Source organism: Pseudoalteromonas sp. Z9A4, from assembly GCF_011378845.1.
GTDB lineage: Bacteria > Pseudomonadota > Gammaproteobacteria > Enterobacterales > Alteromonadaceae > Pseudoalteromonas > Pseudoalteromonas arctica.
The window spans coordinates 173015-260664 of the sequence record NZ_WTLA01000003.1 but is presented as its reverse complement, the minus strand read 5'-3'; the positions used below and the strand labels follow the sequence as shown (position 1 = coordinate 260664).

The window sequence follows — 87650 nt, the reverse complement described above, 5'->3', positions numbered from 1 at the left end:
ATCGATTGAACCAAAATAGGAACTCAGCTATGGTTTGTTTATCAATAAAAACAAATAAAAAACGAGTTAATCTACAGGCTCGTTAGGCACTGGAGAAGGTTTAATAGATGGAACCAAATTATTCAGAATATTCTATTACTGAATTGCAAGAAGCTATCACGTCTATTGATAGGGCTTTGTACCCTGAACGCTTTGAGCTATTAAAAGCCGAACTATTAAATAGAGACGAGGAAGAGCATAATGCTTCTCAATTAGTAAGTCTTTCATCAAAGGACTTACTTATTAAGCTCAGCAATGCATTTTTTGTAATTCCGTTGATGATCTATGTAGGAGTAGATGCACTTAATAGCGGTGAAATACTCCTTAAAGGAGCAGCTATATCAAAAAATGAAAACTTTATATTATTTACATTAAGTGTAATGTTTTGTTTTTTAATCTCAGCGGTACTGACATGTAGCCTGTTTGTGGATAAGAGCAAAAGTTCCTGACAAATACATTATGTCGTTCATAAATTCACTAGGACACAGTTCGATTGGTAGTGCTTTTCTGGAAGTTGATAATATTTTCAACTCAGGGCAAAACATGCAGCACAAGCTAAGCAAAAACAAGTTATAGAGAATAAGAAGACGGTGAAGTGTATTTAAAACTCTATAACTGAAACAAAAAGGCCGCAGTAATAAATACTGCGGTCTTTGTTTTTAGCTAAGTGCTATTTAGTAAGCGCCTGCGCTGTAAATAAGCTCGTAGCTGTGGCTGTAAATTTCAAGGATATTACCAAACGGGTCTTCCATGTAGATCATGCGGTACGGCTTTTCATCCGGGTAGTAATAACGAGGGGCTTGCATACGTTTTTTACCGCCAGCTTCTACAATACGTTCAGCTAAACCTTCTACATCAGGGTCTTGAACACAAAAATGAAAGATGCCTGTTTTCCAGTATTCAAAATTGTCTTTTGGGTTTTCTTGGTTTTTAAATTCGAAAATTTCGACACCAATACGATCCCCTGTAGATAGGTGCGCTATTTTGAATTTTTCCCACTTTTCGCCAAATACTTCTGTGCACATTTCGCCAATGGGACTTTTGTCTTCGGTAATTAAAGTGGGTTCCATTATGGTGTACCAACCCATAACCTTAGTGTAAAACTCGACTGCTTTTTCAACGTCGGGAACCGAAATACCAATGTGCGAAAAACTACGTGGATATGTATGACTCATAATGCTTCCTCTTTAACTTGTGACTTATCTTGTGACTAGTTGATGGAGTTAGTTTACGAATCGACCACCATTAAGTAAAATTATCATTAATCATCATTTTGAGTACGTTTTGTAATGATAAATCCAACATGGTTAAATACGTTTTGCACTTTGGTTGAGGTAAATCATTTTACCCAAACAGCTGAGCGCCTTTATATGACCCAATCTGGTGTAAGCCAGCACATTAAAAAGCTAGAGCAACAAGTTAACTGCGCTTTACTTGAGCGCCATGGTAAGCAGTTTTCGCTTACCCCTCAGGGCCAAAACTTATATCAGCAGGGCAGCCTACTTCTTAAAGATTGGCAATTTTTAGAACAACAATTAAAAGATGATTCGCCGTACAGCGGAGCGGTAAAGATTCAATCTCCGGGCAGTTGTGGTTTAAAGTTTTATAATCAATTATTAGCACTGCAATCTGAGTATAAAGAACTAATTATTGATTACCGCTTTGCGCCCAATGTAAGTGTTGAACAAGCTGTAGCAAACCACAGTGCCGACATTGGGTTTTTAACTCAAGCTCCAACATTTAGCGAACTAACCAGCCATAAAATAAGCCAAGAGCCACTACTACTTGTAACGCCTGCAGGTATAAACATGCCTAATTGGCAAACCCTGTGTGAGCTAGGGTTTATTGCTCACCCCGATGCAAGCCATCATGCGCAGCTACTACTAAGCGAAAACTACAGTGAGTTTGAGCATATTGACCAAATAAGACGTACGGGATTTTCTAACCAAATTAGTTTGATACTAGAACCTGTAAGCTTAGGGCTGGGTTTTACGGTATTACCTGCTCATGCTGTTGGCGCATTCAATAAACCACTACTTATAAAAACACATCATTTAAAATGTCCGGTTAGTGAATCTATTTATGTGTGCCATCACCGAAATAGGCCGTTGGCAAAACGTATGAATACAGTGATTGAGCTAATAAAGGCGGGAGTAAATAGTTAAAACGTAAACCCCCTTTACACCCACGGCACTTAATACCATAAGCAAAAGGGGGAATAGAAAATTAGTTAACGCTTTCTAATTTTGCTTTTAAATCGAGTAAATCGGTTGCAATAGTATTTGGCTGTATTTCCCACGGATCAAAAATTGAATCTTTAGATCGTTGAATCCACGCCGCTCGCATACCGTGCGATATGGCACCGGTTACATCAAACGGGTTACTTGATACAAGCCACGTGTTTGCGCCTGTTGAATTGGTTTCGCGTAAAAAGTGGCTATAAACCCCTGGGTTTGGTTTAAAGGTTTTAACGTCGTCGGCACTTACTACCCCTTCAAAAAGCTCACTAATGCCAGCGGTTTCTAATAAGGTATGAACTGCGTCGGCAGCGCCGTTTGAAAATGCAAACAAACGGTAATCTTTCGCTTTTAATTGCTCAAGGCCTGCTTTTACATCATCGAACGCAGGAAGCGTTTTATAAAGCTCTAGCAGTTGCCCCTTTTGATCTTCACTTAGCTCGGTTTTGTGCGCTAAGCAGGCGTAATCGAGTGCGTGTTTTGTACATAGCGAGAAAGGAATATAATTTTGCATTAATCCACGTCTAAATGAATACTCTAATTGCTTTTCGCGCCATGTATTTGAAAATGCTTGGGCGTTATCGCCAATCATGTCGTCGAGTAAGGACAGTACGCCGTGAGTGTTTATTAGCGTACCGTATACGTCAAATGCAAGTGTAGTTGCCATGTTTGCTCCGCAATAAAATAAATGAAGTTGGTTTTAGAGTACTTGCTTACAGCTTAACTTAATTTGAACGAACGCTCAAATTAATAAAACTTATAAGCATCGAGTGCTAAAATATCCATTTCTATATCTTCATGTATTTTTTTGGCTTTACCGTCACTACTTCCAAGCGCTGCAAAAAGAGGTAAAAAGTGCTCCTGGGTAGGGTGATTAAATAAAGCATGGGGTGCTTCATTTAAATAGCTAAGTAACGCCTGGGTGTTTTGCGCTATTAATTTTTGCTCAACCCAATAAGTAAACTCATTAACCATTTGAACACGATTAGGTGTAGCAGGGCTTTTAAATATTTCACGTAGATTGTGACTAATACCGCCTGAGCCAATAATTAATACGTTATCGCTGCGCAGTGGTGCAAGTAACTGTCCGTATTTATACATCGCCTGAGCGCCTAAACGCGTGTTAATAGACACCTGAACAATGGGAATATTAGCTGCTGGGTACATTAAGCGCAGCGGGATCCACACACCATGATCCCACCCTTGATCTGCACTTTGCACCGTTTTAATACCCGCTTTGTAAAAGTGCTCACTAATAGTATTAGCAAGCTTAGGGTCTCCTGGTGCTGGGTATTGAATTTCATATAGGGGCTTGGGGAAGTTATAAAAGTCGTGAATAGTATGCGGCGTATCTCCTGATGTAATAACTATATCGTGCGCTTCATCAAAGTGGGCAGAAAAAACCACAATAGCACGTGGTTTACTAAGCGTTTGACCTAATGATGCAAGAAAATCTGACGTAGCCGATTGCTGAACAGCCATCATTGGCGAGCCGTGAGATATAAATAAAGCTGGCTGAGTCATACTAAAACCTTAAACAAATAAACGTGTTATAAACACTATATAAGTTTCTAATTTGACGATAAATATGATACTTATTTATACATTATCAACAAAGCATTGTTAAAAAATGGATAAGCTCACCACCATGAAGACCTTTTTAGCCGTTGTGCAAGAAGGATCATTTTCAAAAGCGGCCGATAAACTCGATATTTCGCCGCAGTTAGTCAGCAAATATATTTCTGCGCTGGAAGATAATCTACGCACACGTTTATTACACCGTACAACGCGAAAAGTAAGTGTTACAGAGGCTGGAAATCAGTATTATCAGCGTTGTCAGCAGGTGGTTATTGATATTGAAGACATGGAAAACTCCCTCAATAACTTAAGCGAAAATGTATCGGGTGTGCTTAGTATTAGTGCGCCTATGTCGTTTGGTACAAAGCATTTAGCAGGCTTGCTAGTTGATTTTCAAAAGCAGTATCCAAATTTAAAGTTAGATTTACGGCTCACCGACCAATATGTAGACATAGTAGAGCAGGGTATTGATATTGCTCTGCGCATTGGCGTATTAAAAAACTCAACGTTGATAGCTAAAAAAATTGCACCTATACACCTAGCGGTGTTTGCGTCACCCGACTATTTAAAACGCCATGGCACGCCACAAACGCTTTTAGATTTACAGTCACATAATTATTTACGCTATTCCCACAGCGAGCCCACAAAGCGATTATTTGGGGTTAATGAGCTAAAAAGCGAGCTAAAGCTTGAAAGTAACTTTGTGGCTAACAATGGTGATTTGCTACTAAATACAGCCATTGCGGGTGGTGGTATTGCTATGCAGCCAACATTTATAGCAGGGGAAGCACTGGCTCAAGGTAAAGTAGTGCGCATTTTAAAAGACTACGAACCCGACCCAATGGGGCTTTACATGGTGTATGCAAACAGACAGTTTTTACCCAGTAAAGTACGTGCGTTTGTTGATTTTGCAAGTGGCTATTATGGCGATACACCTTACTGGGATTTAGGAGAGTGATATGTCGATAACTAATCAATTAACGTTATTTGTAGATGTAGTCCAAAAAGGCTCATTTGCCAAAGCCGCAGCACTGCATGATATGGATAATTCGTCGCTGTCTAAACAAATTAAAAAACTCGAAACCAGTTTAGGTGTGCAATTGTTAAATCGTTCTACGCGCTCGTTTTCGCTCACCTCAGCAGGAGAGGAAATTTTAACGCAAGCGCATATTCTTATCGATACACTTTCTGATATCCATAGCATAGCCGACTCGTATCAGGCAAAGCCAAAAGGTATTTTGCGCATTACCTCCGGTATGTTTTTTGGTCAGCAGTATATTCAGCCCGCTATTAATATATTTATGCAAAAGTATCCTGAGGTAAAAATAACCTTGATGCTTGACGATAAGCGTAACGATATTATTGCCGATCATTACGATTTAGCCTTTAGAATAGGCAAACTAAACGACTCTAATTTAATGGCTAGAAAAATTGCTAATATGCACTTTGCGCTTGTTGCATCACATGATTTTATAAAAAAGCACGGAATGCCAAGCACGCCAGAAGATTTATTAGCTTTACCCGCTATTATTTATGGCAATGGCGATGTAAGTCTCGACCAAGTTAAGTTAAGCACTGAGCCTCATGGTGATGAGCAAAAAATACATAAAATGAAAGGCAATTACAAAGTGAGTGATGTACGCGCTATGGTCGATGCAGTAAAAGCAGGGCTTGGGTATGTAATGCTCGATTTATTTAATCTAGAAGAACCTATTGATAAAATGGGCCTTGTGCCGCTTTTAACTAATTATAAACTATCAACTATGGGCACAGGTATTTACGCGCTTTACCCTCATCGTAAACAAACCCCATTGGTAAGTGAGTTTATTAAAACCGTGCAAGAGTATATTGGTACACCGCCATTTTGGGTTGAACATATGCCTAATTACAAACAGTTATACAAATAGCAGATATAAAAAAGCCCCGTTAGGGGCTTTTTTGTGTACTCAAAATATACTTATAAAGTGGTTATTTAAAAGCCCTCTAAAACAACTTTACCTTTAGCCGTTTGCGTTTCAAGATGCTGATGCGCTTTACGTAAATTAACGGCGTTAATAGTGCCTAAATGCTCACCAAATGTTGTTTTAATCAGGCCTTCGTCAATCATCGTCGCTACGTTATTTAAAATAACGTGTTGCTCTTGCATATCGTCTGTTTTAAATAATGAACGAGTAAACATAAGCTCCCAATGTACCGACACACATTTGGTTTTGAATGGCACAATATCAAGTGTTTCAGGGTCGTCAATCAGTGCAAACTTACCTTGTGGCTTAATCACTTTAACTATTTCAGGCAAGTGTTGAGCAGTGTTATTTAAACTAACGACATAATCTACTTCACCTAAATTTTTAGCTGCAAACTCTTCACTTAATAAATTACGGTGATTAATAATAGTATCGGCACCTAAATCCTCTAACCACGACGTGGTTTCGGCGCGAGACGCTGTAGCAATAATTTTAAGCTTAGTGCGCTGCTTTAACAATTGCACCATAATTGAGCCTACACCGCCGGCAGCACCAATCACTAAAATACTTTTAGAATCATCATTTTCAGCTACGTTTAATCTATCAAACAACAACTCCCATGCGGTAAGGCTAGTAAGAGGAAGCGCTGCGGCTTCAAAGTTAGATAACGTCGTTGGCATTTTACCTACAATACGCTCATCAACTAATTGAAACTGTGCATTACTACCTGAACGCGTTACATCGCCGGCATACCAAACTTTGTCGCCAGGTTTAAATAAAGACACATTTTCGCCAACAGATTTAACAACGCCTGTAGCATCAAAGCCAAGTACTTTGTATTCGCCTTCTGGCGCTGGCATTGATTCACGAATTTTAAAATCAGCCGGATTAACAGATACTGCTTTTACTTCCACTAAAATATCGTGGCCGTGTGCTGTTGGCATTTCAAGTTCGATGTCTTGAAGTGATAGCTCGTTTGAAACAGGTAAGTTTTGTTGATATCCAATTGCTTTCATGTGTTTTGCCTCTCGTCGTTTAATACGCTGTGTTAATGACGCTATTTTGGCTTTATTGACACAGTTAAAAAAGAGGTAAAAAACCCAATAATTATGGAAATAATATTCCACAATAGAAATTTTATAACAGCCCTCGTAATACACTTCGAAGCGCTTTAAACGCTTTTTGATTACTATGCCGCTGATGCTGTAATACATCAACATTAGCCAACCAACCCATTTCTTCAAACTCAAGAGGAAGTTTAACCAGCTCACCACTTTGTACTGCATCTAGAGCTACATGGTTTGGTAATAAGCACCACCCGTTACCTTGTATTGCTAGCTCGAGTAATACAAAGTAATTATCGGCATACCAAATCTCTGGGCTAATTTTTAGCTGAAAGCTACTTGTTTGCGTATTGCGAGAACGAAGAAGAAGTTGTCGATGTAGCCGAAGGCCATCCATATTTTCACATCTGATCCCCGCTAAAGGGTGCGATTTAGCAACATATAAATCAAATTTTACTGATCCAATACATTCATAGTCTAAGTAACTCGGTATATTTAATTCACTAAAAATAATACCCGTTATAGGCTTTTCGCTGTTTAGCATGTCAATTATGTCATGGCTGGATGCACTTAAAAACTCAAGCGATACGTAAGGATACTTACTTTGCAGCTTGCTAATAATACTCGCGATAGTTTTAAACGGGATCCCTTCGTCAAGTGCGATAGTGATTTCGGTTGGTGTTTTTTCGTTTAGTGCTAATGCAGAGTTTGTTAATCGCTGGTGTTGATTAAGCACGGCTTTAGCCTGGGGTAGTAACTGTTTACCGGCTTCGGTTAATTGTGGGTAGCGCCCTGTGCGCTCAAATAATGTCGCATTACAGTCTATTTCTAAATTAATAATATGCTGGCTTATTACCGACTGCGCTTTACTTAAACCGCGTGCAGCAGCTGAAAACGATCCAGCTTCAACGGTAGCCACAAATGCTTGAAGCTGTTCAATACTAAACATATCGCTTTTCCCGATACTAAGTAACTAACACATATCTTTATAATGAATGAAAATACAGCCATCGTCATCAACTTAAGAAGTTATTTATATATGAACACAGCAGAACGTATTTTTCAGGCACTAATATTTGAGATGATAGCATTATCTTTTGTTGTACCTGCATCAGTTTATTTTGGTGGGTTTGCAACAGGAAAAATGGCAATAGTAGGTGTTGGTTTATCAATCTTCGCCATGCTTTGGAATTACATTTACAACATAGTGTTTGATGAAATAGTTGGGCATAACCGAATCGAGCGAGGTTTAGTAACCCGCATTGCGCATGCATGTGGCTTTGAGCTGGGTATGTTAGTAATAACGCTGCCAATACTTGCTTGGTATTTAAATATTACATGGCTAGCCGCTACAGCATTAGAAGCTGGCTTTTTAGTTTTTATACTCATATACACGTATATTTTTAATGTGTTGTACGATAAGTACCAACCTTACAAAAGATGGGTTAATAAATCGCAATGTGCTTGATATTTTTAAGTTTATAAAAGCAAAGTTGTGGGGTATTGAGATCGTTTTGGCAAAAGCGCAATGGCAATAAATAACGGTAAATGTGGCTTTTAATTAAACCAATTAGCACTGCTCAATTGACTAAGTAGTGCTAATTTACTATTTGTACTATTTACCGGCTAACTGTAATGGGGGTTTACAGTAACTTTTTGCTTTATATATTTAGCCCTTTCAATATGTTCCACACGCTCTCACCACTAGGATGAAGCGCAGCATGATACCGATACGCGTAATATGTAATAGGCACGTAATAATGCTTTTGACTACCTAATAACTAAGTTTAAAAACTTCGTTTTTAAACGCCAGCAAGCTGCGCTTATACAAATGCCCAACAATCAATGTACTTACTACTAAGCGTTGCTTAAAAATAAACCACACTGACTATAACTAGGTGTGCCAAGCAAATGGCACACCTATTTTGTTATGTGGGTATGGGGGCGTTTTCTGCAATAAGCTGTTTAGATTTCAATTCACTCCAAAATTCGCTTGGTATGGTAACTTTCATTGAGGCTACATTAGCTTTAATTTGCTCTGCCGTGCGTGCGCCAGGAATAATTGAGGATACCGTTGAAGGTGCCTCTGCGAATTGCAGTGCAGCTGTTTTAATATCAATCCCATGTTTAGATGCAATGTCGCTTATTGCATTAAACTTTTGCTGCATAGGCCCAGGAATTTTAGGTGAATAATTAAAGCGGTTACGACCGGCTAAAAAACCACCATTAAGCGGAGCACCAATGACTGCTGAAACACCTCGTTTATCAAGCATAGGAAAGGTTTTATCAAGTGCCTGCTTATGATCTAAAATTGAATATTGCAGCGCTAGTAAGCAAATATCAGGGTCTGACATATCAAGCGCTTTATAAATAGCATGAGGTGTATTTACTCCAAAACCCCAGCCTTTAATTATTCCTTCATCACGCATTTTAGTTAACTCAGGAATAGCCCCTTTTGCAGCCTGATCAAAATACTTAAGCCAATCATCTCCCATATCACTATTTTGCGGTGATAAATCGTGAATATAAACAATATCAAGTGAGGCGACACCAATACGATGTAACGTGTCTTCTATTGAACGACGCGTACCTGATGCAGAGTAATCATATTTATAATGAAAAGGTGAGTGATCAGCCCAATGCCAACTATTTTCTAGAGGCTCTGCTGAAGGGGTAAGAAGGCGACCTACTTTTGAGGATAAAACATAATCTTCATGCTTTTTGTTTCGAAGTAAATCACCGAAGCGCCTTTCACTTAAACTCAAGCCGTAAAAAGGTGACGTATCAAAATGACGAATACCAGAATCCCATGCTGCATTTAGCATTGTTAAAATTTCTGCATCGCTTGATATAGTATTAAAGCCATTCCCAGCGGCAAGACCGCCTAAGCCCATTCTGGATTCAGGCCGGTAATGCTTAGCGTTAGTAACATCGTTTGTGGGCAGAGCAGCGCTTTTATCTATTGATCCTTTAGTTTGCATAACACTGCCGTTAGACATTTTTACTTTTAATTGTTCAGCCAAAGCTGAAGCACTAAAAATAGAGCCTAAACTTAAAGCAGCGCCTGCTTTAATAAAATTTCTGCGAGATACCATGTAACTATTCTCCTTGAGTAAGGTTAAATATCTACGCTATAAACTAGTATAAATACCAACCAAACTCAAGCGAGAGGAAAGCAATAAATGCCAATACTTTCAATAAGATAGCTAAATTAACAAACGCTGAACGCGCACTTTAATTAACATTTTAGAATGATTATTTTCTTTACTCGTACAGTACTTTAATATGCACAAAATAGTGCACTTTAATAGCTTGATAAAAAAGCAAACTTCCAAATTGGTGCACGCCTTAATACTCATTTACACAACATAAAAATGGTTACATTTATTCAAGTGTAAAAATTAGTAAACAAAACCGGAATACATAAAAAGAGTGAATACCAAAGCTTAGTTAATCTCACTAGCAAAGCGATTGCGGTAACGCTTAGTTAATTTAACCGAGCGTAGCTGGTCGCTAATTAAAGTAAATATTGGTGAAGCGTTTGTTTTTACAGATTTGCCTTGGCCTATACGTCGTATTTGCCTTTTTACCAGTGCCATAGTGGCAAGCCCTGCGAGGGTTTTATCTTGCCAAGTAACACTGGGTAATACGGCTAGTTGCAGTGGCTCATTTTGCCATTTGTTTGGTAAATTTGGTTGGTATGCAAGCGCAGTGGCAATACCCACGAGGGCCACTCCACTTTCAATCACGTTGTTGGCAATAGATAAGCGACTAATGCCGCCGGTGGTCATTATTGGGATTGATGAGCGGTGGCTAATCGCTTTTGCAAACTCTAAAAAGTATGCTTCGCGGGCAAGTGTGCGTTCGTCACCTGTTTTACCTTGCATGGCAGGGGCTTCGTAGCTACCACCCGAAAGCTCTACAAAATCAACATTGAGTTCATTCAATAAATCCACTACAACTTGCGCGTCACTGGATTCGAACCCACCACGTTGAAAATCTGCAGAGTTTAACTTTACTGAAACCGAAAAGGTCGGGGAACAAACCGCTTTAATACTGCGGGTTATTTCGAGAAGTAAACGGGCTCTATTTTGTAAACTTCCCCCCCATTTATCGTCGCGCTTATTGGTAAGTGGCGATAAAAACTGGGCAAGTAAATAGCCATGCGCTGCATGTATTTGTACGCCATTAAAACCGGCTTTTTCGGCTTGTAGTGCAGTTTGTGTAAAGCGGGTAATAACATCGTCAATGTCGGTTTGCGTCATTGCCTTTGGTACGCCAAATAAGTGCGAGTGCTTACCCATATTAAGTGCAATACTTGACGCTGATAGAGCCTTTCCACCCATTTTTTTAAATACTTGCCTACCAGGGTGATTAATTTGCATCACCACTTTGCAATTATTTTGCTTTGATAAACGAGCAAGCTCGGCAAAGGCAGTAATATCGGTACTTTGCTCAAGCACAAGGCCACCAGGGCCTGTCATCGCTAAATGATCAACCATTACATTGCCAGTAATAATTAGCCCTGTACCGCCTTTAGCCCATGCGCTATAAACGTTTTTAAGTGCTTGGGAGGGTGTTTGGTCCTCTTGTGCTAGGTTTTCTTCCATAGCGGCTTTGGCAATACGATTTTTTAATACTAAACCACTTGGCAAGGTAAAGGAGGTAAACACAGGGTTGCGCATAATTATTGGCTAATTAAATTGACATTAAAACAACTATAACCTTAAAGTTAGCTTGAAGGTCAACCTACTAAGTTTATGTAAAGTGGAGTTATTATTAGTTATGAAAATAGGCGAACTTGCAAAACTTACCAACATACCTGCCAGCACTATTCGTTTTTACGAAAGCAAAGGGTTATTAACACCAACCACTCGCAGTGCTAATGGTTATAGGCTGTACACCCAACAAAACTTAGAAAAACTGCAATTAATTAAATTTTCACAAAGCTTGGGTTTTTCACTCAACGAAATACCTTTATTACGTAACGAAAACGGCGAGCTAAACCACACAGTAATAATCGAACGTTTAGAAAAAAAACAAAAAGAAGCTGACATTTTGATTGAGAAAATGCAGAAAAAGTCACAGCGTATTGGCAGTTTAACTGCGTTACTAAACTCTTATTGGGATAAAGGCGAATGCCTGCCAGAAAGTAAATTAAATGAATTACTAGAAGTGATGGATTACAAATAAACTAATACAGCTTATTCAGGGCCTGTTTATCTTTTGAGGTTAAATTTGCAGCAGACTGTTTGGTATTTAGGCAAGGCAGAGTCTATGTAGTGTGGTTATTCCCCATAAACAGACGATAACGTAGTATAAATGCCAAACATGCGCTGCCCTAAGGGTTCTGCCTAGGGGTAATTTACTCTTTGTAGCTCGGTTTTTACTTATTATTACATGGATGTAAGCCATTAGAATAACGCAGGAGCAGTTATCGAGCCCACTAAATTACAAACCTCGCGCCGCGATTAAATAGCCCCTAGATTGAACACATTTTATCCTGAAAGGTCAACAAGCCCCAGTAAGCTGTATTTTATTTATGTTACTTAAGCTTTTTAATGCCAATTAACACACAGATGGCACCGCCAATAATACCCGCCCATGCTTCTATTGGTGTATCACCACTAAATGCGCGGCTTAACTGCGAAGCCGCCGCATCATAAACGTCATATCCCCACATAATTAAAGCGATACCTATAACTATTAAAACAATACCTATAATCTTATTATTCATAAACACCTCTGGTTTCTAACGTACATTATTTAACATACTTAATTGAAAACACTTAATAAATCTAATCAAGCTCTAGCTGCGCACGTTCAACGCTCTCACTAGGTAACTCTTTTTGTACCGATACACCAAGCTCTTTAAACTCTGATGCTTGTTTAATTAAATTACCTTTACCGCGGTATAATTGCGAGAACGCTTTGTCGTAACTTTCTTTCGCTTTATCAAGCTGCTTACCAACGCCTTCCATACTTAATAAAAAACCATTGAGCTTGTTATAAAAACGCTCAGCCCGATTTGCCAGCTCTTTTGAGTATTTGGTTTGCTCTTCAAAACGCCAAAGCTGTTTAACAATATTTAAACTAGTAAGCAGGGTAGTAGGTGTAGCTACCAGTATATTTTTTTCGATTGCTTGTTGGTAAATATCACTTTGATATTTAAGTGCTTCTACAAAAGCTGATTCTATTGGTACAAACATAACCACAACTTCAGGCGAATTAAGCCCTGGTAAACGGTCGTACGATTTACTCGCAAGCTCATTAATACGTGCTGTAACGGCGTTTACATGCTCTTTAATTGCTTGATTAGCATCTAGCTCATTTTCAGCGTTCACATAGCGTGTATAAGCATTTAATGATGTTTTAGCATCAATGACTAAGTGGCGGCCTTGTGGTAAGTAAACAACTACATCAGGGCGTAAGCGGCCATCTTCAGTGTTAAACGACACTTCGCGCTTATAATCAACGCCAGCACGTAAGCCAGCGCTATCTAAGACGTTTTCGAGCATGAGTTCGCCCCAATTACCTTGGGTTTTCTTTTGCCCTTGTAACGCGTTGCTGAGCTTGTCGGCTTGATCTGTTATAGCTTGGCTTTTAGCTTGCAAATGCAATAGCTCGGTTTTAAGCGCGGTTCGTTGTTTTATGTCTTCAACATGTATTGATTCCATTTTTTCTCTAAAGCCTTTTAACTCGCCTTGAACCGGTTTTAATAATTGTTCAATGCTTTCTTGATTTAAGGTTTTAAAGCTTTGTGATTTTTCTTCTAGAATCTTATTGGCTAGGTTTTCAAATTCTTTTTTGAGCATATTTTTACTTTGCTCAATTTGCGCGAGTTGCTCGGTAAAGCTTTGTTGTTTTTGCTCGAGGGTAGTGCGCATATTATTATATTCAACATCGCGTTGATTATATTGCTCACGAAGCGCTGCAAGCTCGCCTTCGGCTTTACGCCAAAAGTGATTGTATTGAATGCTTTGTTTTTCTTGTTCGCTAAAACGCGTTTTAAAATGCTGGGCTTCATCGCGCTGTTCTTGGTGAGTATGTTCTAGCAGTTCGTGATCTTCTTGCAAGGCACTATATTGCAGCTCTTTATTATCAAATTGATTTTGTAATAGGGAAAGCTGTTGCTGCTGTTCGCTTATTTGTAGATGTAGCTTTTTGCGAAGCTGTGTTGATACAACGCCGTAAAATACAACGCCTAACGCAACACCAGCACCGGCGCTTAGCCAATCAATATTAGTGAGTACTTGAGTGAGCATAAAATAAACTTATAAAATTTAGAGACATGCCATCATAACCAATAACACGCAATAGAAGTAGGGGAGCAAAGAAATTACAGACATAAAAAAACCAGCTCAAAATAAGCTGGTCAAATATTACTAAATTAAGTAATCAAAGGGAAAATCAACATGTGCCCGAGTAAGCTGCAACTTAAATACATAATCACCAAAATAACTAATATTACTGGGTGAGGCTATATAACAACAGGCATTAGAGTAGACCGGAAAACAAAATAATTAATTCAAATTAATTTACGAAAGATCATTTATTTTTATTCGGGTTGATTTAAACAAATCAAATTATGCGCATAAAAAAAGCCAGTTCAAAATGAACTGGCTTAATCATTACTAAAATTAGTAATCAAATAGGGGGAAATCAACATAAAACCTGTATTAACTGCAATTAATCAACAAGCATAATAGTAGACGCCGCTCTTTGAATTAAGTTCATAAAAAGATCAAAACTTTTAAAATAAAATTGAATGCTAAATTTAGGCATAAAAAAAGCCAACTCAAAATGGGCTGGCTCAATCATTACTAAAATTAGTAACTAAATGGGGGGAATCAACATGAAAACTTGTATTAACTGCAATTAATCAACAAGCATAATAGTAGACGTCCGTTTTTTAATTAAGTTCATAAAAAAGTAAAAACTTTTAAAATAAGTGCCGAACGCTAAATTTTAGGCATAAAAAAAGCCAACTCAAAATGGGCTGGCTTAATCATTACTAAAATTAGTAACTAAATGGGGAATCAACATGATGCTTGTGCTAACTGCAATTAACCAACAAGCATAATAGTAGACGTCCGCTTTTTAATTAAGTTCATAAAAAGATCAAAACTTTTTAAATCAATTTAGTTTTTAATTAGCGATAACATTTGTTGTTCATCAAACTTTGTAAAGCTCATTGATTTATCAGTAAATAACGCATCTACAAGGGCCTGTTTGTCTTGTTGCATTTTAAATACTTTTTGCTCTATTGAATTACTCATTATGAGCTTATACACAAATACAGGGTTAGTTTGGCCAATACGGTAAGCTCTATCAGTCGCTTGTTTTTCTACAGCAGGGTTCCACCATGGATCAAAGTGAATAACTGTATCGGCTTGTGTAAGGTTAAGGCCTGTACCGCCAGCTTTTAAGCTAATTAAAAACACTGATGTTTTACCACTGGTAAACTCGTCGATTACTTTATCGCGGTGGCGCGTTTGGCCTGTAAGCATACTAAAGTTAATGTTTATTTCTTCGAGGCGTTGGGCTATTAAATCAAGTGCCGATGTGAACTGACTAAATATAATAATTTTACGACCGAGACTTAACATAAGCGGTAAGTGTGTTGTTAACCATTCAAGCTTAGCAGAGCCTGCTTGAGTGTCTGGATCTATTAATTTAGGGTGGCAACAAATTTGCCTTAACTTTAAAAGTGCCTCTAAAAATGCAAGTTTACTTTTTTGTGCGCCTTGTTCGGCAAATAAGTCTATTAGCTTCTCTTCTAATGAACGTGTAATACCTTGATACATTTCTTTTTGCTTAGGCTCAAACTCAAACTCTTTAGTTAGCTCTGTTTTTTCAGGCAGCTCTTGCGCTACTTGTGCTTTAGTGCGGCGCATTATAAAAGGCATAATTAACGCTTTTAACTGCTCAGCTCTCTCCATATCAGCTTCACGCTCAATAGGCGTTTGAAAGTGCTGCTTAAAGTGGGCTTGAGACCCAAGTAACGATGGCATAGCAAAATCGAGTAACGATTTAAGCTCAAGTAAATTATTCTCGATTGGAGTACCACTTAAACAAAGTTTAAAGTCGGCATTTAAGCGTTTAACTAATCGCGAAACCTGTGCGGTATCGTTTTTAATGTATTGTGCTTCGTCGAGGATTATATTTTCAAAATATAATGGCGAATAATATGCAATATCACGCTTTAAAAGTGGATATGTAGTAAGTATACACTGCGCTTGCGCTAAGTGCTGTAAAGGATCGTTACGATTTGAACCAAAAATAGTGGTGACTTTTAAGCTTTTAGCAAACTTAATAATTTCGTTTTTCCAGTTACTCACCAAACTAGTTGGACACACTATAAGTGTAGGGCCTGCTTGCGGGCGGTTAAATGTACTGGCTAAAAATGCAATAACTTGCAAGGTTTTACCCAGGCCCATGTCATCAGCTAAAATACCACCTAATTGGTGACGTTTTAAAAAGCTAAGCCAGTCAACACCTTGCTGTTGGTACTCACGAAGTGTTACTGAGTCATTTAAGCCATGTAATGAAACCTTAGTAATTGCTTTATCGGGACTATTTAGCTCTTGTAAGTATAGCTCTAATGAGTCGTCGTGAAGCTCTACGTTTATAGCAGTGTGCTTTACTAATTCAGGTAAATACGAAAGCGGAATATTAAATTCGTCTCGTGTTTTTACAAATTCAAAACGCTCTTTAAATTCATTTAATAAGTTAATTGCTGACTTATTGATAACCCCAAATTCACGACCAAGCGGATAGTAGTAAAATAGTTCACTTTGGCGATTTAATGACTGATATAGCGGGTCAGTATTAGTAAACAACAGCGATGCTTTAGCATCACATAGCAATACTTTGCAGTGCATTTGATGCCCTGCTGCGCGGTGTACATGTAAACTAACTTCACACTGCGGATTAGGACTCGTTACTTTACTTACACTTACTTGCCAACCACGTTGCTTAAAGCCAGGGAATACTTCGTATATTAGCCAATGCAAATGGATTGAAGACTGCTTTGTAAATACCAGTTCACTTTGTAAACCCCCTTTACAAAATTCAAATCCTAAGTTAATTAGTTCGTTAGTTACAGTATTTTCAAATGCACTATTAATCGTACTTGCAGGTGCTGCACCTGCTAAATAGTTTTTATTTTTATACTTAAATAACAACGAAAGAGATAAACCTTGATCGCCCATAGTTACTTTTAAAACAGCATTACTAGAGATTTTAGGCAATGTTGGCTGTAAATTAGTAGGGTGGGGTATTACACCTGCACCAAAGTTATCGGCAAGCTGCTTGTATATTCTATCAAAATTAGCGTCATGCAAAGCAGGCATAGTTTGTAAATGTGCTATTTCGTCTGCACTCAATGGGGTGCGAAGACGGCCCGCTTTTAAATGATCTAAATCGAGGTAAGTAGGTGGTGTTGTTTTTAATAAAGCCCAGTTTTGTGTTTGCTCAAGCTTAATAACTAATTGTGAGAGATCTTTATCTTGCTCCCAACTAAAACTTAATGCTTGGCCAGATTGCGCTTTAATTGGTACTCGAGAACGCTGGAAAAACAGGCGTTCTGTAGCTATCAACTGTTGTAAGGCACTAAAACCCCACTGGCCTTTTAGCTCAATACTTCCCACTGCATTTTGTGAGCGTATCCAACTAAATAATCTAAAATCACTTTCGAGTAAGTCACTCGGCGTTACAAAACTATTTAACTGCTGCTCAGTCAGGTTTCGACCTAGCGTGTAATTCTTTTTAGTCTCAACATTCGCTATTTTAGGTGTTAAGAATACTTTGTTATTTTCAATATCTAATACAAATAATAATACTTGCGATGGCGTGTTTTGATCACCACTTTTAAGTGCGCTTAATTCGCTAAACCAGTCATTAATAAAATAATCTTCGCCATATTCACCAGAGTGCTCTATTTTGAGCTTAAATAAAATAGCAGCTAAGTGTCGGCATTTAGTTTTTGCATTACACGTACAATGCGTATCAACAGAATAGCCAGTTGGTACTTTACTGATCTCAATACGTTGGTTAAACGATGATCCATTATCCACTTGTACAGTAGAGTCGACTACAGAAAAATTAGGGGTGTGTTCTAGCCAAGTGATTTGACCTTTCTTGTAATATTCTTTGCCTTTATCTAAAACATTTTCACGGAAAAGTTTTTTGATAAAGCGTTCAGACAGAGGAAACTGGGTAGCCTGCTCATTTTTAATTTCTTCAAAAATAGCCATTAAATCATTTTTTGATAAGTTAGCAGACATGTCACTCTAAGCATTAAATTTTAAAAATAATCCTGCCAGTATATGCCTTATATGCTCTGAGCTAAAGCACTATTAACAAGATATAAACTGGTTGGAGCTGATAACTTAGTAAAAAATCGGTTTGTAAGTAAAAATAAGCATCCAATTTTACAAAATAATATTTAAAACAACTGCAATGGTAGAAGTTACATATAGTTAGAAACATAAAAGTAGGCATTACAGATCACGATTTTACTAACAATAATAATAAATGAAGGAATGTAGCTAAAAAGAGGAGATTAGTTAGTAAAAAAGTGATCTTGAAGAAGGAATATGATTATTTAAAGAGGAAATAGGCTAGTAAAGATCAGATTTTTACTAACAAAACAATCTGCCAGATCACTATTTAACTAAGTAAATATGCCTGACAGATCATTATTTAACTAACTAATTAAAGGCACTTAATAACTTAGTTAATTGCTCTAAGCGCTTGTCTGTCATTACTTTATTATCAATTTTGATAGAGACATCACCGCTTTTTAAATTGCGTTGTACCGATATGAAGTTATTTTCTAGTACAGCTTCGCGCTTAACAGCTACTTGTGGCTCTGAAGTTAGGCATCTAGTGATCGCCATTGCACGCTTGTCGTCGCTTGTAATCGCATTTAACTCTTCATCACTAGCAAGGGCACTAACAAGTTGATTAAACGCCTCTTCGTCTCGCTCCTTTGCGCTAACAAGCTTTTTAGCGACTTCGCGACCTACGTGATTAGCAGTAGGGTAAAGCGCAATGACATCAGCAGGAATTTGCTCATAAGCTTTAATTGCATCTGCAATTGCAGTATGCGATACACCTTCTACCGCGGCAATCTCTCTGTAAGATCCTTTTTTACCTTGCTCAATAAGCTCATTTTTAGTTTGTTGGTATGCTTGGCCAAGCTCCCATAAACTAGGAGCAATGTATTGATCTGAAGATACCGCTAAAATTTTTGCATCTTGATCAGTAAAATCGCTTGAACTAAGTACTAAATAATCTGCGTTACCTAAAATACAGGCCATACGACGACGTGAACCTGCCAGAACTAAACTTTTGTCACCTTGATCCCAAAGTAGGGCAGGATGTTGATTTCGGCCATCTTCACGAATTGCAGGAAGAATGTCTGATACTGACTTTTCGTTTAGAAGTGCCTGTACACGACGATTTTTGCCATATACACCAGTGGTAGATTCAATATCAGCATGTGCGATCACTTTACAAACAAGCGTAATTTGACGAGCAGGGTCGCTCGGTGCAGGCATTCTAATTACATCGCCAGCATTCGCTTGTTCTAGTAATGCATCAAGGCTACTACTGCCTACAGCAGTTGCGAATGGATCTAAGCGGGTGTCATTTTTACGTTTTTTAGCCATTTTTATTTAACATCCTTACTTAGGGGTATTGAGTGTTGATTGAGTTGACTGCCAATTTGAACGAATAAGCATTTCTAGCTCATCGACCACATCTTTAATATTTTCTTGAGCGCGCATTAATGACTCACGACTTGCTAAGCTGTCTGACGCTTTTTGATCAAAAATAGTGTTGAAAGACGATGAACTAGCGGTAATCGCGGAGCTGTGATTGATTGGGTAGCTCATTACTTGGCGACCAAATGCACTACGAACATCTTTAACGATATCGCGCTGTGAGTGATTACCTTTCACATAGTTGGTCACTAAAAATTGCATAAAATCCCAGCCCTCATGGCCAAGTGCTGCAACTGTATGGTAAATCTCACCTAGTCGTTTTAAATATTTGTTATTAGCATCAAAATCTACAGCTTCCGGATGAACAGGAATAAGCATCGCTGTAGAGGCCATTAATGCATTATAAAACATAAAGTTAAGGGTAGGTGCTGTGTCAATTAAGATAATATCAAACTCGTCTTTAACGGGATCAATTACTTTCTCAAGTAACTTATGGTAGTGGCGAGTTTGTTCATAATTAGAGGTATCTTTGAGCAATGTTGCTGTTTCGTGCTCAAAGTAAAAGTCATCCATACCCGATGGTAGTACACGAATATTTGGTATATGCGTTGGTAAAAATGAGTTAGACACAAATTCAGGCCATGTTTCACCCTCGTCTAAATCTATACAATCGCGCATTAAATCACCGACAGTAATCGGCTCGTGCTCACTTGAAGGAAAAAAGCTTGAGGATGAACCTTGTGGATCTAAATCAATAATACCAATGCGATAACGTTTTATATTTGTAGTTGCTAAGGCTGCTGCAATATTAACCATGCTAGTTGTTTTACCACAACCGCCTTTGAGGGAGTTAATAACAATAACTTGCAGTTTGTCATCACCAGTACGGTGATCTGGTTTAATGTCCATAATATCGGCCATAGCAAAAATATTTACTAATGTGTAAGCATAGTGACCGTTAGCACCGCGTTTTATGTTTAAATCATCGAAGTCGCCATTATCATGACGTCTTTTTAAAGTACGATTATTACAACCTAATAAATCAGCAGCTGCTTTTTGCGTATACGTTCTTAATTCTTTTTCTTCTGATTTAAGATGGGCACGGTAGTGCTGAATACGTCCTTCTAATGATTTTTCAGCAACTTCAGCTGTGGCTTTCAAAAGCCGATAGGTACTTAATGCGTTATTGTTGATAGACATACTTTCTTCCTCAAAGTTAGGCAGTTAGTATAATGTCCATTCAAATAGCTGTAAACAACTATTTAAGACGACATGCATTTTAAGAACAAGACATCTAAAAATATTTTTACACCTTTAATATTGCTTAGTATAAATAAAGAAGTATAAAGGTGGTTAAATATATAAGGTAATAAAGGTTAAGGGTGTAAAAATAACACATAACATTATGATTTATATGAATAATGTTTAAAAAAACAGATCAGGTTTATACTTGGTTAAGATCAGATCTTTATCTACCTGCGGATCAGCTTTTTACTAAGGTCTATTTTAAATATAGAGTTATGCACAGGTTACGCATGAAGTTATGAACAAAAAGAGCCCTGCAGATCAGTTTTTTACTAAGTAAATTATAAAGTTATGCACTAGTCGCAACATAAAAATACGCTTTTAATTAGTATAGATCTGATCTGTACTTGGTACAGATCAGATCTATTCTAACTCGGTAAGGCTTTATCCACAGGGGAATATATTTTTTGGTGTATTTGTCGTGCTTAATTTTAAAATTAAGCCATTGTAATGGACAAAATAACAGCTGAGTTAGTAAAAATTAGATTTGTGATAGTCCAGTTAGTATAAATATGATCTGAAATCGTAAGTAATGTACATCACTTAGTATAATAGTGATCCAAACGTTTTATTTAAAGTCAGATCACTTTTATACTAACTTAAACATTTAACTTTTGTTGCTTAATGTGTTGTTATTAGCTGTCGCAATAAAAATGGAAATAAGAACAATGAGCCGAAAGGTCAACATCTCGGTAGATAACTTGCCCGATACACTTAGGGGCCAAATCCACGGGGTGGAAAGTGCAATAGATAACGAAAGTTTAGCACTATTTACAGACAACAAAGACGTGCGAATTTCTATTGAAAATGCAGCACATGGATTACGTGCATATTCAAACACGTTTAATCACTATGATTTGTGGGGACGCTTTGTTCGCTCGGGCTATAAAAAATTGCCACTTGAAGAAGCGCCTAAAAAAACAATTATTACGCGTAAAATATCTGAAAAAGTAGATGGTATTTTGTACGATGGCGAAATAAAAATAACGCCAGCTGTTGTAAGTACACGCAAAGATGGCGAAGATGTTGAATACCTTGTTTGGCCATCAGATAGAGAAGAAAAAGTAGAGCGAGCACTTATTCGTTTAGCTTCTAAAGGCAAAATAGTTAAAATTAATTTTAAATCCGGTATTCAATATGCGGTTGTTTTTTCTATGAACGAATTAGCACAAGAACTCAAAGCGGTAGGGCAGTCAATGCCATATCCTGCAATAAAAGAGTCACTTGAAGCATTGCAAGGTTCTAAACTTTCATTTAAATATTCGGCAACAGATACTAAAAATTCTGATATAGATGATTCGTTTTACGAGTCAAACATGAACTTTTTATCGTCACTCCATTTTAGTGGCAAAAAAGGTCAGGGTGGCAATGTAAAATGTGTCGCCTGTTTAAATGCATTTGTTCATAACATGATTGATAACCTTGAATACAAAGGGTATTACTTTAATAGCGCTCAAGAATTAAAACGTGGATTATCGCGTTGGATGATGCTTCGTTTGTATCACCTTTGGCGTTATGCAGCACCAGGTAAAACGTACCATTTTAGATTACTCTCTATTATGGAAAAATACGGATCTATTTATTCAACTGATGATATTACCGAAAATAAATTAAAAGCACTTCGTCGTGATATGACCACCACAATGAAAGATTTGATTGAAAAAGGTGCAATATCAGAATACAGCATTACAAACGTTAAAGATGAAAAAACCGGTAACATTATCGATTACACATACGAAATGCACCCGTCTGATCAGTTTTGCGATGAAATTCTTACATTGAACAAACACAATAAACGCATTGAAATCCAAGGCGGTAAACGCATTGTTGAAAATGCCGTGCTGATTGATGAAGATAAAATTGAAGAAATAGTAGAAAAATAATAACCGTTATTTTAAATACTGTACGCATAACTAAAAAGGCCACATAGTGTGGCCTTTTTAACATAATGACTAACGCTCAACCTGTTCTAAATATAACCTATCAACCAAAAAATCATACTCGCGCTTACGAGGGTGAGTTTCAGGTTTTTGATAATCAGGTAATATACCTAATTTTACGTCTGGTTCTGGATTAATCAGAATAAAGGGTAATGCAGCACTCACATGATAGCGATTTTGCGCCGTATATCTCACATTTACCTGTGGACTCACACGAGTAGGGCGGCGAATTCTAAGTTTTTCCTTTTCGCCTAAACTAGCAACCCTTAATTGTTCTTGAGCTACAAGTGATTGCCATTTTTGTTGATCTATCATTCTTGGATTTCGATAACTGGCCGATTTGTCGAGCATTTCGAGAGCCATTTTTTTAGTCAGCGTTTTAGTTGCGTGTTTGTGCATCCAAGTAAACCTAACCGAAAATGGCGATTCGCTTTCACTATGAATTTTACGATATGCGGCAAGCGTTATTAAATTTGGTATAGCATTGTGAACTGCTTCAAATCGAGCATCGTTGCTATCAATAGCTAAAATACATTCTTTAAACGTAGCTTTAGCTTTATTTACTTGAGCTATACGATTATTTAAAGCTTGTTTATCTGCATTTTTAATAACGAGCAAACCAGGGTGCCTTTTTAAAACACGACTGCTTAATCCTGATTTTTTATACATGTCTGAAAAAGAGTTTAGGATTGCTTTTTGAGCAGGTACTCCAGTGATTTTAGAAACAAGTATAGATTCTGGAACTTTACTCTCATCGAAACTCCTTACATCTGGTAATTGATAATATTCCGCTTTGGAGAATTCACACTCTTTTAGTTCTTCAATCAATCTCAAAGTTAATTCGTTCATTAAATCAAACTGACTTCTAATTTGTACCTTCGTTACCATTACACACCTCAAAGAACACATCTTACTAGCCTTATATTATTACATGCACTTTGCTTTGTCTAAATTAATAATTAACAGTACTCGGTGCTCACTCTTACATTATAATTAAATTAAGTATGATGTGTTCTTTATGGTGAGAATATATATACTAAGAAAGATTGAAACTCCTTACTAATTCATATGACATTGGAGTATTTACTTTGTCGTATATAAAAAGGCTAATACGCCAAGTACTAGATAATCTACGTAGTAGGTGATAAAACTAAGTTTAGAAAAATGAGTTAAGCGGAGTTATATAATTTTCATATATTTATCTAACAGTCTTAGTATTTATAATTATTGACTCATATTACACCGTGTTGGCAGTACGGTGATCAGGCTAAAGGTTACAATGACTACAAATGCTTTTTGATATCAGTTTCTCTTTAAGGATACTTCAAGCAGTAGGGGCTTTAATCATGATGAATTGTAAATTAGCACTATCACTTTGAAGAGAAAACTTAATGGCCTACCACACCTTTAAGTTGTGGCACTTGTGAATATAGTCCTGCATACGAGTGCTATACAAGACTATGCGTCTAGGATTTAAAGCGCAGATAAATGATCACCACAAACGGTCATATCATACATTAAGCTCTGCACATAGCACTTGATAGCTTTTAATTAATTGCCCGCGTAAAGTTAAGATTACAGAAGCAGCTATTTAAGTATGATGTGTTCCTATCTAAATTACGTATAACATACCCTTATGTACTATTTATTCTCAATGCGTTAAAATTGTAAATAGTTAGCTCTAAACTCATGTATTTAAACACTTTAGTTTCTTCGAAATAAAACTAAAGTGTATGTTATATAACCACCTAGGTTAAGTAAGATTACTATTATACTTAACTCATAACTAAATAATTGGAAAATAGTGAATTTAGTCCTTGAACATAGGGGCCTGCATACGTTAATTTCTTCTTATCAGGTAATGTAGGAATGAGGAAAAATTATGCAATCGTGGAACCCAAATAGCTGGAGAGAGCTGCCAATACTGCAGCAGCCACAGTACCCGGATCAAGAAATACTTAAATCAGTAGAAAGCCAATTAAAAACGGCACCACCTTTAGTTTTTGCTGAAGAAACAAGAAGCCTATTCAAACAACTTGAAGATGTGTGCGAAGGGCGTGCTTTTTTACTTCAAGGTGGTGACTGTGCAGAATCATTTAGCGATTTTAATGCCGCTAACATTCGCGATACATTCAAAACAATCTTACAGATGGCTGTTGTATTAACTTACGGCGGTAAATGCCCTGTAGTTAAAATAGCGCGCATGGCTGGTCAATACGCTAAACCTCGTTCAGCAGACTTAGAAACAATTAATGGCGTGTCTTTACCATCTTACCGTGGCGACATTATTAATAATATCGAGTTTACAGAAGAAGCACGTATACCCGATCCACAACGCTTAATGACTGCATACCATCATAGTGCCGCTACGTTAAACTTATTACGTGCTTTTGCACAAGGTGGTCTTGCCGATCTTCACCAGGTAAACCGTTGGAACATGGGCTTTGTTGCTGCAAATCCACTTAAAGAAAAATACCAACAGCTTGCTGATAAAATTCAAGACGCACTAGAGTTTATGGAAGTGTGCGGAATTAACTCTACAATTGCGCCAAGCTTAAAAGAAACCGATTTATACACTTCTCACGAAGCGTTACTACTTGGTTACGAAGAGGCGCTTACTCGTCGCGACCACTTATCTGGTGATTGGTACGATTGTTCTGCTCACTTTGTTTGGATTGGTGAACGTACTCGTCAACTAGATCATGCACATATTGAGTTTTTCAAAGGCATTAAAAACCCAATTGGTGTTAAAGTTGGCCCAGGTATGGACCCAGATGACCTAATTCGTTTAATTGATGCATTAAACCCAGATAACATTCCTGGTCGTTTAACGCTAATTACGCGTATGGGTGCAGATATACTTCCTGAAAAACTTCCAGCACTAGTAAGAAGAGTTCAACAAGAAGGCCGTAAAGTAATTTGGAGCTCAGATCCAATGCACGGTAACACTGAAAAAGCGACATCAGGTTACAAAACACGTAACTTCGACAATATTATGCGCGAGATCAGTCAGTTCTTCGCTGTACACAAAGCTGAAGGTTCATACGCAGGTGGTGTTCACCTAGAAATGACAGGCCAGCACGTTACAGAGTGTACTGGCGGTGCTTACGGTTTATCTGACGATGACCTAGCACAGCGTTACAAAACGCAGTGTGATCCACGCCTTAATGCCGACCAAGTATTAGAGTTAGGCTTTTTAGTAGCTGATTTACTAAAAGACGCACGTAAATAATATTTATTGATACAAAAAAACCGCTTAGTTGCGGTTTTTTTATTTCTTTGATGAGTAAGTTAGTACTTACGTCGCTCCAAGTCTGTTTCTATCAATATTTTTGCAGATATTTCTTCAACAGAATGATGCGTAGAATTAAAGTAAGCAATTTTATGACGCTTATACAACATTTCCACTTCGCGAACCTCAATACGACACTGTTTAATTGAAGCATACTTAGAGTTCGCCATACGTCGATGCCTAATAGCCGCAAGTCTCTCAGGGTCAATCGTAAGTCCAAATAACTTATGTTTATAAGGGACTAAACACTTAGGCAAACCTTCATTGTCTAAATCTTCTTCTGTAATAGGGTAGTTAGCCGCTTTAATGCCGTACTGCAGTGCTAAGTATAAGCTTGTGGGTGTTTTACCACTTCTACTAACACCAATTAAAATGATGTCTGCTTCAGAAAAGTTTTTAATATTTCCGCCATCATCATTCATAAGAGCATAATTAACGGCATCAATTCTAAAATCATAACTTTTTTCGTGGATGGAATGCGTACGATGCATTTTAGGAACTGGGGCTACATTGAGTTCTTTTTCTATTTTTTCGCTATATGTAGTTAAAAAGTCATACGTGACTGCATCAGCCGATTTTATAATTTCACTTAAATTGTGGTTAACAAAAGTAAAAAAAACAAATGGCTTTTCGCCTGTTTTTGCAGCGGTTGCATTAATTAATGCTTTAATTTCGTGCGCTTTTTCTTCAGTTTCTACAAATGGAATTGTTTTATGATTAAAATCGATAGGAAACAACGACAAAGTCGCATGCCCAAACACCTCTGAAGTAATAGCGGTTCCATCTGATATATAAAAAGCAGTTCTCATAATTAACCTTTTTATTGCGTTTAAATCCCTAAAATGGGTTTCTCACGGTTTACGTGAGGACTATTGCCAGTGTAGAATGATGATGACCTTTATAAAAGGTTTTCTTTCTTAACTCTCACAGTTAGACCTACAATTTGTTTTTTTTGGAGAAAGATCCGTGCAAGAATACGTTCTCTGGTATCAAGAGCTTGGTATGCAAGATGTTCCTCGAGTTGGCGGTAAAAACGCTTCACTTGGCGAAATGATTTCAAACCTAGCAAACGCTGGTGTACAAGTACCGGGTGGTTTCGCAACTACCGCAGATGCTTTTAATGAGTTTTTAGATCAATCAGGACTCACAGCAAAAATTCACAACATCCTAGATACACTTGATGTTGATGATGTAAATACACTCGCTAAAGTCGGTGCCGACATCCGCCAATGGATAATCGACACACCATTCCAACCAAACCTAGATCAAGCCATTCGCGACGCATATAGCCAACTCCATGGCGATACTGAAGCAGATGTATCATTCGCAGTACGTTCATCAGCTACCGCTGAAGATATGCCAGATGCATCATTCGCAGGCCAGCAAGAAACTTTCCTTAACGTTGTTGGTATCGATTCAGTCATGGTCGCTATTAAACACGTATTTGCTTCATTATTTAACGACCGTGCAATCTCATATCGAGTTCACCAAGGTTACGATCACCGTGGTGTGGCCCTATCAGCGGGTATTCAGCGCATGGTACGTTCAGATAAATCAGCATCTGGCGTAATGTTTAGCATTGATACAGAGTCTGGTTTTGAAGACGTTGTATTTATTACATCAAGCTACGGCTTAGGTGAAATGGTTGTACAGGGCGCAGTTAACCCTGATGAGTTTTATGTTCATAAACCAACACTCCTTAAAAATAAACCTTCAGTAGTACGTCGTAACATTGGTTCTAAAGCCATTCAAATGATTTACTCAGAAGATAAAGCGCACGGTAAGCAAGTTGACATCGTTGATGTTGCCCCTGAGCTTTCAAATAAGTTTTCGATTACAGATGAAGAAGTGCAAGAACTTGCCAAGCAAGCTGTAATCATCGAAAAACATTACGGTCGTCCTATGGACATCGAATGGGCAAAAGACGGTAACGACGGCAAACTATATATAGTTCAAGCACGTCCAGAAACTGTTCGCTCAAACGAAGACTCTAACGTAATGGAACGCTTTCAATTAAACGGCACAAGCAACGTTGTTGTTGAAGGCCGTGCAATTGGTCATAAAATTGGTAGCGGTGTTGTTCGTGTTCTTGATTCAATCAAAGAAATGGATCAGGTACAAGTAGGCGACATTTTAGTAACCGATATGACCGACCCTGATTGGGAACCAATCATGAAACGTGCTGCAGCGATTGTTACAAATCGTGGTGGACGTACGTGTCACGCGGCAATCATTGCACGCGAACTTGGTATACCGGCTGTTGTAGGGTGTGGTAACGCAACTGATTTAATTAAAGCGGGACAAGAAGTCACTGTATCGTGCGCCGAAGGCGATACTGGCTTTATTTACGAAGGTATTTTAGACTTTGAAATACTAACGTCACGCGTTGATAAAATGCCTGAACTACCAATGAAAGTTATGATGAACGTGGGTAACCCCGATCGTGCATTTGACTTTGCACGCTTACCGCATGCAGGTGTTGGCCTTGCGCGAGTTGAATTTATTATCAACCGTATGATTGGCGTTCATCCTAAAGCATTATTAAATTTTGATGCTCAAACAGATGCATTAAAAGCAGAAATTACTGACATGATTGCCGGTTACGAATCACCAGTAGAATTTTACATAACAAAACTGGTTGAAGGTATTTCTACTCTAGGGTGTGCATTTGCACCAGAGCGTGTAATTGTTCGTATGTCTGATTTTAAATCAAACGAATACGCAAACCTAGTTGGTGGCCAGCAATACGAGCCAGAAGAAGAAAACCCAATGATTGGTTTTCGTGGTGCCGCACGTTATATCTCTGAAGATTTCCGCGATTGTTTTGCACTAGAATGTGAAGCTATAAAACGCGTAAGAAACGACATGGATATGGCTAATATCGAAATCATGATCCCATTCGTACGTACCCTTGAAGAAGGTAAACGCGTAATTGAATTACTAGAAGAGCATGGCCTTAAACGCGGCGATAATGGTCTTAAAGTAATCATGATGTGTGAGCTACCTTCAAATGCATTACTTGCAGATGAATTTTTAGAAATGTTTGATGGTTTTTCTATCGGCTCTAACGATTTAACACAGTTAACGCTTGGTCTTGACCGTGATTCTGGTTTAATCGCACATTTATTTGATGAGCGTGACCCTGCAATTAAAAAGCTACTTTCTATGGCAATTAAAACAGCTAAAGCAAAAGGAAAGTACGTAGGTATTTGTGGCCAAGGTCCTTCAGATCACGAAGACTTTGCAGCATGGTTAGTAGAGCAGGGTATTGACTCTGTTTCACTAAATCCAGATACAGTAATAGAAACATGGTTATACCTAGCTAAAAAATTAGCAAAGTGATAAATATGTAGGCTATAAAAATGCCAGCAATGTATTGCTGGCATTTTTTTATGCTCAATTAAAAGTAAATTAACGGGCTAATTTTTTATCTAAATAAACACATGATTTAGTTAACGTCTTTTGACAAAGTGATAAATAATGTCGCGCTTTAGGGTAGTAAAACGAAAAGCATAATAAACCCGCCATAAAAAATATAAGTGAAGGCTAAGGGCGTGTTGATCTTTGTGGATTGAAATTTGTTCAATCTAGGGGCTATTAAATCGCGGCGCGAGGTTTGTAACCTAGTGGGCTAAGTAAAAATAGAGCAACAAAGAGTTAATCGTCCCTAGAAAGAACCCATTGGGCAGCGCATGTTTGGTATTTATGCTGCGTTATCACCTATTTATGGGGAGTAACCACACTACATAGGCTCTGCCTTGCCTAAAAACCAAACATACTGCTGCAAATTCAACAACCAAAGGTCAACAACCAAAGGTCAACACGCCCTAGCTACAACCGCAAAAAATAATCCTAGCAAAATAAATAACACGCCACTGATCTGTAATAGCAATTTTTTCATATAATACGCCTCGCAAATGGTTAACTTGAGTATAATTTAAGCTGGATTAAAATCGATTAAAAGAGTGTTACAAACTGTAAAATCTTCAATTTCTATTCGCCATCACCATGATATAATTAGTCAAATGCCCTAAAATATCGCCGTCATGATAGCAACAATTACACAGCAAGATGCCGCGACAGAACTTGTCGCAAACTACCTAAATACCATTGCAAACCAAGGCTTTACCGGAGATACCGACGCAAGTTATGCAACGCGTATTACCGCTTCAACCGATAACAGTGTGTATCAGCAAATACCGCAAGGTGTTATTTTTCCAAAAAGTGAAAAAGATATTCAGCTCGCATTGCAAACAGCATCTCGCGACCCGTTTTTATCATTAACTTTTGGTCCTCGTGGCGGTGGAACAGGCACTAACGGACAATCGTTAACACCTGGTATTGTTGTAGATTTGTCTCGCTATATGCGCGAAATCCTCGAAATAAATGTAGAAGAAGGCTGGGTACGCGTTCAAACCGGCGTAATAAAAGATCAACTTAATGACTTTTTAAAACCTTATGGCTTTTTCTTCTCACCCGATTTATCTACCAGTAACAGGGCAACTATTGGTGGCATGATAAGTACTGACGCATCGGGGCAAGGCTCGTTAGTTTACGGTAAAACGAGCGATCATGTTTTAGGGCTAACAACTTATTTAGTTGATGGCACACCTATGTGCACCTCCCCAATAGACATCGACAAAGCACAAATTATAGCGAATCAAGACTCACTAATTGGTAGTTTATATAAAACAGTTTTAGATATATCAGTTAATGAACGCGCTGCTATTTTAGCTAAGTTTCCACGGTTAAATCGTTTTTTAACCGGCTACGACCTAGAGCATGTACTAAGTGATGACTTACTTACCTTTGACATGAGCCGACTAATAACGGGTTCAGAAGGCTCATTAGGTATAGTAACTGAAGCAAAATTAAACCTAACGCCTATTGCCGAATTCAAAACGCTTATTAATATTAAGTATGATAGTTTTGACTCAGCACTTCGTCATTCACCATTTTTAGTCGATGCACGTGCAACATCGGTAGAAACCGTTGATAGCAAAGTTTTAAACTTAGCGCGTGAAGATATCATTTGGAATTTAGTATCGGACTTAATAACCGATGTACCAAATAAAGATATGCAAGGCCTTAACATGGTCGAGTTTAATGCAGTATCAAACGATGATATAAAAGACAAAGTAGACACGCTTTGTAAGCTTCTAGATGAATGCGTAAAAAATCAAACTAATGGCGTTATTGGTTATCAGTTAACCAGTGATAAAAGCGATATACTAAAAATTTACGCAATGCGTAAAAAGTCAGTGGGTTTATTAGGTAATGTAAAAGGCAGCCAAAAACCTCTCGCCTTTGCAGAAGACACCGCTGTACCGCCTGAAAATTTAGCAGATTATATTGTCGAATTTAGAGCATTACTCGACAGTCATAATTTACAGTATGGTATGTTTGGCCATGTTGATGCGGGCGTTTTACACGTACGCCCAGCACTTGATATGTGTGACCCAGAACAAGAAAAACTACTTAGAACTATTTCAGATCAGGTCGTAAAACTAACCGCTAAGTACGGCGGTTTAATGTGGGGCGAGCACGGTAAAGGTTACCGTAGTGAATATAGCCCTGAGTTTTTTGGTGAGCATTTATATACGCAACTTCGAAAAATAAAAACAGCTTTCGATCCTAACAATCGCATTAACCCCGGTAAAATATGTACTCCTATCGATAGTGAAGACTCACTAGTTAGTGTAGATGGACAAAAGAGATCGCACTTCGATAAGCAAATATCAATAGACGTTAAAACTAGTTTTAACAACGCAATGACCTGTAATGGTAATGGTATATGTTTTAATTACGATGAAAATTCACCCATGTGCCCATCGTATAAAGTGACCGGCGATCGCCGTAATTCACCAAAAGGGCGTGCAAGTTTAATGCGCGAATGGCTGCGCCTTCAAGAGTCAAAAGATGTTGATTTACTCGAAGTAGAAAAGCAACTTAACAAAGGTGAAGTCATTACCTGGTGGGAACGTTTTGTTCATAGCCGCGAAAAACGAAAAGGTATTTACGACTTTTCTCACGAAGTAAAAGCGTCAATGGATGAATGTTTAGCATGTAAGGCATGTACAACAGCATGTCCAATTAAAGTAGATGTACCCACTTTTCGTTCGCGCTTTTTAAATTATTATCATAGTTATTATGCACGCCCGCTAAAAGATTACCTTGTTGGTAACATAGAAAACAGCGCGCCATTAATGGCAAAGTTCGCTAAAGTCATAAATCCAATTGTTAAAACATCATTAGTCAGTAATGTTATTAAAAAAACGGTTGGCTATGTTGATACACCACAGTTAAGTATTCCTGCACTTTCAAAGCGTGTTACTAAAACACAAAAATTCGATTTTGATTTACTAAATAAATTAAATGCAGAGCAACAAAGTGAATATGTATTAATAGTACAAGACCCATTTACGAGCTTTTACGAAGCGGAATTAGTAGAAAGTTTTATTACTTTAATAACCCAACTTGGCAAAAAACCAATGCTATTACCTTTTAAACCAAATGGTAAACCGCAACACGTAAAAGGTTTTTTACATGAATTTAAAGTTACAGCTAAAAATGCAGCCGAGTTTTTAAATAAATTAAATGATATTAATGCACCGTTAGTCGGTTTAGACGCGTCACTCGTTATGTGTTACCGCGATGAATATAATACAATTTTAGAAAATAACCGTGGTGAATTTAATGTGCAACTTGCCCATGAATGGCTCGAAACACAATCGTTTAAATCACTAAGCGCAAAACAAAATACAGATACCGAATTTACATTACTGAGTCATTGTACTGAAACAACTGCGCTGCCAAAAGCAGCAAATGTATGGCAAACAATTTTCAATGATATTGGTTTAACATTAAAAACAACAAATACAGGTTGTTGTGGAATGGCGGGAACTTATGGCCACGAAGCACAAAATCAAGATAACTCACGTGCGCTTTACGAAATGAGCTGGAAACCAATTGTAGATAAAAATAAACCTGAGCAACTTTTATCTACGGGATTTTCTTGTCGTAGCCAAGTTAAACGTTTTGAACAATTTAAACCAAAACACCCAATTGAATTACTAGCACAGGTTCTTAAATAACTTTATAAAATAAGAGTGCTTAAATAAGAACACTTATATAAGAGTACTTAAATAGTTTTATCTAAATAACTATTTAGTAAATTATTTATAAAATACAAAAAGGCGCAACGATTAACTTCATCAGTGATGAAAATAACCGTTACGCCTTTTTTAATACGTATTCTTAATTTATCTAGTTTAAATAATTATTTTTTAACAAAACTATCGGCAATAGGTCTAGTGCTAATACCATGTATAAATACACTAAACAAAATAGTCGTCATTGCTATTGTCGCTATTTGATATTTGTTTTCTATTTGCGTATCTATCACCATCAATGTAAAAACAATTGATGCTAACCCTCTTGGTCCAAACCACGCAAATGTAAAACGCTCTTTGATACTCAGTGCCGTAAACTGCAGAGACAGCATAACTGGAATTATTCTAATCAATGTTGTACTTAACAAAGCGTAAATTATAATTTCAGTATTTAATTTAGGAATAACTAAGTAAGCACAAACAAACCCGAACAAGCACCAAATCATTAACGATGTGAAATCTGCGATATGCTCTGAGTCTTCAATTAATTCTGTTCTAACTTCTTCGGTCGAAAATTTATCAAATAATAAGCCTGCAATAAACACCGCAATAAATCCACTGCCATGAAAATACTGAGTGACAGAAAACACAGCCATAGCAAAACCGAGTAATAAAAACGGACTGGTATTTTGTGCAAAGTAATGACGTTTCATTGCAAAGTTTAAACTCGGTATAAAAACAGCAATACTTGTAATAGCTATTAATAAAGCCAAGCCAAGCTCTCGTCCAAACACACTTAATGTTTGTGTTGCGGTAATAGCTGAATCAGGATTTTTAGCGAGTAATATAAATATTAAAAATATGGGTACGCATAATCCATCGTTCAAACCACTTTCAGTATTTATTCCTTCGCGTATTTTTTCAGGCACTTGTGTACTTGCTAGTAACCCTTTACTTAATGCCGCATCGGTAGGTGTTAAAATAATAGCGAGCAACGCTGCTTGAATAAGTGAAAGCTCAGCAAAGAAAAATAAAGAAACAGCAATACCAAGTAACAAAGTTAAGGGTAGGGCAACAAACAACAGTAAACTAGGATACTGAAAACTATGCCTTAATACACTCAACTTTGATTTAGCTGCATCAGAAAATAAAAAAATACTTAGCGTAAGCTCTATAAATGGTAATAAAAGATCAACGCCTTCTTTTATTTTATGCCCTTCGTTGGGTAGCACTAAAGCTAAACATATTCCGCCAACAACAAAAAACATTGGGCCTGTTACTTCTGTTTTTTCTAACTGGCGAAGTGTTAAAGAATAAATTAAAAATAATCCGCCTATAAATGCTATTACTAAATACTCCATTAAATTTTCCTTTTAAGTCCTGACTTTGCTCGCTCTTTAATATTTGTTTGAATATAAATTTGATCGGTAGTCGCAATTTTAGAATGACCTAAATCTTCTGATAAATGTTTAAGCGGTCTGGTTTGCGCATCATGTGTGGCACCAGTATGACGAAGCCAATGTGCAGTTGCAGCGCCAAGTTGTTCAGCATCATCTTTAAAACCATCATCAAGTAATGATTGCTGTGCATAATCAAAACTTTGTTGAACTAAACGCCTAATTTGCCTTACGGTCATACCACCTTGCCCGCGAATTTTATGAACCAAGGGATCTGATTCATCAACACGGGGAAGGGCAGGTAAACCTCTGTATAGTCTATAACGTTTTAAATATTCAACAAAATCATCGCTTAAGGTTACATCTCGTAATTTATTACCTTTGCCCATTATACGTAAAAACCAAAAGCCATCATTATCTTGCCAAAAATGGGACATCACCGGCGACCATTGTGGGCGCTCAGATAATTCTGAGATTCGTAGATAAAGACCTTTTAAACATGCAAGCGTAAATAAGTTTCGCTCTAAATCAGGGTTATGTTCGCATAAATCACGCGTTACACCAAAAACGTATTCCCATTGAATATCGCTTAATGTGTCTGGAATTTGAATTTGTGATTGAACAACTAAGTACGGACTATTTTTTTTAACAACAGGGACAAAGTTAGCAAATGTTTTTTCTTCTAGTAAGGCAAACTTATAAAACACATTTAATGCTGTAAACATAGACGATAAAGTTTGCTGACTAGCAATGGATTCTTTAAGCATAAAAGGGCGCCAGTTTTGGTTTAATCGACGAATTCCTTGTTCATCTTTATAACGCCATTGCACTGAAGTTGCAGCCCATGCTTTATCGGGTTCGACCATAAAATCAACGTAAGCTTCAATATCTTCACGTTTTAAATCGAATACTGATTTTTCTGCTATTAACCATGACCATAAATAAAAGCGTTCAAGCTCATTTCGAAAACGACTATAAGTCGCTTCTGACTTTCGGCCATAAACATATAAAAACTGATACAAGAATGTCAGATCGGCTTTTGATTCAGTTACAGTCAAGCCAATTTCCTGTATAAAGGATGCAAGTTCTGGGTATTCTGAATTGAGAGTACCGTCATCTAGATGGGCAATTTGATATCTTAATTGTTTTAACGTATCAACCAAAGCAACAAGCATAATGTATAAATATTCAATTAAATAATAGACTTACAGAATAACGTTAAAGTCCGATACTGTCTAGTATTGGACATAGCAAAGTTCTAATTATTTTAATATCGTGATTATTCTATGGTTGTTGGTTGCTATATCTTATTAAGGAAAACATTATGAAAAAACTAATTATACTAAGTGTACTTGCTTTCACTGTTGCGTTAACTGGGTGTGCTACTACAGGTAGTGCATCGCCAAGCGAAAAACGTTCACTTGTACAAAGTATGAAAGCAAACACATTAGATAAATTATACGCTGAAAAACCTGATGTTAAAAAACAAATTGCTAACTCTGCTGGTTATGCTGTATTCGATAACGCAAATGTAAATGTAGTGCTTGCTAGCTTTGGCGGTGGTTACGGTGTTGTTAGAAATAATCTCACAGGTAAATCGACTTACATGAATATGGGCGAAGCCGGTTTAGGACTTGGTTTAGGCGTTAAAGATTTTAACGTTGTAATGGTTTTTCATAACCAAGCTGCACTAAATAGATTTATTGAACATGGTTGGGCATTTGGCGGAAACGCTGATGCAGCAGCAAAATATGAAGATAAAGGCGGTGCACTAGTTGCCGAAGCGATTGCAGATCAAGTTACTGTATATTCTGTAACCGAAAATGGCCTTGCACTACAAGCTGTATTAAAGGGAACTAAGTTTTGGGTTGATTCAGAGCTTAATTAACCACCAAATTACTCTCCTAAAAGCGAGCTGGTTTGTATAATCACGCTCGCTTTATTAAAACCCAACCAATTTAACATAACGTAATTTATGGGCTATCTCTTATACCGCAAATGCGGGGTCACTACTGGACCAGTTAGACACGCAGCTGCAACAATGCCCGCAATACATGCAGCGCTAATCTTTTTTACAATATCCGACCATATTTTACTTTCTTCTTTAGTTTTTGATTTCTCAATTGCTAAGTTTAATAAAGCTTCTTTTTGGTCAGTTCCAACAATATTAGCCAAAAAAATACACTGATTAGCAGTTAAATGTCTCTCGCCTCGCTTAATTTGTGACAATGAACCCGACGTAACTCCATCCAAATCAGAAACAACTTGTTTGTCCTGTGAATAACCTTTGAATTCTTTGTATTTTTCAATGAGTTGGTAACTAAATGACATATATATCTCCTCTCTAAATCAATTATAGCGCACAAAAATGTAAAATATATTCTTGACGTTGCACAATATTGTGCGCTACATTCTGAGCCATTGCACAAACTTGTGCACTATCTTTCTAAAGGACTCAGGAATTGAAATTCTACCTTCAATACATTTCAGGCATAGAAGAATACGCATTAGGTTTCAATAAAATTGAACACCCGCTTATGTATTCTTCACGTTCAGAAGCAATGGCATTTTGCATTGATTACTGTAACGGTGAAACCTTCGAAATAATTGATGTAGACGACAATAATTGGCAAGAACTTTTCGATTCTGGGGTGTTTGATTATGACCCAGAACGCTAAAAACCCAACTCAACAACTTACTAAAATCGATTATTTAACGGTTGTTTTCTCTCCAAATGAAGTTGCCCGTTGTCGTTTTGATGCTAAATTAGCATTCGGAAATGGTGATTTTTCATCCTATAAAGAAGCATATAACGCCATGTTATGTGCTGAAATGTTCGCCAATAATCCAACAGATGACTTCACAAATGATACTAAAACATCACTTGTTGCAACTGATGATCTAGATGTTGATGTAAGCGAAACAGTCCTTTTCAACTCTGATTATTACTACAACGAACTGTTTGATAATAACCTTTCAGGCTCTTCTAAGTACCGTCAATACAACTCTATTCAAGAAATACCAGAAGAAGATAGAAAGCACTTTCTTAAAAGTGTTGTAAGAAAAACAAAGCGTTACAAAGCACTCACATCATTAATTGAAGGTGATATTTCTAAATTTATGCACCTATTAAATACAGAAGTTGCTACTGCTGCTGACCGTTTAACCAGTGACACACTTAGTTGGTCATACCGTGACAATTCCGGTGGCATGTTCACTTACGAGAAGTCAGCAACACTTTATCGTCACGATATTAACTCAGGTGTAATTGCTTGGGGCGCTAATAATGGTGGCGTTATGATTTCATTTTCTGGTACTGGATGTGCTGGTTTAGATATTCCTAAATTGCATACTATGTTGCAAAAAATGCCTAATGTAAAAATTACTCGTTTAGATATTGCTTACGATGATTACGAAGGTAATAGAACCGTTCTTGATTACTTCCAAAATTTAGAAGAAGGCGGTTTTTGTAAAACCAATCAAGCGCCCTCTTTCTCGTTTATTCAAACGGGTGAACTCAAAAAGCTAACAGATTTACAACAAGCTGAGTTTAAGAAAAAGCACGGCTGGCAAAAACGATATGACTGTGTGGCCAATGGCGGCAACACCCTTTACGTAGGAAGTCGTAAAAATGGAAAAATGGCACGTATGTATGAAAAAGGAAAGCAAATGGAAAGTGAATTTCAGCCTAACTGGGTTCGTGCTGAGCTTGAGCTTCGCAGTATTGATCGTGTTATCCCCTTGGATGCACTTCTCAATACCGATGCTGTATTTGCTGCTGCCTATCCCGCTTTTGCTTTTATTACTGCTGAACGTCTTGAAATTAGAACCACAAGCAGAAAAAGACAAAATAACGGCGCTTTAATTGCCGAACGTTTAGAACGTTACTGCGTTCAGTCTTACGGTAAATACTTAAATTTTTTACGTCATGTAAAAGAATTAACAGATATAGAAATAATTAATCGACTAACTAAAGGCCTAAATCCTTGGGATATACCCGACTCTATTAACAAGGCCTGTATTACCCCACCCAACCAAATGGAGTTAACAACATGAAAGTAATTTTATTATCTGCGGCTATGGGTCGTGGTGTTTCTAGTAAATCAGGCGCTGCTAAACCTTATTCGTTTTCTTCTATCTCGTACTTAGTACCAGAGCAAGACTACATTCAAGGCGATCACAATATACAAAAATGTGGCTTTGAACCTAAAAGTGTAGAAATGACTGAAGACCAAACCCTTTACAACAAGTTTAAACAAATTACAGATGCTAATGGTATTTGTGAAGTTGATTTGGTTTTACAACCAGACCCTAGAAATATGTCACGCAATATTGTTGCTGACGTTTCGTTGGTCAAACAGTAAATGTCTCAATGCGTAGCTATCCAACCCGACCAAACTTTAAAAGCCGTTACTGGTGTTTGTGATTTTGTGATGGTTACACAAGCTGAGTTCTTAGAACTACAGCAACACGGATTAGTAAATGTTCTTAATGAGCTATTTGCTTTTGACTTGGCCACTTTCGGCCTAATTAATTCGGCGGCATTAGTCGCCTTTATAACAGCTCATTGTATCGGTCGTGTCGTCCGAGTAATGGGTAAAACATAACTACAGGGAATACTAAAATGAAAAAATTTCAAAATATCTTAGCTTCAAAACGCGCAAAAGCTGGTCTTTTACTTACTTCAGTTGTTGCTTCTGGCTCATCATTCGCAGCTGATTATTCTGCTGAAATTGGTGCTGCTGTAGGCGATGGTACAACAAACTATACAGCAGTTGTTGCTGGTGTAATTACTGTTGCTGCAATCGGTTTTGCTATTGGCATGATTGTATCAAAGCTTAATAAGTAAAATGGTTACCTCAATTGGCCTTGCCTCATTTCTTGTTTGGTGCTTTGTCGAAGGCTTTTCAAGTGGAGTAAGAACCAGTTAACAAAGGCGGGTAAAACCGCCAACACATAAAAGGCGCTTACATGCGATTACTAATATTTTTATTGGTGCTATTAAGCGCTTTTTTTGTTTCTGCTGATTCAGGCTTGTTTGACTTGGATGATTTAAAATCTCCATATTCTGATGGCTTAGAGACTTGTGTTTCTGCATTTGGTTTTGAGGCTTGTGGTCGAAATCCTGTTGAGGCAAAAATGAACTCTTGTGAATTATATAGAGCTTCCGCTGGTCTTCCTGAACATCCTGAAAGAAGATATGCTTACTCAGAATGTGAAAATTTAACTAATTCCTCATCAAGTGGCCCTACAGTTAATGTATATGGACAAGTTAAAAACCCTTATGCTTCTGGTGGTTGGGACCCTGAAACTCGCTTACATATTTGGGTTGTTAATTATTCAAATCAATATGAACGTAAATCTTGGTATTGTCCCCCGTATGGTTTTCCTGAACATGATAACCCTGTTCCTGTCGATATAATGCCTACTGACCCATTAGCTCCGACTTTTATGTGTGCAAAATTACTCGATAATTTATCTCCAGAGAAAGATCCAGATTGCCCTGAACCGACTGATAATGACCCTTTTTCTTTCGCTGTTGGCGGCTCTGGTAGCGTTTGCTTTCCTGCTGCTGATGGTCGTCAATGTGAAATACAAACTGATAGCAATGGCGGTTACAACATACCAGTTTCTTACGGTTCAACTGAACCTGTATCTTGTGTTCCTGACCCAGAGCCTGAACCAGACCCAGAACCTGAAGACCCTGATGAACCTGATGAACCTGAAAATCCAGATGACCCAGAGCCAACACCAGACCCAGACGCACCTAAAACACCTGATGATGCCGATGATACTGATAAAGATAATTCTTTAGATGGAATAAATCAGATAAACGATAACTTAAAAGTTATTAACGACAATATGAATTCTGGTATTGAATCGCATGCAGAACGTTTAGATAGAATGGCTAAGGAAACCCAAAATTCAAATGAATTATTAGCTACCATAAAATCTAATACTTTAAATACTTACAAAGGTACTAAAGAAACAACCGATGTAATACGAGACCAAATAAAGGAAACGACAAAAGTTGTTACTGCTGTTGGTACTGCTACAACTGAGATAAAAAAAGGTAATACCGAATCAACCAAGCAAACAACACTTTTGGAAGGTATTAAAGAAAACACAAAAAAAGAATCTATATCTATTACTTCAAGTCGTAAAAAAGGCGGTCTTAATGATATTTTTTCTGCTGATGAACTTGCTCAAGTAACTGCTGAAATAGAAACCAAGAAAACTGAGTTAACAGAATATATAGAAACAATAAAATCAGAATCCGAGTCAATTTTAGATTTAGATCCGAATATCTCAGGTTCTTATACTGACCATAAGGAAATAATTAAAGGTGTTGAGGTTGATTTGGGTATTGGTAAATTTTCTAATTTCTATCAGATGATAGCTCCAGCCATTATTTTAATAGCTTCAATTTCGGCTCTTTTTATAATATTAGGTGGTAACAAAGAATGATAAAAAAAACTATATTCTTAATTTTGATTTTTTCACCGTTTTTCCTTATGGCCACTGCAACAGCTTCGACACTTACAGGTGCTCAAGGTGCTGCAACAACTGCGGGAAATTTTATATCTGACTTTTGGGATTTCTTTGATAATGACGTCCCTAATTTTTTTGAAAGAGCTTTATCTTACGTATTTGAGAAAATTGTTTTGTTTAAAATCACAGCACAAATTGAATCAATGAAATTAGCTTGGTCTATATCAAAAAATATTATTGAAAGTTTTCAAGTAGGTTCAAAAATCGCAAGTGCTGCAAGTGGTTTACCACAAGACGTAAAAGCTGCCTTAGTAGATTTACGTTTATTTGATGGTTTAAATATTATCGTTCAAGCATTTATAGCTCGTTATGTAATGAGGTTCTTTTAATGTCTAGTTCAATTTTTCATGGCGCTCCAGGTTCTTTTAAATCAGCTAGTGCAACTTGGTTTGAGGTTTTACCTGCTTTAAGAAAAGGCCGTTTAGTTGTAACTAATATTGAGGGTATTTTACCTTTAGATGAAATCGAAACAGAGCTACAAGAAACTTTCCCTGAAAGTGCTCAGCTTTGGCGTTTATCTTCCCAGAACGAGGAAGGCCAATCACTTTGGCGTAATTGGTATCACTGGATGCCAACAGGCGCTTTAGTTTTAATTGATGAGGTTCAAGACGTTTACCCTACTGAATCCACTTTTAAACCTGAATCTTGTAATTATAAACATGTTGATAATTACAAAGATTTGATACCCGAGCATTGGTATAAATATCATTATGAACAATTAGAAAAGTTTAAACCTGAAAATTTAACTAGTGGCGATACTGACGATTTAGGAAGGGAGTTATTCAACGAACATGGCTACATTATATACCCCAAAACACTCAAAGAGTGTTACATGCGACACAGAAAATACAACTGGGATATCATCGTCTGTACGCCCGATATTACCAGTGTTCACAAATACATTAGAAACGTCAGCCAATACGCATATTCACACAAATATTTCGATGGCCTCGCGGGAATCCCTTATTACTACAGAAGGCCGCGAATCTTCGACCACAACCCAAAGCTTGACGGAAAAACCCCAACCAAAGCAAATACGATCACTTGGAAAAAAATCCCAGTCGAAGTACACAAGTGTTACAAATCAACAGCGACCGGAGGTATTACAAAAGGACAAGGTAAGAATTTCATTTACACTCCTATTTTTGCCTTTCCGCTTCTTGCTATCATTTTGTGCATATCTTATTGGTTATGGTATTTTACCGATAGTGAAACCGTTACTAAGAATGATGAAAAGCCCAATGCAGAAATTGTGGAAGGTGTTAAAAAGGGTTCTAGTGTTACTGGCCCTAATGCTTCTATTCAGATTTCTAATGTTAACCCTGATTTTGTAGAATTACCTTATGGTGCAACTGATATTTTCGTCACTGGTATACAGATAGTAAAACGAACTGATAGAACTCATAGGGAGTATATTTTTGAGTTTATTACTGAAAAGTTTGGGGTTTTTAGTATTGATTCTTATGAACTTGCAAGCATGGGTTTTACTATTCAATATTTTAGTTCTTGTAATGTTCTTATAAAAAATAAAGAAATATCTTATAGGGCACTATGTAGCCCTAATCCTTACGACCAACCAAAACCTGAATCTAATCAAAACTCTTTAGAGGTTGATACATTATTCACATCGTTATAATAAAAATAAGCCGCCAAGCGAAGCCTGAGCGTAGCGGCTTAGTTTATTAATAGCCTTATAATATTTGTGGTTACGTAATAATTTAGTGCAATTATTACGTACCACTGGATAGCTTACCTTAGGAACTTATGAAACTTGTTTCATGAAAGGCCACAAACTAATGCTATTATTCCCAAAATGCTCGCTGGCCGAATCCAAGCGAAGCGCAAACCAGCTATTTAGTCTCTCAAAACCCGCGCTTGCGCCATTGATAAACCAATACGGAATTTCGAGTAATGATAATGCCAAGAAAAACACCCCTCCCCCCATATACTAATAGGGGGGGAGCGAAAATTAACACCTATGCCGATTTTGCATTGAGATTTTTTTAAAAGGAGTAAAAATCACAATGTTTAAATCAGAATTTCATAAACAGTTTCTTTCTCTATTTGGCTATGATTATGCAAAAGGTGCTAAAGAACTCGGTGTAAGTGAAAGACAAGTAAGGCGCTATTTAAAAGCGGGTAAAGCTAGTAAACCTGTAGAAATGTTGACTGCAATTATTTATCGGGGTTATTTACCAGCTACTGGAGCATGGGCAGACTGTAAAATTTCCGTATATGATCATACAATGAGTACACCTTGGGGTAAGGTCAACCCTTCTGATGTTCAGTTAGTTCAACGATACAAATGGTCTGCTAGAAAATCAGAATCTATGTACAAAGCTCTTAAGCAAAACCATAAAACTCAAGATTTATACTTATCCGACTTACAAGACCAATTACTTAATATAATTGGTGAAATTTCTCAAAGGACAGGAAGCTAAATATGGAAATTAATTATATAAAACTTTATTTATCACTAACTTTTGCTGGTTTAACAATCCTTGGTGCTGATGAGGCAATTGGCTTATATAAATTAAAAGTTGCCTCTGATGCTATGGCTGAATCAATGAAACAGGTGAAATTTGAAAGGAAAAGAGCGGAAATTAAACTACAAACAGAAGCTCTTAAAATAAAAAATGAAGCTCATCATATGATGAAAATTAACAATCAAAAGCGAAATTCTATTAATAATGCAAGAAAAACTAATGACGAAGTTTGCCGTTTTTGGTCTAAAGAATATAGCGAAGTTCAATCTGATAGGAATAAAATGATGATGGATAATGCTTGTGAACGTGCAAGAAAAGACTGACTATCTGTCAAAGCTGACAACCAACTTAAACTATTAATATAAAAGGGCTTTTCGCCCTTTTTTTATTAACTACATACCGTAATTTATGGACTTTCAAATATCTTAAATATAAGAATCATACCGACAGGCATTTATGCTTTATCACAAATTGAACATATATCAGGTTCTTTATCTATTTCAGCTTAAGTTCCATTTTCTAAGTTTATTCTTAAACTCATTTTACATGCCTTTTATAAAGTTATATTTAACTTCAATTTAGTATCAAACGCTTCAGCCAATTTTTCGGTTTCACTAAAAACGGTATTCCAATATTTAATGCGTGTATCGGCATCGAGATCGGTAAAGTCATTCCTGTCTGGAATTTTTCCGTAAGGTAAGCTTGCTATAAATTCTTTTGATGGGGTGATCATCACTACATTATCGTAATTAAGAGGTGACACTTTGCGTTTTAAGTTTTTATCGAACCACCCTGCTTTTGGCTCGCTATTAAAATGCGGATATAAAATAAGTCCTGGATTATTAATTTTTAAATCAAAGTGGTAATCAATTATTCCGCCATCGCGATATATTCCTTGCGGCGAGCCTGCAATATTTTTTATGCCTTGCATAACAAGTGGTATAGAGCCCGATGCAAGTAATGCGTCTTTTAAATTATTTTGAGTAAGCGCTATGTTTTGCGTTTTAAAATTGTAGCTGTCGGTAATTGATAAGTCACTTGTTGCTGGGCCAAATATAAAACGCTCATACTGCGAGCCTAATAATTTTCGGTTAACGCGGTTTAACATATAACTTTTTGATAAACCCATTAACTGTATTAGTTTATTTTCGCTGGCAATAAAGCCATTTGATTTTGCTACTATAAAGTGCGCTTTAAATATTGGGTTATTTATAATTTCGGTGACGCCGTTATCGCCAAAAACATCTTCAAGTAATGCGCGCGCTTTTATTGTGATTTCACTTGGTGTTGGTTTATTACTTGAGTATCGGGTTTGCGAATACGATTTTGCTAAGCGCTCAATCGCAGCAACAGGATCGTTTTGTGCAAAACACGCAGAGCGAAAAGCGCCAGCAGATGAGCCAATTAAATTAAGTGGTTGGGTACGATTTTTAAAAAATTCACCAAAAATATATTTATCTAAGCCAAATAAAGTAAACCATTTAGGGCCGCCACTTGCACCTAAAAAAGAGGTGAAAAGTTCAGGTTTAAAGCCCTGTTCGTTAATAATTTTAGCCGCTGTTTTCCCTGCGTGAATCTCGATCATCTAAAAAATTGTGCCTTTTATTTTGGTTGCTTTAGTTATTTTCATAACACTGAAAATGAATATTTATGCAAAATAAAAAGCGGCTTTATGTTGCCATAAAACCGCTTTTTATAGTTAAGTATGCTGAGTTAGTCCCAAATGCCGTCTTCGCATTTACCCTGTACTTTTACATCTTTTACTTTAAATTCGGGCTCTAAACCTTTGTCTCTTTGTGCGTGGTAATCGCTCGTGACAGACAAAATAGTCGGCGTTAACAGTATAATAGCGATAACGTTAACCACTGTCATTAACCCTAAGGCAATATCGGCTAAATCCCAGACTTCTTTTAAGGTCGCCGATGCGCCCCACAACATCATTGATAAATAAAGCAAAGTGTAAATGCCGCGCCCTACTTTGTTGTCGAGCTTAAATAAGTGCAAGTTGCTCTCTGCATAGGCGTAGTTTGCCACCACCGATGTAAAAGCAAATAAGGTAATAGCGGCTGCTACAAAATAAACACCACCTTGTGCTAAATGAGCGGTCATCGCGCTTTGTGTTAAACGAATGCCTTCCATTTCGCCGCTTATGTCTATATCAGCCAATAAAATGATCACAGCGGTACAGCTACACAGTACTATTGTATCAAAAAATACGCCTAGCATTTGTATGTAACCTTGCGTTACTGGGTGATTAGGAATTGGGCTGGCACTTGCTGATGCATGCGGAACACTACCTGCACCGGCCTCATTAGAATATAAACCACGTTGAATACCGTTTTTAATGGCAGCGCCCATTGCACCCGCTCCGGCTTCTTGTAAACCAAACGCCGATAAAAATATATCTTTAAGCATGGCGGGTACTTGCGTGAAATTTATAATCGTAATAATAACGGCGGCAAGTACAAACACAATGCCCATTATTGGCACAACACGTTCTGCAAATCTGGCAATTGCCTTAAAGCCACCGAGTATAATTGAGCCGGCTAGTACGGTAATAACCAGGCCTGAATAAAATGTAGGAACTTCAAACGCGTAATTAAGTGCGTCGGTAATTGTGTTAGTTTGCATTGCGCTAAACGTAAAGCCGTAACCTAAAAATAAACATGCGGCAAACACAATTGCGAATGCTCGGCTACCCAAACCTTGCTGAATATAATACGCAGGACCCCCTCTAAACTCGCCGCTACTATCGCGCACTTTATATACTTGCCCAAGTACGCTTTCAGCAAAGCCTGTAGCCATACCCAATATGGCTATTACCCACATCCAAAATATAGCGCCGCTGCCGCCAAGTGAAATTGCCACTGCCACACCGGCTAAATTTCCGGTACCTACTCGTGCACAAAGTCCTGTACACAATGCTTGGAATGATGAAATGTCGTCTTTTTTACATTTGCTGCTGCCTTTTAAAAGGCTAAACATATGTTTAAATTTAAGTATTTGAATTGCTTTTAGTCGTACCGAAAACCATATACCTGTAAACAAAAGTATATAAATAAGTACCTGACCTTCTCCCCATAAAAGGTTGTTTACACTTTTGACGACGGTATCGAACATTACTAATCCCTTTTTATTTTATACTTTTACTTTATGTTAGCACCGACTTTAAACTCTGCATGTAGCGCTACTCAACTTTAAAACTCCGGCAGCTCATTATGCGTTAAACATAATAGTGTTTAAGTTTGGCTTTACCCGATAGTGAAGTGTGTATTGGTGTTTAATAATCTGTAAGTAAGCACATTCAACATTGAATTTTATTTCTATAAATATGAATAATAAATCACAATTACACTTTATATTGATTAGTTAAAAAATCAATAATATCTTTTTAAGATTCAGTATTTTATTTTGCGCATAGGTGCGGGATGCAATAGTTTTTATTTTGATGCAGTAAGGTTTATATGAGGCGTAATGAGGATTAAGAATGGCAAAAAAATAGCGCATAAAGTTATGCGCTTTTTTGTAATTATATTTAATTAGTTATAGCTGTATTGTGTAGCTGCACTGTAATGGTTGTTGCTGTTAATCTGTAAATTTTGCATTGCTAAGTATGAGCGACCGGCATCTAAGCCTAATTTATGATCAAAACGTAAATCATTATTCGAACTACCTAATAATTTGCTATGCAGTTTTTCGTCTGCAAAAATTTGTATTATTTCTACATCACTTGGTGGGTTTGCAATAAACTCAAGCTCGTCTAAATACGCTTTCTCGTGCTGTATTAAGTAGTCCAATGTTTTTGGACAATAGCCTGATGCTATAGCAAATGATCTTAGCTTTTGTACCCATGCAGATTGCGCTTGAAAATTAGCGTCAACCGTTCTTATTACAACAATTTTACGAGCCCCTCGGTTGTAAGCTTCACGCACTGGTAATGGAGCGGCTAAACCGCCGTCTAGGTAAAAATCGCTCTGTACTTGCTCTTCAGCAAGGTGTATTTCGTTAGCTGCTTTTGCGTTTAACCAAGGGGTTAACTTTACACCCTGTTTGTATAAAAACGGGAGTGCGCTAGAAGCCTTTAACAAATCACGCCATTGGCCACTCTCACCTGTTGGCGATAAGTAATATGCTTTTCTGTCTCGTGCGTTTGTTGCTGTTATAAGTAGTTCACGCTCACCTAAACTAGTTTTCGCTGTTTTGAAATCTATAGCTCTGTTTACTTCAGTGGTTTTGTCAAAGTACCAATCTAAATCAACTATGTGTTTACCCACTAATCCGCGACCAAGCTGAAAAAAACGTTTGTTACGCGAAAGCCCTCTAATCAGGCGCTTGGCATAGCCTTTTTGACGCGCTAAGTAACTAGTTAAGTTTTGCGAACCTGCTGAGGTGCCAATGAATAAATCGAATGGGTCATATTCTTGCTCTAACCACGCATCAAGTACGCCAGCTGTGAAGATCCCTCGCTGCCCGCCACCTTCAGCAATCAGTGCAACTTTTGGTTGCGCTGTTTTGTTAACTGAATTAGCTGTTGCGCTATTTAGAGACTTCACGGTGAACCTACCTTTATTTAATGATGTTTGGTTTAATGCATACATTATAAAAAATAAAAGTGATATCTTAAAATTGATTATTTAAATCAGTTCGATTGAAAAAACAGAACGATATATAAAGCAAAATATATACTAAAAATAGCAATCAAATTTACTTTGAATATTTAAATAACAAATACAGACATCACTTAAAGTTAATAAAATGAGTTAAAAAAGTTTAACTTTTGATGATGTCTGTATGTTAACAAGCCCAGAGTGTACGCTTGCTTAACTAACTATATTTTAGTGTTTTATTTCCATTAAAATTTCGAGTGCACGGTGGCGTTTTTCACTATCGAATACATCATTGGTAAATATAAACTCATCTACTTCTAGTTGTTTCGCTATCATCTCTAACTTGTGTTTAATACTTACATGTCCGCCTACTACGCTTAGACTTAAAAAGTTCTCTACATGAGCGCGTTCTTGTTCGCTCCACAACCCATCCATGCTTTCAACAGGTGGTTTTAGCCACAGCTCGTTACCACGTATGAGTGCGAGCACACGTTGTTTAGAAGTAGTCGACAAGTATTGCGCTTCATCGTCGGTGTCTGCTGCCACTAAAGGCAGTGCAAGCATTACGTATGGCTTATCAAGTACGCTTGATGCCTTAAATTCGCGCTTATACAACGCTATTGCATCGTGCACAAAACGCGGTGCAAAATGCCCTGCAAATACATACGGTAGCCCTTTTTGCGCCGCTAACTGCGCGCTAAATAAACTCGAGCCTAATAACCAAATAGGAACGTTTGTGTTCTCACCCGGTATAGCACGTATAGGGTGCGTACCGTTATATGGGCCAAGTAAAGTTTGCAGCTCAGTTACTTCTCCCGGGAAGTTTTCTGCGCGGCTCATATCGTTATTTAGTGCACGACTCGTTACTTGGTCACTGCCGGGGGCACGCCCTAGTCCTAAATCTATTCGCCCTGGATATAAGCTCTCTAACGTACCAAATTGTTCAGCAACAACTAATGGGGAGTGGTTTGGCAGCATAATACCGCCCGATCCAACGCGTATCTTTTTGGTATTACCTGCAATGTGGCCAACCAAAATAGAAGTGGCAGCGCAAATTATACCAGGCATATTATGATGCTCAGCAAGCCAAAAACGGTTAAAGCCAAGTTCATCTGCACGTTGGGCGTATTTAGTACTTTTATGAAGAGTGTTAGTAACGCTGTCCCCTTTGATCATGGGGGCAAGTTCTAATAACGAAAAAGGAATGGAATTTAACAAAATAGCAGCTCCTAAAAATGCATGCTAATAATGAATTACATCATTAGCATAAAACACTTAAATGGGTCTGCTATTAGGTCAATTCAAGTTACGCAGAGGTATTAAAGCAAAATAGGTATATGTTATTTTGCTCTAAGGTATTCAGGCAAGCTGTGCATCACGTTGGCGCTGCTTTTTATAGCCTTCTGAGTCTACGCCTTTTTTCCAATAACCTGAGGAAACAATATTACTGCGCGGTATATTAAATTGCTCTGTTAGCAGTGTTTTTGCCCTACGTACAAGCCCAGCTTCCAATGCCATAAATACAATGGGAGGCTCTGCTGTAATGTGCAAATTTTGAAGCGCGCTAAGTAGCGCTTCGTCAGCGTTGTCGGTAACAAGCCAATTAACATCGCGGCTTGTTTCTAAATCAATAATGTCTTTTTCGGTGGGTACATGTACAAAAGCATCAATTTTTGAAGTTAAAGGTAATTGCTGCGCATACCCTTTTATTGCATTTACCGATGTTAAATCGCCTAGTAATACATAATGCGAATGCTCATAATTATCTAGCTTTTTAGGGCCTGGTCCTGCAATACCTAGCTCGTCGCCTACTTTTGCAATTTTAGCCCAGTCAGTTGCAGGGCCTTGGTGCATATTTATAACAAAATCAAGCGTTAGCGCGCCTGTTTGTGCATCTACATGCCTTATTGTATATGACCGTATACAGGCTGTTTTTAAGTTAAAATCTGCTTCACCATTTTTTGGGATCAGTACTTTTACATAGTTACCAATGTGCTGTGAGGTTAAGTCTTTAAAATCATCAGAGCCTACAATAATACGCTGTAGGTGGGGTGTGATTTGCTGTGTACTTAATACGTTGGCTTTGCGAACTTGTTTACTCATGTATTACCTCGTTTTACAAAACTTAGACTTTAATTCCAACCTGCTATAAAAAGCAGGTATTGCACAACGCCCCATTGGTTGATAAAATCAACTATAGCAAATTAATTGACTTTGTCAACTATATTGAGAGTTCTATGAATACACCTTTATCAAATACGCTGTTTGAACTAATGCAAAATTACCGTGTCACAATTCGTGAAGCAATTAACGCAGGCGAACTTGGTATTAATGCTATGCACGTACGCTGCATACATATTATCGCGAACGTAAATAACTGTACGGCTAACGATATAGTTACTAAAACACAGCGCGACAAAGCGCAAATCGCACGTTTAATTAAAGATCTTATTGGCTTAAATTTAATTAATAAACAGGCGAGTGAGCACGATAAACGCTGCTTTATTTTGTCGCTCACAGAGCAAGGTAAAGTTCTTTTTGATAAGTTATTAGCCTCAGAGCAGAAAATAAATAATCAAATGTGTAAAAACTTAAACCCTCAACAAATCAAAGACTTTTTAGATACCGCACAACAAATGATCAAAAACATGGATTGATCAGCCATACATTCTTGGCATAACTTACACAAAACGCATATACTGTACACTTATACAGTATATGCGTTTCAGGTTGTGTTATGTTTGTCATTCCCATTTATATAGAAGCAGGCGTGTGTGGTTTTGAATCCCCCGCAGCGCAGTACACCGAGCTAGGTGTAACCCTTGATGAGCTTTTAATAAAGCATCCAGATGCTACGTTTATTGGTATTGCATCGGGTAACTCTATGCAAGAAGTCGGAATTTTTGAAGGGGACTTATTAGTTATCGACCGTGCAGAGCCTGCAGAAAATGGTGACGTTATTGTTGCTAACTTAAATGGTCTTTTTGTATGCAAACTACTTGATAAAACCAATGCACGGCTGCTTTCAGCTTCTTCTTTACATAAGCCTGTACAACTAACCTCTGCAGACGAGTTTCAGCTAGAAGGCGTAGTAACGCTATCAATAAGAATGCACAGGCAAAGCCCAGAGTTACTAAAATGTATGCCTTAGTTGATGCTGTGTCATTTTATGCCAGTGCCGAAAAAGTATTTGACCCTGCTATTCGATCCAAACCCGTGGTTGTACTTACCAATAACGATGGCTGTGTATGCGCTATTTGCCCTATTGCTCGGCGCTTAAATATTCCTAAATTTGGCCCGTACTTTAAAGTTAAGCATTTACTTGAGCAAAACAACGTTGTTATTCGCTCTAGCAATTACGAGCTTTATGCTGATTTAAGCGACAAGATGATGAATATTATTGGCCGCTTTTGCGATACACAACACATATACAGTATTGATGAATCGTTTTTGCACTTTAATGGATACACATCATTAATTAAAGACTGGCATGAATACGGCCATACAATAAGGCGCACAGTATGGCGCGAAACAAAGCTTCCTGTGGGTGTTGGTTTTGGCCCGACCCCTACTTTAGCAAAAGCCGCTAACCACGCAGCTAAAAAGCTCAGTGGTTTTAATGGTGTAGCAGTAATAAATAGCGAGCAAACTCGCCAAGCTATTTTACAAAGAATGAGCTGCGAAGATGTGTGGGGCATAGGCCGTCGATTAGCTAAAAAGCTTAAAATAATGAATATACACACCGCTTGGGACCTTGCTCAGCAAAACCCTAAAACTATGCGCCGTGCATTTAGTGTGGTGGTTGAGCGCACGGTAAGCGAGCTTAATGGCGTAACGTGTTTAAATTGGGACGATGTACGACAAGACAAGCGCGAGATATTTTCGACCCGTAGCTTTGGTGAGCGGATATGTGAGCCAACCGCGCTTAAAACAGCCCTTATTAATCATGTAACTACAGTGGCTAATAAACTACGCGCCCAGCGTTCGCTCACTCATCAGCTTTATATTTTTGCAGCCAGCGGCGCACACGAAAATAGATATTATAAAAAGTCATTTGTTTATAAATTTGCCAGCCCCACTAACGACACCTGCGTGATGGCTAATGCTGTATCTGAGGTATTTAATCAAATTTATCAACCGGGAGTTCGATTTTATAAGTGTGGTGTGGGCGCGGTGGAGTTAACGTCGGTGCAGTTTCAGCAAAGTGACTTATTTAGTAAAAGCCCTGATAACCCAAAGCTCATGCAATGCCTAGACACAATCAATAATCGATATGGAAAAGGGATGCTCAACCTTGCAAGCAGTAAATTAAATGACCGATGGCACATGAACCGTGATTTTTTATCGCCGCAGTACACTACGCGTTGGCGCGATATCCCTAAAATATACTGCGAATGATTTACTACTTACTAGATGCTTTATTTGCTCTCGTCTGCTTTTTTAAATGTGCACTCTACACTAGGTTCGCTTAATGTGTATTTTAGTGTGTTATCAGCTAAGAATTTGATACTTTGACTGATTGTTTTTTCGTTTGCAGGGTTTTCACAACGGCTCATTCTTAAACCGTTTTCAAGGCCATCACTTTTATATTTAAGCGTACTGGTTATAAAACAAAAGTTTGGTTTTTTAATAGTGCGAGTACCATTGTGGAGCGATCCAAATACAATTTGTTCTCCAAGTTTAAAACCTGCACTTAAATCACTTTCGTCTGTCAAACTCAAATCGCTATTAACGCATAACCCTGAATTGGTCGACACAACTTCGTATGCCCCCAGTTTTGACTTTAAAAACGGTATAAATCGTGTTTTATTACTCGGCTCAGAAAAAGCATTTGCACTTGTAAAAGCGACAGTTAATAAAGCGAGTGTTAAATATTTCATTTCGTGGGTGTATCCTCGTGAGTCAGCGTGTTAAATAATAGCAAAATGCCTAATCACTTAGCTTTTATAACTTTTAACAACTATAACAGAGATTTACTATAAAAGGAGAGAAGTCGTATTACAGGAGCGAGCGCGTGAGTAGGACGCGGAAGCTTTGCTCGGTTTTTACTTATTCTTACTAGAATAACCCAGGAGCAGTTGTCGAGCCCACTAGTTTACAAATTTCGCGCCGCGATTAAATCCTTCTTGGATCGAACAAATTCAACCACCAAAGGTAAACATGCCCTAGATACTCATTACAAACCATTTTGTTGTTAAGCACTTTATCTAATACGTACTTAAACAACAAAACGATTTATACCAATGCGCTTAATTGTAAGGGTCAATTGAACTCATTAGATTGTTTAACTAGTTATACGAATTGGTATTTATTTTATTGCCAGTACTTTGCAAATAATAAAGGGTAGCTTTGCTTTAAAAACTTAGGTTTGTCTTTAAAACGTTTACCTTTGGGTTCATCACTGCCAGATGGGATAAACGGCAATTCGTCTTCGTTACGTTCTTCAAATAATAAACCGGCTATTAAGTCATACTCATCAATGTACGGATAAGGCTGCTCGTTTAAGTAATAAACGGGTGTACACTGCGCTATCGAATCAGCATTTTCTAAGGCGTTTTCGAAAACTGTTTTACCGCGCGAAATTAACCAACATCTAAATTCGCTAAAGCCATAATCGTCGTTACATCCAGCCATCACAAAGGCGGCACCAAATAAATCCCAGGTAAAACACTTGCGCATATGTATGCCAAAATGCTTATCAAAATCAATAAGGTGTTGATCGCTTAAATCATTAAGTTTAGTTTTTAGGTTATCGCTCACACTTTGCGGATCGAGCCCTAAATCAGGCGTTGTTACTAATTCCCAAAAAGCCTGTTCTGTTAACGCTGCCATTATAAAATCTCTTTTACTCGGCCAACTTGACCATCTTCTAAACGTACTTTAATGCCGTGTGGGTGATTTGGTGATTTTGTTAAAAGGCGCTCAACAACACCCTCAGTTAATGTGCCGCTGCGTTGATCTTCTTTTAATACAATATTTACTGTGGTACCTGGTGAAATTTGCGAACGCGTAGGAACAGCCATAATTTAAACCCTAAAAATAATTTATCTAATTATAACGTCCATGTGCTATCAAACCAACAAAAGCTCTGTTAATTGGCGGAAAATGAAATATGTGCTGGTTTTGCGTTCAACTTAATAACTGCTAACTCGTTAAGTATAATAGCTGTTAATTCGTCAAGTTGCGGTTTTGCATCTTCAAGGGCTATCTCATCATTAAAGTAGCACTTTACTTTTAACGTGTTTGCTTCGTTATTTAAATCAATTGTATGTGTTAAGTAATCAAATCCTGTAACTGTTTCTTTTATAGCTTCGCATGCATTAGTAAGTGCTAAACGAATTTGTTTATCACGTTGTTTTTGAGTTTTAGTCATAAATATAAAGGTTACTTACTTAGTTTGGGCTTGTTGCTGTTTTTTAAACTCTTCGTAGTTAGAGTCTTGTTTATCTAGGCATTCGTAATATTCTTTGTCGGCTTTATAGTTACATTCATCAAGGCGCGCCGATTGAACTTCATGAAAACGCGCGTCAGAGCTGCAACCAGCTAAAACACATAATCCAACAATAAGTAATGCGCTACTTTTTAGTTTATTGATAAACATTAAATTTCCTTACACTTTCTATATCGAAAAAGCGTTAAATTATTACAATATTATTGTATATTAGCGCCATAAAATCTTAATCTCCAAAGGATCTATTTCTATGATGTCGCAGTTACAAAAGTTGTTTCAGCGTATAGATAAAAGCAAGATATTTCAATCATTTGTTATAGCTGTAATTATTGTTTCTGCCCTAACAGTAGGTGCACACACTTACTCACTACATCCTACCGTAGAGCTTGCTCTAAATTGGATGGATGTTGGCATTACCGCATTCTTTTTAATTGAACTAGTAATCCGCTTTATTGCAAGTAAAGGCATAAAACACTTTTTTTCTAAAGGATGGAACATATTCGACACCATCATAGTTTTGGGCAGTTTATATCCTGCTGCCGGCTCTACTATGTTAATTGCTCGTTTACTGCGCATATTTAGAGTGCTGCGATTGGTATCGATGATCCCAGAGCTGCGCTTATTAGTTAACTCATTGCTTAAAGCCATCCCACAAATGGGTTATATAGCCCTATTAATGTTTGTTATCTTTTATATATACGCTGCAATGGGCAGCATGATGTTTGCCGAAATAAACCCCGTACTTTGGCAAGACGTTTCAATCTCTATGCTAACCCTATTTAGGGTGGCAACGTTTGAAGATTGGACCGACATAATGTACGAAACAATGGCAGTGTACGAACTAAGCTGGATTTATTACCTTACGTTTATATTTCTAACCGCATTTGTCTTTTTGAATATGATGGTAGGTGCCATTTTAGAAGTTATGAGTGAGGAGCACCGCAAAGCGCGAGAAGAGCTCGCAGATGATAGCTCATTACCTGCAACGCAAGGGCAAGTAAACGAACTACAATCCCAAATTGCTGAGCTTAAAGAGCTATTGAGTAACCACAAAAACTAATCTGATAAGAGTACTAAAGCACCCACTTAAAGTTTAAAAAGTGGGTGCAGATTGGGCATTCAACTGAAACATGCGTTACCAAAGTGCTTTAATTCCCTCGTTATCAGGTTTGTTATCCGTATCTTCAAAAGAAATAACGTTATCTACCTTCATTTTAAACGCATCAAAAAAAGCATTTTTTAAAACCGAAGTAACTGCTTGGAAAGTCGAAACATCCGCATTGTCTAATTGCCCTTCTATAGGAATGCGTGCAGCAACAAGTTTAGACTCATCGTTTTCGAGGATAGAGCCTAGTAAATCAACACTTCCTTCAAATATGGCTGTAAATATGCCGTCGTCATCTTTTTCAATATCTTCGCGCCACGAAAAAACACGCAAGTTTTGAACGCCCGCTTTAACATAACCATTTAAGTTATTATCTTTAGCCACAAGTTCCATAGCGCCATCAATGCCTCCCGCTTCAATATCAAATGGTGTATACACTTTAAATACAGTGTCTAAATTTTTAACTGAAAAACGTTGTACCTCTGCGTTAAAGTCAAAATTAGCTTGCTTGCTAAAAGGGTCTAATTTGCCATTAAGCTTTAATGCTGCCTCCCCCATTAACGCACCTTCTACGTTTAAAGTAGTCACAAGTGTTTTTGATAGGTTTTGCGCATTCGTTATGTTTTCAATTCTGGCATTGATATTTGATATAAAGGTGGGGTTTTCACCGCTATTCGTTGAGTTAACTAAAGTTAACTTACCTTGCTCAATTGTTAAGGTATCAATTGAGAACAGTACCAAATTATTAGCGAGCCCTACCCAGGTAGTTTCGTCTTTTACTTGTTTATTTTGCTCAGAAGCATTGGGATCTTTATCGTAAATAACTATTTCAGGACGCGTAAAGGCCATGTTTGTTACTAAATTGCCCTTTAAAAGGGCTGACCACGCAAGTGAAAAATCAAGAGTTTGAATGCTCAATAAAGGCTTTGGAGCTGAGGTTGCATCAACAGCGTAAATTTCAACGTCGTCAATTGCGTAGGCACCGCGATATAAAAACAAATCTACATCACCAACATGCCCAGTAACACCTTGTGTATGTTTTAACTGATAATTTACGTAGTATTGAACTACATAAGGCGCGGCTATTCTGGCAATAATAAGGATTAATAAAATAACCGCTAATGACTTAAACCATTTGCTATGAAATACATTAGAAACCGAGCTCATTATAATTTCCTTTACCTAATACTTTCAAATGAGCATTTTAAACATGTAAAAATTACGTAAAGTTGTAATAACGCTACGTATACCGCATTTAAAATACATCGTTAATAGCCTAACAGTAATTAAAGTGGCTAACTTAAGTATTAAAAGCAAAGGTTATACCAATTTAAATAAAACAATGACTATGCAGACTAAAAAGTACGAGAAGGGAAATGTACTGCGATAGTAAAAATGCGTTAAAGATTTAAAAACTCTCTTAAATTGAATATATTAAATATGAATTGCTGCAAAAATCTGATTTATATAGCAATGCTTAACTAAATATAAAGCTTTAATTTATCAGTGCTAATGCTTGATCAAATCTGACTGGTTTACTGAATACAAAGCCTTGGTATTTATCAACTTTTAATGTTTTTAATAATGTTAGCTGAGCTGTGTTTTCTACGCCTTCCGCTATTACTTGGCAACCAATCATATGAGACATATTAGTTACCGCAGATACGATACTTTTATCCTTTGAGCATTCACAAATATTATCAATGTAAGATTTATCTATTTTAATATAATCAACTGATAGTTCTTTTAAAACCGATATAGAAGAAAACCCTGTACCAAAGTCATCAATCGAAATACGTACACCGGTATTCTTTATTCCCGTAATAACTTTTGACAAATACGGTAAATTTTTAATCATGACTGTTTCTGTTATTTCTAAATGGACATTGTATGGTTTGACTGCGTATCTGTTTAAAAGCCCAACTAAAAAATCTAAAAAGTTATGGTTTTCTAGTTGCAACACAGACACATTAATCGACAGTCCAATATTACTATTTACAGCGTTTAATTTACTTAAGCTAGAAATAGCTTGCTCAAGTGCAAATTCACCTAATATATTGATTTTTCCATATCGCTCTGCAATATCTATAAATTCTGTAGAGGGGATAAATTCATCTTTAAATTGCCAACGAAGTAGTACTTCAAACGTCGTTATTTCATTTGTAGTTATATCAACAATAGGTTGATAGCACAGATGAAAATCACCTTTTTCTACGCACTCTTTAATTGAGCTACGAAGTACTTCTTCTCTTTTAAGCGATTCATGCATTCGCTCGTCAAATACCGATATTTCATTGCGACTTTTCTTGCCTTCATACATAGCAACGTCAGCGTATTTTATTGCTTTTTCAAGAACAAAATTTTCGCGCGTAAAATACAGCCCAACCTTAAAAGAGGGATTTACTTGATAGCTATCCATACTCACTGTTTTTGTTAAGGTTTTAACTAATCTAAAAACACAGTCAAAAAGCTCATCTTCGCTGTTATTACGAGAATAAAAAATAAACTCATCACCACCCCACCGACAAGCAATAAAGTCGCCTTGAGTTTGCGTTTCAACTAAGCGTTTACCTGTTTGGGCTAATACAAAGTCACCAAAATCATGGCCATATTTATCGTTGATGATTTTAAAGTCATCCATGTCTAAAAATAATACGGCTTTAATATCATTGTTTTGATTGACTAAATCAAGCTCAACATTGGAAACAAAACTTCCCCTGTTAAACAGTTTAGTTAGATTATCTTTTTGCTCTAGAAGAATTATTTGATCGGTGCGAAGTTGTACTTCGTTTTCTAAATTTTCAATAAATTGATCTAGCTTAAGTTCATTATTAATTGATGATTTTACATCTTTTGCAGAACGTATAGCGGTAACAAAACACAAAATAAACCATAAAACGAGTCCTAAAATCCCTAATACATTCTCATCTTCAATAGGCTGTAAAAGTAATAAAATACTAAAAGGAACCAATAAACAGGTTATATACGACAATGATGAGCGAATATCAGAGGCTAAAACATTTACACCGCCACCAGCAAGGGAGCTAAAAACAACCAGAGATACAAACTTCTCCTGTATTTGCATGTTTTCATAAAACAAAATAGGAAAAGCCGCCCATGTTAAAGCCGTTAATAATAAACCTATAAAATATAGATGATATTTAAAAGCATGAGTGTTGTTAACAAATACATGGCTGGCTATTCGAAGTAATGAAATAAACGTTAGCGTAAAAAGCCAGTAAAGTTTTCCTTGAGAGGCGCTATGATTAATACTGCTAAAAATAAGAAAACAAGAAACAACCGTATTTATCGCAATTGCAGAGCTAAAATAAGATCTAACAAATGCTAATCGCTTATTGGCAAAATTATTTGTATAAGAGGTCATTAATGTTACTTGAATAGGCTGTTGCACAATGTAAACAGTTTACTTAAGTTCAATAATAAACAACAGTGAACATTCATAAAAAGTATTATTTAAGCCTCTTAAGCGGTTCTATAAGCCATTAAACTAAAAAGGGCTGGCAAATTGCCAACCCTTTTTGTTAATACTGATTATATATTACTCATCATCAACAATTATGCGTAGCATACGACGAAGTGGCTCTGCCGCTCCCCATAAAAGCTGATCGCCTACTGTAAATGCACTAATGTATTTTGGACCCATCGCTAATTTGCGAATACGACCAATAGGGATACTTAGAGTACCCGTTACTTTGACAGGCGTTAAATCAGTTGCACTAATATCCCGCTCATTTGGAATAACCTTAACCCACTCGTTGTGAGACGCTAAAATTTCTTCAATTTTTTCTACGCTAATATCTTCACGTAATTTAATGGTCATAGCTTGTGAATGACAACGCATAGCACCAATACGCACACATAAACCGTCAATAGGCACTGGCTGCTTAGAAGAACCTAAAATTTTGTTCGCTTCTACTTGCGCTTTCCATTCTTCTTTAGACTGACCGCTTGGCATTGGCACGTCAATCCAAGGGATCAAGCTACCCGCTAGTGGCACACCAAATTGGTCTTGTGGTAAATCACTCGACGCCATCGTTTCGCTTACTATTTTATCAATTTCTAAAATAGCAGAGCTTGGGTTATCTAGTTTATCTGCAACACTTGCATGAATAGCACCCATTTGTGCAATAAGCTCTTTCATATTTCGTGCACCGGCGCCCGACGCCGCTTGGTAAGTCATTGGGCTTACCCATTCAATTAGGTTTTGCTCAAATAAGCCACCTAAGGCAAGTAGCATTAACGATACTGTACAGTTACCGCCCACAAACGTTTTAACACCTTGCGCTAAGCCTTGTTCAATAACGTCTTTGTTTACAGGATCGAGTACAATTATGCTCTCATCACTCATTCGCAGTGCAGAGGCTGCATCAATCCAGTAACCATCCCAACCCGATTCACGAAGTTTTGGATATACCGCATTGGTGTAATCACCGCCTTGGCAAGTAACAATAATGTCCATTTTTGCAAGCTCGTTAACATCACTTGCATCTAGTAATGGTTTTGCATCACCTGCTATATCAGGGCCTAGTTGACCCGCTTGTGAGGTTGTGAAAAAGGTGGTGTCGATAAGTGCAAAATCACTTTGCTGCTGCATACGTTCTAATAACACAGAGCCAACCATGCCTCGCCAACCGACTAATCCTACTTTTTTCATTGTTTGTTCCACTGTTTGATTCATAAAAGATGCCTTAATACATTAAAAATTAAAATTCATTGCGTGAGATTTAATTTTTATTAACGTCAAAATAACACCACCAGCGCGCTAAAACTAGTGAATAAAGTAGAACTCAAATTTTTTTCATAGTGTAAAAAATGCAAAGGCATGCAGTGCTTATTTTAAACTTTAATAAAAGCTTAACCTTGTTGAAACTTATATTTACCACGCTTAATAGACACATTGAATAAAGATGTTTTGTGTAATTCTACATTTAACTAAAGGAAAAGATAATGAAGACATTCACTCTTGCTCTACTTACTTTAAGTTCAGTATCACTTAATGTATTTGCAGATACTACGCTTTCAGCAAGCACAGTAACGCTAAAAGAAAATGAAAAAGTATCCTTTGAGCGCGCAGAAATAAATATGGAACAGCAACAAGGCATATTGGTAAATACTGCAACAACCTATTACGCACCAAAGGTTTGGATAAATGGGCGCTTAGAGCTGTTTTTTGTGGGTTCTACAAATGGAAATCAATTTTGTGAAGAGCGTGGTCACAATCAAGAAATTTCTGGAAGCACAATTACCTGCGGAGAGGATGAAAGCGCTTATGGTAACTTTGATTGGTATAACCAATTATGGACAATGAAAAGCACTGGTAGTAAAAACCAATGCTATCAACTTTATGCAACTATAAAGTGTCAGTAGTATATAAAATTGTAGCCCTATACTAATTATGGGGCTACAAACAATTTAGTACATTAGATGCGATGAACTGATCCTATATAGTCAGTAACGCTATCACTACAACTGCGCGCATCATCACCATTAAACTCCTCAAGTATATAAATTTTTACAGGCGTTTCTAAACTTTTTGCTTCAGCAAGCTTTTCTAAGATCTGGCCAAATTGAGTGTCTTGATAAGCTAAAGTTAACTTGTCATTAGCCATGTGAGTAATACTATTAGTTGTTTTCACAATTACCTGAGAATGATTTAGCTGGATATCATCAACAATAACAGAACATGATCTTGCAGCTAGAGCATCATTCGCAAAACCAAAAGAACCAACTATAACAACTGAGCTAATAACCTTTCTTATTAAATTCATGGATATTATTCCTTTTAAAATAAAATTATAAAACTTAATTACAGCCTGTTAAATATAAACAACAATTATGTGTTATTTGTTAAAGAGTTATTAAAGTTAAATGATTTAGAGAGAGTGTGTGTATGAAGTGAATAATGTTTAAGTTAAAAGAGATATAAAAACATCATTTATATAATCAATATTAAACTATAACTGCGTTTAAAACTGAGGTAGTAAAAAGCCCTACATATGGCAGGGCTAGGTTGTAACGGCTTATTTTAGTCGTTCAAGGGGTTTAAAACTCATAGCTAAAGCTTAAACTCAGCTCTCTAGGCGTTTCTTGAGAACGAATTAGCACATCATTTTGTTCTACTTCAAAGTTTTGTCCCAACATATTTTTCACTTTAAGTGTTAATGTAGTATTGAACGTTGGGTAGTAACTATAAACCATGTCTAACGAGTTTAAAGGTTGTTCGTAAGCGTCATCAAAATTGTTAACACCCGCAGCTAAAATACGGTCACCAAATACGTTATAAATAACTGAAGCTTGGTGCATGCCATCATGCGAATCGTAATTCAATTGTAAGTTGGCAACATACTTTGAGTGGCCAGTCATGCGTCGCTTTAGATTAGTAAGGTCAGCGCGCTGCTCTTGTGCAATTTCAACTTCTGAATCACTTACTGTTAAATTACCAGAAGTAAAAAAAGCACCTCCTAATAAATCACTATGCAACTCAGTTAACCATTCTGCTTCTATACCGTAAACATAGGCTGTATCTGCATTGTCAAACTGCAGCGTAAAACGGCCGTCACTTTCGGTTAATAATGCTTCGATTGGGTTATCTATATCTTTATAGAATGCGCCAACTGAGTAGTTATCACCATTGTCCATATAAAATTCGATACGTGCATCAAAGTTATCTAGGTAACTAGATTCTAAGAATGGATTACCAAGCGTTCGATAACCGGTCAACGGATCTTGGAATTGAACAGGGCTTAACTCACGCAAGTCAGGACGAACAACCGTGCTGCCATAGCCAAAACGAACCTGGTACGACTGCTGACTGTATGTCATGGATAATGAAGTAAAATACTCATCTTCCATCACACTTGCTTGTTTTATTGCATCTGCACTTAATTTATCTGCCAATAAAGCAGGATCGAATGCTGAGCGAGAAAAAGCGAGGGCAACTTGGCGGAAATCCTCGTAACGCACACCACCACTTAAACGCCAATCTTGAGCAAAAGTGATATCAAAAGAGCCATAATAAGCATCAATCATTTGCGCTGCTAAGTAATCATCGGCTGTAGGTTCTTGAAACAATAACTCTAAATCCGTTGAATCGATCACAGCATCATTTGCAAAGAAACTACCAATTGACAGTGCTTCTTCTTCACTTTGTGCTAAATCTAAAGACTGTGTTTGGCTAAAACGATAGTTAAAAAAGTCTGTGCGGTAATCACGCGTTTTTTCAACAAAATAGCCGCCACCCGCGATTTCAACTTCGGCGTTCTCAAAGTAAAAAACTTTGTTAATATTAACGCCCCAGTTTTCTACATCGTCTTCTAGCTCAACAAATCGATACAAATAAGGGTTGCCACCTAAGCTACCATTATAAAAAGTACGTTGATATTCGCCATCGGCGTACTCATCACGCACCGTTACTTCAAGCTCGCCGGGTATACTCGTCGTCGCTGTTGAATCAGTGTATTGCCAATCTACACCGACACCTTCAAGAAAACTCCACTCTAAATTGTGCATTCCACGAAGTTGAAGTATTTCAAGTTCCCGTTCCTCAAAAGAGGTTAAGTGGCTTCGCTGTAATTGCCCAGCATCAATGCTTAATGACTTTGAAGGCTCTTGGTAAAGCGAAACAGAAGCTTCATCTTCAGTATCTCGTAGCATCATATAGGTAGCTGTTAAATCATGGCCGCCAATTTTATAACCTAAATTTAGAGAGCTATTTAATTTTATATTATGCTTGGTTGATACTTCTTTCTCTGTGGCAGAGTAACAAGTAAAATCATCTTTTGAACATTCAGATTCAGATGCGTCAACAGAAGAAAGTACTGCGCTAAACTTCTCTGCATTAGACCATTCATTTTCATAAGCAACTGATGCTAAGAAACCAAAAGATCCGTCTAGGCCAAATAAGTTATCAAATCGGTCGCCATAAACAGCTTTAATGCCTGCATCAGGGTTTAAGCTTTCTTTTTCTAAGCCAAAATCTCTTGGTAGTGCTTTTGATAAACTTTTATTTAAGTCTATTGCAGCTGCTTGACCAATATCAGCCCCCTGACGTCTTGACTCGACATCTCTTATATTTCTGTATGAGATATCAGACAAGCCATTGATATAGGTATTTAGCGCCGTTTTAACGGCTCCAGGTAATGCGCGTGTACCATCATCTTTACCTAACCAGTCGTCACTGCCGCCATTGTATGTGTAGCCTTCATCGTTTGTATCTTTATAGCTAGCACCAATCTCAACTTTAAATAAAGTATCACTTGGAATGCTTTTCGTCCTGATATTAACGTCACCACCACCAAAAGCCGCAGGCATATTAGGCGAATAGGCTTTTTGAACAGCTAAAGATTCAATAATACTTGATGGGAAAATATCAAGTGGAATTACATTTCGAGTCAGATCTGGGCTTGGAACAACCGCGCCATTTAAACGCACGCTTGAGTAACGCTCACCTAAACCGCGTACATAAATAAACTTATCGTTAACTAACGATAAGCCTGTAACACGGCGAAGTGCAGAAGCGGCATCGCTATCACCTGTTCTAGATATTTGCTCTGAACCCATTATATCAGCAACAAATGCCTGGTTTTTACGTTCATCAATTACGGCACTAGCACTGCCTTTAAGGCGTGTACCTGTTGCAACAACTTCTTCTATCGCTTCTTCATTGATTATTTCTTGTGCCTGTTCAGCAAAAGAATTAAATGAAGAAAAAAGGGAGAGCAGAGATAACGTTATTAGATTAGTTTTAAACTGCTTTTGATGTTTCATATTTATATCCTCTAAACCTAAAATTCCCTTAAAAAAGGCGCCAGAGCGCCTTATAATTAGAGCCGGTCTAGATTAATTACTAGCGCGTTGTAAAGATGCAGCTACAAAATCAGCCCATTCACTTGATTCACCTTCTTTAAGTGCACCAATGTAGCCTGCGTTAGTAAAGAAAGAGTCAACCTCACTCATGTCTTTAGCTGTTGTAGCTACCGCAGTACCTTGTGAATCTGTAATAGTTGCTGCAGTTGAAACACCATCAGCACCAAGCACATTTGCAAAATCAGCAAAACCAATCAGCTGGTTATTTTCGCCACCAGTAAACCAGGTATTGATATCAAAGCTTGCTAACGCGCCTGTTAAAGGAGTATTTACGTCTTCAAAATTCTTACCACACGCAAATATTGAACTCATAAATGCGATATCACCGTTGTTAGCATTGGCATGCACACCAGCATCTCCTGATTTATCTTTTTCATTATATAAATCAAAACAGCCAGCACCATCTACAGATGATGAGTTTACAAACAGCATATTAGCTAATTGCGCTTTACCCCATTCTTTCATTTCCATACCGGCACCAGTACGACGCCCTTCAGCACCTTGGTCACCAGTAGTAACAACGGTTGCATTAGCAATAGTTGGATTAGAAACAGTCGTTACTAAATCTTGTGCGTCTGCAGATAATGGATCAACTTTTGCGCCATCTGTTTCAAAACCATGATTTCCATATTCATTTGAACGGACAAGAATGTACTGTCCATAGCCTTTCCAACCCTCATCCCAGTCAATACCATCATCGCCTGTATCAGTAACAACGATGTGTTTAAGGTTAACACTACCACCAAAGAGCTCTATACCATCATCAAAACCATTATGTACATGGACATAATCAATTGTTGTGCCTGAGCCAACAGCATTTAGTGTTAAACCATTTAGCTCATCACCTTCAACACCAAATCCTGCATACTTAATAACAATATGCTTTAGAATACCGCTACTATCTTGCGGATCATTACCACCGTAATAAGATACAATACCTTCAGCTGAGTGGTTACACATGTCTTGTGCCGCAGCTGTTGCTGTACAACGAATAGAATGACCACGTCCATTTACCTGAACACCACCCCAATCCCCAATTTGAGCGGTGGTAGAATCATCACCATCAACTTCTTTAATGCTTGTGAAAATAATTGGCTTATCTACTTCACCAATTGCTTCAATATTTGCACCGCGAGCAATACGAATAAAACTCTCTGGCTTGGTAAACGCAATGGTAGCGCCTGCTTCAATAGACAATGTTGGGCCATTAACATCAATAGTGGCGCCAGTAGATGTGTCTACATCGTCACCAATAAATAAAGCACCTTCAAATACATGGGCACCGCCATCGTCTAGCGCAGGGATAACAAAAGAGCTTGTAATTTCTTTTGCATTACTTGCAAATGCTTGGCTGTATAAACAGTTAATGCCTTCTGCTTCACCCGTAAATGTAGCTCCATCTAATGTGTATGTGGCACAACTTATTGTATCGCCACCATTATCACCACCTGGGTTAGTCACTGAATTGTCTACACTGTTATCAACTGTAGTCGGTGTAACGTTAATATCACCACCGCCACAACCAGCCAATGTTATTGCTGTAGTCACTAAGCTGATTTTGAATAAGCCAGATAATTTCATTGTTCACTCCGTAAAAGTATTTAATTATTGTGTTAGCGCTTTAAGTAATAACTTAAGTCACTTTAAGGCACGATACTCATGCATTAAGGTCACTTGAGTTATCGAATACGAAGTACAATACGGGAGTGTTATGACAATGAAGTTACACTTTAATAAACATAAAATGACAATGTTAACTTTCATAAAATCAATTGGTTACTTTTTATAGCAACAAAAAAACCGCCATGAGGCGGTTTGGTATTGCGATTATGAAATGGCTTTATAATTCCTACTTATACGTTTGCAGGAATTAGTAAAATTTACAGTAACGCTGTTCTAAGTGTTTCTGCATGCACTTTCTCGCGCTTTACATATTTAATCCATTGCTGCGCTAAACGCTGTGATTTTTTATGTTTTTCTGCCTGTTCGAACGCTAAAATTGATGCATCAAAATTTTGTAAGTTGTACTGAGCCATACCCAAGGCAACAAATGCATTTGATTCAAAATCAAGTGAACCTTTATTAAGTGCTTTACGCGCTGCGTCGGCCGCTTCCTCGTATTGCTCAGTATTAACATATACTTCAGCTAAGCGTTGGTCATATTTACCACTGGGTGATAAATCGGCTGCTTTTACAAAGTATTTTATTGATTTTTCGTCTTCTTTTGCTTGGATCATCGCCTCTGCTACAAAGGCATAGTTTTTAGCGTTTTGCTCTGCAATCCCTTTTTCAATCGCATCGCTCATAACGTCTGCGGCTTTAAATGCTAAGCCGTTATATAAATACACTTGTGCTAATTGGCGTAAATCAGATTTAGAGGTTAAAAATCCTTGCTGATAAGCGGCTTCAATTACGGCTAACTGTTGTTTTTCTTGTCCTGTTTCGCCATACATACCCGATAACTGTACCCAATACTCAGGCTTGTTATAAAGTTTTACTAAGCGCTCAAGTACAGTAACTACTTTACCTGTTTGATTAAGTGAGTAGTACATGGCACGTTGTAGCACTAACCAATTCTCTTTAGGCGCTTTGCCTTCATTATCGCTCAGTGCAATAACCTGAGATATATACTTAAGCCCTTTCTCATAATCTTTTAACTGATAATACGTTTGGGCTCTTAACAAGTAATAAGCTTCTGTTTTAGGCTTAGTGTTGATAGTGTCCCAGTCATCTAAAAATGCGATAACTTTAGTGTAATCACTATTAGCCATAGCTAGTTGCGCTAAACTAAAGGTAGTACTTAAACGAAGCGACTCAGGAATGGCTTCCTCTGCTACGACCTTTTCAAACGAAGCTATCGCTTTTGGTAAATCGTTTTCGTTGTAATAAATAAACCCATAAAAATTATGCATCATCGCAATTTCGTACGAGTTCATGCTCGATGAGCGCTCGTTAATACTGTCAAGCGCCTCAAGGCCTGCTTTAACATCGCCATCATCAGCGAGTTTTTGTGCACGTGCGAGTTGGCTGTAGACCTTTTCGCGAAGCGCTGGTACACGTTTAGTTTTTTGTTCTGACTCTGCATGTGCCGTAGCTACATTTAGCCCTGGTATCAGGCTTAAAGCACTTGGAGTTACAATGCTTGTACTTACTGCAGCGGTACAAAATAAAGTCACTTTCAAAAGTTTAGCCGTAGGGTTTAATTTCATAACTGATTTAATAAATGGTTTCATAATCGCCTCGCATTTCTGTCCGTTTACTCGTGGTTAGTTACTAAATTAACCGCTAATTTGGAAAGATATTTTGTTCTGAACACCCGCTACTTCAACGGCTTCACCGCTTACTACACGTGGTTTATATTTAAATTTAAGTGCTGCATCCATCGCGGCTCTATCAAACAGTGACTCAGGCTGTGCTTTAATTACTTGTGGGTCACGCACTGTGCCTTGTTTAGTTACTGTAAATTCAACAATAACGTAGCCTTCTATGCCACGAGATAACGCACGACGCGGATACACTGGGGCCACTTTTACAATCGGTAAATATTCACCGTCACTTGTCTCTAGAGCTAAACCGCCCGCTAAATTTACATCTGCATCTACATTGGCAGCAAAATCAAAGTTATTAGCATTTGCTGTCGCATCGCTGTTTTGCATTTGCGGCGACTCCATTGGTGGTGGCGGCTCTTTTGGTGTTGGTGGTTTTTGAGGTTTACGCTCTTTTTTTTGTACGGTTTCTTCTTTTTTCAAGCGAACAAAATCAAGTACGTTACCCTTTACCGGATCCGACATAGCGCCTTCACCGCCAGTAATCAGTGCCTGCATGCCTAAAAACAACATAAAGGTCACTACACCGGCTATCACTAATGCAACTAAATATCGCAACATAACTAGCCCTTAAGACGCATCTTGTGCGGCAATTGATACATCAAATGCGCCCGCCGCGCGCGAGGCATCCATCACCTTTATTAACATTTCGGTAGTGGCTTTTTTATCCGCTTGAATCACAACGCTACCTTGTGGATTTTCTGCTTTTAAACGCTCGATATTGGCTTGTACTGCGCGTACATCAATTTGACGTTTATTAATCCAAATCTCACCTGTATCTGAAATCGCCACAAGGATATTTGCACGCTCCTTTTTCACAGCAGTTGCGGCTTCTGGGCGGTTAACATCAATACCGGCTTCTTTAACAAAAGAGGCAGTTACAATAAAGAAAATAAGCATGATAAATACAACGTCTAGCATTGGGGTCATGTTTATTTCTTCAGCTTCGTCTTCTTGAAATAGGTTTCCTAACGGGGCTCTCATTTTTATTCTCCTAGGATGAGCGGCTTTATAAGAGCCGCTCATCAAAATTTTGCTTAATGGTCTAAAACCATGCTGTCTTGTAGTAGTTCTACTTCGCGCTTAGCTTTTCGTTGTAAATACGTTGAGGCAAATACCCCAGATAACGCACCTACCATGCCTGCCATTGTCGGAATAGTCGCTTTAGATACCCCTGATGCCATTGAACGCGCACTCCCTGTACCTGTTATTGCCATTACATCAAACACTTCTATCATGCCCGTTACAGTGCCTAACAAACCAAGTAGTGGGCACAAAGCAACCATCACATTAATCAAAGAAAGATTGGTGTTTAAGCGCATACCTGCTCGCGATATCATCGCTTCGCGTATTTGCTCTGCGTTCCAACTATTACGTTCTGCACGGTTAATCCAATCGGTTTTCACACCCTGTTTATAGCTTCGAAAACCGTTGAAAAAGTAAATAAATCGCTCGAGTATCAATAACCACATCGCGAAGATTAACACCCCGATGACCAAGAGAACTTGGCCACCAGTGTCGAGAAAATCACGGATAGCATTGATTGAATCAATCAATAGCACCATGGTTTATGCTCCCTTCTCGCTACGCTCTGCGATAATACCGGCGCTCTGCTCTTGAATAGTTAACAAAATATTTTTAGCGCGCGTATTAAGTAAGGTGTATAAAAATACCGTTGGTATTGCTACCACTAAGCCTAGTACCGTTGTTACTAGTGCTTGAGAAATACCACCTGCCATAAGCTTAGGATCCCCAGTACCAAATAAGGTGATTGCTTGGAATGTATTGATCATGCCTGTTACCGTACCTAATAAACCTAACAGCGGTGCAACAACAGAGATGATTTTGATAAGTGTTAAATTACGCGTCACTTTTGGCATTTCACGTAAAATAGCTTCACTTAATTTAAGCTCAAGTGTGTCGTGTGAAACACTTGGGAACTGATCTTTTACTTTCATTACGCGTCCAAGCGGATTGTCATCACGTGCAACTGTATCTTTAAGCTGACGACGAATTTTACCGCCCATAATCAATAATGAGAAAAAACGCTCTAGTGATATAAGTAGTGCAATAACACCCACGCCTAAAATCACATAACCAACAGTCCCACCTTGATGAACACGTTCTTGTGTATCGGGTGCTTGAACTAATAAACCAAGAATAGAGCCGCCTGTTGGGTCAAGTGCAAATTGCACTACACCACTTTTAGCACTTTGAAGATCGTCTGCCGTTGCGGTAAAACGCGATACGGGTTGGCGAGTTAATTCACTCAAAGAATTAGTCGAGGAATTAAACTCTAAATACTTACCGTTTGATATAAGGTTAAATGCACCAACTCGCACAACTTCTTGCTGTGCTTTAGTACCGCCTTCAACAATGACACTTGCGTTAAAACGACTTACTTTGCCTTGCTCGGTCATTTCGCGCTGTAGTTCAAACCATACTTTTTCAATATCTTCTATTGAAGCAAGTTTTGAAGTTGAACCCATTTTTTGAGCAAGGTCATCCATAAACGTACTGCGGCCATCAATCTGGGCAGATATAATTGATGTTGCAAACTTATTGCTAGAATCACCCGCTACTTGCTGTAACACACCAAATAACTCCTTTAGTGAGCCCATACGTTTAGAAAGCGTGTCTGTTAAGTTAGCAAGTTTAACTTCGTTTTCTTCAAACTGCGTTTCTAAGCGCTCAGATTCCACCAGCATTTGATTACGCTTTGCTTGGGTATTTTTAAGCGTTTGTACTTGCTCGTTTTGACGAGCAGTAAACTCTTGTTCGCGCTGCTTATTTTGCTCGCTTTGAGCTGATTGACCATTTTCGAGCGTTTTAAGTAATGAATCTAGGTTCATTGGCTCTGCCGCTATACTTGCACCAGTAATGCTTAGGCTTGCAGCAAAAAGAGCTATTTTTGTCATTTGAGTAAACAATTTCATTTTTAACCTCTTATTCTGCTGCATGTACTGGCAGAGTTAACATATCTGGGGCAAGTTGCTTACGCGCAATACGTAAGCCTTTATTAATTTGGCTTATTGTAGAGTCTGGTAATGCTTCAAATGATTTTGTATCTGCATTCCAACTACCTGCTTTTTTACCATCGCGTGTTAAGTAAATAAGCTCTAAACGGCCAATGCGTAAAAAATCGACTTCACGCTCTTTGTCATCCACGTTTAAAAGTGCGGTATAGGCTTCAATAGTGCGCCCGTAGTCTACTTCTACTTGATAGGCTTCGAGTACACGGCGAAATTTTTCACTTGAATTGATATCTGCACGATTCATCATTTCATTTAAAGATGTAACACGCTTAGTGCGCTCATCAGCTAAAAATGGAATATCTAAAGATACAAACTGCTCAAGGCCTTCAATCATTCTAAGCATTAGCGGCGTAATTTGACGTTCAATAATAGAAACCTGATCCATAGACAGGTTTAAAGATTCCATCTCTTCTACTTGATTATTTAACTGTTTAGTTAGCTGAGCGTTGTAAACAGCTAAACCATCAATTTCTTTATTGAGGGTTTTAAATTGCTGTAAACGTCCTTGCATTGAATCTGCAATCTTGTCTATTTTTGTTTGTGATTGCGCAGCTGATTTATTAATTTCACTGCTTTTATCAATAACCTTATCTAAATCGTTTGCGTGTACTGCTGCACTTGCGGCCACAATACCAGCTAAGATTAATGGTTTAACGCCTTTCATCGCATACACCTTTACTCGTTAGTTAGCGGATTTGCTAGTTTGTTTTTTTAGGTCATAAACTTTGTTATATAAATAATTTATGGCTTAATAATTTCAATGAGCAGGAGTTTATAGATGAAACATGACAAGGATGTTGCGCAAAAAAGTCGATTTTATGACAGTGGTAATAATTAAGACTTACGAGGGGGTTTTTAAGATGATAAGAGCATTTGTTAGCCAAATGCCCTATAAACAGGCTGGATTATTTTAAAATTGAATTAATTTGATTAAGGGAATAATGCCAATCGGTGTAATTTATTTCAATTGGGTATGCTTTATTACCTTTAATAAGCACTAGTGAGGGAAAACCTTGGATTGGTAGTGTACGAACAAAGGATAACTCAGCTTTAAATTCATCATTAAGCTCGCTTGACGTTAGCTGCACGGTAAACTCATTTTTATCTAAGCCAATCTTTTCAGCCAAACTAATTAATGTACTTTCATCTGACGGGTTTTGCGCATTTAGGTAATAAGCATTTTGAATTGCAGCCACCATTTGAGCTTCTTTATCCGCTTTACGCGCTATAAGTGCGGCTCTACATGCGGGATACGTTGAACGCCTTGGCTGGCAATTGCGCCAAAAATCATAATTAAATTGAGTGCCTAGCTGCGCTGAAATTTTATGCCAAGTCCCCTCAAGCATCTCTTTCATATTTTGTGGCATTGGGTCTTGGCTATCGGGTGCTAGGCCACCTACTCTATATTCTATTGCCACTTTACCAGCAAGCTCTGATTTTAGCTTAAGCCAGGTTGGTGAGTAACCCCAACACCAACTACACATTGGGTCATGAACATATATTAATTTACTTTGAGACATATTAATCCTTCAACTAGTTCGAGACGACACTATTACGACCAGCAGCCTTTGCACTATAAAGAGCTTCATCAGCTTGTTTTAACGAATCATCATAATCAGTTACTTTATTTACTTGGGAAATACCAATACTACAGGTGATTGAAATACGCTGCTTGTCATCAGTAAATATAACATGCCCTGCAACAGCCTCTCGAAATTTGTTTGCTATTACAGTGGCTGTAGGAACAGTAACCTGCGGTAAAATAACAACAAACTCCTCACCTCCATAACGGGCCTTTAACGCAGTTGCTAAAAACTGAGATTCAAGGAGCTTGGTAAATTCAATCAATACTGTATCACCAAAATCGTGTCCATGCGTATCGTTTAAAGATTTGAAGTTATCTAAATCAATTAACAAAATTGAAAAAGGTAAGTACTGCTCTGGGCGAGTTTGGGCAAGCTTTAAAAAATGAGAGGTAATAAAACGTCTGTTTGCTATACCAGTAAGGGGGTCGGTATAAGCATCTTTTTTTTGCTCTAGCGTAATATCAGCAATAGCCATGTGGCTTTTATACCTAAAATACTCACCAATAAATGAGAATAAAAACACCATAGAAAAGGACGCTATAAATCGTGCTTTTTCTACGTCGCCATAGCTAACTTGACCGAAGTCAGGGCCGTATAAAATAACAAGACAAGAAAACAGTAAAGTAAAACCTAACCAAGCACCTAATCTAACCCCTAAAGATGCAAACGTCACTACAGGATAAAACATTAGCCAATATAGCGCGGTGTTGTCTTTACCGCCGGTATAAACAAGTGCAACAAACATCATGCACACAATGCTCATACTTATTAATGCCACTACTTGAAGATTACCCGTTTTTATAAAGTATATAGAACAGCTTATATTTGTAATGTTAACGATAATTAATAAAGCTGTGAGTATCGGTGAGTAAACCTTATAATTCAAAAACACTAATACTGCGATCACCACAATTGATATCCCAATCATGGTAAATAAAGAAAACGCTTTGCGTTGCATGTCTGAGCTATAAACACTGTCGATATTTATTAGACTGAGCCAATTTGGTTTATTCACATTTTTTTTAGTCATTAATTTTATACTTTAAACTTTTGAACCATATTTTCTAAGGCACTAAACTGCTGTTTTAGTTTGGTACATTCGTTAAGCGTGTCATTTAAGTTAGCCTTGCCTTGTATAGAAAGCGCACTAATTGTTCGAATATCAGTATCTAATAACTTAACAACTTGGTTTTGCTCATCGGTTGCACTGGCCACAGAATGATTTGCATCGTTAATTTGCTTAATAGATTGTATAACATGACTCATTAAATTGCCGACGGCATCTGCTTGTTGTACGCTTTTTTCACTGTCTTGAAGGCTTGTTTTCATAAGCTCTACAGCAAGGTTTGAGCCTTTTTGTAACTGGCTCACGGTGTCTTCAATTTCTTGCGTTGATTGTTGAGTGCGGTGTGCTAATTGGCGTACTTCATCTGCTACAACGGCAAAACCGCGTCCTGCCTCTCCTGCTCTCGCAGCCTCTATTGCGGCATTAAGTGCCAATAAATTCGTCTGCTCACTTACACCTTTAATAACTTCAAGCACTTGGCCAATACTAGCTGTATGCGTATTTAAACTGTTTATAGTTTGCTGAGCTTTCTCCATATTAGCCGAAAGCTGGTGGATGGTTGCAACACTGTGACTTAATGCTTCTTGATTTTGAGTTGAGTGCTCATCTGCATTTTTAGCAAGTTGCGATGCACTCTCTGCATTATTTGAAATATCCATTGATGTAGCTGAAAACTGATTGATAGCTGCTGCAACACTATCGGTTCGTTTACTTTGGTCATCATACATAGACAGCGATGAATGTGTTTGTGATACCAAGCTCTCAATAGCTGTATCTAATTGCTCTGTGGAGTCTTTTACTTGCTCTATTGAATGCTGAATTTTTTCGATGAAAATATTAAACGAATGGCTTAACTCGCCAAACTCATCATCATTTTCAACGGCTAAGCGCCTTGTTAAATCGCCTTCGCCTTGTGCTATATCTTTAATGGCATCGTTTAAACGGTTCATAGGCTGCATTAAATAGCGTAATAAAAGCTGCATCATAATAATGATAGTAATGATCCCTATCACCATAAAAACAGCCGCAGTTTGGCCAAAGTTAGAAACACTGACATACGCTTTATCTTTATCTATAACGACACCTAGGTACCAATCTACGTTTTCAATACCGCTTATTTTTGTAAATGAGATAAGCTTAGACTCTCCGTTTATCTCATATTGGGTAAACTCTCTTTGCAAAGGTGTATTAGTGCCAAAAATATCTGATGTGTTTTTTAAATTTAACTTCGCATTTGGATGGCTTAGCACTTGGCCTTTGTTATCGAGTAAAAAACCATAACCGAGACCTAAAAAATCAATATCGTTAATAATTTTAGTCACGGTTTGCATATCAATATCGGCACCTGCAACGCCACCAAATTGGCCATTTTGTAACATAGGCACTACTGCTGAAATTGTAAGCTCATTAGTTGTTACATCTATGTAAGGAGTCGTAAAAGCAGTATTAGATTTGTTTTCAACTAATTTATACCAAGGACGAGAAGTCGCATCAAAATCAGCAGGTAAAACGACTGATTGATCGTTTAATATAAACGTGCCGCTAGATTTACCTATGTAAGTATTTTTAAAGCTTCCGGCAAGCTCTGCTGTATTTAATTGTGAAAGGGTGAGAGCTTTAGAATCATTCGCTTTATGCGTTTTAGCAATTGATATAACAATTGCCAACTTTGCATTTAACCAACTCGCTATATTTTGCGACACAGATTCAGAATTTTGTTGTAATACTAGACTTAACTGCTGCTCGGTTTGCTTGCGCATTGCAATATAGTTATTAAAAGTAAATAACCCTAGTACCAAAACTAAAATTAAAGAGGCTGCAATAGTCACTTTGGAAGTAAATTTTAACGAGTTAAGCATATAAGCCCTTTTATTATTTTTTCGTTATTATCCATACAGTTTTAGCAAAAATTTAGTTAAATGTCTTAATTAATAAGGCTTGCGACTAGATTATTAGATAAAAATAAGGATAAAGGATTAAAAAATAAAAGGCTTTAGGGGGTAACTGACTAATATTGAAATAAATTGTGACTTATATTAATTACTTATGGAACGTTCCTATTAAATGTAGCTTTATAAGTGACTGAATACGTATTCAGTCACTTAATATTAAGCGGTTATTGCCACTTATTTGCTAAGCGAACAACATTTAATCCGTACCATGCTATAAATATGTAACACACCATTGGTACAAAAAAGCTTTGTTGTATATTTACTGTATCGGCTATAAAGCCTTGGAGTAATGGCACAAGTGCACCGCCTACAATAGCTAAGCATAACCAACCAGAACCTTTACTGGTCAATGATCCTAGTCGCTCGATAGCAACCGAAAATATAGTCGGGAACATAATTGAGTTAAATAAACCAATTGCCAATACTGAATATAAAGCGACGTCACCTTGAGTAAAAATAGTGATCAGTAAGAGTGTAATAATACTAAATGCATTAAATGCGATGGCTTTTGAAGGTGCTATTTTTTGTAATAATACAGAACCAATAAAGCGCCCTACCATTGCCCCGCCCCAGTAATAACTAATAAGCGCTGCTGCAGTGTGCTCTTCAAGTCCTGCTATGTGTGCCTCACCAAAATAATTAACTAAAAAGCTGCCAATGGCAACCTCACCGCCTACATAACAAAATATAGCAAGTACACCCATAGTTAAGTGCGGTGCTTGAGTTAATGAACGAAATTCTACTGCAGCATTATTTTCCTCTTTATGGGCTTCAATTTCTGGAAGCTTTATAAAGGCAAATATAATAGCGATAAGTAATAAGGCACCGGCAAGCATTAAGTAAGGCACTTTTACCGATTCAGCAGTTGCTGCAGAAGCCGCTAATGTACCTGCGGTTCCAAAAAATAGTATGCCACCAACGTACGGACCAACTGTAGTGCCGAGTGCATTAAGAGCTTGTGCTAAATTTAACCTAGATGAAGCTGTTTTTTCAGGCCCAAGAGCTGCAACATAAGGATTTGCAGAAACCTGGAGTACTGTTACACCTGATGCAAGAACAAATAAAGCGCCTAAAAATAGCCAATACTCATGTACAACAACAGCAGGGTAGAACAACATACACCCAATTGAAGCCACAATTAAACCGGTTAAAATCCCTTTTTTGTATCCAAACTGCTTAACTAAAATCCCCGCAGGGATAGAAACAATAAAATAAGCACCAAAAAAGCAAAACTGTACTAGCATCGCTTCAAAAAAACTTAAATCAAATACGCCTTTTAAGCGTGGTATTAGTACATCGTTTAAAACAGTAATAAAACCCCATAAAAAAAATAGGGTCGTCATTGCAGTCAGTGGAAACAGATAATTTTTATTTGGCTGTTCGTTGACCGCGAATGATTGGTTTGTATTTATTTCACTCACGTCGTTTTCACTCCATTAACAAGTTGAAAACGATTTTACATGTTTAAATATAAATTAGTCAGCGTACTTGTGGAACGTTCCAGCGGTGTTGTTCACATTGCGTATTGATCGCACTAATAATTCGGTCTATTTCGCCACTATTATGAAACTGATAAAGCCCTTCGTTTATATCCTCTAATACTAAAAGCCAGTTAGGTGTAAGCTTACTAATAGCGAAATATAAAGGGTTGTATTGCAAAGGGATGTTTTCTATTTCAATGGATGAAAGCAAGGTGTGTTTTTTAGATTTACTCAAAGAGGAGTAAGAAACTGAGAACTTTAAAACGTCGGGATCGCCTATAATCAAATCAACACGCTTAGCAACCAGTAGCTGAACAAGTTGTAAATCATCAACAGAGGTAATAATTTCAAACTCATTATTATCCATCATGGCATCAAACTCAGGTGTGTTTTGATACCCACGAACAACCCCAATTTTTTGTCCTTTGAGCGACTTTAAATTTCCAGTAAAACGATCCTTATCACCTTTTCGTTTTAAAAATGCAATTTCGCCACCTTTAAACGAATTAGATAAACCAAGTAATTCTCGACGGGTTTTGCCAGTAACATAATCAGAGGGGGCTGTATCTTCTATAAAGTATTCAGGCATTAATATATCAGCTTTGCCTAGTTCTACATTTCGTACAGCTCTTGCCCAAGGCAAAAATTCAATATATACGCTGTAGCCCTTACTATTTAATAAGGCAATAGAAAACTGATAAACCCACCCTTTATTACATAAATTACTACCAATATATGGAGGCCAGTCGAGAGTAGCTAGATGAAGTGTTTGCTTGGGAGTTTTAGACTCAAAAAATATGCCCGATTTATGGTTGTAACCGTTTACAACTTGATGACTACCCTTTAGATGATATTCAACTATTGAATCTGAATAACTAAGGTTGCTCGCTAATAATAGAACTAATAAAAATAACCAACGCATTGTAATATCTTAAAATGTCTTAATTTATTTAAGCTTAGTTAAAAATGAATTTTTTGCATGATTTAAGTGGGTAAGGATTTAACAGAAAAAGAGTGTTTATAGAATATAGGTAATGTTGTTGCGCATTATAAGCTATGCGCAACCAAGGCTCTATAGTAAGCGTGAAAGCAAGGTTAACTAATCAGCTTTTTCCCATTTCATTTTATTATTTGTATCGCGCGAGCTTATAATTGTTGTATCGCTGCTCTCAACGCCGCCTAATTTAGCTAAGCGATCGTACAAAACCACATTACAAGTAGCCGCTAAGTTCATGCAGCCAATAGTGGGAATATAAACAACTTCATCGCACCACTTTAAAATATCTTTTGGGATTGAGCCGTCTTCAGGACCAAATATATAAAATGCGTTTTCAGGGTGTTTAAACTCAGGAAGTGGCGTTGCACCTTCAATAAGTTCAATAACAACAACGGTAGCACCCTGTGGCTTTACTACTTCTAAACTATCAGTTTCGGTAAGCGGGATACGCTCAAGTACATTTTTTGTGTCGGTATGAAATTTCTTGGCGTTTAAATAACGATTACCAGTAAAGAAAACCTGTTTAGCGTCGTAACACCCTGCAGCACGCAATACGCCACCAACATTAGTCGGGCTTTTAGGATTAATTAAACCAATTACCGCTTGTTGTTTGCTCATTAATCAGCGTCCTTTGTTGGCCACTCTGCAATGTACAAATCAAAGTCATCTAGCTTCACATCGCAATCTTTTACTGTTTTATCTTTTACAGAAATCCCTAACTCGTGCATTTTTGTTTTATCGCCATTGTTTAATAACGGATGCCAAGAAGCCAAGCCACGCCCTTCGTGTAAACGGCGGTAACTGCAACTTTGCGGCATAAAAAAGATGTCTTTGAGGTTTTCTTTTGTGAGTTTTACACAAGAAGGAACAAGCGTTTGGCGGTTTTCGTACTCGCTGCAACCACAGGTGTTGTTATCAAGATACTGGCACACAATATTAGTAAATATTAACTGCTCACCTTCACGTAACTGATCGGTGGCGGTAAATTCGTCTTCATCTTCGCTATCAATAAACGTATTTAAACAACATTTTCCGCATCCATCACAAATGGCTTCCCATTCGTTTTGACTCATGTCGCTTAAGCTTTTTTTAAGCCAAAATTGTGTATTTGCTAATTGTTGATCAAACATAGTTTACTCGTGCCCCCTAAAGAGCGCGCATTCTACCGTATTGCTGCAAATGGCGCAAAGCCAATACCCTTTCAAAGTACTGGCTTTGCGCTACAAATTAGCTTTGAGATTTAACCCAACGCTTAATTTTTTCCTCTAGGATTGGCATTGGTAATGCGCCATCAATTAATATTTGCGTGTGAAACGCTTTAATATCAAATTTATCGCCGAGTTCTTTTTTAGAATAATCACGTAGTTCTTGGATTTTAAATTGCCCTAACTTGTAAGAAAGCGCTTGTCCTGGCCATGCAATATATCGCTCAACCTCTGCAATTACATCGCTCTTGGCCATAGATGAGTTAGCAAGCATATAATCTATTCCCTGCTCACGCGTCCACCCTTTTGCATGAAAACCAGTATCAAGCACTAAACGCATTGCGCGTAATTGCTCGTCTGATAAACGCCCGTACCACATGTAGGGGTCAGTAAATAATCCAAGCTCTTTGCCTAAACTTTCTGCGTAAAGTGCCCAACCTTCTGCAAATACGGTGTAACCACCAAATTTGCGAAAATCAGGTAAGCCCTCTATTTCTTGTTGCAGGGCTATTTGAAAGTGATGTCCTGGCGCTGCTTCATGAATAGATAAGGTTTCGAGTAAAAATTTCGGCTGTGCTTTTAAGTTATACGTATTGATATAAAAAATGCCTGGGCGAGAGCCATCAGGTGCAGGAGATGCATACGACGCACCTGCTGCCGACTGCGCTCTGTATGCTTCAACCGCTTTTACAACGTAAGGTGCTTTTGGTGCTATGTTAAAAAGCAGAGGCAAACGAGCATCTATTTTTTTCTTAACGTTTTCATATGCCGCAATTAACTCCTGTGGCGTATTGTAGTAAAACTCGTCTGAATTACGTAAGTGGTCAAAAAATTCAGACAATTCGCCTTTAAAACCTACGGTTTCTTTTACTTTTTTCATTTCGCTTAAAATGCGCGACACTTCACTTAAACCAATCTCATGAATTTCGTCTGCAGATAAGCTAAGCGTCGTGTTTTTCTTAATTTGGTATACGTACCACGCTTTACCGTTTGGTAAGTCACTATAACCAACGCTTTCTCGGCTATTAGGAATATACTGATTAGCTAAAAAGTCACTCATGCTTTTATAAGCTGGTACTAGGTGCTGCATAATCAGTTCGCGATACTGCGCTGTAATTTTTTGCTTTTGCTGTGCGCTAAACGATTCTGGTAATTTTTTAATTGGTCCCCAAAATAGTGAGTCTTCAGCATTTTTAACTACATGAGCCGCAAATTGTGGTTGCAGTTTTTCAGCCAGAGGCTTTGGCAAGGTAATACCTAGTTTAATACCTTGCGCCATTGAGCGCTCTACACTAATAAGCCACTTAACAAAACCTTCACTGCGCGACATAAAAGCAGTGTAATCTTCAACTGTATTAAACGGCTGAGCGCTTTGACCTGAGCCAAAACCTGCAAACGTGTTATGCGCACCCGCCATTTGGTTAATTGGTAATAAATAATTAGGAAACTGCATGCCCTCTAATTTTAGTGCAAGGTCGCGCTCTAATATTTCAAAGCTTAAAAGCGACTGCCCTGTTAACTGTGCTTTATCTACAAAGTTTAATCGCTGTTGATATTTTTTATAAAAAGCCGCTTTTTTTGCTCTATTTTCTTTTGAGATTTCTGGCGTAAATTGATCGTTAAACTCGTTACGGCCACTATACGTTGCGCTTATAGGGCTATATGTAAGCGATTCATCGTAATACTGTGCAACAAGTACATCGAGCTGTTGCTCTGCCGAAAGCTCTGAAACAATACCTGCCGATGCGTTAACTGTGTTTAGCTGCGCACTGGTGTTAGTGTGTGTACTAAGCTCAGTATTCATACAGCCACTTAAAGCAAACATAACGCCACTGGCAACTAATGCTAATTTAATTGATTTCATGATAATCCTTTTTAATATCGTTTTTTGATTATGCGCATTAAGCCTTACTTAATAAAGTAATTACGATAGATTGCGTTTATCGCTATTTATTTGCACTTTAAATTTACCTTGGTAGAGTCAATAAATACTCTAACTTCTCTAAAAGAAGAATAAAATGAAAAAACAATTGCTCAGTGCTTCCATTGCCCTGCTGTGCCTAAACAGCTTCAATGCACAAGCTGTTACTTACATATCAGCTAAAGCAATGTTAGATGTAGAAAACGGCACGTTAATACGCTCGCCGTTAATTGCTATTGATAACGGGGTTATCGTATCAATTGAACAAAACAAAAAACCGACACTTTCTAAAAATGATGAGCATATTGCGTTGCCGGAGCTAACACTTATGCCTGGCTTAATGGATATGCACGTGCATTTAACAAGTGACCCAACGGTTCCACGCAGTGAACGTTTAGGCCAGTCAGTACCTAGAATGGCGATTAAAGCGGCTCATTTTGCTAAAAAAACCTTAGAAGCCGGATTTACAACAGTTCGTAATGTTGGCGCAGAAGGTTACAGCGTTATAGCGGTGCGTGACGGCATAAATGCGGGTGACATAGTTGGCCCTCGTATTTGGGCTGCGGGGCCATCACTCGGAATTACCGGCGGGCACTGTGATAACAACCGATTACCTCCTGAGCTTAAATATACTTCAAGTGGTGTCGCAGACGGTCCATGGGCTGCGCGTATAAAAGTACGCGAAAACATTAAATACGGGGCAAACGCTATTAAGTTTTGCGCCACAGGTGGAGTATTTTCAAAAGGGACTAAAGTAGGTGCACAGCAGTATTCTTTTGAAGAAATGAAAGCCATTGTTGATGAAGCCCATATGCGAGATTTACCTGTTGCAGCTCATGCACACGGTACAAGCGGGATTAAAACAGCCATTAAAGCAGGTGTTGATAGCGTAGAGCACGCCAGCTTTTTAGATGACGAAGCCATAGCCCTTGCCAAAGAGCATGGAACTTGGCTTTCTATGGATATTTATAACACCGAATACACGCTAACTTATGGCGAGCAAAATGGCGTAGACGAAGAAAATCTAAATAAAGAACGCCAAGTATCAAAAAGGCAGCGTGATAGCTTTAGCCGTGCTGTAAAAGCGGGTGTTAAAATGGTGTTCGGGACTGATGCAGCAATTTACCCGCACGGGGATAATGCAAAACAGTTTAGCCGCATGGTTGAATTTGGCATGACAGAACTACAAGCCATTCAAGCATCCACTATTAATAGCGCTAAGTTATTAAAAATGGATACTCAGTTAGGACAAATTAAAACCGGATTTGCAGCTGATATAATTGCTGTAAAAGCAAACCCTCTTAAAAACATTAAAACCTTAGAGTCTGTACCCTTTGTAATGAAAGCCGGTGTTGTTTATAAAAACCAATTGTAAAAACACGCTATTAAGGCTGAGTTTACTTAGCCTTAATAAACCCCTCACCCATCTCAAACAGCCTATAAAAGGTACAACGTACCTTTTATAGGCTTAACTTTGTTTATTAATTATCCGAACAGTTTTATTTAATCAAATAAAATGAACTTTCTATTCACTTTAAAAACAATAACCATTATCATTCGCGTAAATTCAATAACGCGAATAGTTATCACTCTATGAAAACGTTTAAGTACTCTCTTATTACTCTTGCTTGTTTAAATGCAAATATGGCATTTGCCCAAAATACACAAGTTGATGCTGATATTGAACGCATCAGCGTATACGAAAAACAAAACCGCGTGGTGATGAGCTCAGGTCTTGCTACTAAATCAGACATGTCTTTAATGGAAACACCTGCACCGGTTGTGATTATTGACCGTGAACTTATTGAATCTCAAGGTGTAGATAGCCTACAAGATTTAGTTAGAAACGTAAGTGGTTTAACACAAGCAGGTAATAACTACGGTATTGGTGATAACTTAGTAATTCGTGGTTTAGATGCAAACTACACCTACGATGGTATGTATGGTGGTGCAGGCCTGGGTAATACATTTAATCCAACTCGTTCACTTACAAATGTTGAATCTGTTGAGGTTTTAAAAGGCCCAGCAACAGGTTTATATGGCATTGGTAGTGCGGGTGGCGTAATTAACCTAATTGAGAAAAAGCCAGAATTTGAAGAAAAACACAAAGTATCGGCTGAGCTTGGCCAGTGGGATAGCTATTCATTATCGTTTGATAGCACTAACGCTATAACAGATGACTTGGCCTATCGTGTAATGGCTAAAACAGCGTCAAGTGACGGCTTTCGCGATTTAAAAGAAGATCGCGACGAGATTTATACCTCGCTTAAATACGTACTAAACGACAGACAAAACATCATGCTTTCTGCAGCATATATAAAAGATGAAATAGCGGTTGATTCTATTGGTCACCCTATTCGTATTTACAATGCAGAAACTGCAAATGGTTTAAGCGCGGGTGAAGTAACCGGTGCCGATTTAGTAAACGATCCGACAGGAAACGGCGTACAGTTAAGTGATGCGCAGCGCGACCAACTTGCTAATTCGCTATCTGCATCTGATGGATTAACACCTTATAGCTTTGGCACAAATGGTATTATTTCACCAATGGCTGATGCTAACGAAGGTGAAGAACTGCGTTTTAAATTAACGCATAACTATTACATTACTGACGATTTGTTTTTAAACCAGCAGCTACAGTACCGCAACTACACATCTAGTTTTGCGCGCCAAACAGGTGCTTATAACTACGTTTACTCTACTCGTGATGGAATTATAAATAATGACCCACGTGCTCCGTTAGTTGAAGACGGTGTACTTTACCCGTATGCAGCACGCCGCCAAGAATACCGCCAAGTAGAAGCAGATGAAAAATCATGGCAGTACTTTTTAGATTTACGTTATGACTTTATTTTAGGCGACGTAGATAACGAATTGCTTGTTAACGCAAACTACGAAGATAGAGATATTCGTTTTAAACAATTCTCAATATGGGATCAAGATTACGTACTCACAAACGATGCTGGTGATGTAACGTACCAAGGTTCATTGCCGTATATTTACGATATAAGAGAGCCAAATTGGCCATCTGGCAGCTTTGATGACTTCGATCCACTTAAAACCAGCGACTACAATAAAAAAGTACAAGCATGGGGCTTAGGCATTCAACATGTTGGTTATCTTACTGAAGAGCTTACAACGCGTATTGGTGTAGCATATAACCGAATTGAGCAAACTTACGAGCACTTTGGTGTAGATGAGCGCTATAGCTCAAGCCGCGCAGAGCCAACACCTGAAGCGAGTACATCAGATTCTGGCTTAACGTATAACCTTGGTGCGACGTATCAGCCATCTGAAGATTTATCTGTATTTGTAAATCATTCAAAAGGCCGTACAGCGTATAGTGTATTAGGCTCTGTGGCGGGTAATGAAGCAGACAGAGAAGATTCTGAATCAATGAGTAACGATTTAGGTTTTAGATTTAAAGCGTTTGATGATCAACTACTAGCTTCTGTTGTTATATTCGAAAGCTCTCGTACTAATTTAGAATACGCAAACCCGCTTTATGACGCTTTAACATCAGGCTCAAATGTACCTGAAAGCTATTATGATGGTAAAGAAGAAACAACAGGTATTGAACTTGATTTAAACGCTTACTTAAATGATAAATGGAAAGTAAACGTAAACGGTATTTATCAAGATGCACGTGACAAGAGTAATCCTAATAGCAGCAGTTATGATACACGCCAAAAAGGTGTGCCTTACGTAACAGCAAGCACATGGGTAACTTACTACGCAGATATGTTTAACTTACCTGAAGCTGTAAATATAAGTGGTGGTATTACATTTGTAGATAACAGAAGCACTAATTCAAGTTCGTTCTCGATTCCTGATGGTTATGTACCAAGTTACACGATTTACGATACAGCGGTATCGTATACAACTGATAAATGGCATATGCAGTTAAACATAAATAACTTGTTTAATAAAAAGTATTACTCAAAAGCAATGTTTTTAGGTGGCATGCCAGGCGAAGAGCGTAATGCAAAACTAAGTTTTAGTTACACACTTTAATTGGTTTAGTATTTAAAAAGCACGGTTTTGTATTTTTACAAACCGTGCTTATTTACTGTAGCTATTTAATTAAATAGTAACGACAATTCGGCCGTTAATTTCGCCTTTAAGCATATCATCAAAAATTTCGTTAATATCCTCTAAACGTTTTTCTTCAATAATTGCTTTTACCTTACCTTGTGCGGCAAACTCTAAGCATTCTTGTAAATCTTTACGTGTACCAACAATAGAGCCCACTACTGACACGCCATTAAGCACAGTATCAAAAATAGGAAGCGGCATATCCTCTGGAGGTAATCCCACTAATACACATTTACCGCCACGGCGTACACTTTTATAAGCTTGTTCAAACCCAGCTTTAGATACCGCAGTACACACTACAGCATGCGCACCACCAACTTGTTCAAAAATAGCTTCGCTTGGAACAACTTCTTTAAAGTCGAGGGTTATATCTGCGCCAAGCTCTTTAGCAAGTGCGAGCTTTTCTTTACCTGTATCAACAGCTATTACATTAAAGCCCATTGCTTTAGCGTACTGTACTGCTAAATGACCAAGCCCACCTACACCAACAATAGCAACCCATTGCCCCGGTTTAGCACCGGATACTTTTAATGCTTTATACGTTGTAACACCTGCGCAAAATAATGGAGCAGCTTCAGAAAAGCCTAATCCCTCAGGTATTTTTACAACGTAATCACCGTGAGCCAAACAATATTCTGCATAGCTACCATCAATAGAATAGCCAGTATTATGCTGCGATAAACACAGTGTTTCTTTGCCATCTAGGCAAAACTCACAGTGCCCACATGCACTATAGAGCCAAGGAATACCCACCCTATCGCCAACTTCTAAGTGCTTAATGTTGCTTCCAACTTTATCAATAACACCAACTCCTTCATGCCCTGGAACTAATGGCATTTTTGGCTTTACCGGCCAATCACCATGACAGGCATGTAAATCAGTATGGCAAACACCACAAGCGGCTATTTTTACTAAAACGTCGTTTATTCCAACCTCAGGAATTGGCAGATCTGTTATTTGTAATTTACCTTTGTATTCATTATTAATTGCAGCTTTCATAGTCATTCCATCGTATTTGAAAAAATAAAAAAAGGATTTATTTACGTATTGTTGTGTACAACATATCCCAATGTAGATGTATAAATATTAATCTAAATCATACTTTAGTCGTTAAAATCAATTTATAAAATGGCTAAGAACTTGCTATCCAAAATGAGCGTGCTAGCATTTACTTTCTGAAATTACTGAAAGTTACTAAGCTATGAGTTTATCCGAAAAGAATTTTGCCTTTGTAATGCATTGTGGTGAGATGGGCAGCCGCTGGGGATTCAATCGTACGATTGGGCAAATGTGTGGTTTGCTGATTATTACTAAAAATCCAATGACAGCCAATGAGATTGCAGATGCGCTTAGTATTTCTCGCGGTAATGTAAGCATGGGTATTAAAGAGTTGCAATCGTGGCAATTAATTAAAGTGCAGCATATCCCTGGCGATCGAAAAGAGTACTACGCCCCTGCTGGCGATATTTGGGATATGGCTAATCGCGTATTTGAAGAACGTAAGAAGCGCGAAATTGAGCCCACCTTAACATTACTACGCGATAACTTATTAGACGAAGCCAGTAACGACGATGAACTTTACGCACAAAAACAAATGGGGGAAATTCACAACCTGCTTGAAACCGTCACTAAATGGTCATCAGAGCTGCAACGTTTAACGCCAGAGCAACTTAATAAACTGATGAAGCTAGGTTCTGGAATTGGTAAAGTTATTGACTTAAAAGATAAGATATTCAAAAAAGAATAAAGCCGCAATTGCGGCTTTATTTATAGGTATATTTTAAAAATTAGATTTTTGGATAACCAATTCTATCCGACAAGTAACCTACGCTAGTAGCAAAGTAATACGAGCGATTCCAATGCATAAACACTTTGTAGTTATCGTACGCTAAGTACATACGGCCATTTATATCATCAGGCATAACCAGCGCAGCACGTACGTCCACATTAGGTAAATCAGAGCCATCGGCTTTACGTACACCCAGTGCTTGCCAATCAGCTAATGAGCGCTCAGAATCATTCCAGTATTCTAACCACTGCTTGCGCGTTTTTGTACCACGCACCAAAACATATTTACTATCAAAGTTTTCAGGTAACTGTACTTGGCGACCCCACGTAAGAGAGTCGTTCCAGCCTTCTTGCTTTAAATAGTTAGCAATTGAAGCAAAAGCATCTTCCTTTGTGGTCCAAATATCTTTACGGCCATCATTATTGTAATCAACCGCGTAAGCATTAAATGA

79 protein-coding genes (1 of these 79 cut by a window edge) are annotated in these 87650 nt (G+C 37.8%); 29 read left to right on the top strand and 50 right to left on the bottom strand.

Annotation, left to right across the window (positions count from 1 at the left end; all coding sequences use genetic code 11):
* Positions 1–107: 107 nt before the first annotated feature.
* Positions 108–488, top strand: coding sequence for a hypothetical protein (locus GQR54_RS04545; RefSeq protein ID WP_010552898.1), 381 nt, complete (start codon positions 108–110; stop codon positions 486–488).
* A 225-nt stretch (positions 489–713) separates the two neighbouring features.
* On the opposite strand, the gene GQR54_RS04540 is transcribed toward GQR54_RS04545, so the two are convergent.
* Positions 714–1214 carry a lactoylglutathione lyase family protein gene (locus GQR54_RS04540; protein WP_165739567.1) on the bottom strand — a complete coding sequence of 167 codons (501 nt, stop codon included), beginning with the start codon at positions 1212–1214 and terminating at the stop codon, positions 714–716.
* Positions 1215–1328: 114 nt separating this feature from the next.
* On the opposite strand from GQR54_RS04540, the gene GQR54_RS04535 reads away from it, so the two are divergent.
* Positions 1329–2204 carry a LysR family transcriptional regulator gene (locus GQR54_RS04535; RefSeq protein WP_166376682.1) on the top strand — a complete coding sequence of 292 codons (876 nt, stop codon included), beginning with the start codon at positions 1329–1331 and terminating at the stop codon, positions 2202–2204.
* Positions 2205–2265: 61 nt separating this feature from the next.
* Here GQR54_RS04535 and GQR54_RS04530 read toward each other — a convergent pair whose 3' ends face one another.
* Both GQR54_RS04530 and GQR54_RS04525 read right to left on the bottom strand, forming a co-directional pair.
* Positions 2266–2943 carry a haloacid dehalogenase type II gene (locus GQR54_RS04530; RefSeq protein WP_024591580.1) on the bottom strand — a complete coding sequence of 226 codons (678 nt, stop codon included), beginning with the start codon at positions 2941–2943 and terminating at the stop codon, positions 2266–2268.
* An 80-nt stretch (positions 2944–3023) separates the two neighbouring features.
* Positions 3024–3800, bottom strand: coding sequence for a class III extradiol ring-cleavage dioxygenase (locus GQR54_RS04525; RefSeq protein WP_165727934.1), 777 nt, complete (start codon positions 3798–3800; stop codon positions 3024–3026).
* Between the two features lie 106 nt (positions 3801–3906).
* On the opposite strand from GQR54_RS04525, the gene GQR54_RS04520 reads away from it, so the two are divergent.
* Together GQR54_RS04520 and GQR54_RS04515 are read left to right on the top strand one after the other, a co-directional pair.
* The gene (locus GQR54_RS04520; RefSeq protein ID WP_166376681.1) at positions 3907–4812 is read left to right on the top strand and encodes a LysR family transcriptional regulator; all 906 of its coding nucleotides are present in this window, start codon (positions 3907–3909) and stop codon (positions 4810–4812) included.
* 1 nt (position 4813) lies between these two features.
* Entirely contained in the window at positions 4814–5761 is a 948-nt protein-coding gene (locus GQR54_RS04515; protein ID WP_166376680.1) for a LysR family transcriptional regulator, read from the top strand.
* Between the two features lie 65 nt (positions 5762–5826).
* Here GQR54_RS04515 and GQR54_RS04510 read toward each other — a convergent pair whose 3' ends face one another.
* Both GQR54_RS04510 and GQR54_RS04505 read right to left on the bottom strand, forming a co-directional pair.
* Positions 5827–6834 carry a zinc-binding alcohol dehydrogenase family protein gene (locus GQR54_RS04510; RefSeq protein WP_166376679.1) on the bottom strand — a complete coding sequence of 336 codons (1008 nt, stop codon included), beginning with the start codon at positions 6832–6834 and terminating at the stop codon, positions 5827–5829.
* Between the two features lie 121 nt (positions 6835–6955).
* On the bottom strand, positions 6956–7831 hold the full coding sequence (locus GQR54_RS04505) for a LysR family transcriptional regulator (RefSeq protein ID WP_166376678.1): 876 nt from the start codon (positions 7829–7831) through the stop codon (positions 6956–6958).
* A 90-nt stretch (positions 7832–7921) separates the two neighbouring features.
* Between GQR54_RS04505 and GQR54_RS04500 the strand changes: the two genes are divergently transcribed.
* Entirely contained in the window at positions 7922–8350 is a 429-nt protein-coding gene (locus tag GQR54_RS04500) for a PACE efflux transporter (RefSeq protein ID WP_166376677.1), read from the top strand.
* A gap of 460 nt (positions 8351–8810) precedes the next feature.
* On the opposite strand, the gene GQR54_RS04495 is transcribed toward GQR54_RS04500, so the two are convergent.
* Complete coding sequence (locus tag GQR54_RS04495) at positions 8811–9977, bottom strand: aldo/keto reductase (RefSeq protein WP_165727938.1); 1167 nt, start codon at positions 9975–9977, stop codon at positions 8811–8813.
* A 351-nt stretch (positions 9978–10328) separates the two neighbouring features.
* Positions 10329–11567, bottom strand: a complete 1239-nt coding sequence (locus tag GQR54_RS04490; protein WP_165727939.1) for an NADH:flavin oxidoreductase/NADH oxidase family protein — start codon at positions 11565–11567, stop codon at positions 10329–10331.
* Between the two features lie 100 nt (positions 11568–11667).
* Between GQR54_RS04490 and GQR54_RS04485 the strand changes: the two genes are divergently transcribed.
* Positions 11668–12075, top strand: a complete 408-nt coding sequence (locus GQR54_RS04485) for a MerR family transcriptional regulator (protein WP_165739552.1) — start codon at positions 11668–11670, stop codon at positions 12073–12075.
* Positions 12076–12427: 352 nt separating this feature from the next.
* On the opposite strand, the gene GQR54_RS04480 is transcribed toward GQR54_RS04485, so the two are convergent.
* The 5 genes from GQR54_RS04480 to GQR54_RS04460 form a co-directional block, all read right to left on the bottom strand.
* Entirely contained in the window at positions 12428–12619 is a 192-nt protein-coding gene (locus GQR54_RS04480) for a DUF3185 family protein (protein WP_007583678.1), read from the bottom strand.
* Positions 12620–12680: 61 nt separating this feature from the next.
* Positions 12681–14147 carry a DNA recombination protein RmuC gene (rmuC, locus tag GQR54_RS04475; protein WP_007583680.1) on the bottom strand — a complete coding sequence of 489 codons (1467 nt, stop codon included), beginning with the start codon at positions 14145–14147 and terminating at the stop codon, positions 12681–12683.
* A gap of 876 nt (positions 14148–15023) precedes the next feature.
* Entirely contained in the window at positions 15024–18170 is a 3147-nt protein-coding gene (locus GQR54_RS04470) for a DEAD/DEAH box helicase (protein WP_010552907.1), read from the bottom strand.
* A 426-nt stretch (positions 18171–18596) separates the two neighbouring features.
* On the bottom strand, positions 18597–19559 hold the full coding sequence (locus GQR54_RS04465) for a transcriptional regulator (RefSeq protein ID WP_165727943.1): 963 nt from the start codon (positions 19557–19559) through the stop codon (positions 18597–18599).
* Between the two features lie 15 nt (positions 19560–19574).
* Entirely contained in the window at positions 19575–20813 is a 1239-nt protein-coding gene (locus tag GQR54_RS04460; protein WP_166376676.1) for an AAA family ATPase, read from the bottom strand.
* A 773-nt stretch (positions 20814–21586) separates the two neighbouring features.
* On the opposite strand from GQR54_RS04460, the gene GQR54_RS04455 reads away from it, so the two are divergent.
* A complete protein-coding gene (locus tag GQR54_RS04455) occupies positions 21587–22801 on the top strand; it encodes a replication protein A (protein ID WP_166376675.1) in 1215 nt (404 codons plus the stop codon).
* Positions 22802–22870: 69 nt separating this feature from the next.
* Here GQR54_RS04455 and GQR54_RS04450 read toward each other — a convergent pair whose 3' ends face one another.
* Positions 22871–23746, bottom strand: a complete 876-nt coding sequence (locus GQR54_RS04450) for a DNA replication terminus site-binding protein (RefSeq protein WP_166376674.1) — start codon at positions 23744–23746, stop codon at positions 22871–22873.
* Positions 23747–24740: 994 nt separating this feature from the next.
* Here GQR54_RS04450 and GQR54_RS04445 point away from each other — a divergent pair.
* The gene (locus GQR54_RS04445; RefSeq protein WP_008167282.1) at positions 24741–26090 is read left to right on the top strand and encodes a 3-deoxy-7-phosphoheptulonate synthase class II; all 1350 of its coding nucleotides are present in this window, start codon (positions 24741–24743) and stop codon (positions 26088–26090) included.
* 59 nt (positions 26091–26149) lie between these two features.
* Here the strand turns inward: GQR54_RS04445 and GQR54_RS04440 are convergent, their stop codons facing one another.
* On the bottom strand, positions 26150–26959 hold the full coding sequence (locus GQR54_RS04440) for a pyruvate, water dikinase regulatory protein (protein ID WP_007583184.1): 810 nt from the start codon (positions 26957–26959) through the stop codon (positions 26150–26152).
* Between the two features lie 157 nt (positions 26960–27116).
* On the opposite strand from GQR54_RS04440, the gene ppsA reads away from it, so the two are divergent.
* Both ppsA and GQR54_RS04430 read left to right on the top strand, forming a co-directional pair.
* Positions 27117–29492 carry a phosphoenolpyruvate synthase gene (gene ppsA / locus GQR54_RS04435; protein WP_166376673.1) on the top strand — a complete coding sequence of 792 codons (2376 nt, stop codon included), beginning with the start codon at positions 27117–27119 and terminating at the stop codon, positions 29490–29492.
* Positions 29493–30196: 704 nt separating this feature from the next.
* On the top strand, positions 30197–33244 hold the full coding sequence (locus tag GQR54_RS04430) for an FAD-binding and (Fe-S)-binding domain-containing protein (protein WP_166376672.1): 3048 nt from the start codon (positions 30197–30199) through the stop codon (positions 33242–33244).
* 185 nt (positions 33245–33429) lie between these two features.
* On the opposite strand, the gene GQR54_RS04425 is transcribed toward GQR54_RS04430, so the two are convergent.
* Entirely contained in the window at positions 33430–34623 is a 1194-nt protein-coding gene (locus GQR54_RS04425; RefSeq protein ID WP_166376671.1) for a cation:proton antiporter, read from the bottom strand.
* A complete protein-coding gene (locus GQR54_RS04420; protein ID WP_007583195.1) occupies positions 34623–35834 on the bottom strand; it encodes a tyrosine-type recombinase/integrase in 1212 nt (403 codons plus the stop codon). The genes GQR54_RS04425 and GQR54_RS04420 overlap by 1 nt, the downstream gene beginning before the upstream one ends.
* Positions 35835–35983: 149 nt before the next feature.
* On the opposite strand from GQR54_RS04420, the gene GQR54_RS04415 reads away from it, so the two are divergent.
* Positions 35984–36547, top strand: coding sequence for a YSC84-related protein (locus GQR54_RS04415; RefSeq protein WP_166376670.1), 564 nt, complete (start codon positions 35984–35986; stop codon positions 36545–36547).
* A 92-nt stretch (positions 36548–36639) separates the two neighbouring features.
* Here GQR54_RS04415 and GQR54_RS04410 read toward each other — a convergent pair whose 3' ends face one another.
* Positions 36640–36990: a DUF3693 domain-containing protein gene (locus GQR54_RS04410; protein ID WP_024591110.1), complete on the bottom strand. Its 351-nt coding sequence runs from the start codon at positions 36988–36990 to the stop codon at positions 36640–36642.
* Positions 36991–37121: 131 nt separating this feature from the next.
* Here GQR54_RS04410 and GQR54_RS04405 point away from each other — a divergent pair, with 131 nt between their 5' ends.
* The 8 genes from GQR54_RS04405 (at position 37122) to GQR54_RS04370 (ending at position 42847) form a co-directional block, all read left to right on the top strand.
* On the top strand, positions 37122–37337 hold the full coding sequence (locus GQR54_RS04405) for a hypothetical protein (RefSeq protein ID WP_166376669.1): 216 nt from the start codon (positions 37122–37124) through the stop codon (positions 37335–37337).
* Complete coding sequence (locus GQR54_RS04400; protein ID WP_166376668.1) at positions 37321–38715, top strand: replication initiation factor domain-containing protein; 1395 nt, start codon at positions 37321–37323, stop codon at positions 38713–38715. The genes GQR54_RS04405 and GQR54_RS04400 overlap by 17 nt, the downstream gene beginning before the upstream one ends.
* Positions 38712–39023 (top strand): hypothetical protein, encoded by a 312-nt coding sequence (locus GQR54_RS04395; RefSeq protein WP_024591107.1) that lies wholly within the window; start codon positions 38712–38714, stop codon positions 39021–39023. Before GQR54_RS04400 ends, GQR54_RS04395 begins: the two co-directional genes overlap by 4 nt.
* Positions 39024–39266 (top strand): hypothetical protein, encoded by a 243-nt coding sequence (locus tag GQR54_RS04390; protein ID WP_166376667.1) that lies wholly within the window; start codon positions 39024–39026, stop codon positions 39264–39266. It abuts the gene before it with no gap.
* Positions 39267–39283: 17 nt separating this feature from the next.
* On the top strand, positions 39284–39508 hold the full coding sequence (locus GQR54_RS04385) for a hypothetical protein (RefSeq protein WP_166376666.1): 225 nt from the start codon (positions 39284–39286) through the stop codon (positions 39506–39508).
* Positions 39509–39630: 122 nt separating this feature from the next.
* Positions 39631–41127 carry a hypothetical protein gene (locus GQR54_RS04380; protein WP_166376665.1) on the top strand — a complete coding sequence of 499 codons (1497 nt, stop codon included), beginning with the start codon at positions 39631–39633 and terminating at the stop codon, positions 41125–41127.
* The gene (locus tag GQR54_RS04375) at positions 41124–41540 is read left to right on the top strand and encodes a DUF2523 family protein (protein WP_166376664.1); all 417 of its coding nucleotides are present in this window, start codon (positions 41124–41126) and stop codon (positions 41538–41540) included. The genes GQR54_RS04380 and GQR54_RS04375 overlap by 4 nt, the downstream gene beginning before the upstream one ends.
* Positions 41540–42847, top strand: coding sequence for a zonular occludens toxin domain-containing protein (locus GQR54_RS04370; protein WP_166376663.1), 1308 nt, complete (start codon positions 41540–41542; stop codon positions 42845–42847). The genes GQR54_RS04375 and GQR54_RS04370 overlap by 1 nt, the downstream gene beginning before the upstream one ends.
* 126 nt (positions 42848–42973) lie before the next feature.
* On the opposite strand, the gene GQR54_RS04365 is transcribed toward GQR54_RS04370, so the two are convergent.
* A complete protein-coding gene (locus tag GQR54_RS04365) occupies positions 42974–43135 on the bottom strand; it encodes a hypothetical protein (protein WP_166376662.1) in 162 nt (53 codons plus the stop codon).
* Positions 43136–43235: 100 nt separating this feature from the next.
* Here GQR54_RS04365 and GQR54_RS04360 point away from each other — a divergent pair, with 100 nt between their 5' ends.
* Positions 43236–43652: a hypothetical protein gene (locus GQR54_RS04360; protein WP_166376661.1), complete on the top strand. Its 417-nt coding sequence runs from the start codon at positions 43236–43238 to the stop codon at positions 43650–43652.
* A 2-nt stretch (positions 43653–43654) separates the two neighbouring features.
* The gene (locus GQR54_RS04355; protein ID WP_166376660.1) at positions 43655–44020 is read left to right on the top strand and encodes a hypothetical protein; all 366 of its coding nucleotides are present in this window, start codon (positions 43655–43657) and stop codon (positions 44018–44020) included.
* Between the two features lie 230 nt (positions 44021–44250).
* Here the strand turns inward: GQR54_RS04355 and GQR54_RS04350 are convergent, their stop codons facing one another.
* The 5 genes from GQR54_RS04350 to GQR54_RS04330 all read right to left on the bottom strand — a co-directional run bounded on the left by GQR54_RS04350 (position 44251) and on the right by GQR54_RS04330 (position 50407).
* Positions 44251–45282, bottom strand: coding sequence for a patatin-like phospholipase family protein (locus tag GQR54_RS04350; protein ID WP_166376659.1), 1032 nt, complete (start codon positions 45280–45282; stop codon positions 44251–44253).
* A 128-nt stretch (positions 45283–45410) separates the two neighbouring features.
* A complete protein-coding gene (locus tag GQR54_RS04345) occupies positions 45411–46817 on the bottom strand; it encodes an alanine/glycine:cation symporter family protein (RefSeq protein WP_010552913.1) in 1407 nt (468 codons plus the stop codon).
* A gap of 419 nt (positions 46818–47236) precedes the next feature.
* Entirely contained in the window at positions 47237–48250 is a 1014-nt protein-coding gene (locus GQR54_RS04340; protein ID WP_166376658.1) for a patatin family protein, read from the bottom strand.
* Positions 48251–48532: 282 nt separating this feature from the next.
* Entirely contained in the window at positions 48533–49522 is a 990-nt protein-coding gene (locus tag GQR54_RS04335; RefSeq protein ID WP_166376657.1) for an LLM class flavin-dependent oxidoreductase, read from the bottom strand.
* Positions 49523–49663: 141 nt separating this feature from the next.
* The gene (locus tag GQR54_RS04330; protein WP_166376656.1) at positions 49664–50407 is read right to left on the bottom strand and encodes a siderophore-interacting protein; all 744 of its coding nucleotides are present in this window, start codon (positions 50405–50407) and stop codon (positions 49664–49666) included.
* Between the two features lie 134 nt (positions 50408–50541).
* Between GQR54_RS04330 and GQR54_RS04325 the strand changes: the two genes are divergently transcribed.
* From GQR54_RS04325 to GQR54_RS04315, 3 genes are all read left to right on the top strand, one after another.
* Positions 50542–50961, top strand: a complete 420-nt coding sequence (locus GQR54_RS04325; protein WP_007583213.1) for a MarR family transcriptional regulator — start codon at positions 50542–50544, stop codon at positions 50959–50961.
* Positions 50962–51041: 80 nt separating this feature from the next.
* Positions 51042–51455 carry a S24 family peptidase gene (locus GQR54_RS04320; protein ID WP_010552918.1) on the top strand — a complete coding sequence of 138 codons (414 nt, stop codon included), beginning with the start codon at positions 51042–51044 and terminating at the stop codon, positions 51453–51455.
* On the top strand, positions 51443–52702 hold the full coding sequence (locus tag GQR54_RS04315; RefSeq protein WP_166376655.1) for a Y-family DNA polymerase: 1260 nt from the start codon (positions 51443–51445) through the stop codon (positions 52700–52702). The genes GQR54_RS04320 and GQR54_RS04315 overlap by 13 nt, the downstream gene beginning before the upstream one ends.
* A 20-nt stretch (positions 52703–52722) precedes the next feature.
* Here the strand turns inward: GQR54_RS04315 and GQR54_RS04310 are convergent, their stop codons facing one another.
* From GQR54_RS04310 to GQR54_RS04290, 5 genes are all read right to left on the bottom strand, one after another.
* Positions 52723–53184 carry a hypothetical protein gene (locus tag GQR54_RS04310; protein ID WP_010552920.1) on the bottom strand — a complete coding sequence of 154 codons (462 nt, stop codon included), beginning with the start codon at positions 53182–53184 and terminating at the stop codon, positions 52723–52725.
* Positions 53185–53617: 433 nt separating this feature from the next.
* Positions 53618–54136 carry a DUF4240 domain-containing protein gene (locus GQR54_RS04305; RefSeq protein WP_007583221.1) on the bottom strand — a complete coding sequence of 173 codons (519 nt, stop codon included), beginning with the start codon at positions 54134–54136 and terminating at the stop codon, positions 53618–53620.
* A complete protein-coding gene (locus GQR54_RS04300) occupies positions 54136–54327 on the bottom strand; it encodes a YwbE family protein (protein ID WP_007583223.1) in 192 nt (63 codons plus the stop codon). The genes GQR54_RS04305 and GQR54_RS04300 overlap by 1 nt, the downstream gene beginning before the upstream one ends.
* Positions 54328–54395: 68 nt before the next feature.
* Positions 54396–54677, bottom strand: a complete 282-nt coding sequence (locus GQR54_RS04295; RefSeq protein ID WP_166376654.1) for a hypothetical protein — start codon at positions 54675–54677, stop codon at positions 54396–54398.
* 15 nt (positions 54678–54692) lie between these two features.
* Positions 54693–54905, bottom strand: coding sequence for a hypothetical protein (locus GQR54_RS04290; protein ID WP_121954678.1), 213 nt, complete (start codon positions 54903–54905; stop codon positions 54693–54695).
* Positions 54906–55005: 100 nt separating this feature from the next.
* Between GQR54_RS04290 and GQR54_RS04285 the strand changes: the two genes are divergently transcribed.
* Positions 55006–55815 (top strand): ion transporter, encoded by an 810-nt coding sequence (locus GQR54_RS04285; RefSeq protein WP_166376653.1) that lies wholly within the window; start codon positions 55006–55008, stop codon positions 55813–55815.
* Positions 55816–55890: 75 nt separating this feature from the next.
* Here GQR54_RS04285 and GQR54_RS04280 read toward each other — a convergent pair whose 3' ends face one another.
* The 3 genes from GQR54_RS04280 to asd all read right to left on the bottom strand — a co-directional run bounded on the left by GQR54_RS04280 (position 55891) and on the right by asd (position 60559).
* Complete coding sequence (locus GQR54_RS04280) at positions 55891–57027, bottom strand: DUF748 domain-containing protein (RefSeq protein ID WP_166376652.1); 1137 nt, start codon at positions 57025–57027, stop codon at positions 55891–55893.
* A 328-nt stretch (positions 57028–57355) separates the two neighbouring features.
* Positions 57356–59245 carry a bifunctional diguanylate cyclase/phosphodiesterase gene (locus GQR54_RS04275; protein ID WP_206017602.1) on the bottom strand — a complete coding sequence of 630 codons (1890 nt, stop codon included), beginning with the start codon at positions 59243–59245 and terminating at the stop codon, positions 57356–57358.
* Positions 59246–59419: 174 nt separating this feature from the next.
* Positions 59420–60559 carry an aspartate-semialdehyde dehydrogenase gene (asd, locus tag GQR54_RS04270; RefSeq protein WP_166376650.1) on the bottom strand — a complete coding sequence of 380 codons (1140 nt, stop codon included), beginning with the start codon at positions 60557–60559 and terminating at the stop codon, positions 59420–59422.
* 269 nt (positions 60560–60828) lie between these two features.
* Here asd and GQR54_RS04265 point away from each other — a divergent pair, with 269 nt between their 5' ends.
* Entirely contained in the window at positions 60829–61248 is a 420-nt protein-coding gene (locus GQR54_RS04265; protein WP_166376649.1) for a hypothetical protein, read from the top strand.
* Positions 61249–61301: 53 nt separating this feature from the next.
* Here the strand turns inward: GQR54_RS04265 and GQR54_RS04260 are convergent, their stop codons facing one another.
* From GQR54_RS04260 to GQR54_RS04180, 17 genes are all read right to left on the bottom strand, one after another.
* Positions 61302–61649: a hypothetical protein gene (locus GQR54_RS04260; protein ID WP_166376648.1), complete on the bottom strand. Its 348-nt coding sequence runs from the start codon at positions 61647–61649 to the stop codon at positions 61302–61304.
* Between the two features lie 274 nt (positions 61650–61923).
* The gene (locus GQR54_RS04255) at positions 61924–64647 is read right to left on the bottom strand and encodes a TonB-dependent receptor (RefSeq protein WP_166376647.1); all 2724 of its coding nucleotides are present in this window, start codon (positions 64645–64647) and stop codon (positions 61924–61926) included.
* Between the two features lie 72 nt (positions 64648–64719).
* Positions 64720–66327, bottom strand: a complete 1608-nt coding sequence (locus GQR54_RS04250; protein WP_166376646.1) for a hypothetical protein — start codon at positions 66325–66327, stop codon at positions 64720–64722.
* A gap of 299 nt (positions 66328–66626) precedes the next feature.
* Complete coding sequence (locus tag GQR54_RS04245) at positions 66627–67955, bottom strand: hypothetical protein (RefSeq protein WP_166376688.1); 1329 nt, start codon at positions 67953–67955, stop codon at positions 66627–66629.
* Between the two features lie 69 nt (positions 67956–68024).
* Positions 68025–68630, bottom strand: coding sequence for an energy transducer TonB (locus GQR54_RS04240; RefSeq protein WP_197192959.1), 606 nt, complete (start codon positions 68628–68630; stop codon positions 68025–68027).
* 12 nt (positions 68631–68642) lie between these two features.
* Complete coding sequence (locus GQR54_RS04235) at positions 68643–69056, bottom strand: biopolymer transporter ExbD (RefSeq protein WP_004334764.1); 414 nt, start codon at positions 69054–69056, stop codon at positions 68643–68645.
* 53 nt (positions 69057–69109) lie between these two features.
* Complete coding sequence (locus tag GQR54_RS04230; protein ID WP_024593980.1) at positions 69110–69637, bottom strand: MotA/TolQ/ExbB proton channel family protein; 528 nt, start codon at positions 69635–69637, stop codon at positions 69110–69112.
* 3 nt (positions 69638–69640) lie between these two features.
* Positions 69641–71008 (bottom strand): MotA/TolQ/ExbB proton channel family protein, encoded by a 1368-nt coding sequence (locus GQR54_RS04225; RefSeq protein WP_166376644.1) that lies wholly within the window; start codon positions 71006–71008, stop codon positions 69641–69643.
* 10 nt (positions 71009–71018) lie between these two features.
* Positions 71019–71771 (bottom strand): DUF3450 domain-containing protein, encoded by a 753-nt coding sequence (locus GQR54_RS04220; RefSeq protein ID WP_008169959.1) that lies wholly within the window; start codon positions 71769–71771, stop codon positions 71019–71021.
* Positions 71772–72012: 241 nt separating this feature from the next.
* Entirely contained in the window at positions 72013–72627 is a 615-nt protein-coding gene (locus tag GQR54_RS04215) for a DsbA family protein (protein WP_165741236.1), read from the bottom strand.
* Between the two features lie 13 nt (positions 72628–72640).
* Positions 72641–73723: a GGDEF domain-containing protein gene (locus GQR54_RS04210; RefSeq protein ID WP_166376643.1), complete on the bottom strand. Its 1083-nt coding sequence runs from the start codon at positions 73721–73723 to the stop codon at positions 72641–72643.
* A 5-nt stretch (positions 73724–73728) separates the two neighbouring features.
* Positions 73729–75618 carry a methyl-accepting chemotaxis protein gene (locus tag GQR54_RS04205; RefSeq protein ID WP_166376642.1) on the bottom strand — a complete coding sequence of 630 codons (1890 nt, stop codon included), beginning with the start codon at positions 75616–75618 and terminating at the stop codon, positions 73729–73731.
* Positions 75619–75875: 257 nt separating this feature from the next.
* Positions 75876–77132 (bottom strand): sugar MFS transporter, encoded by a 1257-nt coding sequence (locus GQR54_RS04200; RefSeq protein ID WP_166376641.1) that lies wholly within the window; start codon positions 77130–77132, stop codon positions 75876–75878.
* A gap of 58 nt (positions 77133–77190) precedes the next feature.
* Positions 77191–78114, bottom strand: coding sequence for a transporter substrate-binding domain-containing protein (locus GQR54_RS04195; RefSeq protein ID WP_166376640.1), 924 nt, complete (start codon positions 78112–78114; stop codon positions 77191–77193).
* 177 nt (positions 78115–78291) lie between these two features.
* Positions 78292–78807: an RNA methyltransferase gene (locus tag GQR54_RS04190; RefSeq protein ID WP_166376639.1), complete on the bottom strand. Its 516-nt coding sequence runs from the start codon at positions 78805–78807 to the stop codon at positions 78292–78294.
* Positions 78807–79319 carry a YcgN family cysteine cluster protein gene (locus tag GQR54_RS04185; RefSeq protein WP_165727974.1) on the bottom strand — a complete coding sequence of 171 codons (513 nt, stop codon included), beginning with the start codon at positions 79317–79319 and terminating at the stop codon, positions 78807–78809. Before GQR54_RS04185 ends, GQR54_RS04190 begins: the two co-directional genes overlap by 1 nt.
* Before the next feature lie 97 nt (positions 79320–79416).
* Positions 79417–81258, bottom strand: coding sequence for a DUF885 domain-containing protein (locus GQR54_RS04180; protein ID WP_166376638.1), 1842 nt, complete (start codon positions 81256–81258; stop codon positions 79417–79419).
* A 154-nt stretch (positions 81259–81412) separates the two neighbouring features.
* Between GQR54_RS04180 and GQR54_RS04175 the strand changes: the two genes are divergently transcribed.
* Both GQR54_RS04175 and GQR54_RS04170 read left to right on the top strand, forming a co-directional pair.
* Positions 81413–82690: an amidohydrolase family protein gene (locus tag GQR54_RS04175; protein WP_166376637.1), complete on the top strand. Its 1278-nt coding sequence runs from the start codon at positions 81413–81415 to the stop codon at positions 82688–82690.
* 218 nt (positions 82691–82908) lie between these two features.
* Entirely contained in the window at positions 82909–85329 is a 2421-nt protein-coding gene (locus GQR54_RS04170) for a TonB-dependent receptor (RefSeq protein WP_166376636.1), read from the top strand.
* A 69-nt stretch (positions 85330–85398) separates the two neighbouring features.
* Here the strand turns inward: GQR54_RS04170 and adhP are convergent, their stop codons facing one another.
* Complete coding sequence (gene adhP / locus GQR54_RS04165) at positions 85399–86409, bottom strand: alcohol dehydrogenase AdhP (RefSeq protein WP_166376635.1); 1011 nt, start codon at positions 86407–86409, stop codon at positions 85399–85401.
* A gap of 202 nt (positions 86410–86611) precedes the next feature.
* Here adhP and GQR54_RS04160 point away from each other — a divergent pair, with 202 nt between their 5' ends.
* On the top strand, positions 86612–87157 hold the full coding sequence (locus tag GQR54_RS04160) for a MarR family transcriptional regulator (protein ID WP_010552940.1): 546 nt from the start codon (positions 86612–86614) through the stop codon (positions 87155–87157).
* 40 nt (positions 87158–87197) lie between these two features.
* Here GQR54_RS04160 and GQR54_RS04155 read toward each other — a convergent pair whose 3' ends face one another.
* Positions 87198–87650 carry the final stretch of a lytic murein transglycosylase gene (locus GQR54_RS04155; protein WP_166376634.1) on the bottom strand. Its footprint extends 564 nt past the window's final position, so only the last 453 of its 1017 coding nucleotides appear in the window; the start codon falls outside the window, past its right edge; the stop codon is at positions 87198–87200.

Bases quoted from the DNA above. Each gene is read 5' to 3' on its own strand.
- GQR54_RS04545 (WP_010552898.1), top strand. From the start codon at position 108: ATGGAACCAAATTATTCAGAATATTCTATTACTGAATTGCAAGAAGCT.
- GQR54_RS04540 (WP_165739567.1), bottom strand. From the start codon at position 1,214: ATGAGTCATACATATCCACGTAGTTTTTCGCACATTGGTATTTCGGTT.
- GQR54_RS04535 (WP_166376682.1), top strand. From the start codon at position 1,329: ATGATAAATCCAACATGGTTAAATACGTTTTGCACTTTGGTTGAGGTA.
- GQR54_RS04530 (WP_024591580.1), bottom strand. From the start codon at position 2,943: ATGGCAACTACACTTGCATTTGACGTATACGGTACGCTAATAAACACT.
- GQR54_RS04525 (WP_165727934.1), bottom strand. From the start codon at position 3,800: ATGACTCAGCCAGCTTTATTTATATCTCACGGCTCGCCAATGATGGCT.
- GQR54_RS04520 (WP_166376681.1), top strand. From the start codon at position 3,907: ATGGATAAGCTCACCACCATGAAGACCTTTTTAGCCGTTGTGCAAGAA.
- GQR54_RS04515 (WP_166376680.1), top strand. From the start codon at position 4,814: ATGTCGATAACTAATCAATTAACGTTATTTGTAGATGTAGTCCAAAAA.
- GQR54_RS04510 (WP_166376679.1), bottom strand. From the start codon at position 6,834: ATGAAAGCAATTGGATATCAACAAAACTTACCTGTTTCAAACGAGCTA.
- GQR54_RS04505 (WP_166376678.1), bottom strand. From the start codon at position 7,831: ATGTTTAGTATTGAACAGCTTCAAGCATTTGTGGCTACCGTTGAAGCT.
- GQR54_RS04500 (WP_166376677.1), top strand. From the start codon at position 7,922: ATGAACACAGCAGAACGTATTTTTCAGGCACTAATATTTGAGATGATA.
- GQR54_RS04495 (WP_165727938.1), bottom strand. From the start codon at position 9,977: ATGGTATCTCGCAGAAATTTTATTAAAGCAGGCGCTGCTTTAAGTTTA.
- GQR54_RS04490 (WP_165727939.1), bottom strand. From the start codon at position 11,567: ATGCGCAACCCTGTGTTTACCTCCTTTACCTTGCCAAGTGGTTTAGTA.
- GQR54_RS04485 (WP_165739552.1), top strand. From the start codon at position 11,668: ATGAAAATAGGCGAACTTGCAAAACTTACCAACATACCTGCCAGCACT.
- GQR54_RS04480 (WP_007583678.1), bottom strand. From the start codon at position 12,619: ATGAATAATAAGATTATAGGTATTGTTTTAATAGTTATAGGTATCGCT.
- rmuC (WP_007583680.1), bottom strand. From the start codon at position 14,147: ATGCTCACTCAAGTACTCACTAATATTGATTGGCTAAGCGCCGGTGCT.
- GQR54_RS04470 (WP_010552907.1), bottom strand. From the start codon at position 18,170: ATGTCTGCTAACTTATCAAAAAATGATTTAATGGCTATTTTTGAAGAA.
- GQR54_RS04465 (WP_165727943.1), bottom strand. From the start codon at position 19,559: ATGGCTAAAAAACGTAAAAATGACACCCGCTTAGATCCATTCGCAACT.
- GQR54_RS04460 (WP_166376676.1), bottom strand. From the start codon at position 20,813: ATGTCTATCAACAATAACGCATTAAGTACCTATCGGCTTTTGAAAGCC.
- GQR54_RS04455 (WP_166376675.1), top strand. From the start codon at position 21,587: ATGAGCCGAAAGGTCAACATCTCGGTAGATAACTTGCCCGATACACTT.
- GQR54_RS04450 (WP_166376674.1), bottom strand. From the start codon at position 23,746: ATGGTAACGAAGGTACAAATTAGAAGTCAGTTTGATTTAATGAACGAA.
- GQR54_RS04445 (WP_008167282.1), top strand. From the start codon at position 24,741: ATGCAATCGTGGAACCCAAATAGCTGGAGAGAGCTGCCAATACTGCAG.
- GQR54_RS04440 (WP_007583184.1), bottom strand. From the start codon at position 26,959: ATGAGAACTGCTTTTTATATATCAGATGGAACCGCTATTACTTCAGAG.
- GQR54_RS04430 (WP_166376672.1), top strand. From the start codon at position 30,197: ATGATAGCAACAATTACACAGCAAGATGCCGCGACAGAACTTGTCGCA.
- GQR54_RS04425 (WP_166376671.1), bottom strand. From the start codon at position 34,623: ATGGAGTATTTAGTAATAGCATTTATAGGCGGATTATTTTTAATTTAT.
- GQR54_RS04420 (WP_007583195.1), bottom strand. From the start codon at position 35,834: ATGCTTGTTGCTTTGGTTGATACGTTAAAACAATTAAGATATCAAATT.
- GQR54_RS04415 (WP_166376670.1), top strand. From the start codon at position 35,984: ATGAAAAAACTAATTATACTAAGTGTACTTGCTTTCACTGTTGCGTTA.
- GQR54_RS04410 (WP_024591110.1), bottom strand. From the start codon at position 36,990: ATGTCATTTAGTTACCAACTCATTGAAAAATACAAAGAATTCAAAGGT.
- GQR54_RS04400 (WP_166376668.1), top strand. From the start codon at position 37,321: ATGACCCAGAACGCTAAAAACCCAACTCAACAACTTACTAAAATCGAT.
- GQR54_RS04395 (WP_024591107.1), top strand. From the start codon at position 38,712: ATGAAAGTAATTTTATTATCTGCGGCTATGGGTCGTGGTGTTTCTAGT.
- GQR54_RS04390 (WP_166376667.1), top strand. From the start codon at position 39,024: ATGTCTCAATGCGTAGCTATCCAACCCGACCAAACTTTAAAAGCCGTT.
- GQR54_RS04385 (WP_166376666.1), top strand. From the start codon at position 39,284: ATGAAAAAATTTCAAAATATCTTAGCTTCAAAACGCGCAAAAGCTGGT.
- GQR54_RS04380 (WP_166376665.1), top strand. From the start codon at position 39,631: ATGCGATTACTAATATTTTTATTGGTGCTATTAAGCGCTTTTTTTGTT.
- GQR54_RS04375 (WP_166376664.1), top strand. From the start codon at position 41,124: ATGATAAAAAAAACTATATTCTTAATTTTGATTTTTTCACCGTTTTTC.
- GQR54_RS04370 (WP_166376663.1), top strand. From the start codon at position 41,540: ATGTCTAGTTCAATTTTTCATGGCGCTCCAGGTTCTTTTAAATCAGCT.
- GQR54_RS04360 (WP_166376661.1), top strand. From the start codon at position 43,236: ATGTTTAAATCAGAATTTCATAAACAGTTTCTTTCTCTATTTGGCTAT.
- GQR54_RS04355 (WP_166376660.1), top strand. From the start codon at position 43,655: ATGGAAATTAATTATATAAAACTTTATTTATCACTAACTTTTGCTGGT.
- GQR54_RS04350 (WP_166376659.1), bottom strand. From the start codon at position 45,282: ATGATCGAGATTCACGCAGGGAAAACAGCGGCTAAAATTATTAACGAA.
- GQR54_RS04345 (WP_010552913.1), bottom strand. From the start codon at position 46,817: ATGTTCGATACCGTCGTCAAAAGTGTAAACAACCTTTTATGGGGAGAA.
- GQR54_RS04330 (WP_166376656.1), bottom strand. From the start codon at position 50,407: ATGAGTAAACAAGTTCGCAAAGCCAACGTATTAAGTACACAGCAAATC.
- GQR54_RS04325 (WP_007583213.1), top strand. From the start codon at position 50,542: ATGAATACACCTTTATCAAATACGCTGTTTGAACTAATGCAAAATTAC.
- GQR54_RS04320 (WP_010552918.1), top strand. From the start codon at position 51,042: ATGTTTGTCATTCCCATTTATATAGAAGCAGGCGTGTGTGGTTTTGAA.
- GQR54_RS04315 (WP_166376655.1), top strand. From the start codon at position 51,443: ATGTATGCCTTAGTTGATGCTGTGTCATTTTATGCCAGTGCCGAAAAA.
- GQR54_RS04310 (WP_010552920.1), bottom strand. From the start codon at position 53,184: ATGAAATATTTAACACTCGCTTTATTAACTGTCGCTTTTACAAGTGCA.
- GQR54_RS04305 (WP_007583221.1), bottom strand. From the start codon at position 54,136: ATGGCAGCGTTAACAGAACAGGCTTTTTGGGAATTAGTAACAACGCCT.
- GQR54_RS04300 (WP_007583223.1), bottom strand. From the start codon at position 54,327: ATGGCTGTTCCTACGCGTTCGCAAATTTCACCAGGTACCACAGTAAAT.
- GQR54_RS04295 (WP_166376654.1), bottom strand. From the start codon at position 54,677: ATGACTAAAACTCAAAAACAACGTGATAAACAAATTCGTTTAGCACTT.
- GQR54_RS04290 (WP_121954678.1), bottom strand. From the start codon at position 54,905: ATGTTTATCAATAAACTAAAAAGTAGCGCATTACTTATTGTTGGATTA.
- GQR54_RS04285 (WP_166376653.1), top strand. From the start codon at position 55,006: ATGATGTCGCAGTTACAAAAGTTGTTTCAGCGTATAGATAAAAGCAAG.
- GQR54_RS04280 (WP_166376652.1), bottom strand. From the start codon at position 57,027: ATGAGCTCGGTTTCTAATGTATTTCATAGCAAATGGTTTAAGTCATTA.
- GQR54_RS04275 (WP_206017602.1), bottom strand. From the start codon at position 59,245: ATGACCTCTTATACAAATAATTTTGCCAATAAGCGATTAGCATTTGTT.
- asd (WP_166376650.1), bottom strand. From the start codon at position 60,559: ATGAATCAAACAGTGGAACAAACAATGAAAAAAGTAGGATTAGTCGGT.
- GQR54_RS04265 (WP_166376649.1), top strand. From the start codon at position 60,829: ATGAAGACATTCACTCTTGCTCTACTTACTTTAAGTTCAGTATCACTT.
- GQR54_RS04260 (WP_166376648.1), bottom strand. From the start codon at position 61,649: ATGAATTTAATAAGAAAGGTTATTAGCTCAGTTGTTATAGTTGGTTCT.
- GQR54_RS04255 (WP_166376647.1), bottom strand. From the start codon at position 64,647: ATGAAACATCAAAAGCAGTTTAAAACTAATCTAATAACGTTATCTCTG.
- GQR54_RS04250 (WP_166376646.1), bottom strand. From the start codon at position 66,327: ATGAAATTATCTGGCTTATTCAAAATCAGCTTAGTGACTACAGCAATA.
- GQR54_RS04245 (WP_166376688.1), bottom strand. From the start codon at position 67,955: ATGAAATTAAACCCTACGGCTAAACTTTTGAAAGTGACTTTATTTTGT.
- GQR54_RS04235 (WP_004334764.1), bottom strand. From the start codon at position 69,056: ATGAGAGCCCCGTTAGGAAACCTATTTCAAGAAGACGAAGCTGAAGAA.
- GQR54_RS04230 (WP_024593980.1), bottom strand. From the start codon at position 69,637: ATGGTGCTATTGATTGATTCAATCAATGCTATCCGTGATTTTCTCGAC.
- GQR54_RS04225 (WP_166376644.1), bottom strand. From the start codon at position 71,008: ATGAAATTGTTTACTCAAATGACAAAAATAGCTCTTTTTGCTGCAAGC.
- GQR54_RS04220 (WP_008169959.1), bottom strand. From the start codon at position 71,771: ATGAAAGGCGTTAAACCATTAATCTTAGCTGGTATTGTGGCCGCAAGT.
- GQR54_RS04215 (WP_165741236.1), bottom strand. From the start codon at position 72,627: ATGTCTCAAAGTAAATTAATATATGTTCATGACCCAATGTGTAGTTGG.
- GQR54_RS04210 (WP_166376643.1), bottom strand. From the start codon at position 73,723: ATGACTAAAAAAAATGTGAATAAACCAAATTGGCTCAGTCTAATAAAT.
- GQR54_RS04205 (WP_166376642.1), bottom strand. From the start codon at position 75,618: ATGCTTAACTCGTTAAAATTTACTTCCAAAGTGACTATTGCAGCCTCT.
- GQR54_RS04195 (WP_166376640.1), bottom strand. From the start codon at position 78,114: ATGCGTTGGTTATTTTTATTAGTTCTATTATTAGCGAGCAACCTTAGT.
- GQR54_RS04190 (WP_166376639.1), bottom strand. From the start codon at position 78,807: ATGAGCAAACAACAAGCGGTAATTGGTTTAATTAATCCTAAAAGCCCG.
- GQR54_RS04185 (WP_165727974.1), bottom strand. From the start codon at position 79,319: ATGTTTGATCAACAATTAGCAAATACACAATTTTGGCTTAAAAAAAGC.
- GQR54_RS04180 (WP_166376638.1), bottom strand. From the start codon at position 81,258: ATGAAATCAATTAAATTAGCATTAGTTGCCAGTGGCGTTATGTTTGCT.
- GQR54_RS04175 (WP_166376637.1), top strand. From the start codon at position 81,413: ATGAAAAAACAATTGCTCAGTGCTTCCATTGCCCTGCTGTGCCTAAAC.
- GQR54_RS04170 (WP_166376636.1), top strand. From the start codon at position 82,909: ATGAAAACGTTTAAGTACTCTCTTATTACTCTTGCTTGTTTAAATGCA.
- adhP (WP_166376635.1), bottom strand. From the start codon at position 86,409: ATGAAAGCTGCAATTAATAATGAATACAAAGGTAAATTACAAATAACA.
- GQR54_RS04160 (WP_010552940.1), top strand. From the start codon at position 86,612: ATGAGTTTATCCGAAAAGAATTTTGCCTTTGTAATGCATTGTGGTGAG.